This window comes from Aeromonas aquatica (genome assembly GCF_000764655.1).
GTDB lineage: Bacteria > Pseudomonadota > Gammaproteobacteria > Enterobacterales > Aeromonadaceae > Aeromonas > Aeromonas aquatica.
Genome location: NZ_JRGL01000101.1, coordinates 112,591 through 203,202 on the forward strand (window position 1 = coordinate 112,591; position 90,612 = coordinate 203,202).

The window sequence follows — 90,612 nt, forward strand, 5'->3', positions numbered from 1 at the left end:
GAAGCCGGTGGCGGTCAGCTGCTTCATCTGTTCGTGGCTCTGGGCCAGATCGTAGCCGTGCTCCTCGCAGGGGCTGTAGGCGATGATCAGCGACGGCCCCGGATAGGCTTCCGCCTCCTGAATGGCCTTCACCGTCTGGTTCATCTGGGCGCCGAGGGAGATCTGCGCCACATAGACGTGGCCATACATCATGACGCTGGCACCGAGATCCTTGCGCCCCTTGCGTTTGCCCTGCTCGCCAAACTTGGTGATGGCGCCGAGCGGCGTCGCCTTGGACTGCTGGCCGCCGGTGTTGGAGTAGCACTGGGTGTCGAGCACCAGCACGTTGATGTTCTCCCCCAGACTCAGCACGTGGTCGAGCCCGCCGAAGCCGATGTCATAGGCCCAGCCATCGCCGCCGATGAGCCAGACCGACTTGTCCACCAGGTGATCCGCATCCCGCGCGAGCTCAGCGGCGCCCGGCTCGGTGCGGCCCTGCAGCAGGCTGCGCAGCTGCGCTATATGGGCCCGCTGCTCGGAGACCGGCAGGCTGGCGTCTTGCAGCCCCTGTTGCAGCTCGGCCGGGACGACATCACCCAGCCCGGTCAGCAGGCGGCGTACCCGATCGCGATGCTGATCGACGGTGAGCCTGAAGCCCAAGCCAAATTCGGCGTTGTCTTCGAACAAGGAGTTCGCCCAGGCCGGGCCACGCCCCTCGGCGTTGGTGGTGTAGGGGGTGGTGGGCAGGTTGCCGCCATAGATGGAGGAGCAGCCGGTGGCGTTGGCAATCAGCAGCCTGTCCCCGTAGAGCTGGGTCAGCAGCTTGATGTAGGGGGTCTCGCCACAGCCGGAGCAGGCGCCTGAGTATTCGAACAGCGGCGAGATGAGCTGGGAGGTGCGGATGTCGATGCGCTCCAGCTGCTCCGCGGTGCGCTCAGGCAGGTCCAGGAAGAAGTCGTAGTTCGCCTTCTGGGCATCGAGGTGGTCGAGCCTGGACGCCATGTTGATCGCCTTGCGGCTCGGATCGGTGCGATCCTTGGCCGGGCACACCTCGACGCAGAGGTTGCAGCCGGTGCAATCCTCAGGCGCCACCTGCAGCACGTATTGCTGGCCGCGCATGTCGCGGGCCTTCACGTCGAGGGCGTCCAGGGTCGCGGGGGCACCCTCGAGCGCGTCCTTGTCCACCACCTTGGCGCGGATGGCCGAGTGGGGGCAGGCCGCCACGCAGTAGTTGCACTGGGTGCAGAGATCCGCCTGCCAGATCGGCACCTCCTTGGCGATGTTGCGCTTCTCCCAGCGGGTGGTGCCCACCGGCCAGGTGCCATCCGGCGGGAAGGCGGAGACCGGCAGGCTGTCGCCGAGCCCCGCCAGCATGGCGGCGGTGACGGTCTGGACGAAGTCGGGGGCCTTGGCCGACACCACGGGGGGGCGTTGGTGGCTGGACTGATCAAGCACCTGCAGCGGCACCGGGATCAGTGCCTCGCAGGTGGCGGCCAGGGCCTGCCAGTTACGCTCGACCAGCTCGGCGCTCTTGTTGCCATAGCTCGATGCGATGGCCTGCTTGAGCAACTCGGTGGCCTCTGCTGGCGGGATGATGGCGGTCAGCTGAAAGAAGGCCATCTGCATCACGGTATTGATGCGGCTGCCGAGCTGGCACTCCCGGGCAATCTTGGCGGCGTTGATGGTGTAGAGGTGGGCTCGCTTCTCCCGCAGCACCTGTTGCACCTCCTGGGGCAGCCGCTGCCAGATCTGATCGGCGTCGTAGGGGCTGTTGAGCAGGAAGATCCCCTCCGGCTTGAGCCGCTCCGCCATCTGGTACAGGTCGATGAACTGCCACTGGTGGCAGCCGATGAAGTCCGCCTCGTCCACCAGGTAGGCCGATTGCACCGGCCGTTCATTCACCCTCAGGTGGGAGACGGTGAGGCCGCCCGCCTTCTTGGAGTCGTAGACGAAATAGCCCTGGGGATAGAGCGGGGTGTGGTTGCCGAGGATCTTGATGCTGTTCTTGGCCGCCGAGACGGTGCCGTCGCTGCCAAGGCCGTAGAAGAGCGCCTCCAGCTTGCTCTGGCTCGGATAATCCAACGTCGGCAGCGGCAGGGAGAGGCCGGTGACGTCGTCGAAGATGCCGACGGTGAAGCGCGGCCTTGGGTTGTCCAGCATCAGCTCGTCGAAGATGGCCTGCACGCAGGCCGGATTGAACTCCTTGGAGGAGAGGCCGTAGCGACCGCCGATGACCCGCGGCAGGCTGGCACGCTCGCCCCGGCTGACCGCCTCGGCCAGCGCGCTCATCACGTCCAGATAAAGCGGCTCGGCCTGGGCGCCCGGCTCCTTGGTGCGATCCAGCACCGCAATCTTGCGGGCACTCTCGGGAATGACCGCCAGCAGATGCTCTGCCCTGAAGGGGCGATAGAGGCGCACCTTCACCAGTCCCACCTTCTCTCCTTGCTCGATCAGCCGCGCGATCACCTCCTCACAGGTGCCGATGGCGGAACCCATCAGCACCAGCACCCGCTCGGCCTCTGGGTGACCCAGATATTCGAACGGCCGGTAGTGGCGCCCGGTCTGTTCGCCGAAGGCTTGCATCGCCTCGCTCACGTGGCGGTAGGCGTCGTCATACCAGGGATTGGTGGCCTCCCGGCACTGGAAATAGGTGTCCGGGTTGGCTGCGGTGCCGCGCACGACGGGGTGATCCGGGCTCAGGGCACGATCCCGGTGGGCACGGATGGCCGCCTCCGGCAGCAGGGCACGCAGGGTGTCGTCCGCCAGCGGCACTATCTTGGTGATCTCGTGGGAGGTACGGAAACCGTCGAAGAAGTGGATAAAGGGCAGCCGGCTGTTGAGGCTGGCCACCTGGGAGATCAGGGCGAAGTCCTGCGCCTCCTGCACGTTGCTGGCGCAGAGCATGGCGCAGCCGGTCTGGCGCACCGCCATCACGTCCGAGTGATCGCCGAAGATGGACAGGGCATGGGTCGCGACGGTGCGCGCCGCCACGTGGAGTACGAAGGGAATGAGCTGACCCGCCAACTTGTAGAGGTTGGGGATCATCAGCAGCAGGCCCTGGGACGAGGTAAAGGAAGTCGCCAGCGCGCCGGTCTGCAAGGCGCCGTGGACGGTGGCGATGGCCCCACCCTCCGACTGCATCTCGACCACCCTGGGCACGTCGCCCCACAGGTTCAGGCCCCGATCGCTCGACCAGGCCGACGCCTGCTCCGCCATGCTGGAGCTGGGGGTGATGGGGTAGATGGCGATGACTTCGCTGGTGCGGTAGGCCACTGAGGCGACCGCGTTATTACCGTCTGTGGTGATCATGAGTTGCCCACTTGCTATGCCAGTGTAAAGGCCGGCGATGGAGTGCCAGCCATGGATAGGTCATGAACATCATAAGGGGGGGGAACAGCCGGCATCAAACGGGATAAATAATCAGTAGCCGCTTGCGCCTCTTTCCCTCAGGTCAGCAGCCAGACGGCGGTCTGGTAAGGGGCAAACAGGGCGCTGGCGGGGGCTGTGGGGTAGTTGCCGATGAGCAGCCTGTCCGCCCCTGGCGCCTGGTCGAAATGGGGCATGGGCAAGGTGTCTGCAGTGAGATTGGCGAGCAGCAACAGGACGTGAGTCTGGCCGCAGGCGGGATCCCGGTAGCGGCGCCGGTAGCCGATGCGCTGCGGGTCGTCCGGATCCAGCAGCTCGAAGATGCCGTGGCGAATGACCGGCTGGGCCTTGCGCAGGGCGATCAGCTGGCGATAACAGTGAAACAGCGAATCGGGGCGGGCCAGCTGTTCGGCAGCGTTGATCTCCTTGTAGTTTTCGTTGAGGACTATCCAGGGCTCGGCCGTACTGAAACCGGCGTGAGGGCCGGCATCCCACTGCATCGGGGTTCTGGCGTTGTCGCGACCCATGGCATCGAGGCGCCGCGTCAGCTCGGTGGGGGCGAGCCCCTGCGCCTGCTGGCCGGTGCGATAGTTGATGGCCTCCACATCCCGCAGCTCATGGGGCTGCCAGTGACGGTTGGTCATGCCGAGCTCCTCCCCCTGATAGATGAAGGGGGTGCCCTGCATCAGGTGCAGCACCATGGCCCACTGCTTGGCGCTGAGCTCTCGCCACTGTGGCTCGTCGTTGCCAAAGCGGGAGATGGCGCGCGGCAGGTCGTGGTTGCCGAGAAACAGGCTGTTCCAGCCCTGGCGGTGCAACCCCTGCTGGTGGCGAGCCATGGCCTGCTTGAAGCGCAAGAGCTCAAAGTGCGATGACCACTTGTCCGGCCCCAGCCCCAGGTGCTCGAAGTTGAACACCATGCTGAACTCGCTGCCGTCCGGGTTGGAGTAGCTGCGCATATGGGGGAGATCCGCCCCCCAGGTCTCTCCCACCGTGATGATCCCTTTGCCGCCGAAGCTGGCGTCATTGAGTTCGCGAATATAGCGGTGCAGCTGCGGCCCGTTGCTCATGGCGAGGCGTGACCAGTCCTTGCTCACCATGTCGATCACATCGAAACGAAAGCCCCGGATCCCTTTGTCCAGCCAGAAGTTGATCACCTCGGCCATGGCGTCGCGCACAGCCGGGTTGTCCCAGTCCAGATCGGCCTGGCCGGGATCGAAGTTGTGCAGGTAGTAAAGATCCAGGGCGGGCAGGTATTGCCAGGCGTCGCCGCCGAAGATGGACTGGAGCGGATGGGCATCGACGAAGGCCTGGTCGCGAAACACATAGAAGGCCTGATAGTGGGGAGCCCCGGCGAGGGCGCGCTGGAACCACAGGTGATCGGTGGAGGTGTGGTTGGCGACGATATCCATCATGATGCCGATGCCGTGTGCCCCGGCTTCCTGGATCAGATGCTCCATCTCGGTCAGGGTGCCAAACGCGGGATCGATGTCGCGATAATCTGCCACGTCGTAGCCGTTGTCGCACTTGGGGGAGCGGTAGACTGGGGTGAGCCAGAGCATGTCGACGCCGAGCTCGGCCAGATAATCGAGACGCTGACGAATGCCGTTGATGTCCCCCATGCCATCGCCGTCGCTGTCTTGAAAACTCATGGGGTAGATCTGGTAAATCACGCCGCTGTCGAGAGGGGTCATGGGGATGGCCGGGCCGGGAAAGGGAAGCCCCATTCTAGGTGGTCGCGGCGGCGTGGGGCAGGGGCGGGCACGTCTTGAAAAGGGTTCCAGCGTCGGCCAGTTGTCAAAAGTGCGGATCGGGTCACGGCGCCGCCTCGGCTTGTCGGGGACAAGGCACCAGAGTGGCGCTGCGATAGCATCTTTATCTGGCTGGGGGCGACTCTGCCAGTCGATCCTGCTGGCGTTCGCTCTGGGCTTCCAGCTCCTTGCCGAGGAAGTAGTTCAGGAAGGTGCGGATCACCGCGATGATGGCGAGTCGGATCAGCTCCTCCTTGCTCGGCGCCACCGTGGTCGCCAGTATGTCGGCGGCGAGCTGGAACTCCAGCGCCAGAATGAGCCAGCTGCCGAAGCAGAGCCGGATGCGGGGGAAGCCCGGGGCGTGATCCCGCACCCGCGCCGCCAGCCAAAGGGTCTTGCCGAGCCCGATCACCACGCAGGCGATGGAGATGATCTCCAGCAGCAGCTGGAACAGCTCGACCCCGTGCATCATGGCCTCTCGCAGGCTGGTTATCTCAAGCACCTTCGACTCCTTATCGATTCAAAGGAGACACTATTAACACAATGCTCGCGCAAGACCAACTCAGAGGGCCCGGATGATGGCCACCACCTGGCCAATGGCCGAGCGGGCCGCCGGGCTTATCCCCGCCAGCTGGAAGAAGCCGTGGATGACGCCGAGCTGGCGCTGGCAGCTGGCCTCGACACCGGCTTCGAGCAGGGCCCGATAGAGTGCCTCCCCCTCATCGCGTAGAGGGTCGTATTCGGCCGTGAGGATGTGGGTGCGTGGCAGACCGGCAAGACCTGGATGGTGAAGTGGGCTGGCCTCGGGATGGCGGGTCGGCAGCACGCCCAGATAGGCATGATAGCCGCTTAGCAGCATGTCAGCGGTGATGAGGTAATCCTCGCCATAGTCGCGATAGCTTTGGCTCTCGCCACCGGCATCCAGCATGGGATAGATCAGGATCTGGACGGCGGGGAGGGGGGCGCCCATGGCCTTGAGCCGCAAGCAGGTGACCAGCGTGAGATGGCCGCCAGCGCTGTCACCGGCCAGTGCCAACCGGTGCGGATCTCCCTGCCATTGGTCCAGCCGCACCATGATGGCGAGGGTTGCCGCCAGGGCGTCGTCGTGGGCCGCCGGATAGACATGCTCGGGGGCGAGGCGGGTGTGCACCGCAAACTCCAGCGCATTGGCGCTATTGCACAGCATGCGCAGCTGGCGGTCGTGGGTCTCGAAATCCCCGCTGATGAAGCAGCCGCCGTGAAAGTAGATGAGGGCGGGGTGGGAAGTCTGGGCTCCTTGCGCCGGACGATAGAGGCGAACGGCATACTGGGGCTCGCACCACTCCTCGATCTGCCCGACCTCCTCTCGCTCCCCGCCCAGCACAGCCGAGGAGAGATAGCCTTCGCGCCTTGCCTGCCAGCTCAAATTACTGGCCTTGGGGCGGCCGGCGGCGACAAAGCCATCGACTATCTCGGCGATGGCGGGTTCGAGGGGGGCTTGCATGGGGTACTCCATAATAACTGTATATAAAAACAGTTATTATGGGCTTTCGGGATCCAATGGCAATGGGGCTGGCGTGAGGCGACTCACAGACTCAGCGTTCGATCAGTCTGAATTCAATCACATAGAGCGGCGGCAGGGCGGGGTAGATGTCTCGGATCACCTGTTTGAGCTCGGCCAGGGTCATGTTCTCCTGGCGGGCATGCTCCTCGCTCAGGGCATCGAAGGCCACCGGCTCGACCGACAGTACTTCGATATCGCCGAACGGCTGCTGTTCGGGGTTGGTGAAGAGGGAGAGGCGCTGGCCCGGCTGCCAGTGAGCCTCGCTCTCGTCGCGAATGGTGATGGTCTTGCGGCCCGCCAGAATGTCGTCGACGAAGCGGCTGAAGAAGGTGAACTCGGGGTATTGCGGGGATTGAGTCGACATGACATCTCCAAAAAGAGTTAAGGCACGAGACAGGCGTGCGGCCTGGTGGGCTTACCGCTGCCGACATGGGGCAGAGGGTGGCCTGCGTGGGCACATTCTAGGGGACGCTGGGAGGGGATCGCAGCACTTTTGTCCTTGTGGTGCCGAGTCGTAACAAGAAAGGGCGGAGGGATCCCTTCGTCTTTGCCATTTTTACCGGCTGCAAGCGAGCCCTGATGTGCGATGATGAGGGCTCCCCTTTCTTGACATGTAACAAGATGGGGGCGTGGAAGCTGTGGTCTGATGGACGCGGTTGCAGCCCGGCATCGGGGCGGGAAAGAACGAAAGGAGCGAGTGTGAATTCCGAGTTGATCTGGGTCCTCTGCATGCTGGTGGGCGCCATTTATCTGTTTATTACCAACAAGGTGCGCATGGACGTGGTGGCCTTGTCGATCGTCATCCTGTTTGTGCTGAGCGGCACCCTGACCCTGCCGGAGGCACTGGCGGGCTTCAGCGATCCCAACGTCATCCTGATCGCCGCCCTGTTCGTGGTGGGGGAGGGGCTGGTGCGCACCGGCATCGCCTATCAGGTGGGGGATGCGCTGGTCAAAGTCGCGGGCAGCAGCGAGACCCGCATGCTGGTGCTCTTGATGGTGGCGGTGGCGACCCTGGGGGCCGTGATGAGCAGCACAGGGGTGGTGGCCATCTTCATCCCCGTGGTGCTGAGCGTGGCGAACCGGATGGGGATCCCGGCCGGACGGCTGATGATGCCGCTCGGCTTCGCCGGTCTCATCAGCGGCATGATGACCCTGGTGGCGACCCCCCCCAACATGGTGGTCAACAGCGAATTGATGCGTCACGGCATCCACGGCTTCGGCTTCTTCAGCTTCACCCCCATGGGGGTGCTGATCCTGGGGCTAGGGATCCTCTACATGCTGCTGATGCGCAATTCCCTGGTGCGCGAGGGGGAGGAGGGCAAGGGCAAGCAGGCGAGGCGCAGCACCCTGCGCGACCTCATCCGCGACTACCGGCTGGCCGGCCGGGCTCGCCGGCTGGCGATCCGCCCAGACTCTCCCCTGATTGGCCAAACCCTGGACGAGCTGCAGCTGCGTGCCCGTTACGGCGCCAACGTCATCGGGCTGGAGCGCTGGCGCAAGTTCAGGCGGGTGATGGTGACCGTCTCCGGCGTCACCGAGTTCCAGGCCAAGGACGTGCTGCTCATCGACATGTCCGATCCCGAGGTGGATGTGCGTGAGTTCTGCAGCGAGGCGCGGCTCGAGCCCATGATCTTGCGCGGGGAGTACTTCTCCGATCAGGCGCGGGAGGTGGGCATGGCCGAGGTGTCGCTCATTCCCGAATCCCGCCTGCTCGGCAAGAGCATCCGCGAGGTGGCGTTTCGTACCCACTATGGCCTGAGCGTGGTGGGCATTCGCCGCGGCGGGGAGGCGCTCACCGGCAAGCTGGTGGACGAGCCGCTGCAGATGGGGGATAGCCTGCTGGTGGTGGGTAACTGGAGTCTTATTCGCCAGTTGCAGGCTAAAGTACGGGATTTCCTGCTGCTGGGGTTGCCGGCAGAAGTAGACGAAATGGCGCCGGCCCGCAGTCAGGCCATCCACGCCCTGATCTGCCTCGGGGTCATGATAGTGCTGATGGTGACAGACCCCGTGCCCAACGTCATAGCGGCGCTTATCGCCTGCCTGCTGATGGGCAAGTTCCGCTGCATTGACATGGAGAGCGCCTACAAGTCCATCCACTGGCCGACCCTGATCCTGATCGTCGGCATGCTGCCCTTCGCCCTGGCGTTGCAAAAGACCGGCGGGGTGGATCTCATCGTCGGTGGTCTGATCTCTGCGGTGGGGGATATGGGTCCTCGTGTGATGCTGGCCAGCCTGTTCGCCCTGTGCGCCCTGATCGGGCTCTTTATCTCCAACACCGCCACCGCCGTGCTGATGGCGCCCATTGCGCTGGGCACGGCCCAGCAGATGGGGATCTCTCCCTATCCCTTCGCCATGACCATCGCCATCGCCGCCTCGGCGGCCTTCATGACGCCGGTCTCGTCACCGGTCAATACCCTGGTGCTGGGCCCGGGCAACTACAAGTTCGTGGACTTCGTGCGGATCGGGGTGCCCTTCACCCTGCTGGTGATGGTGGTGAGCGTCATCGCCATTCCCTGGTTCTTCCCGTTCTGAGCGCGCTTGAGGGGGACAAGGAGTGCAAGCGGCCTGCGGGCCGCTTTTTATTGGCCATAGATCTCGACGCTGTGAGATGAAATATTGGGCTGACAAGCCAGTGAGCAGGGAGAGCGGCAGGGAAGGAGAGGGGACAAGGGCTGAAACTCAGGCACAAAAAAACCAGCCTGAGCTGGTCTGTTTGGTACTGCTATTAATGGTGCGGAAGGAGAGACTCGAACTCTCACGCCTAGGGCGCCAGAACCTAAATCTGGTGCGTCTACCAATTTCGCCACTTCCGCAATATTAATGGTGGCTATGACGGGATTCGAACCTGTGACCCCCGCATTATGAGTGCGATGCTCTAACCAACTGAGCTACATAGCCATCTGTCATCGACCACTGTGGTGGAAGAAAACAAGATAATGACTGTGGTACTAGGATACGAACCTAGGAACGTTGACGAGATCAAAACCTCTTACGTTTACCACAGCTATCACCGACAAGGTCGATGAAAGGCAATAATGGCTGGGGTACTAGGATTCGAACCTAGGGATGGCGAGATCAAAACCCGCTGCCTTACCGCTTGGCGATACCCCAACAACGCTCTTCAACAGCATGACATGCCGGCAAAGAACTTTAAAAATGGCTGGGGTACTAGGATTCGAACCTAGGGATGGCGAGATCAAAACCCGCTGCCTTACCGCTTGGCGATACCCCAACTGAACTAATTTATGGTGGCTATGACGGGATTCGAACCTGTGACCCTCGCATTATGAGTGCGATGCTCTAACCAACTGAGCTACATAGCCATCTGTCATCAACCACGAGGTGGAAGAGAACGAGATAATGGCTGGGGTACTAGGATTCGAACCTAGGGATGGCGAGATCAAAACCCGCTGCCTTACCGCTTGGCGATACCCCAACAGCGCTCTTCAACAGCACGGAATGCTGGCAAAGAACTTCAAAAATGGCTGGGGCACTAGGATTTGTACCTAGGCACATTGACGAGATCAAAGCCCCTCAATGTTTTCCTCAGCTTGCTACCGACAGATGAACATCGATAACCAAAAATAATGGCTGGGGTACTAGGATTCGAACCTAGGGATGGCGAGATCAAAACCCGCTGCCTTACCGCTTGGCGATACCCCAACTGAACTGATTTATGGTGGCTATGACGGGATTCGAACCTGTGACCCTCGCATTATGAGTGCGATGCTCTAACCAACTGAGCTACATAGCCAACCGTGCTTCCAGTGAGTCGTTGCCTCGTCACTGTGCGGCCGGAATTATGCGTATCTGGCTCTGGGGCGTCAACCCTTTTTTTGCCAGAAAAACCGAATTTGGGTGCGTTTGGCGAGTTATTGGACGCTATCGTGCAAAAGCCCAACAATCTGGTTTTTTTTGCGACATTTGCCAGTAGATCCGCAACCGGAGCACTTAGCAAAGAGGCCAGCAAATGCTGGCCTCTCATGGGATTAGACGTTGAACAGGAAGTTCATAATATCGCCATCCTTGACGATGTAGTCTTTCCCTTCGGCGCGCATCTTGCCTGCTTCCTTGGCACCTTGCTCACCCTTGTAGGTGATAAAGTCGTCGAAGGCGATGGTCTGGGCGCGAATAAAGCCTTTTTCAAAGTCGGTGTGGATCTTGCCAGCCGCTTGCGGGGCGGTGGCACCGACCGGAATGGTCCAGGCACGCACTTCCTTCACGCCGGCGGTGAAGTAGGTCTGCAGGTTCAGCAGCTCGTAACCGGAGCGGATCACCCGGTTCAGGCCCGGCTCTTCGATACCGAGGTCTGCCATGAATTCGGCGCGATCGGCGTCGTCCAGCTCGGCGATGTCTGACTCGATGGCACAGCAGACCACGACCACGACCGCGTTCTCGGCGGCGGCGATTTCACGCACCTTGTCGAGGAAGGGGTTGTTCTCGAAGCCGTCTTCCGCCACGTTGGCGATGTACATGGTGGGCTTCAAGGTCAGGAAGTTGAGGTGGCTGACGGCGGCCAGCTCTTCCTTGTCCAGCTTCATGCCACGGATCATCTGGCCGTTTTCCAGCACGGCGCGAATTTTTTCCAGGGTCTCCACTTCCAGCTTGGCATCCTTGTCGCCACCCTTGGCGCGCTTGGACTGACGGTGGATGGCGCGCTCGCAGGCGTCCAAGTCAGACAGGGCCAATTCGGTATTGATCACCTCGATGTCATCGGCCGGGGAGACCTTGCCCGCGACGTGGATGATGTTCTCGTCTTCGAAGCAGCGCACCACGTGGCCGATGGCTTCGGTCTCGCGGATGTTGGCCAGGAACTGGTTGCCCAGACCCTCACCCTTGGAGGCGCCCGCCACCAGGCCGGCGATGTCCACGAATTCCATGGTGGTCGGCACCACGCGCTGGGGATTGATGATGGCCGCCAGGGCATCGAGACGGGGATCCGGCATGGGGACCACACCCGTGTTCGGCTCAATGGTGCAGAACGGGAAGTTGGCGGCTTCGATGCCGGCCTTGGTCAGCGCATTGAACAGGGTGGATTTGCCTACATTGGGCAGGCCCACGATACCGCATTTAAAACCCATGGATTGTTACCTTACTTGATGGATGCTGTGAGGGACGCCCTTGGGCGACCCATGTCATGCTTGCTCGGGCCCTGAGGCGGCAAAACCGCTCATGACCCGGGTCATCTCTTATGTGAGCCGGTGCCGACTGCGCACCGGCGCTCTATACCTTCTCGGCCTTGAAGCTGTGCAGCCGGTTCATGGCCTTGGTCATGTCCTGCTTGAACAGGATGTCGGTAGCGTGTACATCGGAATTCGTCCAGTGCACCACCGACTAAAATCGGTTCAAACCTTCTCGGCCTTGAAGCTGTGCAGCCGGTTCATGGCCTTGGTCATGTCCTGTTTGAACAGGATGTCGGTGGCGCGCAGGGATTCGTCCAATGCGGCCTCGATCAGGCTCTGTTCACTGCTGGGGGCCTTGGTCAGCACGAAGCCGGCCACCAGCTCCTTGGCGCCGGGATGGCCTATCCCCAGACGCAGCCGGAAGAAGTTATTGTTGTTGCCCATCCTGGCGATGATGTCCTTGAGGCCATTGTGGCCGCCGTGACCGCCACCCTGCTTGAACTTGGCGATGCCGGGGGGCAGATCGAGCTCATCATGGGCCACCAGCATCTCTTCCGGGGCTATCTGGTAGAAGCGCGCCAGCGCTGCCACGGCCTTGCCGGAGAGATTCATGAAGGTATTGGGGATGAGCAGTCGCACATCCTGCCCTTCCACCAACATGCGGGCGGTATGGCCAAAGAACTTGGGCTCTTCGCGCAGGCTGACGTTGTGCCAGCGGGCCAGTTGCTCCACATACCAGGCCCCCGCGTTGTGGCGGGTCTTGGCATATTCGGGGCCGGGATTACCCAGACCGACAATCAGTTTGATTTGATTCGTCACGCTTGATGTCTTCACTCGCTGCTTGCCCGGGACGGATGGTCCGGGGCAATGGGACGCAATATTCTAGCCGCCGACTGGCGATCACTCAACCAAAGCTCGGCAACTGCCGGGAATAAGGGCGGAACTGGTGGTCAACGACGGCAAAACGGGCCCTGTCAGGGCCCGTTTTACGCGCTGTCTGCCTGGGGTATTGGGGTCAGTCGGCCCGCTGCAGGGTGACCGTCTCCTCGGTCAGTGCCGTCAGGGTCGGGCGCTGCTCCTTCACATACTGCACGAAGGAGGCGGCATCGGTGCCGCAGTCGACGGTCTCGGCCTTGCAGTCCAATGCCTGGCCGTCGCCGTAGCGGGCGCTCAGTTGGTCGCCGTTTTGCACCACCTGCAGCACGGGGAAGGCGGTCAGCTTGCCATCCACCCAGGCGAGATCCACCCGCTCGGCCTGCTGTACCTGGGCGCGGGCCAGCGCCTGCCAGCCGTCGTTGCCGTTGGCGCTGTAGGCGTTCATCACCACTTTGTAGCGCTGGCCATCCACCAGATCCTGCCACTGCCCATCGGCCGCCTGCCATTGCAACTGGGTCAGGGAGCCCTTTTTACCCGCCAGGGTTTCGGTGAAGCGGTAGCGCAGATGGCCGCTGTAGGGGAACTTGCCGGCGTGGGCGCTGGGGGCCAGGGTGGCGCTGATGGTTTCGGTCAGCAGGGCGCGTACCTCGGCGCCGGTCAGGGTCAGCACGGCGAGCGGGTTCTTGAACGGCAGCAGGGTGAGGGCGGGATCCCCTTGGCGCAGCTCGCCGGCGGGCAGATCGGCGCGCACGCCCCCCACCGCCAGCAGGGCGAAATCGACAGGGCCGCCGGTCAGCGCCTGCACCGCCGGGGTGTTGGCCCAATAGTACTGGCCTTCGGCCACCAGGGGGGCGACGTCCGAGCCGTGGCTGTCGCTGCCGTTGTCCCCCGGGCGGCGGGCGTTTTGCAGCGCCGCAGGCAGGGTGGCGATGACGGGGCCAAAGGCCTGCTCCAGCGCCGGTTTGAAGTGGCTGTCGATGATACCGCGCAGGCGGGGATCCTCATCCACCGTCACCAGGTTGGGCTGGGCGTCGATAAACTTGTTCGCCTGCTGGCTGCGGGCTTGGTCGAGGGGTTGCTGGCGGGCCGGATCGGCGAAGAAGTCACCGCTGGCCAGCAGCCGGTTCTGACCGTTGCAGGCGATGACGCGGCCCTGGCCGTCGAAGCTGACACGGGCCAGGCCTATAGCCTCGGCATAGGAGCCCGCCTGCACCACGCAGGTGAGGCCGACCCCGTCCGGGTTGGTGACCAGCGCCGCGTATTCCCCGATGTTGCCCCAGCCGATGTTGCTGAAGTCGCCGAGCAGGCTGTGGGAGTGGCCGCCGACGATGGCGTCCAGCCCGTTGACCTCGGCCGCGAGCGCCAGATCCCGGGCGTTGCCGATGTGGGTCAGGGCGATGATGTGGTTGATGCCCTTGGCTTGCAGCAGATCCACCGTGGCCTGGGCCGTCTCGACTTCCTTGCGAAAATGGAGCTGGCCGACGTTGGGGGAGATGTTGGCCATGTCTTCCAGTACCAGCCCCATGACGGCGACCAGCTGCTTGCCTTGCGGCAGATGGTTGAGATCCGGGACCGGGGTCTTCTGGTTACCCTCGAAGGCGTAGACCACGAAGGGCTTGAGGTTGCGGGCCTGGCTCAGATCCGGGTCGGCACCGACCTCCAGGTTGGCGGCCAGCACCGGGAAGTTCACCCCCTCGATGAAGCGGGCCAGCTTGTGGTTGTCGAGATCGAACTCGTGGTTGCCAAGGGCCATGGCATCGAGCCCGAACTGGCTGAGCAGCTCGGCGTTGGCCATCCCCTCGTTGAGCTTGAAGTAGCCGCTCCCCTGCCAGGCGTCACCACCGTGCAGCAGAAGCAAGGGCTCATTCTTGGCGAGCGCGTCCGCTTGGTAGGCCTTGGCCATGGTCAGCAACCGGGGGTAGCCGCCGAGGCGGGTGTAGAGGGTATCTTTCTCTCCCGTGTTGCCGAAGATGGCGCCCTTGAACTCGGCGTTGACCGGATCGAACTGGGAGTGGGTGTCGTTCATGTGCGCCAGGGTCAGGGTGAAAGGCGCATGGTCCTGACCGGGCAGGCAGGCGGAAAGCAGGGCACAGAGCGGGAGGAGGAGCAGGGGACGCAAGCACTTCATGGGACATCCTTAACCTGCCGGGGCAGGGCAATACCGGGTCTGGCTAGAAAAACAAAAACCGCCAGTCGGCGGTTTTTGTCACAACGGGGCTATCAATGCTCAAACATGGCAGAGATGGACTCTTCGTTGCTGATACGGCGGATGGCTTCGGCCAGCACGGTAGAAAGGGTCAGCTGCTTGACCTTGTCAACGGCTTTCATCTCGGCAGTGAGCGGGATGGAGTCGGTGATGATCAGCTCGTCGATGACCGAATTCTTGATGTTTTCCACGGCGGAGCCGGAGAAGACAGGGTGAGTCGCATAGGCGAACACGCGCTTGGCGCCGCGCTCTTTCAAGGCTTCTGCGGCCTTGCACAGGGTGCCACCGGTGTCGATCATGTCATCGACGATGATGCAGTCACGGCCAGCCACGTCACCGATCAGGTGCATGACCTGGGAGACGTTCGGGCGGGGACGACGCTTGTCGATGATGGCGATGTCGGTGTCGTCCAGCAGTTTGGCGATGGCACGGGCACGGACCACGCCGCCGATGTCCGGCGAGACGACCACGGGGGATTCGAGGTTCTTGGACTGCATGTCTTCCAGCAGCACTGGGCTACCGAACACGTTGTCGACGGGGACGTCGAAGAAGCCCTGGATCTGCTCGGCATGGAGGTCAACGGTCAGCACGCGATCCACACCCACGCTGGACAGGAAGTCGGCGACAACCTTGGCGGTGATGGGCACACGGGCGGAGCGGACGCGGCGATCCTGACGGGCATAGCCGAAGTAGGGGATGACGGCAGTAATACGGCCAGCTGAAGCACGACGCAGTGCATCCACCATGACGATCAATTCCATCAAATTGTCGTTGGTCGGGGCACAGGTGGATTGAATGATGAAGATATCGCCACCACGTACATTCTCATTGATCTGTACGCTGATCTCGCCGTCGCTAAAGCGACCTACGGCAGCATTGCCGAGTTTGATAAACAGGCGATCTGCGATCTTCTGGGCTAGTTCCGGCGTTGCGTTACCAGCAAACAGCTTCATGTCAGGCACGGTTTGAAACCTCGGGGTTGCATCCAGTATGTGGAGAGTCTGATTTCAGACCCGTATCGTTCTCGGGCAAACGATTCATAGCATTGACGAGCGGAGTTACCGCAGGCTGTCGCCGGCCTGGGTTGTAGTCAGCTATCGGCGATCCAAGGACATCGAGGAGAAACCGGGCAGATTGACGAGAATGCTCTCTTCACACTTCCCGGACCGTCATCGATTGCCTATCTCAATCACCAAGAGAATGGCTGGGGTACTAGGATTCGAACCTAGGAATGGCGAGATCAAAACCCGCTGCCTTACCGCTTGGCGATACCCCAATCACTGACTTGTTGCAAAGTGACGAACAGTGGTGATATGTTCTCGCCCTTGGCGACAAACCCATCCCAACCTTCCGGCACTCTTGCCAACACCTTCCGAGCAGCCACTTCGTCTTCAAATTGAGCAAAGACGCAAGCTCCAGTGCCCGTCATTCTTGACGGCGCGTATTCTAGCAACCAGCCGAGCGCATTGGCAACCTCGGGGTGGCGCTTTTTCACCAGCAATTCGCAATCGTTTTTCCACCCCCCCTCCCGCAACTGCTTTTTAGCCAGCAGATCGGACAAGGCCATCTTGGGCGTGTCTCTTGGCAGGTCAGGATCCTGGAACACGGCGGCGGTAGCCACATGGCAATCGGGCTTGAGCACCAGATACCAGGCGCTTGGCAGCTCGACCGGTTGCAGCTTCTCACCGACCCCTTCCGCAAAGGCGGCGCGGCCGCGCACAAACACCGGCACGTCGGCACCCAGCTGGACGCCAAGCTGGGCCAGCTCATCCTGGCTGAGCCCCGCCTGCCAGAGGTGATTGAGGGCGACCAGCGTGGTGGCCGCATCCGAGGAGCCGCCGCCGATACCGCCCCCCATGGGCAGGTTTTTTTCCAGCCGGATATGGGCCCCCTGTGGGTTGGCCAGTTTGCTCTGTAATAACCGCGCGGCGCGGATGATCAGGTTCTGCTCATCGGGCACGCCGGGGATGGCGGGGCTCAGGGTGAGCGAGTCTGTATCCGGCAGCGGCTCGAATTCGAGCCAATCCCCGTGGTCGAGGAAGATGAACAGGGTCTGCAACTCGTGATAACCATCCGGGCGGCGGCCGTTGACGTGCAGGAAGAGGTTCAACTTGGCCGGTGCGGGCCAGCGGATTAGCGCCATCGACGGTGCCTGGTCTGGGGAGCTCATCATGGGGCCAGGGTCCACTGGTTGATCTGCAGCTTGAGGCGGCTGCCCTGGCCCGTCATGGTCAGCAGGTGGGGCAGGCGATAGCCTTCCTGGTCCCGGTAGTCGCCATAGACAATCTGCCACTGGCCGTCGCGCACCGAGGCCAGGCTGCGTCGGGGTTGAGCTCGAACTCGGCCTGACCCGGCAGCCCCTTGATCCATTCTGGCAGCCCCTGCACCGGGATATTCCAGCCGGTGAGCTGGTAGACCAGGGCTTCGGCGTCCTGGCTGTGGTGCAGCTTGCCGTCGTTGTCGATCAGCGTCACCTCGCCCTTGTTGCGGGAGAGCTCCAGGATGTGGGTGCCAACGATGCTGCTGAGATTGAGGCGATAGTCATCGCCATCTTGCTGCCAGTTGAGACGGGCGCTGCCCTTCTGTTGGGGAGTGATGATGGCCATCTTGCCCGACAGTTGCCAGTGATCGAGCCGCTCGAGACGGGCGCGCTCCTGCTGCCAGTTGACCTGATCCCGCTGGGGTTGAGTAGTGGTACAGCCGGCCAGTACCAGCAGGCAGGCGAGGGAGAAAATACGCAAGAACAAGGTCATGCTCCAGAAAGGTGATTTGCAACAGTATAAGGGGCGGCCGTATTGCTTTTAAAGACTTACCCTTTCTCGTACAATTGTCGGCCTCATACCCTGTGCACGAAACGATCATCATCCACTCATGAGTCTGCTCGCCCTCGGAATCAACCATAACACCGCCAGTGTCGCCTTGCGGGAACGGGTCGCTTTTGGCCCGGACTGCATCGATCGCGCCTTGCGTGAGCTGGTGAAGCAGCCCGGTGTCAGCGAGGCGGTGATCGTCTCCACCTGCAACCGCACCGAGCTGTATTGCAGCCTGGAGCAGGGGAACTCGGAACAGGTGTTGCGCTGGCTGCAAGCCTTCCACAAGCTGGATGCGAGCGAAGTGATCTCCGCCATCTATCAGCATCAGGACGAAGAGGCGGTACGCCACCTGATGCGGGTCGCCTGTGGCCTCGACTCCCTGGTGTTGGGGGAGCCGCAGATCCTGGGGCAGATCAAGCAGTCTTACGCCCATGCCCAGCAGGCCGAGGCGGTGAAGGGGGCCCTAGAGCGGCTGTTCCAGAAGTCCTTCTCGGTGGCGAAACGGGTGCGTACCGACACCGAGATCGGCGCCAGCGCCGTGTCGGTGGCCTTCGCCGCCGTGAGTCTCGCGCGCCGGATCTTCTCCGATCTCTCCCAGACCAAGGTGTTGCTGGTCGGCGCCGGGGAGACCATCGAACTGGTGGCCCGCCACCTGCGCGAGCAGAACGTGACCCAGATGATGGTCGCGAACCGCACCCTGCAGCGCGCCCAGCTGCTGGCCGAGGAGTTTGGCGCCCAGGTGATGACCCTGGAAGAGATCCCGGACTACCTGCACGAGGCGGACATCGTCATCAGCTCCACTGCGAGCCCGCTGCCCATCATCGGCAAGGGCATGGTGGAGCGCGCCCTCAAGGCGCGGCGCTTCAAGCCGATGTTCCTGGTGGACATCGCCGTGCCGCGGGACATCGAGGCCGAGGTGGATGAGCTGTCCGACGCCTATCTCTACACGGTGGACGATCTGCAGGGCATCATCGAGCAGAACCTCGAGACCCGCAAGAAGGCCGCCGCCGAGGCGGAGCTCATCGTGCATGAGGAGCGCGACGACTTCATGGGCTGGTATCGCAGCCAGCACTCGGTCGATCTCATCCGCGACTATCGCCACCAATCCCAACAGGTGGCGGACGAAGAGCTGCAACGTGCCTTGCTGGCCCTGGCACAGGGCGAGAACGCCGAGCAGGCGCTCAAGGCCATGGCCCATCGTCTCACCAACAAGTTGATCCACGCCCCGACCCAGGCCCTGCGCCAGGCCGCCGCACAGGGGGATAACCACAAGCTGTCCCAACTGCGCCAGGTGCTGGGGCTGTCACAAGAGTCATAATTTTCGGGCAACCTGCCGGTTGTCCCGTCCTCCATTGAGAACACAAGATTTATGAATCCGTCATTGATCAGAAAGCTGGAAGGCCTCATCGAGCGCCACGAAGAAGTACAGGCCCTGCTCGGCGAGCCCGGGGTCGCCTCGGATCAGGACAGATACCGTGCCCTGACCCGGGAATATGCCCAGCTCGAAGATATCGTTCACGCCTTCCAGCGCTTCCGTCAGGCCGAGGAGGATCTGGCGACCACCAAGCTGATGCTGGAGGACACCGACACCGACCTGCGCGAGATGGCGCAGGAGGAGTTGCCGCTGGTCAAGGCCGCGCTGGAGGAGCAGGAGCAGGCGTTGCAGGTGATGCTGCTGCCGCGGGATCCCAAGGATGACAACAACTGCTATCTGGAGATCCGCGCCGGTGCCGGCGGCGACGAGGCGGCGATCTTCGCCGGCGATCTGTTCCGCATGTATTCACGCTACGCCGAGCGTCAGGGCTGGCGCGTCTCCATCGTCAGCTGCAACGACGGTGAGCACGGTGGCTATAAAGAGGTGATCGCCAAGGTGGACGGCGAGCGCGTCTACGGTCGCCTCAAGTTTGAGTCCGGCGGTCACCGGGTGCAGCGGGTGCCCGAGACCGAATCCCAGGGGCGGGTGCACACCTCCGCCTGTACCGTGGCGGTACTGCCGGAAGTGCCGGAAGCCGAGCAGATCGAGATCAATGCGAACGACCTGAAGATAGACACCTTCCGCGCCTCCGGGGCCGGCGGTCAGCACGTCAACAAGACCGACTCCGCTATCCGCATTACCCACCTGCCGACCGGCCTGGTGGTGGAGTGTCAGGATGAGCGCTCCCAGCACAAGAACCGCGCCAAGGCGATGTCGGTGCTCTCCGCCCGCCTGCAGGCGGCCGAGGACGAGCGCCACCGCGCCGCCGAGCAGAGCACCCGCCGCAACCTGGTGGGCTCTGGCGATCGCTCCGAGCGCATCCGCACCTACAACTACCCCCAGGGGCGCCTGTCCGAGCACCGCATCAATCTCACGCTCTATCGCCTCGGCGAGATCCTGGAAGGGGATCTGGACTGCGTGATCACCCCGCTGGTGCAGGAATACCAGGCCGATCAGCTTGCCTCTCTGGCAGATAACGGCTGATGCAGATCCAGCAGGCTCGAGCCCACATCATGACGGTATTGGCACAGGGGGAATCCCCCCGTGCCGACGCCGATGCGCTGCTCTGCCATCTGCTGGGGTGCCGGCGCGGCTACCTGATGACCTGGCCGGAGCGCGAGCTCGATGCCGCCCAGCAGGCGACCCTGATGGGCTGGCTCGAGCGTCGCCTCCATGGCGAACCCATCGCTCACCTCATCGGTGAGCGGGAGTTCTGGTCGCTGCCCCTCAGGGTGAGCCCGGCGACCCTGATCCCGCGCCCGGACACCGAGGTGTTGGTGGAGCAGGCGCTGGTCCGGTTGCCGGAGCCGGCCCAAGCGAGTCAGGCGCCCCTGGCCCTGCTGGATCTGGGCACCGGCACCGGCGCCATCGCGCTGGCGCTCAAATCCGAGCGACCCAACCTCGACGTATGGGCCGTTGACCGGATGCCGGAGGCCGCGGCGCTGGCCCGTGCCAACAGCGCGGCCCTGGGGTTGCCCATAGAGGTGCGCGACGGCAGCTGGTTTGAGCCGCTATCGGGCGCGCCGTGTTTTGCCATGATCGTCTCCAACCCGCCCTATATCGACGGGACGGATCCGCACCTCGAGGAGGGGGACGTGCGCTTCGAGCCGCGCTCCGCCCTGGTGGCTGACGAGCAGGGGCTGGCGGACATCCGCCTGATCGTGGCCGAGGCACCGGCCCATCTGACGGCGGGTGGCTGGCTGCTGCTGGAGCACGGCTGGAACCAGGGTGAGCCGGTGCGTCAACTTTTGCTGCAACGGGGCTACCGCCAGGTAGAAACCGTGCGCGATTACGGGGATAACGAACGAGTGACCCTGGGACAATGGCCTCTGTATGAGGAACCCGGGCCACATTCGAGTGAGGACAACTGATGTATGTTGCTATCAAGCATCTGCATGTGCTGCTGATTGCGGCGGCTGTGCTGGTGTTTATGCTGCGTTTTTACTGGGCACAGACCGGCTCTGAGCGGGCCAGCGGTCGGGTGCTGCAAGCCAGCGGCTGGCTCAATGGGCTGGTGGTGCTCTCCGGCGTCCTGCTGTGCATGGTGCTGGATCTCAATCCGTTCAACAACGCCACCCCCTGGCTCAGCGAGAAACTGACGGCCATCCTGGTGGTGGCCTTCCTGGGCCTGATGGCGCTGCGCCTCGCGCGCAGCAACGCCATCCGCTGGTTCGCCTTCCTCGGCGTGCTGGGGTGGGTCTATTTTATCGCCAAGCTCGCGGTGCAGAAGCAGGCCAGTCTGTTCGGTTAGGAATGACGAAGATGATACGTGTGGACGAATGGACCGATTTCGAGGCTCATGATCTGGCCGAACTGGCGTTGTCGGTGAGCGACGAGATCCTGGGCCGCAGCGGCGCCGGTGAGACCGAGCTGGCCCGGCTCGATGCCTGGCTGGACGAGGCCATCGCCGAGGGCAACTGTGACGAGGTGCGCCGCCAGCTGCTCGCCGGCTTCTACCAGACCCTGGGGTTTCGTGGCGACTGGCAGGATTACTTCTCGGCCGCCAACTGCGATCTGGCCCAGGTGCTGGAGCGCAGGCAGGGCATTCCGGTGAGCCTCGGCATCCTCATCATCCAGCTCGGCCGCAAGATAGGCCTGGATGTAGAGGGGATCTGCTTCCCCGGTCACTTCCTGGTGAGCTTCGCCGGCAGTGAGGGCGAGGTCTATGTGGACCCCTTCAACGGCGATGAGCTGAGCCTGCATCGCGTCGAGCTGCTGCTGCGCGGCGCCCTCGGCAACCTGGCTACCCTGAGCGATGACCATCTGCAGCCTTCGGGGCAGTGGGAGATCATCGAGCGGCTGCTCAACGTCAGCAAGGGTGCCCTGCTGCGGGAGGAGCGCATGACGGAGGCGCTGCGCTGCAGCGAGCTGTTGCTGCGCATGAAGCCCGGCGATCCGCTGGAGACGCGGGATCGGGGCTTCATCTACGAGCAGCTCGACTGCCCCCGCTTCGCCGCCGACGATTTTGAATACTTTATTGAACAATGCCCGGACGATCCGGTGGCCGACGTGCTGAAGTCGCAGCTGGCCGCACTGGATCTGAGCCCCAAGCCCCTTCACTGAGGATGCCTGGGAAATGAAAGAATATCGTGGTCAGCTGTGCTGAGGTACGGCGAACCAACTTGGATTCAAACCCCAAGCCCCTTCAATTAAGGATGCTGAGATGGAACAGAAGAATATCAAGATCAACCAGATCGATGTGGCCAACGACAAGCCGTTCGTCCTGTTTGGTGGCATGAACGTGCTGGAGTCCCGCGACATGGCGATGGCGGTGTGCGAGAAGTACGTGGAAGTGACCACCAAGCTTGGCATCCCCTTCGTGTTCAAGGCGAGCTGGGACAAGGCCAACCGTTCCTCCATCCACTCCTACCGGGGCCCGGGTCTGGAAGAGGGGATGAAGATCTTCCAGGAGCTAAAGGCGACCTTCGGCATGCCGGTCATCTCCGATCTGCATGAGGTGCATCAGGCCAAGCCGGTCGCCGAGGTGGTAGACGTGATCCAGCTGCCCGCCTTCCTGGCGCGCCAGACCGATCTGGTGGAGGCCATGGCCCGTACCGGCAACGTCATCAACATCAAGAAGCCGCAGTTCCTGAGCCCAAGCCAGATGAAGAACATCACCGACAAGTTCGAGGAGTGCGGCAACGATCGCCTGATCCTGTGCGAGCGGGGTGCCAACTTCGGTTACGACAACCTGGTGGTGGACATGCTGGGTCTGGGCGTGATGAAGAAGAGCACCGGCGGTTATCCGGTGATCTTCGACGTGACCCACTCCCTGCAGTGCCGCGATCCGCTGGGGGCCGCCTCCGGTGGTCGTCGGGATCAGGTGACCGAGCTGGCCCGTGCCGGCATGGCGGTCGGCCTGGCCGGCCTGTTTATCGAGTCACATCCGGATCCGAAAGTGGCCCGTTGCGACGGCCCGAGCGCCCTGCCGCTGGACAAGCTGGAAGGCTTCCTGAAGCAGATGAAGGCGATCGACGATCTCATCAAAGGCTTCGAGCCGCTGGATACCTCCGCCTGATATAGGAGGCGGATCGCTTGCTGAAAAATGCCCCGCCACGCGGGGCATTTTTTATGTCCGCTATATTCTCATTAAGGTCTTAAATAAATCACCGACCAACTATATCATGGTTGCCGTGGTGTTAATGATGTTAAATATGTTGTGTGATTGATGTCGCTAAATTGATTCTTATAACGTGTGAAAGTGCTGCCGTTGGAATGGCGAAATAGCATGAACCGGGTGAAATAGGGTTATATTTCGCCGCGGATCACTGCACAGTTTTTTTGCCATCGCCCATGTCAATTAATTAACAGGACGTTGAGCATGCACAAGAAAATATTAAGCAGCCTCTATTTTCAGGTGATATTGGCCATCACCATAGGGGTATTACTGGGGCACTTCTATCCAAGCCTTGGCGCCGATATGAAACCGCTCGGTGATGGTTTTGTGAAATTAATCAAGATGATCATTGCCCCCGTGATTTTCTGCACAGTCGTGACCGGCATCGCGGGGATGGAGAGCATGAAGGCGGTGGGCAAGACAGGCGCCATTGCGCTTATCTATTTTGAGGTGGTCAGCACCCTGGCACTGGTCATCGGCCTGTGCGTGGTGAACCTGCTGCAACCGGGGGTGGGCATGAACGTGGACCCGACCACCCTGGATGCCAGCGCCATCTCTGTCTACACCGAGCAGGCCAAATCACAGGGCATCATCGCCTTCCTGCTCGACGTGATCCCGGGCAGCGTGATCGGCGCCTTTGCCAGCGGCAATATTCTGCAGGTGTTGTTGTTTGCGGTGCTGTTTGGCTTCTCCCTGCATCATATCGGCGAGAAGGGAAAACTCATCTTCAATATGGTGGACAGTTTCTCCCAGGTTATTTTCGGCATCATCAACATGATCATGAAGTTGGCGCCGGTTGGGGCATTTGGCGCCATGGCCTTCACCATCGGAAAATATGGCATCGGCTCGCTGGTTCAGCTCGGACAATTAATCGCCAGCTTCTATCTGACCTGTCTGCTGTTTATTTTCCTGGTGCTTGGCAGCATCGCCAAGGCCAATGGTTTCAGCATCCTGCGCTTTATTTCCTATATCAAGGAAGAGCTGCTAATCGTGCTGGGAACCTCCTCTTCCGAATCCGTCTTGCCGCGCATGCTGGTCAAGATGGAGGCGCTCGGCTGCAAGAAATCCGTGGTGGGTCTGGTGATCCCGACCGGTTACTCCTTTAACCTGGACGGCACTTCCATCTACCTGACCATGGCCGCCGTTTTCATCGCCCAGGCGACCAACACGCCGCTTGACCTGTTCCATCAGATCACCCTGCTGGTGGTGTTGCTCATCTCCTCCAAGGGGGCGGCAGGGGTGACCGGCAGCGGCTTTATCGTGCTGGCAGCGACTATCTCGGCGGTGGGGCACCTGCCGCTCGCCGGGCTGGCGCTGATCCTGGGGATAGATCGCTTCATGTCGGAGGCCCGCGCCCTGACCAACCTCATCGGCAACGGGGTCGCGACCCTGGTGGTGGCCCGCTACTGCGATCAGCTCGACGAGCAGCAGATGCACGAGGTGCTCGCCAAGCCGGCCGCCGTGCAGCGCGTCGATCAACATGGCTAAGTGCCGAAGGCCTTGCATCAGTGCAGTGACGAGAGATAGTCACCCATAAAAAAACGGCCCGAGAGGGCCGTTTTTCGTGGAAGCTGTTATCGCCGGGCGAATTACAGGCTCTTGGTGAAGGTGCGGGTGATCACGTCACGCTGCTGTTCCGGGGTCAGGGCGTTGAAACGCACGGCGTAGCCGGAGACACGGATGGTGAGCTGCGGATACTTCTCCGGATTGGCGATGGCCTCTTCCAGGGTCTCACGGCTCAGCACGTTGACGTTCAGGTGTTGACCACCCTCGACCACCGGCTCGGTTTGTACCGGCAGTTCGCGATATTCGAACTGGCCCAGATCGGACAGCGCCACTTCCTGGTCGGCGGCGAAGCTGTCGCCCTTGGCGCAGATGCAACGAGCCTGTTGCTTCTCTTCGTCCAGCAGCCAGAAAGAGTTCAGCAGTGCGGCGTTGTTGGACTGGGTGATTTGGATGCCCTTGATCATGGTATGACTCCTCATAGGAAAGCGGGTTCAATGGTAAGGACATCTCCCCGATGTTGTTTAACTACCTCGCTCGCGGAGCAGTTAAAGGGGGCTTGCCTTACACCTTTACTTCGTTGGGGTCATATATACCACGATGGTAATAATACGAAAATTGATCCAAATCAAAAAATGCGCACATAGCGCGTAGCTCAAGATATTAAATTATTGAGTTTAATCAAAATTCTCTCATTTTTATGATTTTTTAAGATATATGAATTATGCATTTTATATTTATCAAATCTAGTAATTTAACTACATCTTTAGGTCTTTTAGGTTTCCGAGATCCCTGTCCGCACCGACTGGGCGCAGAGCAAAACCGGATCCGGCTGGAATACAGGGGCAGGTATGGCGCCAGAGGTATCGGTAAAAAGAATAAATAAATGACTAAAGCATCGTTTTATCAGATGGTCGCAGAGAGGAAAGCGCGCTTGTCACCGGCCTCGCCTGGGAAGAGATGGCTGAGCCACGGTTGCGTCCGATGGCCTTGGCCCCTATTCTGGGCGCCTCGTTGCTTCGCGCGCAGCACAGCGGTGCGCCGATGGGCGAATGCGGGTGAAGCAAACGGCGAGAAGAGAGATGGGTATTTTTTGAGGAGAGTGGTGTGGTGACCTGGACTGATGTACCTGATGCGGAGAAAGCGGTAGAAGGGCAAGGAGCGCAGGACTCTCATTCTACGCCTTCGGCTAAGGAGATTGAGATGCGGACCTGGACTGACGTGATTGGATCGGAGAAAGAGCAGGACTATTTCAAGGCAACCCTGGCGACCGTCAGGAGTGAGCGGGAAGCGGGCAAGGTGATCTATCCCCCCGCCACCGAGGTGTTCAATGCCTTCAAGCTGACCGAACTGGATCAGATCAAGGTGGTGATCCTGGGGCAAGACCCCTATCACGGCCCGAACCAGGCCCATGGCCTCTGCTTCTCCGTCCTGCCCGGGGTGCGCACGCCTCCCTCTCTGGTCAACATCTATAAGGAGATGCAGCGGGACCTGCCGGGCTTCGTCACCCCCAGCCACGGCTTCCTGGAATCCTGGGCCAAACAGGGGGTGCTGCTGCTCAATACCGTGCTGACGGTGCAGGCGGGCATGGCTCACTCCCATGCGCATCTGGGCTGGGAGACCTTCACCGACAGGGTCATCGAGCAGATCAATGCCAGCTGCCAGGGGGTCGTCTTCCTGTTGTGGGGCGCCCATGCCCAGAAGAAGGGGCGTTTCATCGACCGCCAGCGCCACCACGTGCTGAGTGCTCCCCATCCCAGCCCGCTCTCCGCCCATCGCGGCTTCATCGGCTGTGGTCACTTCTCCGAGACCAACCGCCTGCTGGCCCAGCAGGGCATGACCCCCATCGACTGGCTCTCGGTCTGCGAATTGCCGGTCAAGACCAGCCTGATCTGACCCCCACAGTGCGAGCCCGAGAGGGCTCGCACTGTTTCTGGTCGCCTGTGTCGTTGGCAGGAGGCGGCAATTTCGGTCATTTGAAGGAAGGTGCATGAGCCGGGATTGTCTGCGCCAGATTTGATTGAGTGCAAAGTTAGCGCAATAAATGACCGTATACTCGAGGTAGGATCTTTCTCAAATCAGTGCAAGGAGTGCCCATGTTATCCAGTCTGCATAAGGACCACCTCAACATCGCCAAGCTGCTGCAATTGCTCAAGAGCAAGCTTGCCGCCATCCGCAGCGAGCAGCGGATCAGCTACTTCCTGATCCGGGACGTGGTGGATTACCTGCGGGAGATCTCCGACAAGTACCACCATCCCAAGGAGGACCTCATCTATGACTACTACCTGAAATACCGGGTGGTGGAGGGGGAGGTGGCGAACCGGTTGCACGAGGAGCATGCCCGTCTGCTGGAAGCAGGCACCGAGCTCAAGGAGATGGTGGAGATGATACTGATGGATGCGGTCATTCCGCTTGAGCAGTTCACCGCCAAGCTCGAGCAGTTCATCGATCAGCAGGAGGCGCACATGAACTATGAAGAGGGGGTGATCTTCCCCCATCTGCGCGATTCCCTGACCGAGGACGACTGGCGTCAGCTCGAACAGCTCTGGCAGAACAGGGCCATCAGCGATCCCCTGTTCGGAATAGAGGTGAGCCAGCACTTCCAGGCGCTGGCCAAGCAGCTGTCGTTGCCGCACACGCCCTGATTACCAGCCCTCCAACAAAACGCCCCGGCTTGAGCGGGGCGTTTTAGTTTATCGAACCTGTATGTCGGCGGCTCGCTGCCGGAGGGCCTGCCGCGCTACAGTTGCAGCTCGTCGGAGCCTTCGTAGGCGATGTCGATGGATTGCAGCTCCTTCTGCAGGCGATGCTTGTCTTTGAGTGCCTCAATCTCGCGCCATTTACGTTTCTTGCCCGTAGTCCCGCGGCTACGTGGACCCAGCTCAACGACCTCGTCAAAATCGAAGTTGAATATGTCCATGACTCCCTCCTTGGTTTTATGGTTTTCACCACCCGTATAACACGATGCACTTGAAAATAAAACGTTTTTGTGACGAGGTTGTGACAATTGGGGAGGGGGCATAAAAAAACCGGGCTTCCCTCACGGGAGCCCGGTTTTTATCGGGGTCGGCAGCCTGTCAGAGACTGCCGGTCAGCGTATCGCCAGATGCCTTCGTTTAGAGGCGACTGGCCAGCATGGTTTCCAGCTTGCCCTGATCGACGGCGAACATGCGGATGCCTTCGGCCAGCTTCTCGACCGCCATGGCGTCCTGGTTCAGCTCCCAGCGGAACTCGGCTTCGCTCATCGGGGCCGGTTTGGCCTTGCGCTCGCCGGTGTAGTTCAGCTTGCGCACCACGGCGCCTTCGCTCTTGCTCAGCTCTTCCAGCAGGGCAGGGCCAATGGTCAGGCGATCGCAACCGGCCAGCTCCAGGATCTCGCCGGTGTTGCGGAAGCTCGCCCCCATCACCACTGTCTGATAGTCGTGCTGCTTGTAGTAGTCGTAGATGGCGGTAACGGAGACCACGCCCGGATCTTCGCTCGCGCTGTAGTCACGGTTGTGCTTGGCCTTGTACCAGTCGAGGATGCGGCCCACGAAGGGGGAGATCAGGAAGGCGCCGGCCTCGGCACAGGCGCGGGCCTGGGCGAAGGAGAACAGCAGGGTCAGGTTGCACTGAATGCCTTCTTTCTCCAGCACCTCGGCGGCACGGATCCCTTCCCAGGTGGAGGCCAGCTTGATCAGGATGCGATCGTTGGTGATGCCGGCTTCGTTGTAGAGACGGATCAGCTTGCGCGCCTTGGCGATGCTGGCGTCGGTATCGAAGGAGAGACGGGCATCCACCTCGGTGGAGATGCGGCCCGGAACGATTTTCAGCACTTCCAGACCGATGTTGACCGCCAGCTTGTCGCCGGCGTCGATGATTTGCTGTGCCTTGTCCTGGCTCTGGGCCTTGGCCCAGCTGATGGCGTCGTCGATCAGCGCCGCGTATTCGGGGATCTCGGATGCCTTCAACACCAGGGAAGGGTTGGTGGTGGCATCGATGGGCTGGTAGCGCTTGATGGCTTCGATGTCACCGGTATCGGCAACAACGGTGGTCAGGGCTTTCAGCTGGGTTAATTTATCGGCCATAGCAAATATCATCTCTTTATGAGGGAGCAATCCCAAGGGTTGCGGGCGTGAGAGGACAGTTCTGAAATAAAATTACAAGATCCCGGCGACTCAGGCTCAGAAAATCAGGATGGGAGCGGCCCATCACCATTGCCTGCCTAATTAATACGGATGTGGTGCATCCTGCAATAGGGGGGCTTGTATACGAATCATCCAGCCCTCGGCGGCAACGGGCGGAAGAGGGTAAAAGTATTTGATAAAGAAAGACTTTTATTGATTACTTGCGATCCGGCTCCGGCCTGAATAAAAGCAACTTTTTTAGTTGATTCTCCATTGTGTGCGATGGGTCACATAAATAGTCTCGTCAGCTACTTGAAATTTTATTACGTGTAAAACGTTTTGCGTCCTGAGCCTCGTGGCTGGCGAAATCCGAAGCAAACGCTTGTCTCCGTGCCCACTCCTTTTTCGCCTTCTTCACCACGGTGATAAAAACCCAAAATGGTTTTCTATTGAATCTTATTTGTCAATTGATTGATAATTCATCAACTTTTGTTGAAACTTTGCGTGCTAAATGAAGATTAATTGCATCAAATCGCTCGTTTTTTGTCTCTTCGGCAAGGTTAGTCACTATTATGAGCCCCCTCGCTATGCTAGATTTCGCCCCTTTAGCGCATTGCTAATTCGGAAACGGACAGAGAGCGGCCAGCGCAGACTGGCCATGGATGTGATAACAACGAGAGAATTATGGACACCTTGATCGCAATGATTAACGACCTGATGTGGGGAGCTGTGCTCATTTACCTGCTGATTGGGGTCGGTATCTTTTTCACCTTCCGCCTGGGGTTTATCCAGGTCCGCCACTTCGGCCACATGTTCTCGGTATTGCGCAATAGCCGCAAATCCGACAAGGCCGGCATCTCCTCCTTCCAGGCCCTGTGCACCAGTCTGGCTGCCCGGGTCGGCACCGGCAACCTGGCCGGTGTGGCCGTCGCCATCTACCTCGGTGGCCCTGGCGCCATCTTCTGGATGTGGCTGATCGCCTTCATCGGCATGGCCACCGCCTTCGTGGAAAGCACCCTGGCCCAGCTCTACAAGGTCAAGGACGAGGACGGCAACTACCGAGGCGGCCCGGCCTATTACATGGAGCGCGGTCTCGGCATGCGCTGGATGGGGGTGGTGTTCTCCCTCTGTCTGCTGCTGGCCTTCGGTCTGGTGTTCAACGCGGTACAGGCCAACTCCATCAGCCTGGCCATGAAAGTTGCCTTCGGCATCCCCGACTGGGCCAGCGGCCTGGCGCTGGTGACCCTCTCCGGCCTCATCATCTTCGGCGGTATTCGCGGCATCGCCCGTTTCGCCGAGGTGGTGGTGCCCTTCATGGCGCTGGCCTACATCCTGATGGCGCTGTTCGTGGTCGCCATGAACATCAGCGAGTTGCCAGGGGTGTTCACTCTGATCATCAAGTCCGCCTTCGGTATCGAGCAGGCGGGTTCCGGTGCCATGGGTTACGCCATCTCCCAGGCGATGATCAACGGCATCAAGCGCGGTCTGTTCTCCAACGAGGCGGGCATGGGCTCGGCGCCGAACGCCGCCGCTACTGCCACACCCTATCCGCCGCACCCGGCCTCCCAGGGCTATGTGCAGATGCTGGGGGTGTTTCTGGATACCATCGTCATCTGCAGCTGTACCGCCGCCATTATCCTGATGTCCGGCCAGTTTGAAACGGGCTCAGGGGTGACCGGGGTCGAGTTGACTCAGCGTGCGCTCTCCTCCCAGATCGGTGGTGGTGGCAACATCTTCATCGCGGCGGCGATCTTCTTCTTCGCCTTCACCTCCATCGTCGCGAACTACTCCTACGCCGAGACCAACCTGGTGTTCCTGGAACACAACCACAAAGGCGGTCTGATGCTGTTCCGTATGTTCGTGCTGGGCATGGTGATGTTCGGTTCTGTGGGCGAGCTGCCTACCGTGTGGGCGCTGGCGGATGTCTCCATGGGGATGATGGCCATCGTCAACCTGGTGGCCATGCTGCTGCTCTCCGGCGTCGCCATCAAGCTGGCCAAGGATTACAACGACCAGCTCAAGCTGGGCCGGGTACCCACCTTCGATGCCAACAAGTACCCCGAGCTGCGCAGTCAGCTCGAAGAGGGGATCTGGGACAACCCGCCCAAGAGCAAGCAGGCGTAAGCGCCGCGCTCGACGAGTGGATAGGCCAAGAGGGGAACCGCAGGTTCCCCTCTCTCATTGGTGGGGTGGGGACGCGGCAAGCGGTGGGACTTCACCTGGACTTCACACAGCCTCATCGCCAGCACATGGAGACGGGCTATGCTGGCGTCACTTCTTCGTCGCGAGTGCGGCAATCCAGACAGACAAGAGGATAAAACGATGCAACAACGACAGGGAATGAACTGGTTGGCGATGACGACGCTGCTGTGGGCCGGCCTGACGCAAGCCGGCAGCGAGCCCGCGGGGCTGCGCCAACTGGTGGATGAGACCATCAAGCCGGTGATGGCACAGCATCGGATCCCGGGGATGGCGGTCGCCCTGCTCAAGGATGGTGAGGCTCACTATTTCCACTACGGCCTGGCCAATCGGGAAACGGGTGCCAAGGTCGATGATCAGACCCTGTTCGAGATAGGCTCGGTCAGCAAGACCCTGACCGCCACGCTCGGGGCCTATGCCGTGGCCGAGGGGCATCTTGGCCTCGGTGACAGGGTGAGTCAGCACTATCCCGCCCTCAAGGGCAGCGCCTTTGACCAGGTCACCATGGGGCAGCTCGCCACCTACAGCGCCGGTGGCTTGCCGCTGCAGTTCCCGGATGAGGTGGATAGCGCCGACAAGATGCAGGCTTACTACCGCACGTGGTCACCCGCCTATCCGGCCGGTACCCATCGCCAGTATTCGAATCCGAGTATTGGCCTGTTCGGCCATCTGGCGGCGCGCAGCCGGGGGGAGTCTTTCGAACAGATGATGGAGCAGACCCTGCTGCCCAAGCTCGGCCTGCAACACACATACCTCAGCGTGCCTGCGAGCGCCATGGGCCAATATGCCTACGGCTATGACAAGAGTGACAAGCCCATCAGGGTCAACCCCGGCATGCTGGCCGCCGAGGCGTACGGCATCAAAACCTCTGCGCCGGATCTGCTCGCCTTTGTCGAGGCAAATATGGTCGAGGCGAATATGACCACACCAAAGGATGCGAAGCTTGCGGCGGCGATCGCGCTGACCCACACCGGCGCCTATTCGGTGGGGCCTATGACCCAGGGGCTGGGCTGGGAGATGTATGAGTATCCCACCCCTCTCGCGACCCTGCTGAGCGGCAACAGCACCGACATGGCGCTCAACCCCCAGAAGGTGACTCCCCTGAGCAACCCTGCCCCGGCCAAGGCCAGCACCCTGTTTAACAAGACGGGCTCGACCAATGGCTTCGGGGCTTATGTCCTCTTCGTGCCAGCCAGGGGGATCGGCATCGTCATGCTGGCCAATCGCAACTATCCCAATGCGGCCCGCATCGAGGCTGCACACCGGATACTGCAGCAGTTGGATCGTTGATACAGGCCTGAGCCGTGTTGCTAAGCTGTCAGCCAGTATCGTTGATGAGGTGAAGGGGGGAGCCATTGGCTCCCCTTTTTGTTGGTGCCGAGCGCTCGTGGTCTCTCCGCAATCCGCCGCGATGAGGGTCAGTTTCCAGAATGGAATGTGCCGATCGCCTTCTGTTCACTAGGGCGGCGCTGGCCCGGCCAATATAGTGCTCCCGTCAGCAGACCTCATCTTTGCTGCGCAATGGCCGTCCAGGCCATTGCGACTGCGTCAGCCCGCCACGGAGTATCCATGCGAACCTTTCTGCTCTGCAGTTTTCTGATGATCATCCTCTATCCGGTCGGGGTCGATCTCTATCTGGTCGCCATCCCCCAGATAGCCAGCAGCCTGAGGGCCAGCGAGGCCCAGATCCACACCGCGTTTTCCCTTTACCTGTTTGGCATGGCGGCCACCGTGCTGCTGGGGGGACTGATCGCCGATCGTCACGGCCGTCGCCCCGTGGTATTGGGTGGCGCCCTGATCTTCGCCATCGCGTCGCTGGCGGCGGCCGATGCCGGCCAGATAAACCAGTTCTATCTGGGCCGTTTTGGCCAGGGGATCGGAGCCGGTGCACTCTACATCATGACCTTTGCCGTGTTGCGGGATGTGCTGAGCCAGGAGCGGCTGGCGATGGCGTTATCGATGATCAATGGGGTCATCTGCGTGATCCCGGTGCTGGCGCCGGTGATCGGTTATCTCATTCTCTCCCGCTATCATTGGCAGGGGATCTTCATCACCATGGCACTGATTGCGACCTGCAGCGGCCTGGTCAACCTGCTGTTGCTCGAGGAGACGTGCCCACCCGCCAGCGGGCAGCGGCTCTCCTTCGCCTTGTTGGGTTCCCGCCGGTTCATGTTGCTTTCCCTGCAGACCAGCGCCAGCGTCACCGCCATCCTGGTCTATGTCAGCGTGTCGCCCCTGATCCTGATGCAAGAGCTTGGCTTCAGCGCCGAGCACTACTCCCTCTGCATGATGGTGATGGCGGCCGTCAGCATGATCACGTCGTTCCTGACACCGCTGCTGCTGCGCCGCCATGGCAAGCAACGGGTACTGGCCGGTGCCCACCTGGCCTATCTGCTGGCGGCGCTGGCGTTGCTCGGGGCCTGGCAAGGGGGAGGGAACATGCCGCTGCTGATGCTGGGGTTCGCTCTGGTGTGCATCGGTTTCTCCTGTGGCTTCGGGGTGGCGATGGGGGCGGTGCTGGACGGTTGCCAGCATAACGTCGCCTTTGCCAGTGCGCTGCTCTGCATCATGCAGATCAGTCTCTCCGGCCTCTTCATCTGGATGGCGGGCTGGCTCGGGGTCAAGCCGGTGGTGATGCTGCTCTGTGCGCTGCTGTTGACCCTGCTCAGTTACCTGGCCACCAGGAGGCTGTTACCATGGCCGACTGCTCGAGTAGTCGAGTCCAAGTGAACCGGGGAAGAGAGTCATGCGTCGTCTGAGTGAACTCGATCTGAATCTGCTGGTGGTCTTCAAGCACCTGATGCAGACGCGCAGCGTGGCGGGGGCGGCGCAGAAGCTGTGCGTCACCCCCTCGACGGTGAGCAAGGCGCTGGCCAAGTTGCGGGACTGGTTTGACGACCCACTGTTCATCAGGGTCCGGCAGGGATTGCAGCCCACCCAGCTTTCCCTGACCCTGGAGGAGGAGCTCAAGGCCTGGTTCCAGCTGACCGACAGCATCGTTGCCCTCAACAGCGAGGCCATCCCCGATGGCGCCCGTTTCAACCTGGTACTGGAGTCCCCCTTCTACATCAGCTTCCTGAGCGAGCTGCCCATGACGATCTACCAGAAGTACCCCCATTCCGTGGTCAAGGTGCTGGATTGGGATCACCACTCCCTCAACGACATCGTCAATGGTGATGCGGATCTTGGTTTCTGTGCCCGGGAGACCCATGGCCGCTCGCGGGCCAAGGTGAACCGGCTACCCTATTACCTCGACCATGAGGTGCTCTTCACCGATAGGCCCGTGGTCTTCCTGCGGCGGGATCATCCCTTGCTCGCCCAGCGCTGGTCGCTGGACAATTTTCTGGCCTGCCCCCAGGTCAGCATGGTGTGGGAGGCCAGTGACAGTTGGGCGCTCGACAGCCTGCTGGAAGATGAGGGGCTGTGTCGGCAGGTGCCCATCATGGTCGCCAGCTTCGAGCAGGCGCTGCACATCGCCTCCCAGACCAGTCATGAGCTGATTGCGGTCGCGCCCTCCTATTGCGCCGATTATGCCGCCAGGCACCATGCCAACCTGATCGCCATGCCATTGCCGCTGACCGAGGCGCTCTACCAACAACTGGAGATCGCTTTCATCTTGCTGTGGCATAAACGCCATAACCACGATGCCAAGGTGATGTGGCTGCGCAATGAGATCAGAAGGCTCTATGGCGAGGCATCGATGGGGACATATCGGGCGGAGCATCAGCCATGACGACGGGCGTTCGTCAGGTGTAGTGGCCGGGAAGGGGCAGGCCGGGGGCCTTGAGCAAAGCGGGGGGAGTCGAGGCCAGAGGATAGCTGGCCTCGTGCGGCATCAGCCGTATTGTTCTTCCATCCAAGCTTCGACGATGAGCTGAGCCGAGACCCCGTCCACGCTGCCCTTGTCCAGCGCCCTGTAGCCGCCGCGCTCGAACAGCCGGGCGCGGGCATCCGTGGTGGTGAGCCGCTCATCCTTGAACTCCACCGGCTTGCCGAAGCGGCCGTGCAGGCGGTTGCCAAACTTGCGGGCCCGCACCGTGATCTCCTGATCGGTGCCGTCCATGTTGAGCGGCAGGCCCACCACCAGCAGATCCGGCTGCCACTCCTTGAGCAGCTTCTCTATCTCGTCCCAGTTGGGGATGCCGTCGTTGGCCTTGAGGGAACGAAGGGGACTGGCCGTGCCGGTGAGCTCCTGACCGATGGCGACGCCGATACTCTTGGTGCCGTAGTCAAAGCCCATGATGCTGCGTGATGACATGAAAGTCCTTGAAACTGGGATACATGAAAAGGAGCCCTGACTTCCCTTTGCCACTGGGGACAAAGGGAAATGCAAGACGACTTGGGGTCTTAGCTATGCCCCACCTGGCTGGAGAGATGCAGGGGGTTGACGCCGATACTGGCGGCGGCCTGCTGCCAGCGCTGATGGATAGGTGTGTCGAATACCAGCTTGGCATTGGGCGGGATCACCAGCCAGGCGCCGTCCACCAGCTCCTGCTCGAGCTGACCCGCGCTCCAGCCTGCGTAGCCGAGCGCCACCAGCCAGTGACTCGGCGCCTCATCGGTGCCGAGCGTCTCCAGGATGTCCTTGGAGGTGGTGACCATCATCTCGTCGCTCACCTGCAGGGTGGAGTTGAAGCCGGGGCGGAAGCTGTGCAGCACAAAACCGCGATCCCCGTGGACGGGTCCGCCTTGCAGCACAGGCTGCTTCATCTCGGCCGTGTCGGGCGGGCTCAGGTTGAGCTTGGTCAGCATCTCATCCAGCGCCATGTCGACCGGGATATTGACCACCAACCCCATGGCGCCCTCGCTGCTGTGTTCACACAGATAGACCAGGGAGCGTTCGAAGTAGGCGTCAGAGAGGCTCGGCATGGCGAGCAGAAAATGGTTTTGCAGTGTTTGCATAGTGGCCAAATAGTGCAAAGGTGTTTGGGGTGATTATGGCAGTAAGGGGCGGCGGGCAAAACCGCTTTTTGCGGCCGTGGCACGAAGTTGGGTACTGATCCGCAAAGGGAATAGCGGGGGCCGCGAGGGCCCCCGATGGGAATGACTTGCCCTGCCGAGGCTCCACTGAGACGTCCATCAGCATGCCGGTTTCGGCAAATGGAACGACAGTTGGAGTACCCTGCATCATTAACGTCCCAGACGGCGTTCGATGGCGTCCATCAGCATGCCGGTGATGGAGACGTCAAAAGCCGCCTCGATCTCGCGGATGCAGGTCGGGCTGGTGACGTTAATCTCGGTCAGCCGATCGCCGATGATGTCGAGCCCGACGAAGATCAGGCCCTTGGCCTTGAGGGTCGGCCCGACCGCACGGGCGATGGCCCAGTCCGCCTCGCTCAAGGGACGCGCCTCGCCGCGGCCGCCGGCCGCCAGGTTGCCACGGGTCTCTCCCTGGGCCGGAATGCGGGCCAGGCAGTAGGGAACCGGCTCGCCGTCCACCACCAGCACCCGCTTGTCGCCATCCTTGATGGCGGGCAGGAAGGTCTGGGCCATGCAGTACTGGCTGCCGTGGGCAGTGAGGGTCTCGATGATGACCCCCACGTTGGCGTCATCTTCCTTCATGCGGAAGATGGAGGCGCCGCCCATGCCGTCCAGCGGCTTCAAGATCACGTCTTTGTGCTCGGCGTGGAAGGCCCGCAGCTTGTCGGCGCGACGAGTGACCAGCGTGGTCGGGGTGTGCTCGGCAAACCAGGCGGTGTAGAGCTTCTCGTTGGCGTCGCGCAGGCTTTGGGGCTTGTTGACGATGAGGCAGCCCTCATCCTCGGCCCGCTCCAGCATGTAGGTGGCGTAGATGAATTCGGTGTCGAACGGCGGATCCTTGCGCATCAGGATCACGTCCAGGGTGGAGAGCGGCTGATCGACAACCTCACCCAGTTCGAACCAGTTGGCATGGTCGTACTTCACCTTGAGCGGGCGCATGGTGCCAAAGGCGCGGCCCGCCTCCATGTAGAGATCCGACATCTCCAGGTAGAAGAGCTCATAGCCGCGCTGTTGCGCCTCTTCGAGCATGGCGAAGCTGGAGTCCTTCTTGATGTTGATGGCCGAGATGGGGTCCATCACTATGCCGAGTTTGATGGTCATCCGAGATTCCTTCTTGTGGCTCGATTGGGTGTTGAGATTATCAGAACCTGTTCAAGGTCTGTCGCGAGAGGTCGTCAGCAAGGTAAAGAGCAGCGCAGGAACCGGAGTGTGTAAGCACACATGAGGATTCCGAGCAGCACATGAGCCTTGATCACGACCTCGCAGCAAGATATTGAGCAGGTTTTAGGCCAGATCGCCAAAGCGGCACTGCAACGCCGAGATGGCGGTCAGGGCGGCGGTTTCGGTGCGCAGCACTCGCGGCCCCAGCAGCATTTCCTTGAATTCTTCCTGCACAGTACGGGCGATCTCGTCGCTGGACAAGCCGCCTTCCGGGCCAATCAGCAGACGTACCCCGTGCTCGGGCACCGGCAGGGTGTTGATGCTGTAGGGCGCGCGGGGATGCAGGTTGAGCTTGAGCTCCTGGGTCTCTTCCGCCAGCCAGGCGTCCAGCTCCATCGGCATGCGCACCTCTGGCACCACATTGCGGCCGCACTGCTCGCAGGCGCTGATCACCACCTTCTGCCACTGCTCGCGCTTCTTCTCCAGCCGATCCGCCGGCAGCTTGACGCCGCAGCGCTCGGAGAACAGGGGGGTGATGCAGGTGACGCCGAGCTCCACGGATTTCTGGATGGTGAAATCCATCTTGTCGCCGCGGCTGATCACCTGGCCCAGGTGGATGGCCAGCGGCGACTCGACGGATTGTTCGTCGCAACCGTCGATCCGCACCTCCACCGACTTCTTGCCGACGCTGACAATGGTGGCGGGATACTGGTTGCCGTCGCCGTTGAACAGCTCGAGGGGCTGACCCGGCTGCATGCGCAGCACCCGGCCGATGTGGTTGGCACCGTCTTCCGACAGGGCGAGAGTCTGGCCAACCTGCAGGGGGGCCGGTTCATAGATACGTGGAGTGCGCATGCGTTATATCTGTCTCTTGAATGACGATTAAGCGGTTAAATATGATGCCAGGGTGCCGTTTAATAGCTTATGCACTGCGTAAAATCGTTATTTATTGGTATTAAATAGGGATTTGACGCAGTCGATGAGCCCGCTGGCAGCCTGTCGTGTCGAGATAGCACCGCTTCTCATATGGGAGGGATCTGTTATCCCTCCCTGTCAAATGGGGTCATTGACACTGCTTTTCAATAAAGGGGTTGGTATTGCCCTGCAGCTTGCCGATGCGACGATTGCGCTCGCACTCCCAGCGATCCGCCGGGTATTGCCTGTCCCAGGCCTCGAACAGTTTACGCTGTTGCGCAGCCAGACGCAGCCCATACTGCTCCCCCATGTAGAGGTAGGCGCGGGCTATCTGGCCGCGCACCGGCCCCTTGGGCGGCTGTACTCGCTGCTCCTTGAAGTCCACCAGCATCTGGCACTTGCCGTACTGATCCGGCTTGCCGTTCCAGTCGGAGAAACGGTAGTTGGCGCGATCGCCGTTCACCTCGCCGATGGCGGGGAAGAGGTTGTGCATGTCCCCCTCCATCTTGTTGAACTCGTCGCTCTTGCCGCAGTTCTTGCGGCCCCCCTCCTGCCAACACTGCAACTGGTGGCCGAACTCCCAGGCAGGCACCACGTGCTCCCACTCGATGCGGGCGGCGCGGGCGGCCTGCTTGCGCGGCAGATAGCCGCAGCTCTCCCAGTCCGGCGCCATCTTCTTGCCGCTGAACTTGATGTTGCAGCCGCAGTAGAAGCTGGTGGGGTGGCTCTGATAGAGCTTGACCAGATCCTGCTTGGCGGCGCGGAAGGTCTGGGCCTGAAGTGGCGAGCTGAGAAGCGGCAGGCTGATGAGCAGGCCGAGGCCAAGAGAGAGCAGGGAGCGAGACATGAAGATCCTTGAAAATGAGAGATAAAACGACGCGATTGCGCACCCTAATACAGGGGCGCGACACGGGTTGACTCAATCCGCTGGCGAGCCCGGCTGCAACACCAATGGCTGGCGACAGCGGCGGCAGTGGTAGCGGGCCTCGCCGCGCAGCACCTTGTTGTGACGGCGGACGGAGAGCCGATGCTGCTGGCAGGCGCACGCATAGGCATGGGTGCGCTGGCCGAGCACCGCGAGATCGAAGCTGTGGGTGGTGCGGGGCTCGAGGTTGAATACCTCCCGCATCACCGACTGCCACTGGCGGCCGTGGGGCAGCACCCGGCTCTTGCCACGGCCTTCCCCCCAGAGCGCATGGACCAGCAGGTGGGCCACCTCGTGGGGCACCACCTCGTCCATAAACGCCTGCTGGTTGGCCTCATAGAGCGCCGGGTTGAAGCGCAGCTCCCAGGTCTGCAGCCGCGCCGATCCCGCCGCCCGGCCACGCATGTTCAAGTGAATTTGCGGGCGCGGGAAGGGGCGGCCGAGGCGAGCCTCTGCCTGCAAGAAGCAGGCGTCGACCCGCGCGGCGAGCAGGGCATCGGGGGAGGGGAGGGCAGACATGGGCAATCCTGTCGGTCGGCGGATAAGCAAAAGGGGAGCCAGGCTCCCCTTTTATCACAGGCTCGTGGCCGGGCGAAACTTACAGACCGGCGACGTCCCGCAGCAGAGCGGCCTTGTCGGTCTTCTCCCAGGGGAACTCTTCGCGACCGAAGTGACCGTAGGCGGCGGTGGCCTGGTAGATCGGGCGCTTGAGGTCCAGCATCTCGATGAGGCCGTAGGGGCGCAGCTCGAAGTGCTCGCGTACCAGCTTGACCAGCAGCTCCTCGGCGACCTTGCCGGTGCCGAAGGTCTCGACGCTGATGGAGGTCGGCTCGGCCACGCCGATGGCGTAGGAAACCTGCACTTCACAGCGATCCGCCAGGCCCGCGGCGACGATGTTCTTGGCCACGTAGCGGGCGGCGTAGGCGGCGGAGCGATCCACCTTGGACGGATCCTTGCCGGAGAAGGCGCCACCACCGTGACGGGCCATGCCGCCGTAGGTATCGACGATGATCTTGCGACCGGTCAGACCGCAGTCACCCATGGGGCCGCCGATGACGAAACGGCCGGTCGGGTTGATGAAGAACTTGGTGTCCCTGGTGATCCACTCGGTCGGCAGCACCGGCTTGATGATCTCCTCGCGCACCGCTTCCACCAGATCTTTGTGACTGATGGAGTCGCAATGCTGGGTGGAGAGCACCACGGCATCCACACCCAGGATCTTGCCCGCGTCGTCGTAGGCGAAGGTCAGCTGGCTCTTGGCATCCGGGCGCAGCCACGGCAGGGTGCCGTTCTTGCGCACTTCGGCCTGGCGTTTCACCAGCAGGTGGGAGTAGGTGATGGGGGCCGGCATCAGCACGTCGGTTTCGTTGGTGGCGTAGCCGAACATCAGGCCCTGGTCACCGGCGCCTTGCTCGTACGGATCGGTACGGTCAACACCCTGGTTGATGTCGGGGGACTGCTTGCCGATGGCGTTCAGCACGGCGCAGGAGTCGGCGTCGAAGCCCATGTCGGAGTGGGTGTAACCGATCTCGCGCACGGTATCGCGCACGATCTGCTCGATGTCGACCCAGGCAGAGGTGGTTACTTCACCGGCGACCATCACCATACCGGTCTTGACCAGGGTCTCGCAGGCGACGCGAGCCTTGGTGTCTTGCACCAGGATGGCGTCCAGCACCGCATCGGAGATCTGGTCGGCGATTTTATCGGGATGGCCTTCGGAGACCGACTCGGAAGTAAACAACTTTGCCATGATAGGTTCTCGATTCGTTGGGGTTATCGCCTCGGCCATAACCGGAAAATGACAGGATGACTGTAGAGGTATCTACATCTGGACGTCTATTTTAATTAGGCCATAGGGTGATTGCCAGCACTATTTTGGCCTGGAGCCGCCCGGGCCGGCCTTGTCCGGCCAATCACCCCATTTGGGGTAGACAAGGGGTTGGATTGAATCGTTTGCCTGGCCAAGAAAAGCGATTGTGCTCCCAAAGCGGCTTTATTCGGCCAGATAATATTTGCACGCCGCGCGCCCTGCTGGGACAATGACGCGCCTTAATCTTGGCCACCAAAATGAAGCAATCGCAGGAGATACAGATGCCTTCTCGTAAAGAGCTTGCCAATGCCATTCGCGCATTGAGTATGGATGCCGTTCAAAAAGCCAACTCCGGTCACCCGGGCGCCCCCATGGGAATGGCAGATATCGCCGAAGTGTTGTGGCGTGGCCACCTCAAGCACAACCCGAACAACCCCAAGTGGGCCGACCGCGACCGTTTCGTACTGTCCAATGGCCACGGCTCCATGCTGCTGTACTCTCTGCTGCACCTCTCCGGTTACGATCTCTCCATCGATGATCTGAAGAACTTCCGTCAACTGCACTCTCGCACCCCGGGTCACCCGGAGTACGGTTATGCCCCTGGCATCGAAACCACCACTGGCCCGCTGGGTCAGGGCATCACCAATGCCGTGGGCATGGCGATCGCCGAGAAGGCCATGAGCGAACAGTTCAACCAGCCGGGTCACGACATCGTTGACCATTACACCTACGCCTTCATGGGCGACGGCTGCCTGATGGAAGGGATCTCCCACGAGGCTTGCTCCCTGGCCGGTACCCTGCAGCTGGGTAAACTGATTGCCTTCTGGGATGACAACGGCATCTCCATCGACGGTCACGTCGAAGGCTGGTTCACCGATGACACTCCCAAGCGCTTCGAAGCCTACGGCTGGCACGTCATCCCGGCCGTTGACGGTCACAGCCCGGAAGCCATCAATGCCGCCATCGAAGCCGCCAAGGCCGAGACCGGCAAGCCGACCCTGATCTGCTGCCGCACCATCATCGGTTACGGTTCACCGAACAAATCCGGCTCCCACGATTGCCACGGTTCACCGCTGGGTAACGACGAGATCGCCGCCGCCCGCGCCTTCCTGAAATGGGACCACGCGCCGTTCGTTATTCCGTCCGACATCGCTGCCGAGTGGAATGCCCAGGAGAAAGGCACCAAGCTCGAATCCGACTGGGCTGCCAAATTTGCCGCCTATGAAGCCGCGCACCCGACCCTGGCTGCCGAGTTCAAGCGCCGCACCGTTGGCGAGCTGCCGGCCAACTGGGCCGCTGAATCCGCCAAGATCATCGAAACCCTGCAAGCCAACCCGGCCAAGATTGCGACCCGTAAAGCGTCCCAGAACTCTCTGGAAGCCTTCGGCAAGCTGCTGCCCGAGTTCATGGGTGGCTCTGCGGATCTGGCGCCGTCCAACCTGACCATGTGGTCCGGCTCCAAGTCTCTGACTCCCGAGAGTGCAGCGGGCAACTACATCCACTACGGTGTGCGTGAGTTCGCCATGTCCGCCATCATGAACGGCATCGCCCTGCACGGGGGTTTCATCCCCTACGGCGCGACCTTCCTGATGTTCATGGAATACGCCCGCAACGCACTGCGCATGGCCGCCCTGATGAAGCAGCGCGCCATCTTCGTTTACACCCACGACTCCATCGGTCTGGGTGAAGATGGCCCGACTCACCAGCCGGTGGAGCAGATCGCCTCCCTGCGTCTGACCCCGAACATGAGCACCTGGCGTCCCTGTGACCAGGTGGAATCCGCCATCGCCTGGAAGCACGCCATCGAGCGTCATGACGGCCCGACTGCGCTGATCTTCTCTCGTCAGAACCTGCCCCAGATGGACCGCACCGCCCAGCAACTGGCCGACGTGGCCAAGGGTGGCTATGTGCTGAAAGACTGCGCCGGTACTCCTGAGCTGATCCTGATCGCCACCGGTTCCGAAGTGGAGCTGGCCGTGGCCGCCTATGAGCAGCTGACCGCCAAGGGCCGTGCCGTGCGCGTGGTCTCCCTGCCGGCCACCGACGTGTTCGATGCCCAGTCTGCCGAGTACAAGGAGTCCGTCCTGCCGATGAGCGTGACCAAGCGTGTCGCCATCGAAGCGGGTATCGCCGACTACTGGTACAAGTACGTGGGCTTCGGCGGCAAGATCATCGGCATGACCACCTTCGGTGAGTCCGCTCCGGCCGAGCTCTTGTTCAAGGAATTCGGCTTTACCGTGGAAAACGTGGTCGCGACCGCCGAATCCCTGTAATCGCTGAACGTTGGGCCACCCTGGTCCAATAGCCGGAACGATAAAATGCCCTCCATCGCAAGATGGGGGGCGTTTTTTTATGGGCAGCCCAGGGCCCGCTCGCCGGCACAAGGCAGTTCCGCACCAGCTGGTGGCTGGATCCGGGTCGGCTGATCGCGTATCAATGGAGTTTGCAGGGCTGATCGTCGTCACAGGCGCCCCTGAAACCTCCAGCAGGGTGCTGGCACGATATGAGAGAAGGAGAAGCGCAGGGATGGATATTGGCATCGACAACCTCGAGGGGCCGGAAATCGCCGCGTTCCTGGCGTGTCACCTGGATGACATGAGGGCCAGCTCGCCGCCGGAAAGCAAGCATGCACTCGATCTCGAGGGGCTCAAGGCGGCGGAGATCACCTTCTGGTCGGCCTATGAGGGGGGCGAGCTCGTCGGTTGTGGCGCCATCAAGGAGCTGGATCGACACAGCGGGGAGATCAAATCCATGCGGGTGCATGACGCCGTCAGGGGTAGGGGTGTGGGCTCCCGCCTGCTGAGCCACCTCATCACGACCGCCCAAGCGCGGGGCTATCGCTCGCTGAAGCTGGAGACCGGTTCAATGGCCTTCTTCAAGCCGGCACACGCCCTCTACCGCAAGCATGGCTTTCGCGAGTGCGAGCCCTTCGGCAGCTACGAGGCAGACCCGAACAGCCTGTTTATGGAGCTGATCATCTGCCGATGATGATAATTTCATCCTTTATCTTCTGTTATCTGGCACAAGAGCAGCGTGTTTAGCTGCCTTCCGGCCCGATCTCCGGTGACATGGACAGCATGATCCTCTATCGAATCATCTGGCTGCTGGTGTTGCTGCCGACTTTCGTGGTGAGCGCCTTCTTCATGTTGATGGGGGTGGCCGCCTTGATGGGGATGGCGACAGAGGGGCTAGCACTCGGCCACTGGCCGCTGGCACTCCTGCTGCTGTGCGGTGGCGTCGGGCTGCTGACGCTCTCTCGCCTCGACAACCATTTTCGCAACGGCGCCCCTCTCGGTGACCTCAGGCTGCACCTCGTCGGACTGGCGAGTGGCGCCCTGGTTGCGATCACCCTGCTGTTTCTGGTCCCGGGGCAATGGCTGTCACTCTGGCCACTGCTCGCGGCCGGCTATTTTCTGGTGCGTATCCGCAGGTTGCGAGCAGGGGGCTAGCCAGTCGTCATGATGGATGCCGGGCTCGGGCGGCTATTGTCCGCTCCTGATGGCAGCGGCACCCTGCTGGCCTTCCGGGCTCTTCTGTCCCAACAAAGACTCTTCTGGGCGGTGGCTGTCATGGCTGACGGGGGATAAGCGCCTATGGTCAATCTCATGCTGTGAGAAGGTGATCTGCCTCGCTTTTTATCCTTATTTTGCTGCGCACTATAGCGCCATACGATACCATTCACGGCGACCATTCCCCCTGCCAGCGGCAAGCCCTTGTCCGGCAGCCCCATGGTGCAAGTCAAGCCGGCAATCAGCGTATCGGGCCTGGGTGAGGGAGTCAGTAATGAGGCATGCAGGGGGTGATCAGCTCCCGCACGAATGCCGGTTAATTATAAAAATGTCATGTGATGCATATTTAAAATGGAGTGTTACGATGCCTTGTTCCATTGTCATCAACCAGTCAGCAAGCAAGTTGCAAGTCAATAAAGATAGCTATGATCTGGATAAAATATCCAATGTACAAGTCAAGGTTCTTTCCTGGAAAGATAAAGTACTCAATATGATGATGCTGGGTGCCATTGCCTCCAGCTTATTGTTTATATTTGTCCCAACGGATGAAAACGGTCAGGTCATCACGTGGCTGCTGCCTGCCGTTGCATTTGTGGTGGGGGCATGCTTGGCGCTGGTGATAAGCATGAAATATGAATTCAGACTGGAGTTCAGACATGCTGACGAGGTGGGTGTGCAGTGGTTCACCGCCGCAAAGAGCAGAGCCGCCGGTGATTATCAGATGTTCAAGGCGCGGGAAGCGGAGCTTAAGCGTTACATTCAATAAAAAGGTTGCTATTTAAAATAAAGAAAACTTAATTCTTTATTTTATCGAGCCTACAGGCAACGATTTATTCCAGATTAGGTTGAATACAACAGGGCCCTGAAATAGTTATTTCAGGGCCCTGTTTTTTAATTAACTAATCAGCACTGAGGCGGGGTGCTTTCCGCGTTGGACATCACCGCATCCATCTGCACCAGGGCGCCAGCGGGCAGCTCGCTAACACCGATCAGGGTGCGGGCGGGATGGTAGCTCGGGAAGTACTGGGTGTAGATGGCGTTGACCGCCTCCAGATCCTCGATGTTCTTCACCTGGATATTGACCTTGACGATATCGTCCATCACATGGCCGATGCTCTCCACAATCGTCTTGATATGGCTCAGGCACTGGGCGGTCTGCTCCTTGACGCAACCGGTCAGGATCTTGCCGGTGGCCATATCGAGCGGCAGCTGGCCGGCGATATGGTTGTAGTGGGAGAAGGCGACGGTCTGGCAATGGAGCGGGCTGCGTGGCGCCTTGTCGGTATTGCGGGCCAGGATCACCAGATTGTGTCTGTCTTCCACCAGCTGCGGCGGGGTGCCGTCACCGTGGGAGATCACCGCATCCATCTGCACCAGGGCACCCATCGGCAGGGCAGAGGCACAGATCACGGAGCGGGCCGGCAGATAGGCGACGGCGCGGGCGATGGCGGAGTCCGGGAAGAAGGTGGTGTAGACCTCGTTGACGGCGTCGATATCCGCCAGATTGGTCAGATAGACAGTCACCTTGACGATGTCGTCAAAGGGCACGTCGACGCTTTCCAGAACGGCCTTGATGTTGCTCAGGCACTGGGCCGCCTGCTCCTTGATACCGCCGGCAACCAGTTTGCCCGATGCCCCGTCGACGGGCAGCTGGGCCCCGATGTTGTTGTAGTGGGAGAAGGCCACGGTATGGGTCGAGAGCGGGCTCTGCGGCGCCTTGTCGCTATTGCGGGCCAGCTTGATGAGTGCGCAAGGTGCCTGCGGGAAGGTGCCTTCACCATTGGAGATGATGGCATCGATTTGCACCTTGGCATTCATCGGCAAGGCGGCCACGGCGAGCACGGTGCGGGTCGGCACATAGCCCGGGAAGAATTCGGTATAGACGGCGTTGACCGCATCCAGATCTGAAATGTCTTGGAGGAAGATGGTGGCTTTCACCATGTCGTCCATCACATGGCCGATGCTTTCGACGATGGCCTTGATGTTGCTCAGGCATTGTCTGGCCTGCGCTGCGACATCACCCTCGATCATCTTGCCGGTTTTGGGATCGACAGGGAGTTGAGCGGAAATATTGTTGTAATGAGAGAACGCCACGCTCTGGGTATAGGGGCCCAGATCCTGGGGGGCATTAGGGGTATTTCTGGCAGACTTGATGATAATTCCACTCATATCTATGTTCCTCATTCAGTATTAACGCAGAGTACGGTTTGACCCTATCTGAGCGCGAGCCAGCCTCGGTGCCATAAATTGGGCAGCCGAGATCTTTTGTGTGACGAATAGCTGGCCATGGCAGGCGGCTGAGCGGCACGCAACAGGAAGCCGGATCCGCGTCCTCGGTTATTATTGTCAATCCATTCAAATGAGGGATTGGATAAGAGAGGCATGGATGGGGTTGATTATTTCAGACAGGGCGATTCTATGAGTGGCCGAGGGGGGATGCAAACCGGGATCTCATTTCTATGAAGTGGCTCAATGGTCTGAAAAATAGCCATTTTGCTATTCAATTCATGGTGAATATCACCAATTGGTAGTTGAACATGCTGCTTTTACCCGACAAAGGCAGTGCGGAAAAGGCTCGGTCCCGCGCAGGGTAGCGGCTGTCGCTGTGAATGAAGCGTTAATAATATGCAGCATCTTGCAGCTAATGAGCGTTATTGTGCATGGATATGTAATTTTTGATTTTTTGGCGGGCTATCTCGGCAGCCAAAAGTATGCTAGCCAAAGGGCATCTTAATAAGACTAAAGATGTGTCTGGAATATAATGCATTCATTCTGCATGGCGCTCCCTTCTGCTCTCGCCGATATAAAGCTTGAATGCTGATATCAGTGAATTATTTCCTGACAAAGAGCTGGCGTTATATGCCATTAAATTTCAATCGTGAATTGAAGGGGAAAAGGTCAAGGGCGAGCAATATCAGGCTCAGGATAAAAAGGAGGAGAGAAAAGAAAGGGGGATGGGAAGGATGAGAGCGCCGATGATCTCGCGGCATAAGCGGCGCTGGTGCAGGCAGCATTGCTCGACAGACGACATAACCCAGTGGACAACATGGCTTGACGGAGGGGAGGCCGAACAGGTGCAGATCGGGTGGTGCCCGACCTGCGCTCGCGGTTATCCGGCGGGATACAGTTGGATGGCTGAGCAAGGAGGCTGGTTTTCCTCCTTGCTCAGCTTTGGTCGATACAGAGGTCGTGACCCGGCTATCGCTCAGGCGGGATAGAGGGCGCCCAATATCGCCGGGCGACTGGCACCTGTGACCGCAGGCAGGTTGCCCGGTTGACGGTGGATAAAGCGCTGTGCCAGCCAGGCAAATGCCGCGCCCTCCATCCAGTCGGGGGCGATCCCCAGCGCGGTCGTGCTGGCGATGCGCCAGCCGGGCAGCAGGCTGGCCAGTTCGCTCAGCAGGGGGGTGTTATGGGCGCCTCCGCCGCAGACAAACAGCTCGGGCTGGCTTTGCGCCTCGTCCAGTGCAGGCAACTGGCGGGCGATACTGTGGCAGGTGAGCGCCTGCAGGGTGCGCTGCACATCCACCGGCGCGTAGCCACTGCCTGCCAGCTCATCATCGAGCCAAGCGAGGGTGAACATCTCTCGACCGGTACTCTTGGGGGCGGGGGCGGCGAAGTAGGGGTGAGCCAGCAGCTTGGCTAGCAGCGATGGGATAAGTTGGCCGCTGGCGGCCCAGCGACCACCGGCATCATAGTCGCCGCCTTGCGGGTTGTGGCGGCGATACCAGCCATCGAGCAGGGTGTTGGCGGGGCCGGTATCGAAGCCATAGACGTTTAAACCAGAGCCGTTTAAACCAGCGCCCTCAGCGCCATCGGCATGACCCGGCAGCACCGAGATATTGGCGATGCCGCCGAGGTTCAGTACCACCCGCAGGGCGCCGGGCTTGGCGAACAGGGCCTGATGGAAGGCGGGCACCAGGGGCGCGCCTTGGCCGCCGAGGGCCATGTCCATGGTGCGAAAGTCGCTAATCACGTCGATGCCGGTGAGCACCGCCAACAGGGCGGCGTTGCCGATCTGCAGGGTAAAGCCGAGGGCCGGGCGATGGCGCACCGTCTGGCCGTGGGAGCCGATGGCGCGAATATCACAAGGTGCGAGCCCGGCCTTGGCGAGCAGGGCCCGAGTGGCGGCGGCAAATTCTCGCGCTATCAGGTTATCGGCTACCCCCAAGCGATCTATCTCGTTCTCCCCCGGGGTGCAGAGGGCGTGCAGCTCGCGGGCGGTGTCGCTCGGCCAGGGGTGGCAGAGGGCCGCCTCGACCCGCAACTGATCACCATCCGCTTCGATCAGCACGGCGTCTATGCCATCCATGCTGGTACCCGACATCAACCCGATATAGCGTTCAGTCATGATGTACCCCTGCGTGTTGAGAAGATGCGTGCAAAACGAGTGACAGAGGCGGGGCGTCCGCATCTATGCCGTTCAGGCCGGTACCCGACATCAACCCGATATAGCGTTCAGTCATGATGTGCCCCTGCTTGTTGAGAAGATGCGTGCAAAACGAGTGACAGAGGCAGGACGCCTGCATCTATGCCGTTCAGGTCAGTACCCGACATCAACCCGATATAGCGTTCAGTCATGATGTACCCCTGCGTGTTGAGAAGATGCGTGCAAAACGAGTGACAGAGGCGGGGCGTCCGCATCTATGCCGGTACATATTCCGGTACCCCACATCAGCCCGATATGGCGCTCACTCATGGCCTTCTCCTTATGGTCTTCCGGTTCGCCCGCACATAACAAGCGGGGCTATGGGCGAATTAGCTGCCGCTATTGTCCCGTTTATTCTGGGCCAGCTGCAGCTCGCTGCTGTCGAGTTTTGCCAGCTGTGGCATCGCTTGGGCCTTGAAACTGGCCAGCTCTCGTCCGCTCAGGGTCTCCGCCTGAGGCAGGTCCAGGGTGCGCGGGTTCTTGTGCACGCCCCCCACCACGAATTCATAGTGCAGGTGCGGGCCCGTGACCCGTCCCGTGCCTCCCAAGAGGCCAATGGTCTGGCCCTGCTTGACTCGCTGGCCCTTGTTGACGCTGAGCTTGGAGAGGTGCAGGTACTTGGTCACATAGTTGCCGGCGTGCTTGATGAAGACATAGTTGCCGTTGAACTGGTTGTAACCGGCGGCCACCACGCTGCCTGAGCCCGCCGCCATGATGGGGGTACCCACCGGTGCCACATAGTCGATGCCGTTATGGGGGCGGACCTTGCCGGTGACCGGGTGCAGGCGACGCGGGTTGAAGTTGGAGCTGATGTATTTGAAGTTGACCGGCGCACGCAGGAAGCTCTTGCGCATCGCCTTGCCCTCCGGCGTGTAGTAGTTGCCATCCTCGTTCAGCACGGCGCGGTAGATGGCGCCCTGGTTGATGAATTCGGCGGCCAGGATGTCGCCGGAGGCGACCCGCTCGTCATCCTGATACTTGTCCTGATAGACCACCCGAAAGCTGTCCCCCGGTTGCAGGTCCTGGGCAAAGTCGATGTCCCAGCCGAAGATGGCGGCCAAGTCCATGATCTGATCCTCGGTCATGCCCGCTTCGGCGGCGGCGCCCCAGAAGCTGGAGCGGATCTCGCCCCTGGCCACCTGCTCGCGGGTGTCGAGCTCCAGCTTGACCGGTTTGGCGACGAAGCCCTCGGCCTTGCGGCTGACCTTCAGCGCCTGCTCCAGACTGTGGGGGTAGTAGAGGCTGTGCAGATCGCCGCCCTTGGTGAGCTTGAAGGTGAGTTCCTGGCCCGGCTGCAGGGTGCGCAAGGGATTGGTGGTCTCCAGCTGGGCGATGAGGTAGAGATCGTTGGCACTGAGGCCGAGGCGCTGGAAGATGACCTGCATGTTGTCGCCGGCGCGCACCTTCACCTGCTTGGTGACGTAGCTGGGCTTGGCGGCCCTCTGTGCCAGGGCCTGGGGCTGGGCCTCACCTTCATCAAGAGGCGAGGCATCGGCGAGGGGCTCGTCATCGTTGACCCGGGTGGCCACCGCCTGTTCGCTGGGCCAGGCCGCCAGCATCATCACCATGATGCTCAGGATCAGCACCATCTTGCGGTGCCAGGTGGGAAGAGAGTTGAAGGCGTTCCAAATAATCATCGAGGCGGACGGGTCGAGAGAGAAAGAGCGTCGGATTTTACAGCCTTTCCAATTGGCCCGCCATTCCAGTAATATGTCTGGCCCTGTGGAATCGTGATTGGAGAGTCAAAAAATGTCCCAGCTCGAGGTGGCGCTAGCCGAGATCAAGCGCGGAGCGGAAGAAATTCTGGTGGAAGAAGAACTTGTCGCCAAGTTGAAGGAAGGGCGCCCGCTGCGCATCAAGCTGGGCATGGACCCGACGGCTCCCGACATTCACCTCGGCCACACCGTGATCCTCAACAAGCTGAAGACCTTCCAGGATCTGGGCCACGAGATCATCCTGCTGATCGGCGACTTCACCGCCATGGTGGGCGACCCGTCCGGCAAGAACAGCACCCGCCCGCCGCTCTCCGAAGAGGCCATCAAGCACAACGCCCTCACCTATGCGGAGCAGGCGTTCAAGATCCTGGATCCTGCCAAGACCCGCATCGAGTACAACTCCAGCTGGCTGGGTGAGCTGGGCGCGACCGGCATGATCAAGCTGGCGGCCAAGCAGACTGTGGCCCGCATGATGGAGCGCGACGACTTCAAGAAGCGCTACTCCGGCGGCCAGTCCATCGCCATTCACGAATTCCTCTATCCGCTGCTGCAAGGCTATGACTCGGTCGCGCTGAAGGCGGACGTGGAGCTCGGCGGTACCGATCAGAAGTTCAACCTGCTGATGGGCCGCGAGCTGCAAAAAGATGCCGGCATGGCCGCCCAGTGCGTGCTGATGATGCCACTGCTGGTGGGTCTGGACGGCGTCAAGAAGATGTCCAAGTCCGCCGCCAACTACATAGGCGTGCACGATGCCCCGGGGGAGATGTTCGGCAAGATCATGTCCATCACCGACACCCTGATGTGGAACTACTACGAGCTGCTCTCCTCCCGCCCGCTGGCGGACATCGAAGGTTTCAAGGCCGGCATCGAAGCCGGTACCCTGAACCCGCGGGATGTGAAGATCTGGCTGGCGAAAGAGATCATCACCCGCTATCACGACGAGGCGGCGGCCGAAGCGGCCCACGAAGACTTCACCCAGCGCTTCTCCAAGAACGCCATCCCGGACGAGATGCCGGAAGTCGAACTGGCGCTGGAAGGGGAAGGGCTGGCCATCGCCAACCTGCTGAAAGATGCCGGTCTGGTGGAGACCACCTCCGAAGCGCTGCGGATGATCAAGCAGGGCGCGGTCAAGGTGGATGGCGACAAGCTGGACGATGGCAAGGCGCTGATTGCTGCCGGCACCGCCGTCTATCAGGTCGGCAAGCGCAAGTTTGCCCGGGTGACCGTCAAGTAAGCGCGATTCCCTGATTGAAAGAAGGCCTCCATCTGGAGGCCTTCTTGTTGCGTCATTTACCGAGTCAGCGGGGATTACCCCTCTTTTTTCAGGAAGTTGCGATAGAGCATGTAGAGGTGGGCCGAGCTCCAGCTGAAGTTGCTGGCCCCCTGCATGGCGCCGGTCTCCGGGTTGTAGTTCTCGCGGATGGGGCCGCTGCCCGCCAGCCCTTCGGCGTTGCTGAACAGCTTGTTGACCAGCATCTGGGCATCGTCGCGATAGCCGTAGTTCTCCAGCCCCTTCACCCCGAAGTAGAACTGATCCAGCCAGACCCGGCCGCGCCAGTAGATGTTGGGGTCATAGGCCGGGTTGGTCAGCGCCGCCGTGCCGAGCGGCACCTTGGTGTTGAACTCTTGGGCGTTGAGCATCACCTCGCGCACCCGGGCGGCCTTCTCCTTGTCGGCGACCTCGGCCCAGAGCGGGCTCCAGCCTTCCGGGCCGCGGCCACGGGCGGTCAGCAGCTTGCCGACGCAGCCGTTGCCGTCCGCCACATCGCCTTGGCTTATCTGGCGATCGTAATAGAAACCGGAGGCCTCATCGAACAGGCAGCCGTTGATGTAGCCAGCCAGCTGGGTCGCGCCGTCGCGGTAGCGGATCCCTTCGTCCGGCTTGCCGAGCAGATCTGCCATGTCCGCCAGGATGCGCTTCTCCTTGGCGAGGAAGGCGTTGAGCTCCACCGACTCCTGATCGATGGAGAAACCGATCAGTTCACCGCTCCCCTCGTGGTTCTCGAAGAAGGCGACGTTCCAGTCCTGGCGGGCTTTGTCGATGTCACCGCCATAGGCCTTGTCGGCGTAACGCTTGAGCTGATCCTGCTCGATGAAGCCGAAACGGGCGGCGTTGTCCATGCCGGACTCCCAGCCGGCGCCGTGCTGGGCACCTATGTCCATCTCGTCGTAACCGCCTGTGCTCAGCACCTGCTGGTAGAGCGGCATGCCGGCGCAGCCGTACCAGCCATCCCCCTCGTCGGTGCAGCGCGCGAGATCCAGCACGGCCGGTACGCCGCTCCCATATCGCACCTTGAAGGTGATATTGCCGAACTCGTCGTTGTGCTCGACGTGGCGGGTGGCGCCGTACTCTATGATGCCGTTGTGGTTGTTGTCCCGCGCCCTGTACCACCAGTCGTGATAGGCCTGGATCTTCGGATACATCTCGGCGATGAAGGCCTTGTCCTGGGTGGCACTGTAGATCTCCCAGATGGCCCAGGCGGAGAGGGGCGGCTTGGTGTCCCGCTCGTTCCAGTTGCCGCCATCGCCGCCGCGATCGGCGAGCTTGTTGTAGAAGACGGCGTCGATCACCATGCCGGCGTCTTGCGGGCGCACCGGATCATCGGGCTGGACCTGGTAGTCATACATGGCACGCACATTGTTCTTGGCCACCTCTGGGTTGAAGTGAGCCATGGCGTAGGCGTGCTTCCAGCTGTCCCAGGCCCAGACGCCGTCGAACCAGCGCGCCGTGTTGGAGGGAGTCACGCCGTCGTGGAGGATGGCGCCTGCCGGCGAGCGCCAGTTGCCGTTGAGAGTCTCCATCGCCTTGACCGCGATGCGCCGCTCCGACTCGGCGATGCCCTGGTTGGAGAGGCCGCGCTCGAGGTAGCCCTCCCAGCGGCGGATGGAGGCATCGAAGGCGTCGGCCGGGTTGGCCAGCAGGGCCTGGCGGCTCTGCTGGTAGTGGCTCGCCTCCTCGGCGGAGTGGACATAGCTCTGCAGGGTGTAGATATCCTGCTGACCCTTGGCGGCCAGGGTGAGGCTGGCCTCGCTCACATAGCCGAGCCCCTTCTCATCCAGGGTGGTACGGCTGGGCAGGGTGCGGTCGATGCGATAGCGGGCGCTGCCGCTTTGCATGATGTTCCAGGTGCTGCGCAGTTCGCCGAACTGGAACTCGATCCCCTGCTCGCTCTGGCGGAGGGTGCGGGTCCAGTCGGGATACTGCTCGGCGACCGTCTTCTTGGCATCCCACTGCTGGAGCAGCTCACCCTGCCAGTTGAGGGTCAGGGTGAGGGGCGCATCCTGATTGTTCACCAGACGGGTGCGGACAAGGGCGGTGCGGGCATCGCCGTAGCGCAGCTCCAGCTCCAGGGTGAAGGGCTCGAACTCGAAGCGCTGTACCAGGGCGCCGGGGATGGCGTAAATCTCATGCTTGCTGGCGCTGGTGAGGGGGTACTGGCGGCCGCTCTCGTCCCCCAGACTGAGCCTGTCCAGCTCCCTTGCGAAGAAGAGGCTGTACTCTTCGGCGATCACCATGGGACCGGTGAAGCCCCCCCACTCGCTGTCGTTTTTGGGCAGCAGGAAACCGTGCCAGGCCCCGAGATCGAGCAGGGGGTTGTATTTGAGGTTGGAGTAGCTGTCAAAGTCACGGAACTGGAGCGGGGTACCGGTGCGATCGATCACGTTCCTGTACTGGTTCGCCAGGGTGGCGTCGGGCTGGGTCGGTGCGCTTGAGTCATTGCCGTTGCAGGCGGCCAGTCCAAACAGGGCGACGCCGAGGGCGACGGAAAGTAAATTTTTACGAAACATATCTCGCTCCAATGACGATTTTGTAGGTTGAGGTAGGTGTTTTTTTATCTTGTTTTTAGTGAAAGCGTTTGCAGATGCCATTGTATGGCAAGAAATAGGGAAAGATTGGAGCTATGTCACAGTGTGGGGACGGTGACTTGTGAGCGGGATCACCGGGTTACACGAGGTTACATGAGGGTTAATTTTAGTAACTATTTACTTTGTGGTGATCTGAAGGGCGAGTAAGCGGCAGTCAGGTATAAAAAAACCGGCCTCCATGAGGCCGGTTTCGAGACTGTGTCGGTAGCGGATCGCGCTGCTTAGCGCAGGATCATCTGATCGCGGCCCGGGCCGACGGAGACCATGGGCACAGGAACACCCAGCAAGGCTTCGATACGCAGCACATAGTGCTGGGCAGCCTTGGGCAAGTCTTCGAACTTGCGGATGTGGGAGATGTCTTCGCTCCAGGCTTCCATGGACTCGTACACCGGCTTGAGACCGGCGGTCTGCGGCCAGATCGGGTTCTCGGTGTTGGCACCTTCGTAGGCGATGCAGATCTTCAGATCCGGCATGCCGGAGAGGCAGTCCAGCTTGGTCAGGGCGATCTCGTTGGCGGCCTGAATTTCCAAGCCTTGCTTGGTGGCGACCGCGTCGAAGTAGCCGATGTCACGGGGACGGCCGGTGGTGGCGCCGAACTCGTTGGCGAACTTGCGGAACTCGTCCTGGTTCTCCATGGCGGTGATCAGGGTGCCGGTACCGACCGAGGTACTGAACGCCTTGGCCACGGCGATGACGCGCTCCGGGCGCAGGGCCGGCAGACCGCCACCGATCCCGGCGTAGGCGCCGGAGACGTGGGAGGAGGTCACCCAGGGGTACTCACCGTAGATCAGGTCACGGCCGGCGCCGAGCTGGGCTTCGAACAGCAGGGTGCCGTTCTGTGCCTGGATCGCCTTGAGCGGCTCGCTGACGTTGCAGATGGCATCGCGCCAGGGGGTGGACACTTCCAGCAACCAGTCGGCCATCTCCTGGGCGGTCTGGCTGAATTCGAAGCTCGGGTAGAGGGCCTTGAGCTGTGGCAGTTTCCAGTCGAGGAAGAATTGAATACGCTCGACCAGCACGTCCGGCTGTTTCAGCCAGCCCACCAGGATCGCTTTTTTCATGACCCGATCACCGTAAGCCGGGGCAATGCCCTGACGGGTGGAGCCGTAGGCGCCGTCACCCAGACGCACTTCTTCCAGGGTGTCTTCCAGCGCGTGGATCGGCAGGCAGAAGGTGGCGCGATCGGAGATGGCGAGCTTGGGAGTCACGCCGGCGGCCTTCACTTCGGCCAGCTCTTTGGTCAGGGGCTCCGGGCTGATGACCATGCCAGGGCCGAGGACAACCAGGCAATCCGGGTTGAAGACACCGCTCGGCAGCTGGTGCAGCTTGAAGGTGCCGAGATCGTTGACCACGGTGTGGCCGGCGTTGTTGCCGCCCTGGAAGCGGATGCTGGCGGCGGATTCACCTGCCAGATAATCGACGATGCGGCCTTTGCCTTCATCACCCCAGTTAGCACCTACGACTACGATAGACGACATGACTCTTTCTCCTAAGACGTTAGGCGTTCATCCTAGGAGCCTGGGGTGGATTAGAAAAATTAATTATCTTTATAATTCCAATAAGGAAGTCATATAATTGTGGCCAATTTATCGGCACACAACGTGCCATGGTGCGCCAAGCCGCGCCAGTGCTGGATGAGAACGTCTTCATGCTGGATATTCACTGGTTAAATACCTTCGTCACCCTGGCCCGTTTGCAACACTTCGGCCAGACCGCCACCGAACTGCACATGACCCAGCCCAATGTCAGCCTGCACCTCAAGAATCTGGAGCAGGCCACCCGGGTCAAGCTGATAGAGCGCAGCCCGTTTCGGCTCACCCAGGCCGGTGAGCGGCTGCTGCAAAGCGCCGAGCGCGCCATCAACGAGCTGCAACTGTGTCAGTCCGATCTCAACGCTCTCAATCAGCACAGCCAGGGCACGCTCGCCATCGCCGCCAGCGACATCCTTTCGCGCCTCTTGCTGATCCAGCCGTTCCAACGCTTCAAGCAGGCCTTTCCGGGCATCGATCTCACCCTGTTCAACACCACCTCGGATCAGGCGGCGGAGCTGGTCAAGACGGGCAGGGCGGATCTGGGTTTCGTGATGGCGCAAAAGCGCAGCGAGCCGCTTTCCTACACCGAGTTGCAGCAGGTGACCTGGTGCGCCCTCGGCCACGGGCTGGCGCGCTGGCAGGGCAGGGCGAGAGTCGGGGTGGATGAGCGCAAGAGCGATCCCCAGGACGAGCCCACGCTCATCCTGCTGGGGCACGACACCCGCACCCGGGCGTTGATCGATCCCTCCTTGCCGCTCTTGGGGTTGCCCCCCTGCCGCATCATGGAGGTGGGCAGCGTGGACGCCCAGCTCGATTGGGCCGAGGCGGGGTTCGGGGTCGCCATAGTGCCGGACTTCTCCTTGCACCCCCGCCTCAAGCTGACTGCTCCCGTGACCCGGCTGACCGACTTCCCCGCCACCAGCTTAGGGTACGTGGTGCGCCAGAATCAGGTGTTGTCGCGGGCCATCAAGCAGTTGCTGCACTGGGTGGAGGAGGAGATCCAGCGCCCCGAGCCGTTGCCGGGCGCCACGCCGTGAGCTCAGGCGCAGATTAGAAAAATACTGTGTATCGAGATGAAGAGAGGCCACCCTTGGGTGGCCTCTCTCGTTGCGGGCTCGCGTGCATCATTGTGCAGGAGCGATATCCCCGGTCGGTGCGGCGCTGCTCGGCGCAGGCTCCGCTGGTGGGATCGTCTGAGCGGGTTGCTCCCCGCTCGTCAGGGCTGAGGGGCTGGGGGCGGCGGTGCCCGTCAGCTTGCCGCCCTGCTCCACGGCGGCCCCTTCGAGCACGGGGCTCGCGGCCGGCTCGGTTGCCGTGGCTGCCGAGCTGGTCGGCAAGGTCGCGCCAGGGGTATGTTCGGATTGAGTGGCGGGGGCGCCTTCCGGGGAGGGAGCCCCCATCTCGCCGGCAGACTCGTCCACCGCGGTGGGCTGCGTGTCCGAGGTGGCCACCGCCTCTGAAGGGCTGAGGGACTCGGGCAGCAGGCTGGGTTGCGCATCCTGCATCCCCGGGTGAGGCGGTATGATGTCATCCGCCTGCATGGATTCCAGGGTGAGGGTGGTCAGGGCCGGGTGCAAGCGGGTGAACTGCTTGAGGTTGTTGGTGAGCACGTCGCGCACCGTGCGCACAGTCTCCTCGGGCAGGCTCGCCAGCGCCACCAGCTCGGCGGTGACGGCGAAGGTGTTGACGCCACCGGTCTGACCCGGGTAGAGGTTGGCGCCGATGCGGCTGCGCTGGTAATAGGGGTGCTGCTTGAGCAGCTTGTCTATCTGCTCTCCCTCAATGGGGATGAGGCGCGCCTTGCAGCGGCCGGTCAGATCCCCTATCCCCTGATTGGGGTGGCCGGCGACCAGGAAGGCTGCATCCAGAGTGCCGTTGCAGAGCCCCTCCAGCCGGTTGCCGGGGGAGGCTACCGGCGGCACCGCGAAGCTGCTCTCCTGCCAGCCCATGGCCTCGAGCAGCGCCTGGCTGGCGGCTCTGTCCCCGGAATCCGGGCTACCCAGATCGACCCGCTTGCCCTCGATGTCGGCCAGGGTGGTGATGTTGCTGGTGGCGCTGGCGAGCAGGGTCAGCGACTCCTGATGGAGCCGGAACAGACTGCGCAGCTGATCATTGGGGGCCTGGCCTGCGAAGGGGCCGCTGCCGTGGGCCGCCTGGTACAGGACATCCGACTGGATCAGCGCGAGCTGGATGTCGCCCTTGGCCAGCGCCACCAGGTTGGCGAGGGAGCCCGCAGTGCTCTGCACAGTGCAGTGCAGCCGATTCTGGCTGTTGTCTTCGTTGAGCAGGCGGCAGATGGCGCCACCGGTCGGGTAGTAGACGCCGTTGAGCGCACCCGTGCCTATGGTGACATAGACGGGAGCGGCCGACAGCGGCAGTACCAGCACGCTGGCCAGCAAGGCGGCCAGCCAGGGCAGAGTTGTGTTTGGGAGCGACAGGTGGCGCAGGGCTCGTGGGTGCATAGTGAACCGGATCAATGGCTGAAAAAATGGGATGAGCCAGGCTCATCCCGTCATGAGTCACATCTATATCAGATGTTAGCCCGAATGGCTTGCTCCATACGGGTAAGGGCCTCGGTGAGCAGTGCCCCGGTGCAGCCGGCGTTTGATCGCACGACCTTGGTCAGACGCAGCGCTGAAAGATGGCCTTCTCCATGCGGGCCAGCGCCTCGACCAGCCGGGCCCTGGTGCAGCCGGCGTTTGACCGCACGACCTTGGTCAGACGCAGCGCTGAAAGATGGCTTTCTCCATGCGGGCCAGCGCCTCGACCAGCCGCGCCCTGGTGCAGCCGAAGTTGAGCCGCACGAACTGGCCATCGCCGAATTGGGCGCCGGGAGAGAGCCCCACCCCGGCCTGCTCGAAGAAGGCGACGGGATCGTCCAGCCCGAGCACGCTCACATCGATCCAGGCGAGGTAGGTGGCCTGGTTGTTGGCCAGCTTGACGCCGGGCCAGCGGGCGACCGCCTGCTCGATCAGGGCCAGGTTGGCGGACAGATAGTCGAGCTGCTCGGTGAGCCACTGCTCGCCGCCCTCGTAGGCCGCCTCCGCCGCCACGAAGCCCAGCAGGTTGACGTCGGCGCTGATGCCGCGCATCGCCTGTTGCAACTTGAGTCGCAGACGCGCGTTGGGCACCACGGCGAAGGAGCAGCACAGGCCCGCGATGTTGAAGGTCTTGCTCGGTGCCATCATCACGGCGCTGCGCTCGGCCGCCGCCGGGCTGAGGGCGCCGTAGGGGATGTGGCGGGCATCTTTATCCAGCAGCAGATCGCAGTGGATCTCGTCCGAGCAGATCACCAGATTGTGGCGCTCGGCGATGGCGTCGATGGCCTCCAGCTCCTCGCGGGTGAACACGGTACCGCCCGGATTGTGCGGGTTGCACAGCAGCAGCAGATCCGCTGAAGGGGCCTGGCGCTCGAGCTCGATCAGATCCAGCACCCAGCGTCCGGCCTCCTCGATCATGGGGACGGTCAGCAGGGGGCGATCGTTGAAGCCCGGCGCCTGCAGGAAGGGGTAGTAGACCGGCTTGGGGGTGATGATGCCGCGGCCATGCTGGCTCCAGGCCTTACAGGCCAGGTTCAGTCCGGGTACCACGCCCGGCAGGAAGACCAGCCACTCCGACTGGATGGCCCAGTCATAGCGCTGCTGCAGACGGGTCACGATGAGTTCGATCAGGCGGGGGGAGGGGCGGGAGTAGCCGAAGATGCCGTGGGCAACCCGCTGGGTGAGCGCCTCGATCACCGCAGGGGGGGAGCAAAAATCGGTGTCGGCCACCCACATGGGCAGCACGTCCTGAGTCTTGTACTTGTCCCATTTCAGGCTCATGGTATGGCGGCGATCTATCTCCCGATCAAAATCAAACATGTGAAATCCTTGTGCTGGCCAGAGGGTTTACCAATGTACGGACTTGGACGTGGCCTCGCAAGCCTTGAGGTGGCTCTTGATAGTGACATAAAATGAGCGCCGTCATTTTATACAGCTGCCGGTTTCTGGCTCCTTTTTCTCTCCCTTATCGATGGTATCTCTATGAGTTTATTGACCGCAGCCCGCAAGAGGCCGGATCCCGTTTCCCTCTCTTTCCTGGCCGTCACCTTCATGACCGGGGTGGCGGTGGCACTGCAGGTGCCCACCCTGAGCCTGTTCCTGGCCGAGGAGGTGCAGGTTCGCCCCTTCCTGGTGGGGCTGTTCTACACGGTCAACGCCGTGATCGGCATCCTCATCAGCCAGTGGCTCGGCCATAGATCCGATAGCAAGGGGGATCGCAAGCAACTGATCCTGCGCTGCTGTTTCGCCGGCATAGTGCTCTCCCTGTTGTTTGCCTGGAACCGCCAATACTGGCTGCTGGTGAGCCTGGGGGTGGTGCTGGCGAGCCTGACCGCCACCGCCAGCCCTCAGCTGTTTGCCCTGGCGCGGGAGTATGCCGACAGTCGCAACAAGCGCGCCGACATGTTCAGCTCGGTGCTGCGGGCCCAGTTCTCCCTGGCCTGGGTGATAGGGCCGCCGGCCGCTTTTGCACTCGCCATCGGCTATGGCTTCGAGGTGATGTACCTGGCCTCGGCCTTCGCCTATCTCGTCTGCGCCTTCGTGGTCTGGCGCTGGTTGCCTTCCCTGCCCTTGCCCAAGTCCAACGGGGAAGGGGAGCGGGTCAGCAGTTGGAAGGATCCCTCGGTGCGGGCGTTGTTCATCGCCTCCACCCTGATGTGGACCTGCAACAGCATGTACCTCATCAACATGCCGCTCTACATCACCCGCGAGCTGGGGCTGGAGGAGAAGCTCGCCGGGATCTTGATGGGCACGGCGGCGGCCCTCGAGATCCCCTTCATGCTGCTGGCGGGTTACTACACCCGGCGCTTTGGCAAGCGGCCCATGATGTTGCTGGCGGTGCTGGCCGGGGTCGGTTTCTACGTGGGGCTGGTGACCCTGTCGAGCCAGCAGGCGCTGATCGGGCTGCAACTGCTCAACGCCATCTTCATCGGTATCGTCGCGGGGATCGGCATGTCCTACTTCCAGGATCTGATGCCGGGCCGCGCCGGGGTGGCGACCACCCTGTTTGCCAACAGCATCCGTACCGGCTCCATCATGGCGGGCGCGATCGCGGGGACTGTGGCGGAGATCTGGAGTTTTCACGGGGTCTTCATGGTGGCCACAGGGCTGGCGCTGGCGGCGCTGGCCGCCTGCTGGCGTGTGCCCAATGTGTGAGGCTGGCTGGGCTGGCGCCGAGATCCGATAGGCAGGGGCAAGCAGGGGGCAAATAGGGAGTAATCAGGCTGAGGGGCCGGTCTGCCCTGTGCCCCGGCTAGCGGGCGTGAGCAGGGCTGGCAGCAGGGCTTACTTGACGCTCTCGGCCTGGTATTCGTTGCGCAGGCAACGCAGCAGCAGCTCGGCCGCCGGTCCCAGCGCATCGGTCGAGGGGGTGAGCAGGTAGGTGTAGAGGTAGCGCTCGCTGCCCCCCTCCAGATTGAGCTGCACCAGGTTGCCGTTGGCGAGCTCCTCCTGCACCAGGTGGCGCGGCAACCAGGCATAGCCGAGGCCGAGCCGCAACATGGTGAACACCTCATGGTAATGGGTCGCCTTCCAGCCGGTGTCGTCCGCATCGTTCCAGTCCACCGAGCGGTGAATGGGGGGATGCAGGCTTATCTGGTTATGGCTGGCGAGCAGCTCTGAGGTGATGGGCTCGGCCTGGCTGGCGAGGGGATAGGTCGCCGCACACAGGGGCAGCAGGCACACCTCGTCCAGCGGCAGGCCGGTGCGATCGAGAGGCAGGTGCTCGGAGAGCATCAGATCCCCCACCTGCAGCGCATTGAAGTGACAGTGGATCCGTTCGTGCAGGTTGATGCGACAACCCCGACTGCGGGGATAGAAGTTGGCCAGCGCCCGATAGAGCCGCTCCCTGGGTTGCAGCACGGAGACATACAGATTGATCTGCGGCTCCCACTGTCGCTCCAGGTTGTTGGCCAGATTCTCCAGCTCCTCCACCTGCTGGCTGAGCTGGCGAGCCCGCTTGAGGAAGATCTCCCCCGCCGGCGTCAGCACCGCCTTGCGGCCCCGCACCTCCAGCAGGGCCACCCCCAGACTCTGTTGCAGCTTGGCCACCGCATGATTGAGGGAGGATTGGCTCTTGTTCAGCGCCTCGGCGGCCTGGGCGTAACCGCCACAGTCCACCACGGCCTGAAAGATCCGCCATTGCTCAAACGTGCTCTTGGGACGAAACATAGTTCAACCTGTCAGGGTGCCGATGGGATTCAACAGGGTGCCACTGACACCCCTCTTCAATTTAACCCTATCTGGTTATTTTTGTTGATTTATTTGGGCTGGGCCGCTTTCGGTTGGGCAACAAAGGTCTGGCCGGTCTGGCCGCGGCTGTCGGCCCCCATCAGATAGAGATAGAGCGGCATCAGCTCGGCCGGGGTCTTCAGAGTCTGCGGATCTTCTCCCGGGAAGGCGCTGGCCCGCATCCTGGTGCGGGTGCCGCCGGGGTTGAGGGTGTTGACCCGCACCCGGGTATTTTCCAGCTCGTCTGCCAACACCTCCATCATGCCCTCGATGGCGAACTTGGAGATGGCATAGGTGCCCCAGTAGGCGCGACCCTTGCGACCCACGCTGGAGGAGGTGTAGACGATGGAGGCGTCGCCGTGCTCCTTGGCGGTCTGACGGATGAGCGGCAGCAGCGCCTGGGTCAGCAGGAATTCGGATTTGACGTTGACCTGCATCACCTCGTCCCACTCCTTCTCCTGGATGTGCTCGAACGGTGACAGGGTGCCGAGCAGACCGGCGTTGAACAGCACGCCGTCGAGGCGGCCAAACTGCTGAGCGAAAGTCTCTGCCATGCCAAGGTAGTGACTCCTGGTCGCGCCTTTCAGGTCGACCGGTACTATGGCGGGCAGGGGATGACCGGCGGCCTCGATCTGGTCGTAAACAGCCTCGAGCTTGGCACTGGTGCGGCCGAGCAGTATCACGGTGGCGCCGTGGGCCGCATAGGTGAGCGCCGCCTCGCGGCCAATGCCGTCACCGGCACCCGTCACCAGAATGACCTTGTCCTTGAGCAGTGCCCGGGGGGCCTGATAATCGAGCATGTGGACTCCTGTTAACAAATTCGTGACAGATGGACGGTACCAACAAGGGGGCAAGTGTACTGAGCCGGCACCGCCTTTGACCAGTATGAGACGGCAAAAATGTGAATAAAACAGGACGGTAGGGCCGATGGGGGGCGAGATCCCGAGGGGAATGGCAGAGGTTTTGCACGATCCCGTCAAACTCCTTACTATGTGAAAAAACCGACTCATCGTGGAGCTTCAAGTGGCATTTTTGACCGAGTACGGCCTGTTTCTGGCCAAAACCCTCACCTTCTTGCTGGCCATAGGCGCCATCGTCCTGATGGTGATCAGCAGCCGCCACCCCAAGGCCCGCAAGGGGGAGCTGGTGGTGACCGATCTCTCCGACGAGCTGGAGCAGGGGCGTCATCAGCTGCAGGCTGCGCTGGCCGGCAAGGCGCAGCGCAAGCAGCTCGAGAAGCAGCGCAAGGAGCAGCACAAGCAGCGCGCCAAGGCGACGGATGAGCGCAGCCGACTGTTTGTGCTCGATTTTCACGGCAGCATGGATGCCAAGGAAGTGAGCTCCTTGCGGGAAGAGGTGAGCGCCGTGATAGGGGTGGCCCAGCCCGGCGACGAGGTGCTGCTGCGTCTCGAGTCCGGTGGCGGCGTGGTACACGGCTATGGCCTCGCGGCCTCCCAGCTGCAGCGCCTGCGGGACAGAGATATCAAGCTCACCGTGGCCATCGACAAGGTGGCGGCGAGCGGTGGCTACATGATGGCTTGTGTGGCAGACCAGATCCTAGCGGCGCCCTTCGCCATCGTCGGCTCCATCGGGGTGATAGCTCAGCTGCCGAACTTCAACAAGCTCCTGAAAAAACACGACATCGAATTTGAGATGCACACCGCGGGCCAGTACAAGCGCACCATCACCATGTTCGGTGAGAACGATGATCTGGGGCGGGAGAAGTTCCGTGAGGAGCTGGGTGCCATCCACGATCGCTTCAAGGCATTCGTGGCCGAGCACAGACCCAGCCTCGACATCGACAAGGTCACCACCGGGGAGCATTGGCTGGCGAGCCAGGCCAAGCAGCTCGGGCTGGTGGATACCCTCAGCACCAGTGATGACTACCTGCTGGCTCAGTCCAGCCATCACAAGGTGATCGGCATCAGCTACCGCAGGCCCAAGAGCCTGACCCAGAGGCTGGGGCAGCAGGGCGCCCAGGCGCTGGAGGCGGCTATCGGTCGCCTGTGGCAACAGAGCCCTTGGCGCTAAGTCGCCGTTCAATGAGTTGAAACAAGAGAGCCGGGCAATCGCCCGGCTCTTCGTTTATGGCTTTGTTGCGGCTTGGAACCTGTCTAGGAGCTGTCGCGAGAGGTCGTCAGCAAGGTAAAGAGCGGCGCAGGAACCGGAGCGTATAGGCATACGTGAGCACTCTTGGTTACAAACAAGCGAGCAGCGCATGAGCCTTGAGCACGGCCTCGCAGTAAGATCGTGACCAGGTTCTCAGCGCTGGAAGGGATAGACGGAGCCGAGTTTGAGGATCTGAGTCAGCTCGTCCAGGGCGGTGCGGGTCTCCAGCACCAGGGCCGGATCGCGCAGATCGTCGAGCGCCAGGCTGTCGCGGTAGTGGCGCTCCACCCACTGATCCAGGCGGGCAAACTGACCGTCGTCGATGAGGCAGGCCGGGTTGACCGCGGCCAGCTCGGCGTCGTTCATGGCGACCCGCAGTCGCAGGCAGGCGGGGCCACCGCCGTTGCGCATGCTCTGCTTCACGTCCATGAAGTGCACCCCCTTGATGGGGGTGCCCATGGCCGTCAGCTTGCTCAGATAGGCGGAGACCGCCGGGTTGTCACGGCACTCGGTGGGGGCGATGATCGCCATCTCGCCGGAGGGCAGGGTCAGGATCTGGGTGTTGAACAGGTAGGATTTCACCGCATCCTGCACCGACACCTCATTGGTCGGCACCTCGATGAAGTGCAGCTCCCCCTCGCCGAACTTGCTGCGCACCTCGGCCAGTGCGGTGGCGGTGTTGAGGAAGGCCTGCTGGTGGAAGAACAGCACGTTCTGGTTGCCTACCGCGATCACGTCGTTGTGGAACACCCCCTGATCGATCACCTCGGGATTTTGCTGGATGAAGACGGCGCTCTCGTCGCCGAGGCCGTGCAGGCGGGCGATGGCCTGGCTCGCCTCCAGAGTCTGGCGGGCCGGGTAGCGCTTGGGGGCGGGCTGGGAGACGTCGAAGGCGCTGCGGCCATAGACGAACAGCTCGACCCCGGCCTCACCGTAGGCGTGGCACAGCCGGGTGTGGTTGGCGGCGCCCTCGTCGCCGAAGTGATCGTTTTCCGGCAGGTGCTGGTGGTGGCAGAAGTGGCGATCGTTGTTGAACACGGCGCGCAGGATGCGGCCGGTCACCTCCGGCTCGAGGGAGCGGTGGAACTTGTTGGTCAGGTTGGCGGGGGTGAAGTGAATGCGGCCATCCTGGGTGTCGGCGCTCGGCGAGACGGTGGCGGCGTTGGCGGTCCACATGCTGGAGGCCGAGTAACAGGCGGCCAGCACGGCGGGGGCCTGTTTGGCGGCCTGGGCCAGCACGCTGGCATCCGAGCCGCTGAAGCCGAGGCGGCGCAGGGTGGCGAGATCGGGTCGCTCCTGGGGCGCCAGCACCCCCTGCACCATGCCGAGCTCGGTCAGTGCCTTCATCTTGCGCAGACCCTGCTTGGCCGCCTCCCTGGGATTGGAGGCTTCCTTGGCATTGCTCTGGGAGGCCACGTTGCCATAGGAGAGGCCGGCATAGTTGTGGGTGGGGCCGACCAGTCCGTCGAAGTTGACCTCGAAGTGCTTCATCACGATATCCTTTCGATTTTTATAGGGGGAACGGTTCCTTCCGCGCACAAAGCTGCGGTATGCGGCCATTATAAAGAGATTTCATCCTTTGTAACAAGCTGATAACCAAGCTGGTTTTTTATGTGACGAGGGCGGCTGGTTATGTCATTTCCACGCTAAAAAAGGGGGTGATATAGCATAAAAACAAAAAAGCGGTTGCTTCCCGCGTCCTGGCTTCGCATTAATAAATAAAGAGAGAGTGCGGTATGGGCTGGTCAAGCAAATTTGCCTCCATGATTGCTTTTTTGCGTCAAATCTCTTATACAGCCCCACAAAACCGCACGCCAACCCTGTCGGGTGCAACGAGGATAATAGTTACAGCATGGGCAAATCACTGGTCATAGTGGAGTCTCCGGCCAAGGCCAAGACCATCAACAAATATTTGGGCAAGGACTACGTGGTGAAATCCAGCGTCGGTCATATTCGTGATCTGCCGACCAGCGGCAGCGCCAGTAACGAGCCCAAAAAACCTGTCATTCGCGGCATCAAGCTCAGCGAATCCGAGAAGGCGGCCAAGGATCGCAACGCCCTGTTCTCCAGGATGGGGATCAATCCGACCGCGGGCTGGCAGGCCAACTACCAGATTTTGCCCGGCAAGGAAAAAGTGGTCAGCGAGTTGCAAAGTCTGGCCGCCAAGGCAGACACCATCTATCTCGCAACCGACTTGGATAGAGAAGGGGAAGCGATCGCCTGGCATTTGCGCGAGATCATCGGCGGTGACGACAGCCGCTACAAGCGGGTGGTGTTCAACGAGATCACCAAGACTGCGATCCAGGAGGCGTTCGCCCAGCCGTCCGAGCTGAACATCCATCGCGTCAACGCCCAGCAGGCCCGTCGTTTCCTCGACCGGGTGGTGGGCTACATGGTCTCCCCACTGCTGTGGAAGAAGCTGGCCCGTGGTCTCTCCGCCGGTCGGGTGCAGTCTGTCGCGGTGCGCCTCATCGTCGATAAAGAGCGCGAGATCAAGGCCTTCGTGCCGGTGGAGTTCTGGGATCTCAACGCCGATCTGCTGACTGGCGACAAGAGTGCCCTGCGCATGGAAGTGGTCAGCCGTAACGGCGCCGATTTCAAGCCGGTCACCCAGGCCGAGACCTTCGCCGCCGTGGCCGCCCTGGAAGGGGTCGACTACAAGGTGGTGAACCGGGAAGATAAGCCGACCGGCTCCAAGCCGTCTGCGCCCTTCATTACCTCCACCCTGCAACAGGCGGCCTCGACCCGTCTGAGCTTCGGGGTGAAGAAGACCATGATGATGGCTCAGCGCCTGTATGAAGCGGGTTACATCACCTACATGCGTACCGACTCCACCAACCTCAGCAAAGAGGCGGTCGAGGCGGTGCGTGAATACATCGGCGAGCAATATGGCGCGGCTTACCTGCCCGCCGAACCGATACTCTATGGCTCCAAGGCCGGTGCCCAGGAAGCGCACGAGGCGATCCGTCCCTCCAGCGTGCTGGTCACCGCCGAGATGCTGGAAGGGATGGAGCCGGATGCCATGCGGCTCTATGACCTCATCTGGCGTCAGTTCGTCGCCTGTCAGATGACCCCGGCTCAGTACGACTCCTCCACCCTGACCGTCAAGGCCGGTGAGTTCGAGCTCAAAGCCCGTGGTCGCACCCTGCGCTTCGCCGGTTGGACCAAGGCGCTGCCACCCATGGGTCGCAAGGGCGAAGACAACCAGCTGCCGGCGGTGACCGTCGGCGAGATCCTGAAATTGGTCAAGCTGGATCCCCGTCAGCACTTCACCAAGCCGCCCGCCCGCTTCACCGAAGCGGCGCTGGTGCGCGAGCTGGAGAAGCGCGGCATCGGCCGCCCGTCTACCTATGCCTCCATCATCTCCACCATCGTCGATCGCGGTTATGTGCGGGTCGAGAGCCGCCGCTTCTTCGCCGAGAAGATGGGTGAGATCGTCACCGATCGACTGGTGGAGAACTTCGTCGAGCTGATGAACTACGAGTTCACCGCCAAGATGGAAGATAAGCTCGATGCCGTCGCCGAAGGCAGCCTGGAGTGGAAGAAGGTGCTCGACGCCTTCTACGCCGAGTTTACCCAGGAGCTGGCGCAGGCCGACAAGCCGGCGGAAGAGGGCGGCATGCGCGCCAATCAGATGGTGCAGACCGACATCGACTGCCCGGATTGCGGCCGCAAGATGGGCATTCGCACCGCCACCACCGGGGTCTTCCTCGGCTGCTCCGGCTATGCGCTGCCACCGAAGGAGCGCTGCAAGAAGACCATCAACCTGGTCAGTGCCGACGAGTTCGTCTCCGCCAGCGATGACGGTGACGAGGCCGAAACCGAGGCGCTGCGCGCCAAGCACCGTTGCACCATTTGTGGCACCGCCATGGATGCCTACATCATCGACGACAGCCGCAAGCTGCACGTCTGTGGCCGCAACCCGGATTGTGACGGCTACGAGATCGAGCAGGGTCAGTTCAAGCTCAAGGGCTACGAAGGGCCCAGCATCGACTGCGATCGCTGCGGAGCTGAGATGCAGCTGAAGAACGGCCGCTTCGGCAAGTACATGGGCTGCACCAACGAGAGCTGCAAGAACACCCGCAAGATCCTCAAAAACGGTGACATAGCGCCGCCGAAGGAAGATCCGGTGCCGTTGCCAGAGCTCAAATGCACCCAGTCTGATGCCCACTTCGTGCTCCGTGACGGCGCCGCCGGCCTGTTCCTCGCCGCCAGCAACTTCCCGAAATCCCGTGAGACTCGTGCGCCACTGGTTGAAGAGCTCAAGCGCTTCCGCGACCGGCTCTCGCCCAAGCATCAGTACCTGGCCGATGCACCGGCGTCAGATCCTGACGGTAACGCCTCCGTGGTGCGCTTCAGTCGCAAGACCAAGGAGCAGTACGTGATGACCGAGGTCAACGGCAAGGCGACGGGCTGGACGGCCCACTACGACAACGGAAAATGGCAGGAGAGCCTGGCCAAGGCCAAGAAATCCTGATCGGTCGTTGTTCACACAATGACGAAAGAGGCCCCGCACAGGGGCCTTTTTATTGGGAGATGGCGGTATACTGAAGAGGCTGCATGGATGGCAGCGCAAGACACGGAGGTTGTCATGGAGATACATGAAATCCGGCCAGGCATGACCTGCCTGACCAGGGAGGGAACGGCCTACGTGCTGGAAGTGGACAAGCAGAGTCTGCTGGTGCTGCTGCAGCGGGAAGATGAAACCATCCCGGTGCAGGTGCGCAGCGACGAGATCCTGGGCCCGCTTCTCAGTGACTAGCGCGGCAACCCCTAGAACGGGATCAGAAACAGCAGCTCGGCCAGGTCGGGCTGCCACTGCCACTCCCGCATCCTGACTCGACCGCCGATCACCGGCACTCCCTCCTCCTGCAATAACCCCGTCTGTTTATCAAAGCCCGCCGAGCCCTTGGGCAGGGAGATGGTGCCGCCGGCCCCCAGCACCCTGTGCCAGGGCAGCACCTTGTCGGTCTCTCGCAGCACCTTGCCCACCAGCCGGGCGCGGCCGGGCAGGCCAGCCAGATCGGCGACCTGGCCATAGCTCACCACCCGGCCCGGCGGGATCAGGGCCAGGATCGCCTCGATGCGCGCCACCTTGTTCAGGCCGGTCTTGGGGGGATCGATCATCATGACTCGGGTCGTCTCTTAAAAAACAGAAGCGCCATTGTGGCGCTTCTGTTGTCTTCTGGGCAAGGTGTCAGCCAAAGGTCTGGCTCAGCCCCCTGAGCTCGCTTGCACGCTTTAGCAACTCCTGACTGGAGTCGTCCACCGCCTGCATCTTCTGGCTGTTGGCGCGGGAGTACTGGGAGATCTGGTGAATGTTGCGGCTGATCTCCTCCACCACCGCCTGCTGCTGCTCGGCCGCCGCCGCTATCTGGGTGGAGAACTCGGTGACCTGCTCTATCTCCCCCAGCACCAGATGCAGGTTGCCTGAGCCCTGACGGGTCATCTCGGCGCATTCCCGGGTCTGTGCCAGGTTGTCCTGCATCATCCCCTGCCAGCGGCCCAGGGTCTGCTGGATCTGATGGATGCTGCCCTGGATCTGCTCGGTCGCCTTGTGGGTACGGGTCGACAGGGTGCGCACCTCGTCTGCTACCACCGCAAAGCCACGGCCCTGCTCGCCCGCCCGCGCCGCCTCGATGGCGGCGTTCAGCGCCAGCAGGTTGGTCTGCTCGGCGATGCCCTGGATTTCCCCCATGACGCTGCCGATCCGCTCCGACTCGCTGGCAAGCTCCACCGCGGAGTGGAAGGCCTGCTCGGCCTGCTTGGCCAACAGCTCCATCTGTTGTCCGGTCTGATCCAGCTGCTGCACCGTGTGTTCACAGCTGCTGCGCGCCTCCGTCACCTGGCCGTTGGTGTCCTGGATGTTGCGCGCTATCTCGTGGGCCGTGCTGGCCATCTGGGTCATGGCGGCGGCCATCTGCTGGGTCTGGGCATCCTGTTCGTTGATGTCGAGGAAGGCCTGATGGGAGGAGTCCTTCAAGTCGCTCGCCAGGGTCTGCAAGGGGTGGGTGGCATCGTTGACCCGCCCCAGCACGGTGCGGATGCGGGCCTGCAGCATCTTCAAGTGAAAATCGGCGATGGCGCCGGGTGCATTCCCCGAATAGACCAGCCGGGTCAGGCTGTCATATTGCTGGCCGAGCTGCTTGAGATAGCGTGGCAGAGAGATGAGCTCGCGCCAGTAGGCACCGGTGACCAGCAGCAGGGGCAGCAGCATCAGCAGCGCCGTCATGGCGCCGTGGGAGTGGAGCGCCCAACCGAGCAGCCCCAGCATCAGCACCGCGAGCAGCGCGGGCCGCAGCGGCCGCAGGGAGGGCAGCTTGCTGGCGCCTTCTCGCTCGGCCTTGAGCAGGGCCTGATAGGTCTGGTTGGCGACCTGCTTGATCTGGGGCTCCGGCTTGCAGCGCACCGACTGGTAGCCGCTGATCTTGCCCTGTTCATAGATGGGGGTCACATAGGCATCGACCCAGTAGTGGCGGCCATCCTTGCAGCGATTCTTCACTATGCCGCGCCAGGGCTTGCCCTCTTTGAGGCGATCCCAGAGATCGGCGAAGGCGGCCTTGGGCATGTCGGGGTGGCGCACCAGGTTGTGGTTCTGGCCGACCAGTTCATCGGCCTGGTAGCCGGCGATGCGGCAGAAGGCGGGATTGGCGTAGGTGATGACGCCGCGCAGGTCCGTGGTCGACACGAGTTGTACGTCGGCAGGAAACTCCACTTCGCTGTCCAGCGCCTGGACGTCTCTGCGGGCCATAAGGATAAGCTCCGATGTTCATGCTGATTGTTATTGTGATTGGGAGGATGAAAACCTGACCTGATGCCTTGTCGGCTTCATCTCGGGCCCTATTTTGCCAACAAAGGCAGATGAAAAGTAGGGCTTAGGTTGGGTTTTTGTTGATTGGTGGTAAAAAAAAGGCGACCAAAAGGTCGCCAAAAAGAGAAAGATAACACTACCTCTGCGGCACCCGATAACGCACCTGCAACTGATCGAGGATCTGCAGCTGACCGGGCAGACGGGCAGCGAAGTGCACCCACTCCTTGCGGACGGGGGCGCTCCAGGCCACCTCGGCCGTGGCCAGCATGCGCGGGAACAACATGTAGTCGAGACGGTCACGAGAGATCACCAGTTCCGACCATAAGGGGCTCAGCACCCCCAGGATGTTATCGTTGGCATGGAAATCGAGGGGGGCCGGATCGCAGGCATAGACCTGCTCCAGGCTGACCGGTCCGGCCCAGTAGAGACCTGGCTCGTGAATGTCCTGGTTATAGGCCTGATCCAGATAGAGCTGCTGGGCCGGCGCCATCACCACGGGGTAGCCCTGGCTCGCGGCATCCAGCCCGGCCTGGAAGCTGGTCCAGGCGACGATGGCCGCATCCCGGCTCACCTTGTCACCGTGCAGTATCTCCTCCCAACCCAGCATCTGCTTGCCCCTGGCGGCCAGGTACTGCTGGCAGTGGCGCAGCAGGTGCCCCTGCAGCTCGCGGCAATCCTGATACCCCTCTCGCTGCATCAGCTGCTGGCAGGCGGGGCTGTCGGTCCAGACGCCGGTGGGGACCTCGTCTCCCCCCATGTGGATCTGCGGCCCGGGGAAGAGCGCGCACACCTCACCCATCACCGCCTCGAGGAACTCATAGGTGCCGGGCAGGGCGGGGTTGAGCACGTTGTCGTCGAAATATTGCACCGACAGGTAGCGGGAGTGATCCGCCTCTTCCCGCAGCAGCTCGGGCAGCGCCTTGATGGCCGCGTGGCAGTGGCCCGGGATGTCGATCTCCGGGATGACGCTGATGCCGAGCCCGGCGGCGTAGGCCACCAGCTCGCGCACCTCGCTCTGGGTGTAGTAACCGCCGTAAGGCTCGGCCCCGCCGCTGAGCTGGGGGTCCACCGCCAGTCCGTGGCCGCGCCAGGCGCCCACCTCGGTCAGCTGTGGGAAGGCCTTTATCTCGAGGCGCCAGCCCTCGTCATCGGTCAGGTGCCAGTGGAAGCGGTTGAACTTGTAGAGGCTCATCTGCTTGAGCAGGCGCTTGATGGTGGCGATGGAGTGGAAGTGGCGGGCGCAGTCGAGGAAGATGCCGCGAAAACCGAAGCGCGGCCCATCGTGCAGCTCGAGGCAGGGCAGGCTCTCCCCGTGTTGCAGCGCCCACTGGGCCAGGCTTATCAGGCCGTGACGCCAGCCGGCCTCGCCCGCCGCCTGGATGCGGATCTCCGTCGGGGTGATGGAGAGCTTGTAGGCCTCGGAGGTGAGGGGGGCCTCGATGAGATGGATCTCGGCGTCGTGATCCTGGCTGAGCGCCAGCCCCGTCAGCTCGTTGAAGTGGGCCAGCAGGCCGGTCAGGGAGCCGGGGCCGCTGACATGGGCGCGCTCCGCCAGCCGGAAGTTGCCCTCGGGCAACTGCAGATGAGCGGGGTGGGGCACTATGCCGTTGGCCGGCTCCACCTCGGGCAGCTCAGGGCCTGCGGGGGCAAGAGATGGCAGGTTGAGCGCCTGCTCGACCAGGCTCACCGGCAGCAGCTGGGGAGTGCCGCTGCTCTCGGTCAGGCTCAGGAAGAAACCCTGGGGCAGATCGGAGAGGCGCTTGATGGGGGTGTTGCGGCAGCAGAAATGCAGCTCGCTGGCGCCATCCAGGGGGACAAGCACCTTGTAGCTGCCGCTCTGGCGCTCCAGCTCGCCCCCCTCGACCGAGGCCGGGTCTATGTGACGAGCCAGGCAGAAGTGCAGTTTCCAGGGGCTGGCCGGCAGCTGGCTCAGGGTGAAGCGGAACCAGATATCATCACCGTCACGTCGGTCAACTTGGGTGTGGATCAGGGGTGCAGACATGGGTATTCCTCTGATTGAGTGAACGGAGCGGAGTCCCTCCCGGCGTGCCGTGCAGGCAGGGCAAGGCTCAGGAGTGCAGACATGGGTGCTCCTCGGATTGAGCGAACAGAATGGCGCCTTCAAGGGCATCGGCCCTGGGGGGAACCAGGTTGAGGTGGGCGAGGCGGGGAGCCAGGCGCGTGCCGACCCCGCCCAGCAGGGCAATCTGTCTGGCCCCCAGTTGCTGCATCCCCGCCAGCAGGGTCTGCAACTGGGCACTGGTTTCATCCAGCAGCTGGCAGGCGAGCTCGTCACCGTCGCTGGCGGCGTCGAACACCCAGGGGGCGAAGCGGCCATAGTCGGCCGGAATGGCCTTGGCTGCCCACCGTACCACCTCGGCCTGATCCCCCTTGAAGTGATCGAGCAAGCGGATGGCCAGGGTGCTGGGGGGCAGGATGCCGTCGTGGCAGAGCAGCGCCTGCTGGAGGGCACGCAGGCCGAGCCAGGCGCCGCTGCCGAGATCCGAGATGGGGAAGCCGCGCCCGGAGCAGCTGCGCAGCCGGCCATCCTGGTAGATGAGCCCGGCCGAGCCGGTGCCGGCGATGAGGATGGCACCCTCCCGGCCACCGAAGGCGCCGAGACAGGCACCGAAGGCATCCGAGGTGAGCCGCACGCTCGCGAAGGGGAAGGGCATGGCCAGCAGGGCCTGATAGCAATCGGCGAGCTCGGCGGAGGCGAGTGCCAGCCCGACCCCCATCTGCTGCTCGCACTCTTTGGGCAAGCCCGCCGCGGTGCGGGCCAGATCGATGGCGGCCAGCACGTTGCCATGGGCCAGTGCGATGCCGAGCTCCAGGTTGGATCCCGCCGCCCGGCCTTCTCCCAGCAGTTTCCCGGCCCTGTCGCGAATGCGGGCGCGGCTGTGGGTGCCGCCCCCATCCACCCCGACCCAGTACTCAATCATGGGAGCCTCCGGAGGTGCTCTGCCAGCAGATGGCCAGGGCGAACCAGGCTGCGTGGGGGATCCACTGTTCCCCCCAACGCCAGTTCTGATCCAGCCGATCCTTGTACTCTTCCGGGATAAAGGCCAGATCCGCCTCGTCATCGAAACTGGCGGTGATGCCGTTGCAGATCCCCCCCAGTGCATTGGGGTAGCCAGCGGTGTAGCTCGGGTTGTTGATGCCGTGCCCCGCCAGCATGCAGGTGTTGAAGGGATTCTGCCCCAAAATCCAGTCGAGCTGGCGCTGGCCGAAGGTGAGCAGCGACTTGTTTTGCTGCGGTCGTAGCTTGGCAGCGGAAAATGCCATGGCAGCCAGGGAGGCCAGCCGGGCGTTCTCTCCCTGCCACCAGTAACCGGATTCGTTGTGGTGGGGGATGAAGAAGCTGACCCGGGGGGCTTCATCCACCCCTTTCACATACTGGCGGGCGAGGGCGAAGGGGTTGCCCGCCCGGGCGGCGAGGGCCAGCTCGGCGGCCAGCGCCTGCTGTACCACCAGCAGCGTGCTGGTCTGGCGCGCCGGTTCCGGCTCCATGCCTAGGTATTCGATCAACGCCAGCACCGGCAGGCCCGCCTCGGCGGCATGGTAGTAGGGGCGACTGCCGTCGTCATTGGCGGCCCAGTAGTGGCCGAGATCCGGGTGCGGGCGCTGGCGGGCGCAGAGCCGGCTTGCCCTGTCCCTGGCCTCGCTCAGCCACGCATTGCCGAGAGTCCGGGTCAGCTCGACGGCGGCGAGCAGGGCGCAGTAGTCGTCGATGATGTTCTCGCGGCCGTCGTCCAGGTAGGTGAGGTTGTGCTCGCGCAGGTGCAGGTAGCCGCTGCTGGCCGCGTTGGCATAGCGGCTGGCATCGAAATCACCGGTGGTGGATTCGCGGGCGGCGCGGGCCAGGGCGGCGATGGCCAGCCCCCCTCCCTGCCGGAAACCGGCCTGCCAGTTGCTGGACTTGAGCCCCTGCTGGGTGGCGTAGGCGCACAGTTCGCGTTGCTCGGGATCCTTGCTCCATTTGTCGAACAGGGTCATGTAGAAGAAGCCCGACTCGTCCTGCATCCGGCAGAGAAAATCGGCGCCGTGCAGTGCCTCGTCATTGAGCCGCTTGCACAGGTTCAGGCTGTCGATGTCGGTGCGGGTAGAGAGCAGCTCCCGGCACTTGAGCAGGGCCCAGACCACCATGGGGGTCTGCTGGGGATTGAGGTAGTTGGCGTAGGAGAGGTGGCTCAAATACTTGCTCATGTCGCCGCTGGCGTCGAACCAGCCGCCGTGCACATCTCGCCGTTGCTCGCTGCCATAGAGGCGGGCATTGCGGTCGGCGCGATCGAAGGCGCCGCTGGCGCGCTGTCCCTTGAAGTAGTGGATCACATCGGAGAGGCAGGTGCGGCTCAGCAGTTCGGGGCCGATGGCGAAGCGGGCGGAGCGGGTCAGGGTGGGAGCCGTATCATGCTCACCGGAGCAGGTGACGGCCTCCAGCCGGTAGTGACCCGGCTCCTTGAAGGCGCTGAAGTCGGCGCGCCAGAAGGCGCGGCCCTGCCAGCCCGGCACCTGGCCTGCGGCCTGCAGCGGCGCCTCGAACAGGATCTGGCCATCGTCGAGGCGCAGCAGTCGCACCCGACCGCTGAGGTCGGCGTCGGCGGCGCTCTGCAACAGGGCCAGTTTGTGGCCGTCGCAGTCGTAACCCACCTGGTTGATCAAGAGTTCCATCGGGCGCTTGCTCCCTTATCTGGGCGAGAAGATGAACGGGCCTGGCGCCAAGGCCCGGGTGGCTTATTCGTGCAGGTAGCAGCGCACGAAGTGGTTGTCGGCGAGCTTGGTCACCGGCGGCAGGCTCTCCTTGCAGCGAGCCATGGCCTGATGGCAACGGCCGGCGAAGGGGCAGCCGCGGGATTCCGGCGTCCACAGCGGTATCTCCCCCTTGCGGCCCCCCTCCAGCTCGGCATGGATGCTTTTTTCGGGATCCGGCACCGCCGAGATGAGCAGCTGGGTATAGGGGTGCTGGGGGTGGTGCAGGATCTCGTCCACCTCGCCCCACTCCACCATGTGGCCCACGTACATGACCGCGAGATCTTCCGCCACATAGCGGGCGGTGGCGATGTCGTGGGTGATGTAGAGCATGGAGACGCCGAGCTCGTTCTTCATCTGCTCCATCAGGTTGAGGATGCCGATGCGAATGGAGACGTCGAGCATGGAGGTGGGCTCGTCCGCCAGCACCACCTCGGCCTCCACCGCTAGGTTGCGGGCGATGTTGACCCGCTGGCGCTGGCCGCCGGAGAGCTGGTGCGGGTACTTGGCCGCCGTCGCCTTGGCCGGGGTCAGCCCCACCTTCTCCAGCAGGTTGTAGACCATCTCCGGCAGGTCTTTCTTGTCGATCACCTTGCTGTGCAGCAGCAGGGGGCGGGCGATGTGGTGGTAGATGGTGTGGGTCGGGTTGAGCGAACCGAAGGGATCCTGCCACACCATCTGCACGCTCTGGCGGTAGTCAAGCAAGGCCGTGCCCTTGTTGAACTCCTCCAGATCCCGGCCGCGATAGAGGATGCGACCGTTGGAGAGCTTGTACATCTTGGCGATGATCTTGGCGATGGTGCTCTTGCCGGAGCCGGATTCCCCCACCACCGCCAGGGCGCGGCCCCGGTGCAGGTTGAAGGTGATGTCGGACAGGGCCCGCATCTTGCCACTCTTGATGGCATTGGAGTTGACGGGGAAGTCCTTGTAGAGATGCTGGACCTCGATGATGGGCGCATCGGTTTGGGCGATTTGCATGACAGACATCCTTAACAGCCAGCGGCCTTGTCCAGATAGATCGGGAGATCCGGTTGTTGCTCCGCCACCTCGTAGAGATGACAGGCGGTCTGTTGCCCAGGCCGGATCTCGGCGAGGGCGGTGTATTCCTGGCGGCAGCGCGCGTGCACCTTGGAGCAGCGGGCCTGGAAGCGGCAGCCGACCGGTACTTCCAGCAGGTTGAGCGGGGTGCCGGGGATCCCCTCCAGCACGGTTTTCGGGCCGTGCAGGGGTGGGAAGGAGTTGCCGAGCCCCTTGGTGTAGGGGTGCAGGGGCGCGGTCAGGATCGACTTGGACGGCGCCACTTCCACCAGTTCGCCGGCGTACATGATGCCGATGCGATCGCAGAACTCGACCATGAGCGACAGGTCATGGGTGATGAAGAGGATGGAGAAGTTGAACTTCTCCTTGAGCGCATAGACCTTCTGCAGGATCTCCCGCTGCACCACCACGTCCAGCGCCGTGGTCGGCTCGTCCATGATCAGCAGCTCGGGGTTGAGGGCCATGGCGATGGCGATCACCAACCGCTGGCGCATGCCGCCGGAGAACTGGTGCGGGTAATCCCGCAGCCGGCTCGGGTGAATGTCGACGATTTCCAGCAGCTCCTGGGCACGCTTGATCGCCTCGTAACGGGTCAGCCCCGGGTTGTGGGCGATCAGCACGTCGCAGAACTGCTCTTCCATGCGCAGCACGGGGTTGAGTGCGTTCATGGCGGACTGGAACACCACGCTCGCCTGACGCCAGCGGTAGCTGCGCAGCCGCTCGTCGTCGAAGTGCAGTATGTTCTCGCCCTTGAACAGGATCTCGCCACCGCTGATGTAGGCGGGCGGCTTGTGCAGCCGGGCCACCGAGAAGGCAACCGTGGACTTGCCGCAGCCGGATTCGCCGGCGAGGCCGAAGACCTCACCCGGCATGATGTCAAAGCTGACCGAGTTGACGGCGCGCACGTCGCCGCTCTCTGTGATGTAGTCGACGCAGAGCTGGCGCACCGACAGCAGGGGTTGTTGCGAGGTCATGCTGTCTTCTCCTGAGCGACGGTTACCGGGACGGGGGCGGCGAGCTGCTTCCAGCGACGTAATCCCTTGTGGGAGCGCAGCTGCGGGTTGGCTATCTCGTCGATGGCGAAGTTGAGCATGGCGAGGCCGGCGCCCAGGGTGGCGATGGCGAAGCAGGGGGCCAGGATCTCCCACCAGGCGCCCACCAGGATGGCGCTCGAGGTCTGGGCGTTGTAGAGCATGATGCCCCAGCTGACCACGGTCGGATCGCCGAGCCCCAGGAACTCCAGGGTCGCCTCGGTGACGATGGCGTAGATGATGGAGCCGATGAAGCTCACGCCGATGATGGAGATGAGGTTGGGCAGTATCTCCACCAGGATGATGCGCCAGGCTGGCTCCCCCAGCACCTCGGCGGCGATGACGAACTCTTTCTCGCGCAGGGCCAGGGTCTGGGCCCGGATCACCCGGGCGCCGTAGGCCCAGGAGGTGAAGCCTATGATGAGGGCGATCACCGTCGGTGACGCCTCCCCGATAAAGCTGGCCAGCACCAGTAGCAAGGGGAGGTTCGGGATCACCAGCACCACGTTCATCAGGAAGGTGAGGCACTCGTCCACCACGCCACCGAAATAACCGGCGGTGATGCCGATGCCGATGGCCAGGGCGCAGACCAGCAGCCCGGCCCCGAATCCCACCATCAGGGAGATGCGGGCGCCGTGGGTGAACTGGGACCAGAGATCGTGGCCCATGCGGCTGGATCCCATCACCAGCTCCACGCTGGGGGGCTGGTGCGGGCGGGCGACCCGCTTGGTGGGCTCGTTGCTGGCGAGCAGCGGGGCAAACAGGGCCATCAGCACGAAGGTGACCACGATGGCGAGACCGAAGGCGGCCTTCTTGTTGCCCAGCAAAATTTTCAAGATAGTCGGCATACGCATCTTATTTGCCTCCTGTACGCAGACGGGGATCCAGGAAGACGTAGAGCATGTCGGCCAGGAAGTTAAAACTGAGCATGGTGATGGTCATGATGAGCAGTTGCCCCTGGATCAGCGGGTAGTCGCGCGCCAGTATGCCCTGATAGAGCGTCAGCCCCAGCCCCGGGTAGTTGAAGATGACCTCGGTGATGAGGGAGCCACCGATGACGAAACCGAGCGCCATGGAGAGGGCGGTGACGCTGGGCAGCACGGCGTTGCGGGCGCCGTAGTTGAAGATCACCCTGTTGTTGGAGAGCCCCTTGGCCTTGGCCATGGTGATGTAGTCCTCCCCCAGCAAGTTGATCATGTTGTTGCGCATGGTGATGAGGAATCCCCCCACCTGCACCAGCGCCAGGGTGCCGACCGGCATGATGGCGTGCAGCATGATGCTCTTGATGTGTTCCCAGCCGAAATCGGCCTTGATCTCCGGGCTGTAGGCGTAGCCGATGGGCAACCAGCCGAGGCTGACCCCGAACAGAAAGAGGGCGAGCAGGGAGACCACCACCGGCGGTATGGCCTGCATCACCAGGGTGAGCGGCGAGAGGATGCTGTCCATGCGGCCACCCCGGTACCAGGCGGCGAAGATGCCGACGATGGAACCGATGGAGAAGCTGATGATGGTGGAGGTGCCCACCAGGAACAGGGTCCAGCCGATGGCACGGCCGAGCACATCGGCGACCGGTTGCGGGTAATAACGCACCGAGGTGCCGAGATCCCAGGTGAAGACGCTCTTCACATAGGTGAGAAACTGGGTGCCGATAGGGCCGTCAACGAAGCCGAAGGTGGCTTTGAGGGCTTCCAGGGCGGCAGGTTCCATCATGGCGCCGGCTCGGGCAAACATGACGGAGACGGGATCCCCTGGCATGGCTCTTGGCAACAGGAAGTTGATGGTGGCGGCCACCAGGAAGGCGACCAGATAGAAGGAGAAACGTCTTAATATAAATCCCATGGTAAACCCTTTTACTGCAAGCCTGCCCCGCGCCGGGCAAAGCTCCCCCAACCCCGTGCGATACGGGGGATGGAAGACATGGCGGGGAAAAGGGCCCCCCGCAGGGGGCCGAGGTGGTTAGCTGTTTGGCTTGAGTGACAACACGTGCAGCAGACGCTCCGGGGTGTCCGGGTGCAGTTGCGGCTTGGCGACCGGGTTGTCGGCACTGAACCAGCCATTGAAGCGCTTGGTGCTGTATTCGTACCAGGTCGGGTTGTTGAACACCGGGATGATGGTCTGGTTGGCCCCGACCCGCTCCTGGATGGCAAACATGATCTCTTTCTGCTTGGCCGCATCGGCGGTCTGGGTGAAGTCATCGATCAGCTTGTCCAGAGCCGGATCCTTGTAGCGAGGCGCCGCGAAGCGGTTACCGCGCTCACCCATGTTGCGGGAGTGGAAGGCGGTCTCGAAGTACTTGTGCGGGTTGGCACCGGCAAAGTAGCCCTGCAGGGCGACGTCGAAGTCACCGGTGATCAGGTTCTCGGTCCAGACGGTGGCTTCCGGAGTGGAGGTCTTGGCGTTCAGGCCCAGTGCCTGCAGGCCTTCGACCCCGATCTGGACTGTGTTGACCCAGTCGGTCCAGCCATTCGGTACCAGTACCTTGAACTCGATCTTCTTGCAGCTCGGGGTGTCGAGGAACTTGTCGCCGTCACAGTCCTTGTAGCCGGCCTGTTTCAGCAGTGCCTTGGCACCTTCCAGGTCGAACTTGTTGAACTGGCCGTATTTCTTCTCGACATCCGGGTTGTCCCAGGAGGCGAACGCCTTGCCCAGACCCGACGGGTATTCGTTGACGGTCGGGTAGCCGTAGCCCGCGATGTCCACCATGGACTGGCGATCCATCGCCATGGAGAAGGCGCGGCGGAAGTTGATGTCGTTGAAGGCTTCGTGGTTGCCCGGGTTCTTGGTCTGGAAGTTGACGTTGAATGCCACTGTGCCGGAGGCGGGGAACCAGTACTTGTTGTTCTTCGGATCGTTGCCGACGTAGAGGCGCTCGATGTCCGGTACGAAGGAGCCGAACCAGTCCACATCACCCTTCATCACCGCGGCCAGAACCTGGTCGTTGGTGGCCATCTGCGGCATGCGGATGCAGTCGATGGCGAGGCTGGCGTTGTCCCAGTAGTGCGGGTTGCGGCACTGGGTGTAAAGCTGAGCGGAGAAGTTGTCCACTTCGGTGAAGGGACCGGTACCGACCGGCTTGTCGTTGGTGAAGGCCACCGGATCCTTGACCGACTTCCACTGGTGCTCGGGCACGATGGGCACCAGTACGATGTCGTTCACCACGTTGGTGTTGACCTCGGTCAGGTCGAACTTGATCTTGTGATCACCCAGCTTCTCGACGTTCTTGATCTGAGTCCAGATGGAGCGCTCATCCAGCGCCTTGTTGGCCTTGACCAGATTGAAGGAGAAGATGACGTCGTCGGCGGTGAAGGCTTCACCATCGGACCACTTGACCCCGTCACGGAGATCGAAGGTGACGGATTTCAGATCATCGCTGAAGGCGTAGTTGGTGGCCAGACGATAGACGGGTTTGCCACCCTGCATATCGTTGAAGATCACCAGCGGTTCATAGATGAAGTGACGGGTAGTGTGCAGCAGACCGGCCTGCAGGAAGGGGTTGAAGTTCTTGACCCATGCGGTTTCCTGCTGTGCGACCAGGGTCAGCACCGTTTTGTTCTCGGCGGCCATGGCGGTACCGGCGGCACCGAGCATCAGGGTTCCCAGCATGACTGAGGTAGCGATTTTGGATACTTTGGCAAGCATATGTTTTCCTTTCTTATTGGGTCTTCCATCTTTGGAATGGAGCGCCGAGATCGCATGCTTGGATGTCGGCCCTCTATGTTGGTCAGGTTTTGCACCCTTGTAGTTGTGTCGTCCAACGCCACTAGAAAAGCAGAATTAACAGGAAAACAACAACTGTTCATTTCGTCGATATCGTAAAAACGCACGCCGTCTCGTCATTCTCGTCAATTTGTTTTTTTAAACCTTTAAAATTATATAGTTGCATTAATTCTCAGGAAACACCAAGTCACCCTTTATGACAGTTCCAAGACGATACTGTGAACTGGATCGTGCTCGATTTTTATCCTGGTAGCTGGCTTTTTTTTGTACTTGAAACAAGAAGCAGGTATTCGACCGAGGATGTGATCGGGCTCACTGAGGCGAAGCTTGTGCCGACATGGGAGGAAAAGGGCGCAGCCGCTGCTGGCCGGGCCCAAGATCCTGCCGGCGCCATGCTCCTGTCGCTTGCTTCTGGCGTCAGAAATAACAGCCATAAAAAAAGCCAGTCGGCGTGTGCCGACTGGCTTCTCGTGGGCACCGGCATGGCCGGCAGCCGGGTTGTGGCAGGGCTTAGCCTACCAGGCTGGCCCACAGATCGTATTCGTCCGCTTCATCGATGCGCACCTTGACCAGGTCGCCGGGCTTGAGGCCGGTCTCGCCGTTCAAGTAGACCAGGCCGTCGATCTCGGGGGCATCGGCGAAGGAGCGGCCGGTGGCGCCCTCTTCGTCCACGCCGTCGATCAGCACCGTCATCTCCTGGCCGACCTTGCGGGCCAGCTTGCGGATGGAGACCTGCTGTTGCAGCTCCATGAAGCGCACGAAGCGCTCTTCCTGGATATCTTCCGGTACCGGATCCGGCAGCTCGTTGGCCTTGGCGCCATCAACCGGGCTGTATTTGAAGCAGCCGACCCGGTCCAGCTCCGCCTTGTCGATGAAGTCCAGCAGCATCTGGAACTCTTCTTCGGTCTCGCCGGGGAAGCCGACGATGAAGGTGGACCGCAGGGTGATCTCGGGGCAGATCTCGCGCCACTTCTGGATGCGCTCCAGGGTGCGCTCGACGGTGCCGGGGCGCTTCATCAGCTTCAGGATGCGCGGACTGGCGTGTTGCAGCGGGATGTCGAGGTAGGGCAGTACCTTGCCATCGCGCATCAGCGGGATGACGTCGTCCACGTGCGGGTAGGGGTAGACGTAGTGCAGGCGCACCCAGATGTCGAGCTTGGCCAGCTCTTCACACAGGGCCACCATGCTGGTCTTGACCGGCATGCCGTCGTAGAAACCGGTGCGGTGCTTGACGTCCACGCCGTAGGCGGAGGTGTCCTGGGAGATCACCAGGAGTTCCTTCACGCCGGCCTCTTTCAGGCGTTTGGCCTCGGCCAGCACTTCACCGATGGGGCGGCTCACCAGATCCCCGCGCATGGAGGGGATGATACAGAAGGTGCAGCGGTGGTTGCAGCCTTCGGAAATTTTGAGATAGGCGTAGTGACGTGGGGTCAGTTTGACACCGTGGGCCGGCACTAGGCTGGTGAAGGGGTTGTGGGTCGGCTTGGCCACGTATTTGTGGACGTGACCGAGCACCTCTTCGTAGGCGTGGGGACCGGTGATCTCGAGCACCTTGGGGTGGATCTCGCGGATCTGATCTACTTTGGCGCCGAGGCAACCGGTGACTATCACCTTGCCGTTCTCGGCGAGGGCCTCGCCGATGGCTTCCAGAGACTCCTGTACCGCGCTGTCGATGAAACCGCAGGTGTTGACCACCACCAGCTCCGCATCGTCATAGCTGGGCACCACGTCGTACCCTTCGGTACGCAGCTGGGTCAGGATGCGCTCGGAATCGACCAGGTTTTTGGGGCAACCCAAGGAGACGAATCCTACTTTGGGGGCCTGTTTTATGTTGGACATCGCTCAATCACTCTTAGGTGGCTCTCTTATAAGGGCGCGGATTTTACCGGAATGGCTAACCAAAAACTATACAGCCGGTGAAACGGAGCGGAACAATCTTTGTGGTGGTCGGCGTGCTGGCGGTCGAGTGAGAGGATCCGGCCACTCATCGGGGGCGGGAATATGAAGGGGCCGCTTTTGCCTGCCGGGCGCGCGGGACGGCGGGCAAGGGCCTCAGGGCTGATGGCGGCGACAGGTGCAGGGGCTGGCATGGCCACGGGGGCACTGCGATCCGATGGAGTGATCCATGGCGACGCCAGACTGGCATCAGTCAACCTGGGAGAGCAGGGCTGGGGATATCCACCGGCAGAAAGCGGGGCCATAGGCCCCGCTTGTTCAGGAATGGCACGCCTCAGAAAGGGAGTAACCACTGAGTGAGGCATCCCATCAGCATGGCCATGCTCAGGATCACGGTCAGAAATGCCAGGATCATGGGGGTTCGGAACATCGACTTGAGCAGGATCACCTCGGTCAGGCTGGCGCCAGCACTGCCAATGATGAGGGACATGACGGCGCCGATGGCCATGCCTTTGTCCAGTAATACCGACGCAAGAGGGATCACCGCCTCGGCCCGGATATAGAGTGGAATGCCCACGACCGCACTGAACGGAATGGCCAGGGGATTGTCGGCCCCGGCATGGGCGGCTATCCACCCGGCAGGGATGAAGCCGTAGATAAATGACCCTATCAGCACCCCCAGCAGCAAGTAGGGCAGAACCTCTTTGAATTGCTGCCAGGCATCGGAGCGCGCCTTGGCGAATGCCGTGGGGATCACCGGCGCCTGAGTCAGGGCCGCAGTGCCGTCGGCGCAGCAGGAGATGCTCGCGGCTGCCTCTGGTTGCGGGGCGCAGCAGTATGGTGCCGCGTTGACCGGTTTGAGTGACTTGATGGGGCTGCTCGCACCGCAAGCGGCGGCCTTCATACCGGCTGACTCAGGGGTTGAGGCGCCGCCATTCGTGGCACAGCCCCCTTGCTTGGCATATTTGGGGTCTATGACATGGCGTTCGAACCCCAGGTTGTCCAGCAGCATGCTCGCGAGCACAGAGACACCGGCTGCGATGACGGCATACTGCAGCGTCACCTGCCAACCGAAGGTGGCCCACATCAGACCGACGATGATCGGATTGAGCAGCGGCGAGACAAACAAGAAGGTCAGGGTTGGCCCAAAACCGGCTTTGGCTGACAAGAGTCCGCGCAACATGGGGATGGTCGAGCAACTGCAGAAAGGGGTCAGCGCCCCCAGCGCCGCCGAAATCACATAGCCCCTGCCTCTTCGTGCCCCCAGCATGGCCTGGATCTTCTCGTCGGGGAGCCTCTGGCGTATCAGGCTGACACCAGCACTGATCACCAGGAACAGCACGGACAGCTCGACGGCCAGCAACAGAAACATCCAGGCGGACTGCGTCAGCATGGCAAACCAATCGTTCATCGCAATTTTCCTCTTCTCGTCATTAAAACTATATTTCTAAAATATTCGAAACATGGAGGTGATCAAGATATTTCTGGTATTGTCGAAATATCTGTCGAACCGGAGTGATGCGTGATGCAGTTGGAAGAGGTTGCCAAGGCGTTGAAGGAGCTGGGTCATCCCACCCGCCTGTTTATCTTCAAGCACCTGGTCAAGGCGGGTGAGCAGGGATTACCGGTGGGCGAGTTGCAAAAGCAGCTTGGGATCCCGGCCTCGACCCTGAGCCACCATGTCGCGGCGCTGGTGTCGGTGGGGTTGGTGGTGCAGATGCGGGAGAGCCGTACCCTCTACTGCGTCTCGCAATACGGGGTGCTGGAGGGGATCATCCAGTTCCTGCAGGAAGAGTGCTGCGTCAATGGTGCTCATCCGGCGACGCCGCACGCCTGATCGCGGACAGCGGCTCCTGCGGAGGAGTGATCTTGATCATTTCAATAGTTCTTGTATAGTTGAAATCATGAGTGTTGCAAGGGGATGAACATGAACGGCATGAACAAAGAGACAGCCACCAGGGTCTTCGAATCGCTCTCTTCCGGCATTCGGCTGGATGTGTGGCGTCTGCTGGTGAAGGCGGGGCTGGAGGGGCGGGTGGCAGGGGAGCTGTCAAGCGAGCTCGACATCGCCCCCAACACCCTGTCGTTTCACCTCAAGGCCATGCTCAATGCCGGGCTGCTGTCGGTGGCGCAGGAGGGGCGCTTTTTGCGCTACCGCGCCAACATTCCCCTGATGCTGGGCCTGATCGGTTATCTCACAGAGGAGTGCTGCGCCGGCCATCCCGAGGCGTGCGGCATGATGCGCGCCGAGTCCGGCTGTTCCCCCGATGTTCTGCCTGCGCAGCCCTGCTGCAACAAGGAGTAATGCCATGTCAGCCATTCAGATTTTTGATCCCGCTCTCTGCTGCTCCAGCGGTGTCTGTGGTACCCAGGTCGAGCAGGCGCTGGTCACCTTTGCCGCCGATGTGGCCTGGGCCAAGGAGCAGGGGGTTGCCATCGAGCGCTTCAATTTGGCGCAGCAGCCGATGCAGTTTGCCGAGACGCCGGCCGTCAGCGCCTTTCTGACCCACGCAGGGGAGGAGGGGCTGCCGCTGGTGCTGGTGGAAGGGCAGGTAGTGCTGACCGGCCGCTATCCGAGCCGCAGCGAGCTGGCCCGCTATGCGGGTCTGCCCGCGCCGCAGGCGGCCATCAAGGGAATCGTCAAGGGTGATTGTTGCTCCGGCAGCGGTTGCTGCTGATCCTCTGCGTCAACCCAGATAGCCCTGCCGGGCTCGCCACTCTGTCGACAGGAGTTCGTCATGTTTCAGTTTCTGACCGATCCGCCCCCCTTTCTCTTCTTTACCGGCAAGGGCGGGGTGGGCAAAACCTCGCTGGCCTGCGCCAGTGCCGTGGCACTGTGCGATGCCGGCAAGCGGGTGCTGCTGGTGAGCACGGATCCCGCCTCCAACGTGGGGCAGGTGTTTGCCACCACCATCGGCAATCACATCACCGCCATCGCGGCTGTGCCGGGATTGTCGGCGCTGGAGATAGATCCCCCCGCAGCGGCCAGGGCCTATCGGGAGCGGATCGTCGGGCCTGTGCGCGGCAAGTTGCCCGAGAGCGTGGTGCGCAGCATAGAGGAGCAACTCTCCGGCGCCTGCACCACCGAGATCGCCGCCTTTGACGAGTTCACTGCCCTGCTCACCGATCCGGCGCTGCTGGCCGAGTATGACCATATCGTGTTCGATACTGCTCCCACCGGTCACACCATCCGCCTGCTGCAACTGCCGGGGGCCTGGAGCGAATTTCTGGAGCAGGGCAAGGGGGATGCCTCCTGCCTTGGACCGCTGGCGGGGCTGGAGAAGCAGCGCAGCCAGTACGCCGAGGCGGTCGCCGCGCTGGCCGATGCTGCCCACACCCGGTTGGTGCTGGTTGCCCGCGCGCAGCACTCGACCCTGCGCGAAGTGGCCCGCACCCATGAGGAGCTGGCCGCCATCGGGCTCATGAATCAGCAGTTGGTGATCAATGGCCTCTTCCCCGAGTCTGCCATCGCCGGTGACGGGTTGGCCCAGGCCCTCTGGCAGCGCGAGCAGCAGGCCCTCTCTACCATGCCGCTGGCCCTCAGGGCCCTGGCGCAGGATCAGATCCCGCTGCTGGCCACCAATCTGGTGGGCGTTGAGAGCCTGCGTCAGTTGCTGCAACCCTGTGCATCCAAAGGGAGTCAGGTATCCGTTGCCCAGCCCCATGACAGTGTGACCCAACCCGATCTGGGGACGCTGGTGGACCAGCTGGCCGCCGATGGCCACGGCCTCATCATGCTGATGGGCAAGGGCGGGGTGGGCAAGACCACCTTGGCGGCCGCCGTGGCGGTGGAGCTGGCCAGTCGCGGCCTGCCGGTGCATCTCACCACCTCGGATCCCGCCGCTCACCTGAGCGAGACGCTGGCAGCTAGCCTGCCCCATCTCGAGGTGAGCCGCATTGACCCCCACGCCGAGACCGAGCGTTACCGCGCCCAGGTGCTGGCGACCAAGGGGGCGGCGCTGGATGAGCAGGGGCGGGCGTTGCTGGAGGAGGATCTGCGCTCCCCCTGTACCGAGGAGATCGCCGTGTTTCAGGCCTTCTCGCGCATCATCCGCGAGGCGGGCAAGCGCTTCGTGGTGATGGATACCGCCCCCACAGGCCACACCCTGCTGCTGCTCGACGCCACCGGCGCCTACCACAGGGAGATTGCCCGCCAGATGGGAAACAAGGGGCTGCACTTCACCACCCCCATGATGCAGTTGCAGGACCCCAAACAGACCAAGGTGCTGATCGTCACCCTGCCCGAGCCCACGCCGGTGCAGGAGGCGGCCAATCTGCAGGCCGATCTGCGCCGGGCCGGCATCGAGCCCTGGGCCTGGCTCATCAACCACAGTTTGCAGCAAGCCGCGGTCAGCTCGCCGCTGCTGCAACTGCGGGCCGAGCGCCAACGGCCCCATATCGAGGCGGTCGAACAGCTGCACGCCAGCCGCCATGCCGTGGTGCCGCTGCTGGCCGAAGAGCCGGTGGGGCCAGACGCCCTGCGCCGCCTCTGTCAGCACCATTGAATCGCTGCCCCGGTGCGTTGCCGGGACCGTTTGAATATGCCCTCAACTTGTGATGAACCCGTGTTTTTAACCTTGTTTTGAACCTTTTTTGAACAAATAGAAGATGCGGGATTGCGCCGCATCGGGAGCTTTTATGTCTGCAATCTGTGATGCCAAGGCAGCCCCTGCCATCGGCTTTTTTGAACGTTATCTCACCGCCTGGGTGCTGCTCTGTATTCTGGTGGGCATTGGTCTGGGCCAGGGATTGCCGGATCTGTTCAAGGCGATCGGCGCCATGGAGGTGGCCAGGGTCAACCTGCCGGTGGGGCTGCTCATCTGGGTGATGATCATCCCCATGCTGCTCAAGATCGACTTTGGGGCCCTGCATCAGGTGAAGGGCCATATGAAGGGGATAGGCGTCACCCTCTTCATCAACTGGCTGGTCAAGCCCTTCTCCATGGCCTTTCTCGGCTGGCTCTTCATCCGCGTGCTGTTTGCCGACTGGCTGCCGGCGGATCAACTCGACAGCTACGTGGCGGGCCTGATCCTGCTGGCGGCGGCGCCCTGCACCGCCATGGTGTTTGTCTGGAGTCGCCTCACCCACGGCGATCCCTACTTCACACTGTCGCAGGTGGCGGTGAACGACCTCATCATGGTGTTTGCCTTCGCCCCGCTGGTGGCGCTGCTGCTCGGGGTCTCCAGCATAGTGGTGCCCTGGGATACCCTGCTCACCTCTGTGGTGCTCTATATCGTCATCCCTGTGGTCATCGCCCAGTTGCTGCGCAAGGCGCTGCTGAAAAAGGGGCAGGCCAGTTTCGATGGTGTCATGGCCCGTATCCAGCCCTGGTCGGTGGCGGCCCTGCTGCTCACCCTGGTGCTGTTGTTCGCCTTTCAGGGCAACGCCATCATAGAGCAGCCGCTGGTCATCGCCCTGCTGGCGGTGCCTATCCTGATCCAGGTACTGTTCAACTCGGGGCTGGCCTACTGGCTCAACCGCAAGGTGGGGGAGAAGCACTCGGTCGCCGGTCCCTCCGCGCTGATCGGGGCATCGAATTTCTTCGAACTGGCGGTGGCCGCCGCCATCAGCCTGTTCGGCTTTCACTCAGGTGCGGCGCTCGCCACAGTGGTCGGCGTGCTGATCGAGGTACCTGTCATGCTGCTGGTGGTGCGCGTCGTCAATGCCAGCAAGCCCTGGTATGAAGCAGGCATCCGCCGCTAACCCTTTTATTCACTTAAGCCATGAGAGACACGCAAAATGAGTACAATCACCATCTATCACAACCCGGAATGTGGTACCTCCCGCAACACCCTCGAGCTTATTCGCAACAGCGGCGTCGAGCCCACCGTCATCCATTATCTGGAGACCCCCCCCTCCCGCGACCAACTGGTGGCGCTGATCGCCGCCATAGGCATGCCGGTGCGCGCGCTGCTGCGTCAGAACGTGCCGCCTTATGAGGCGCTGGGGCTAGCGGAGGATAGCTTCAGCGACGACGCGCTGATCGACGCCATGCTGGCTCACCCTATCCTGATCAACCGCCCCATAGTGGTGACGCCTCTTGGCACCAAACTGTGCCGCCCGTCGGAACTGGTGCTGGATATCCTGCCCGACCCCCAGCTAGGGGCCTTCGCCAAGGAGGATGGTGAGCAGGTAGTGGATGCGAGCGGCAAGCGTCTGCGCTGATGGCGGACTACCCATGAGGAGCTGTATGAGCGCGAACTATCTGCTAAGGTGGCCCTCAGCCGATGAGAGATGATAAGGAACATATTATGAAGACCCGATCCTGGATAGTTGCCGCCACCCTGGTACTGGCGTCTACCCCCAGCCATGCCGACTGGGCGAAGTTGAAGGAAGCCGCCTCCGAGCTGGGCACGGCGGTGAGCGACACCAGCAAGGAGGCCTGGCAGGGCATTACCGATTTCTCCAAGGCGACCTGGGAGTCGGTCTCCAGTTGGGGGGCCGATGCCTATAACAAGACAGGTGCCTGGACGGCAGAGAGCGCCGCCACCGGCAAGGAATGGCTGTCGGCGGCGGACAAGAAGCTCGACACCATGCTCGAGCCCAAGACGCCGGCCGAGGCCCGCACCGCCCTCGACACCATGGCCGACACCGCGCTGGTGCGGCTGTTCAACGAGCAACCTTCTGCCAAGCTGCTGTTTGACAAGGCTTATGGCTATGCGGTGTTTGACTCGCGCAAGTTCTCCCTGATGGTGCACACCAATCAGGGCTCAGGGGTGGCGGTCAATCGTTCTGGCAACAAGCATACTTATATGAAAATGTTCGGCGCTGGCATGGCGAGTGGCTTCGGCGGCAAGTTCTATCAACAGGTGATGTTGTTCGAGACCAAGCAGACCTTTGACGACTTCGTGAACAAGGGCTGGGAGGCGACCTCGGAGGCGGGCGTCGTGGCAGGCAAGGAGAGCGCCTCGCTCGATGGCGGCTACAACGGCGGCATGGCCATCTACCAGATCGGCGAGAAGGGGCTGATGTATGGCGTCAGTATCACCGGCTCCAAATACTGGATCGACGAGGATCTGACCCAGTAAGCGTCAAGATCCGCTGTTATCCTGGCCCGCCTGATGCGGGCCATTTTTATGGCTATGTCCCAATT

Annotated in this window: 73 protein-coding genes, 9 tRNA genes and 1 pseudogene (1 of these 83 only partly in view); 31 read left to right on the top strand and 52 right to left on the bottom strand. The window is 61.9% G+C overall.

Features of this window, described 5'->3' with window-relative positions; all coding sequences use genetic code 11:
- From nifJ to yqfB, 5 genes are all read right to left on the bottom strand, one after another.
- Positions 1-3,288, bottom strand: partial view of a pyruvate:ferredoxin (flavodoxin) oxidoreductase gene (nifJ, locus tag LG30_RS0112455; RefSeq protein WP_033131030.1) — the 5' portion only. 243 nt of this gene lie to the left of the window's left edge; 3,288 of the gene's 3,531 nt are visible here — the first part of the coding sequence; the start codon lies at positions 3,286-3,288; its stop codon lies beyond the left edge, outside the window.
- Positions 3,289-3,425: 137 nt separating this feature from the next.
- On the bottom strand, positions 3,426-5,039 hold the full coding sequence (locus LG30_RS0112460) for a glycoside hydrolase family 13 protein (protein WP_033131031.1): 1,614 nt from the start codon (positions 5,037-5,039) through the stop codon (positions 3,426-3,428).
- Positions 5,040-5,220: 181 nt separating this feature from the next.
- On the bottom strand, positions 5,221-5,598 hold the full coding sequence (locus tag LG30_RS0112465) for a DUF1622 domain-containing protein (RefSeq protein ID WP_033131032.1): 378 nt from the start codon (positions 5,596-5,598) through the stop codon (positions 5,221-5,223).
- Between the two features lie 60 nt (positions 5,599-5,658).
- A complete protein-coding gene (locus LG30_RS0112470; RefSeq protein ID WP_033131033.1) occupies positions 5,659-6,579 on the bottom strand; it encodes an alpha/beta hydrolase in 921 nt (306 codons plus the stop codon).
- A gap of 91 nt (positions 6,580-6,670) precedes the next feature.
- Positions 6,671-7,003 carry a N(4)-acetylcytidine aminohydrolase gene (gene yqfB / locus LG30_RS0112475; RefSeq protein WP_033131034.1) on the bottom strand — a complete coding sequence of 111 codons (333 nt, stop codon included), beginning with the start codon at positions 7,001-7,003 and terminating at the stop codon, positions 6,671-6,673.
- Positions 7,004-7,338: 335 nt separating this feature from the next.
- Between yqfB and LG30_RS0112480 the strand changes: the two genes are divergently transcribed.
- On the top strand, positions 7,339-9,171 hold the full coding sequence (locus LG30_RS0112480; RefSeq protein ID WP_033131035.1) for an SLC13 family permease: 1,833 nt from the start codon (positions 7,339-7,341) through the stop codon (positions 9,169-9,171).
- 197 nt (positions 9,172-9,368) lie between these two features.
- Here LG30_RS0112480 and LG30_RS0112485 read toward each other — a convergent pair.
- The 15 genes and pseudogenes from LG30_RS0112485 to lolB form a co-directional block, all read right to left on the bottom strand.
- Positions 9,369-9,452 (bottom strand) — tRNA-Leu (locus LG30_RS0112485).
- Positions 9,453-9,460: 8 nt separating this feature from the next.
- Positions 9,461-9,537 (bottom strand) — tRNA-Met (locus LG30_RS0112490).
- A gap of 138 nt (positions 9,538-9,675) precedes the next feature.
- A tRNA-Gln gene (locus LG30_RS0112495) sits at positions 9,676-9,750 on the bottom strand.
- A 46-nt stretch (positions 9,751-9,796) separates the two neighbouring features.
- Positions 9,797-9,871 (bottom strand) — tRNA-Gln (locus LG30_RS0112500).
- Between the two features lie 14 nt (positions 9,872-9,885).
- A tRNA-Met gene (locus LG30_RS0112505) sits at positions 9,886-9,962 on the bottom strand.
- A gap of 38 nt (positions 9,963-10,000) precedes the next feature.
- Positions 10,001-10,075 (bottom strand) — tRNA-Gln (locus tag LG30_RS0112510).
- Between the two features lie 152 nt (positions 10,076-10,227).
- Positions 10,228-10,302: transfer RNA gene (locus LG30_RS0112515), tRNA-Gln, on the bottom strand.
- Positions 10,303-10,316: 14 nt separating this feature from the next.
- Positions 10,317-10,393 (bottom strand) — tRNA-Met (locus tag LG30_RS0112520).
- Positions 10,394-10,628: 235 nt separating this feature from the next.
- On the bottom strand, positions 10,629-11,720 hold the full coding sequence (gene ychF, locus LG30_RS0112525) for a redox-regulated ATPase YchF (RefSeq protein ID WP_033131036.1): 1,092 nt from the start codon (positions 11,718-11,720) through the stop codon (positions 10,629-10,631).
- A gap of 264 nt (positions 11,721-11,984) precedes the next feature.
- Positions 11,985-12,581 carry an aminoacyl-tRNA hydrolase gene (pth, locus tag LG30_RS0112530; protein ID WP_033131037.1) on the bottom strand — a complete coding sequence of 199 codons (597 nt, stop codon included), beginning with the start codon at positions 12,579-12,581 and terminating at the stop codon, positions 11,985-11,987.
- 196 nt (positions 12,582-12,777) lie between these two features.
- The gene (locus LG30_RS0112535) at positions 12,778-14,766 is read right to left on the bottom strand and encodes a bifunctional metallophosphatase/5'-nucleotidase (protein ID WP_033131038.1); all 1,989 of its coding nucleotides are present in this window, start codon (positions 14,764-14,766) and stop codon (positions 12,778-12,780) included.
- Positions 14,767-14,858: 92 nt separating this feature from the next.
- On the bottom strand, positions 14,859-15,806 hold the full coding sequence (locus tag LG30_RS0112540; protein ID WP_033131039.1) for a ribose-phosphate pyrophosphokinase: 948 nt from the start codon (positions 15,804-15,806) through the stop codon (positions 14,859-14,861).
- 239 nt (positions 15,807-16,045) lie between these two features.
- Positions 16,046-16,120, bottom strand: a tRNA-Gln gene (locus LG30_RS0112545).
- A complete protein-coding gene (ispE, locus tag LG30_RS21600) occupies positions 16,100-16,987 on the bottom strand; it encodes a 4-(cytidine 5'-diphospho)-2-C-methyl-D-erythritol kinase (RefSeq protein ID WP_081966172.1) in 888 nt (295 codons plus the stop codon). Before ispE ends, LG30_RS0112545 begins: the two co-directional genes overlap by 21 nt.
- Positions 16,988-17,013: 26 nt before the next feature.
- Positions 17,014-17,597 (bottom strand): annotated as a pseudogene (gene lolB / locus LG30_RS20990) (lipoprotein insertase outer membrane protein LolB).
- Positions 17,598-17,715: 118 nt separating this feature from the next.
- Here lolB and hemA point away from each other — a divergent pair.
- The 7 genes from hemA to LG30_RS0112590 all read left to right on the top strand — a co-directional run bounded on the left by hemA (position 17,716) and on the right by LG30_RS0112590 (position 24,736).
- Positions 17,716-18,975 (top strand): glutamyl-tRNA reductase, encoded by a 1,260-nt coding sequence (gene hemA, locus LG30_RS0112560; RefSeq protein WP_033131041.1) that lies wholly within the window; start codon positions 17,716-17,718, stop codon positions 18,973-18,975.
- A gap of 51 nt (positions 18,976-19,026) precedes the next feature.
- Positions 19,027-20,115 carry a peptide chain release factor 1 gene (gene prfA, locus LG30_RS0112565; protein WP_033131042.1) on the top strand — a complete coding sequence of 363 codons (1,089 nt, stop codon included), beginning with the start codon at positions 19,027-19,029 and terminating at the stop codon, positions 20,113-20,115.
- Positions 20,115-21,002, top strand: coding sequence for a peptide chain release factor N(5)-glutamine methyltransferase (gene prmC, locus LG30_RS0112570; protein WP_052101036.1), 888 nt, complete (start codon positions 20,115-20,117; stop codon positions 21,000-21,002). Before prfA ends, prmC begins: the two co-directional genes overlap by 1 nt.
- A complete protein-coding gene (locus LG30_RS0112575) occupies positions 21,002-21,382 on the top strand; it encodes a SirB2 family protein (RefSeq protein WP_033131043.1) in 381 nt (126 codons plus the stop codon). Before prmC ends, LG30_RS0112575 begins: the two co-directional genes overlap by 1 nt.
- A gap of 11 nt (positions 21,383-21,393) precedes the next feature.
- On the top strand, positions 21,394-22,194 hold the full coding sequence (locus LG30_RS0112580) for a SirB1 family protein (RefSeq protein ID WP_033131044.1): 801 nt from the start codon (positions 21,394-21,396) through the stop codon (positions 22,192-22,194).
- Positions 22,195-22,294: 100 nt separating this feature from the next.
- Positions 22,295-23,149, top strand: a complete 855-nt coding sequence (kdsA, locus tag LG30_RS0112585; protein WP_033131045.1) for a 3-deoxy-8-phosphooctulonate synthase — start codon at positions 22,295-22,297, stop codon at positions 23,147-23,149.
- Positions 23,150-23,452: 303 nt separating this feature from the next.
- Positions 23,453-24,736, top strand: a complete 1,284-nt coding sequence (locus LG30_RS0112590; RefSeq protein ID WP_033131046.1) for a dicarboxylate/amino acid:cation symporter — start codon at positions 23,453-23,455, stop codon at positions 24,734-24,736.
- 101 nt (positions 24,737-24,837) lie between these two features.
- Here LG30_RS0112590 and grcA read toward each other — a convergent pair whose 3' ends face one another.
- A complete protein-coding gene (grcA, locus tag LG30_RS0112595) occupies positions 24,838-25,218 on the bottom strand; it encodes an autonomous glycyl radical cofactor GrcA (RefSeq protein ID WP_033131047.1) in 381 nt (126 codons plus the stop codon).
- Between the two features lie 736 nt (positions 25,219-25,954).
- Between grcA and ung the strand changes: the two genes are divergently transcribed.
- Both ung and LG30_RS0112605 read left to right on the top strand, forming a co-directional pair.
- The gene (gene ung, locus LG30_RS0112600; RefSeq protein ID WP_033131048.1) at positions 25,955-26,647 is read left to right on the top strand and encodes a uracil-DNA glycosylase; all 693 of its coding nucleotides are present in this window, start codon (positions 25,955-25,957) and stop codon (positions 26,645-26,647) included.
- Between the two features lie 200 nt (positions 26,648-26,847).
- Positions 26,848-27,396, top strand: a complete 549-nt coding sequence (locus tag LG30_RS0112605; RefSeq protein WP_033131049.1) for a hemerythrin domain-containing protein — start codon at positions 26,848-26,850, stop codon at positions 27,394-27,396.
- A 95-nt stretch (positions 27,397-27,491) separates the two neighbouring features.
- Here LG30_RS0112605 and LG30_RS0112610 read toward each other — a convergent pair whose 3' ends face one another.
- Both LG30_RS0112610 and tal read right to left on the bottom strand, forming a co-directional pair.
- A complete protein-coding gene (locus tag LG30_RS0112610) occupies positions 27,492-27,671 on the bottom strand; it encodes a DUF3545 family protein (protein WP_033131050.1) in 180 nt (59 codons plus the stop codon).
- A 196-nt stretch (positions 27,672-27,867) separates the two neighbouring features.
- Positions 27,868-28,818 carry a transaldolase gene (gene tal / locus LG30_RS0112615; RefSeq protein ID WP_033131051.1) on the bottom strand — a complete coding sequence of 317 codons (951 nt, stop codon included), beginning with the start codon at positions 28,816-28,818 and terminating at the stop codon, positions 27,868-27,870.
- Positions 28,819-29,541: 723 nt separating this feature from the next.
- Between tal and LG30_RS0112620 the strand changes: the two genes are divergently transcribed.
- The 4 genes from LG30_RS0112620 (at position 29,542) to yidZ (ending at position 34,789) form a co-directional block, all read left to right on the top strand.
- Entirely contained in the window at positions 29,542-30,981 is a 1,440-nt protein-coding gene (locus LG30_RS0112620) for an alanine/glycine:cation symporter family protein (RefSeq protein ID WP_033131052.1), read from the top strand.
- A 198-nt stretch (positions 30,982-31,179) separates the two neighbouring features.
- Entirely contained in the window at positions 31,180-32,346 is a 1,167-nt protein-coding gene (gene ampC / locus LG30_RS0112625; protein ID WP_033131053.1) for a class C beta-lactamase, read from the top strand.
- Between the two features lie 279 nt (positions 32,347-32,625).
- A complete protein-coding gene (locus LG30_RS0112630) occupies positions 32,626-33,786 on the top strand; it encodes an MdtL family multidrug efflux MFS transporter (RefSeq protein ID WP_033131054.1) in 1,161 nt (386 codons plus the stop codon).
- Positions 33,787-33,802: 16 nt separating this feature from the next.
- Positions 33,803-34,789, top strand: a complete 987-nt coding sequence (yidZ, locus tag LG30_RS0112635) for an HTH-type transcriptional regulator YidZ (protein WP_033131055.1) — start codon at positions 33,803-33,805, stop codon at positions 34,787-34,789.
- Between the two features lie 102 nt (positions 34,790-34,891).
- On the opposite strand, the gene ruvX is transcribed toward yidZ, so the two are convergent.
- From ruvX to metK, 7 genes are all read right to left on the bottom strand, one after another.
- The gene (gene ruvX / locus LG30_RS0112640) at positions 34,892-35,314 is read right to left on the bottom strand and encodes a Holliday junction resolvase RuvX (RefSeq protein ID WP_033131056.1); all 423 of its coding nucleotides are present in this window, start codon (positions 35,312-35,314) and stop codon (positions 34,892-34,894) included.
- Between the two features lie 89 nt (positions 35,315-35,403).
- On the bottom strand, positions 35,404-35,958 hold the full coding sequence (locus LG30_RS0112645) for a YqgE/AlgH family protein (RefSeq protein WP_033131057.1): 555 nt from the start codon (positions 35,956-35,958) through the stop codon (positions 35,404-35,406).
- A 228-nt stretch (positions 35,959-36,186) separates the two neighbouring features.
- The gene (gene gshB / locus LG30_RS0112650) at positions 36,187-37,137 is read right to left on the bottom strand and encodes a glutathione synthase (protein ID WP_033131058.1); all 951 of its coding nucleotides are present in this window, start codon (positions 37,135-37,137) and stop codon (positions 36,187-36,189) included.
- Positions 37,138-37,320: 183 nt separating this feature from the next.
- Complete coding sequence (rsmE, locus tag LG30_RS0112655) at positions 37,321-38,052, bottom strand: 16S rRNA (uracil(1498)-N(3))-methyltransferase (protein ID WP_033131059.1); 732 nt, start codon at positions 38,050-38,052, stop codon at positions 37,321-37,323.
- A gap of 208 nt (positions 38,053-38,260) precedes the next feature.
- Positions 38,261-38,959 (bottom strand): endonuclease, encoded by a 699-nt coding sequence (locus LG30_RS0112660; RefSeq protein ID WP_033131060.1) that lies wholly within the window; start codon positions 38,957-38,959, stop codon positions 38,261-38,263.
- A 72-nt stretch (positions 38,960-39,031) separates the two neighbouring features.
- Positions 39,032-39,556, bottom strand: a complete 525-nt coding sequence (locus tag LG30_RS0112665) for a SprT family zinc-dependent metalloprotease (RefSeq protein WP_033131061.1) — start codon at positions 39,554-39,556, stop codon at positions 39,032-39,034.
- Between the two features lie 79 nt (positions 39,557-39,635).
- A complete protein-coding gene (gene metK / locus LG30_RS0112670; protein ID WP_033131062.1) occupies positions 39,636-40,787 on the bottom strand; it encodes a methionine adenosyltransferase in 1,152 nt (383 codons plus the stop codon).
- Positions 40,788-41,128: 341 nt separating this feature from the next.
- Here metK and tkt point away from each other — a divergent pair, with 341 nt between their 5' ends.
- From tkt to LG30_RS0112690, 4 genes are all read left to right on the top strand, one after another.
- Entirely contained in the window at positions 41,129-43,120 is a 1,992-nt protein-coding gene (tkt, locus tag LG30_RS0112675; protein ID WP_033131063.1) for a transketolase, read from the top strand.
- 253 nt (positions 43,121-43,373) lie between these two features.
- Positions 43,374-43,835: a GNAT family N-acetyltransferase gene (locus LG30_RS0112680; protein ID WP_033131064.1), complete on the top strand. Its 462-nt coding sequence runs from the start codon at positions 43,374-43,376 to the stop codon at positions 43,833-43,835.
- Between the two features lie 89 nt (positions 43,836-43,924).
- On the top strand, positions 43,925-44,296 hold the full coding sequence (locus tag LG30_RS0112685; RefSeq protein ID WP_033131065.1) for a hypothetical protein: 372 nt from the start codon (positions 43,925-43,927) through the stop codon (positions 44,294-44,296).
- A gap of 424 nt (positions 44,297-44,720) precedes the next feature.
- On the top strand, positions 44,721-45,122 hold the full coding sequence (locus LG30_RS0112690) for a hypothetical protein (protein ID WP_081966174.1): 402 nt from the start codon (positions 44,721-44,723) through the stop codon (positions 45,120-45,122).
- A gap of 137 nt (positions 45,123-45,259) precedes the next feature.
- Here the strand turns inward: LG30_RS0112690 and LG30_RS0112695 are convergent, their stop codons facing one another.
- The 3 genes from LG30_RS0112695 to LG30_RS0112705 all read right to left on the bottom strand — a co-directional run bounded on the left by LG30_RS0112695 (position 45,260) and on the right by LG30_RS0112705 (position 50,422).
- Positions 45,260-46,525 carry a RidA family protein gene (locus tag LG30_RS0112695; protein WP_033131066.1) on the bottom strand — a complete coding sequence of 422 codons (1,266 nt, stop codon included), beginning with the start codon at positions 46,523-46,525 and terminating at the stop codon, positions 45,260-45,262.
- A gap of 1,036 nt (positions 46,526-47,561) precedes the next feature.
- A complete protein-coding gene (locus LG30_RS0112700) occupies positions 47,562-48,707 on the bottom strand; it encodes an anhydro-N-acetylmuramic acid kinase (protein WP_033131067.1) in 1,146 nt (381 codons plus the stop codon).
- Between the two features lie 407 nt (positions 48,708-49,114).
- Entirely contained in the window at positions 49,115-50,422 is a 1,308-nt protein-coding gene (locus tag LG30_RS0112705; RefSeq protein WP_033131068.1) for a peptidoglycan DD-metalloendopeptidase family protein, read from the bottom strand.
- A 112-nt stretch (positions 50,423-50,534) separates the two neighbouring features.
- Here LG30_RS0112705 and tyrS point away from each other — a divergent pair, with 112 nt between their 5' ends.
- Positions 50,535-51,734 carry a tyrosine--tRNA ligase gene (gene tyrS / locus LG30_RS0112710; RefSeq protein WP_033131069.1) on the top strand — a complete coding sequence of 400 codons (1,200 nt, stop codon included), beginning with the start codon at positions 50,535-50,537 and terminating at the stop codon, positions 51,732-51,734.
- Between the two features lie 74 nt (positions 51,735-51,808).
- Here tyrS and ygjK read toward each other — a convergent pair whose 3' ends face one another.
- Complete coding sequence (gene ygjK / locus LG30_RS0112715) at positions 51,809-54,289, bottom strand: alpha-glucosidase (protein ID WP_033131070.1); 2,481 nt, start codon at positions 54,287-54,289, stop codon at positions 51,809-51,811.
- 299 nt (positions 54,290-54,588) lie between these two features.
- Positions 54,589-55,845 (bottom strand): adenylosuccinate synthetase, encoded by a 1,257-nt coding sequence (locus LG30_RS0112720; protein ID WP_033131071.1) that lies wholly within the window; start codon positions 55,843-55,845, stop codon positions 54,589-54,591.
- A 170-nt stretch (positions 55,846-56,015) separates the two neighbouring features.
- On the opposite strand from LG30_RS0112720, the gene LG30_RS0112725 reads away from it, so the two are divergent.
- Entirely contained in the window at positions 56,016-56,936 is a 921-nt protein-coding gene (locus LG30_RS0112725) for a LysR family transcriptional regulator (RefSeq protein WP_033131107.1), read from the top strand.
- 87 nt (positions 56,937-57,023) lie between these two features.
- Here the strand turns inward: LG30_RS0112725 and LG30_RS0112730 are convergent, their stop codons facing one another.
- Positions 57,024-58,361: a TAXI family TRAP transporter solute-binding subunit gene (locus LG30_RS0112730; RefSeq protein WP_033131072.1), complete on the bottom strand. Its 1,338-nt coding sequence runs from the start codon at positions 58,359-58,361 to the stop codon at positions 57,024-57,026.
- A 255-nt stretch (positions 58,362-58,616) separates the two neighbouring features.
- Entirely contained in the window at positions 58,617-59,759 is a 1,143-nt protein-coding gene (locus LG30_RS0112735; RefSeq protein WP_033131073.1) for a MalY/PatB family protein, read from the bottom strand.
- A gap of 162 nt (positions 59,760-59,921) precedes the next feature.
- On the opposite strand from LG30_RS0112735, the gene LG30_RS0112740 reads away from it, so the two are divergent.
- Complete coding sequence (locus LG30_RS0112740) at positions 59,922-61,094, top strand: MFS transporter (RefSeq protein ID WP_033131074.1); 1,173 nt, start codon at positions 59,922-59,924, stop codon at positions 61,092-61,094.
- Positions 61,095-61,223: 129 nt separating this feature from the next.
- Here LG30_RS0112740 and LG30_RS0112745 read toward each other — a convergent pair whose 3' ends face one another.
- A complete protein-coding gene (locus LG30_RS0112745) occupies positions 61,224-62,108 on the bottom strand; it encodes a LysR family transcriptional regulator (protein WP_033131075.1) in 885 nt (294 codons plus the stop codon).
- Between the two features lie 89 nt (positions 62,109-62,197).
- Entirely contained in the window at positions 62,198-62,968 is a 771-nt protein-coding gene (locus tag LG30_RS0112750) for a YciK family oxidoreductase (protein WP_033131076.1), read from the bottom strand.
- A gap of 223 nt (positions 62,969-63,191) precedes the next feature.
- Between LG30_RS0112750 and sohB the strand changes: the two genes are divergently transcribed.
- Complete coding sequence (gene sohB, locus LG30_RS0112755; RefSeq protein ID WP_033131077.1) at positions 63,192-64,199, top strand: protease SohB; 1,008 nt, start codon at positions 63,192-63,194, stop codon at positions 64,197-64,199.
- A 231-nt stretch (positions 64,200-64,430) separates the two neighbouring features.
- On the opposite strand, the gene astB is transcribed toward sohB, so the two are convergent.
- Entirely contained in the window at positions 64,431-65,768 is a 1,338-nt protein-coding gene (gene astB / locus LG30_RS0112760; RefSeq protein ID WP_033131078.1) for an N-succinylarginine dihydrolase, read from the bottom strand.
- A 361-nt stretch (positions 65,769-66,129) separates the two neighbouring features.
- Between astB and topA the strand changes: the two genes are divergently transcribed.
- Positions 66,130-68,754 (top strand): type I DNA topoisomerase, encoded by a 2,625-nt coding sequence (gene topA / locus LG30_RS0112765; protein ID WP_033131079.1) that lies wholly within the window; start codon positions 66,130-66,132, stop codon positions 68,752-68,754.
- Positions 68,755-68,868: 114 nt separating this feature from the next.
- On the top strand, positions 68,869-69,039 hold the full coding sequence (locus LG30_RS22535) for a hypothetical protein (protein ID WP_193354270.1): 171 nt from the start codon (positions 68,869-68,871) through the stop codon (positions 69,037-69,039).
- An 11-nt stretch (positions 69,040-69,050) separates the two neighbouring features.
- On the opposite strand, the gene LG30_RS0112770 is transcribed toward LG30_RS22535, so the two are convergent.
- The 12 genes from LG30_RS0112770 to LG30_RS0112825 form a co-directional block, all read right to left on the bottom strand.
- Positions 69,051-69,407, bottom strand: coding sequence for an MGMT family protein (locus tag LG30_RS0112770; protein ID WP_033131080.1), 357 nt, complete (start codon positions 69,405-69,407; stop codon positions 69,051-69,053).
- A 67-nt stretch (positions 69,408-69,474) separates the two neighbouring features.
- Positions 69,475-71,028: a methyl-accepting chemotaxis protein gene (locus LG30_RS0112775; RefSeq protein ID WP_033131081.1), complete on the bottom strand. Its 1,554-nt coding sequence runs from the start codon at positions 71,026-71,028 to the stop codon at positions 69,475-69,477.
- A gap of 196 nt (positions 71,029-71,224) precedes the next feature.
- On the bottom strand, positions 71,225-73,090 hold the full coding sequence (locus tag LG30_RS0112780; RefSeq protein WP_033131082.1) for a beta-N-acetylhexosaminidase: 1,866 nt from the start codon (positions 73,088-73,090) through the stop codon (positions 71,225-71,227).
- Positions 73,091-73,157: 67 nt separating this feature from the next.
- Positions 73,158-74,030: a glucosamine kinase nucleotide-binding domain-containing protein gene (locus LG30_RS0112785; protein WP_033131083.1), complete on the bottom strand. Its 873-nt coding sequence runs from the start codon at positions 74,028-74,030 to the stop codon at positions 73,158-73,160.
- Positions 74,023-75,759 (bottom strand): glycoside hydrolase family 9 protein, encoded by a 1,737-nt coding sequence (locus LG30_RS0112790; protein WP_033131084.1) that lies wholly within the window; start codon positions 75,757-75,759, stop codon positions 74,023-74,025. The genes LG30_RS0112785 and LG30_RS0112790 overlap by 8 nt, the downstream gene beginning before the upstream one ends.
- A gap of 63 nt (positions 75,760-75,822) precedes the next feature.
- Entirely contained in the window at positions 75,823-76,815 is a 993-nt protein-coding gene (locus LG30_RS0112795) for an ABC transporter ATP-binding protein (RefSeq protein ID WP_033131085.1), read from the bottom strand.
- Positions 76,816-76,826: 11 nt separating this feature from the next.
- On the bottom strand, positions 76,827-77,849 hold the full coding sequence (locus LG30_RS0112800) for an ABC transporter ATP-binding protein (protein ID WP_033131086.1): 1,023 nt from the start codon (positions 77,847-77,849) through the stop codon (positions 76,827-76,829).
- Positions 77,846-78,760 carry an ABC transporter permease gene (locus tag LG30_RS0112805; protein WP_033131087.1) on the bottom strand — a complete coding sequence of 305 codons (915 nt, stop codon included), beginning with the start codon at positions 78,758-78,760 and terminating at the stop codon, positions 77,846-77,848. Before LG30_RS0112805 ends, LG30_RS0112800 begins: the two co-directional genes overlap by 4 nt.
- A gap of 1 nt (position 78,761) precedes the next feature.
- A complete protein-coding gene (locus LG30_RS0112810) occupies positions 78,762-79,745 on the bottom strand; it encodes an ABC transporter permease (RefSeq protein ID WP_033131088.1) in 984 nt (327 codons plus the stop codon).
- A 117-nt stretch (positions 79,746-79,862) separates the two neighbouring features.
- Positions 79,863-81,545: an ABC transporter substrate-binding protein gene (locus LG30_RS0112815; RefSeq protein ID WP_033131089.1), complete on the bottom strand. Its 1,683-nt coding sequence runs from the start codon at positions 81,543-81,545 to the stop codon at positions 79,863-79,865.
- Between the two features lie 588 nt (positions 81,546-82,133).
- Positions 82,134-83,462 carry a 30S ribosomal protein S12 methylthiotransferase RimO gene (gene rimO / locus LG30_RS0112820; protein ID WP_033131090.1) on the bottom strand — a complete coding sequence of 443 codons (1,329 nt, stop codon included), beginning with the start codon at positions 83,460-83,462 and terminating at the stop codon, positions 82,134-82,136.
- 391 nt (positions 83,463-83,853) lie between these two features.
- The gene (locus tag LG30_RS0112825) at positions 83,854-84,930 is read right to left on the bottom strand and encodes a permease (protein ID WP_033131091.1); all 1,077 of its coding nucleotides are present in this window, start codon (positions 84,928-84,930) and stop codon (positions 83,854-83,856) included.
- Between the two features lie 114 nt (positions 84,931-85,044).
- Between LG30_RS0112825 and LG30_RS0112830 the strand changes: the two genes are divergently transcribed.
- From LG30_RS0112830 to LG30_RS0112860, 7 genes are all read left to right on the top strand, one after another.
- The gene (locus LG30_RS0112830; RefSeq protein WP_033131092.1) at positions 85,045-85,356 is read left to right on the top strand and encodes an ArsR/SmtB family transcription factor; all 312 of its coding nucleotides are present in this window, start codon (positions 85,045-85,047) and stop codon (positions 85,354-85,356) included.
- 99 nt (positions 85,357-85,455) lie between these two features.
- Positions 85,456-85,824, top strand: a complete 369-nt coding sequence (locus LG30_RS0112835) for an ArsR/SmtB family transcription factor (RefSeq protein ID WP_033131108.1) — start codon at positions 85,456-85,458, stop codon at positions 85,822-85,824.
- Positions 85,825-85,828: 4 nt separating this feature from the next.
- Entirely contained in the window at positions 85,829-86,197 is a 369-nt protein-coding gene (gene arsD, locus LG30_RS0112840) for an arsenite efflux transporter metallochaperone ArsD (protein ID WP_033131093.1), read from the top strand.
- Between the two features lie 60 nt (positions 86,198-86,257).
- Positions 86,258-88,024, top strand: a complete 1,767-nt coding sequence (gene arsA / locus LG30_RS0112845) for an arsenical pump-driving ATPase (RefSeq protein ID WP_033131094.1) — start codon at positions 86,258-86,260, stop codon at positions 88,022-88,024.
- 133 nt (positions 88,025-88,157) lie between these two features.
- Positions 88,158-89,222: an ACR3 family arsenite efflux transporter gene (gene arsB / locus LG30_RS0112850; RefSeq protein WP_033131095.1), complete on the top strand. Its 1,065-nt coding sequence runs from the start codon at positions 88,158-88,160 to the stop codon at positions 89,220-89,222.
- 36 nt (positions 89,223-89,258) lie between these two features.
- Positions 89,259-89,684, top strand: coding sequence for a glutaredoxin-dependent arsenate reductase (gene arsC, locus LG30_RS0112855; protein WP_033131096.1), 426 nt, complete (start codon positions 89,259-89,261; stop codon positions 89,682-89,684).
- 86 nt (positions 89,685-89,770) lie between these two features.
- Positions 89,771-90,547, top strand: coding sequence for a lipid-binding SYLF domain-containing protein (locus tag LG30_RS0112860; protein WP_033131097.1), 777 nt, complete (start codon positions 89,771-89,773; stop codon positions 90,545-90,547).
- Positions 90,548-90,612: the final 65 nt, after the last annotated feature.

What these genes read in the sequence shown, in the direction of transcription:
- tal (WP_033131051.1), bottom strand. Translation starts at nt 28,818, where the DNA reads ATGGCCGATAAATTAACCCAGCTGAAAGCCCTGACCACCGTTGTTGCC.
- tkt (WP_033131063.1), top strand. Translation starts at nt 41,129, where the DNA reads ATGCCTTCTCGTAAAGAGCTTGCCAATGCCATTCGCGCATTGAGTATG.
- LG30_RS0112810 (WP_033131088.1), bottom strand. Translation starts at nt 79,745, where the DNA reads ATGGGATTTATATTAAGACGTTTCTCCTTCTATCTGGTCGCCTTCCTG.
- LG30_RS0112695 (WP_033131066.1), bottom strand. Translation starts at nt 46,525, where the DNA reads ATGAGTGGAATTATCATCAAGTCTGCCAGAAATACCCCTAATGCCCCC.
- LG30_RS0112730 (WP_033131072.1), bottom strand. Translation starts at nt 58,361, where the DNA reads ATGCACCCACGAGCCCTGCGCCACCTGTCGCTCCCAAACACAACTCTG.
- arsB (WP_033131095.1), top strand. Translation starts at nt 88,158, where the DNA reads ATGTCTGCAATCTGTGATGCCAAGGCAGCCCCTGCCATCGGCTTTTTT.
- LG30_RS0112750 (WP_033131076.1), bottom strand. Translation starts at nt 62,968, where the DNA reads ATGCTCGATTATCAGGCCCCCCGGGCACTGCTCAAGGACAAGGTCATT.
- grcA (WP_033131047.1), bottom strand. Translation starts at nt 25,218, where the DNA reads ATGATCAAGGGCATCCAAATCACCCAGTCCAACAACGCCGCACTGCTG.
- LG30_RS0112665 (WP_033131061.1), bottom strand. Translation starts at nt 39,556, where the DNA reads ATGTCTGCCCTCCCCTCCCCCGATGCCCTGCTCGCCGCGCGGGTCGAC.
- LG30_RS0112705 (WP_033131068.1), bottom strand. Translation starts at nt 50,422, where the DNA reads ATGATTATTTGGAACGCCTTCAACTCTCTTCCCACCTGGCACCGCAAG.
- arsD (WP_033131093.1), top strand. Translation starts at nt 85,829, where the DNA reads ATGTCAGCCATTCAGATTTTTGATCCCGCTCTCTGCTGCTCCAGCGGT.
- LG30_RS0112790 (WP_033131084.1), bottom strand. Translation starts at nt 75,759, where the DNA reads ATGGAACTCTTGATCAACCAGGTGGGTTACGACTGCGACGGCCACAAA.
- LG30_RS0112680 (WP_033131064.1), top strand. Translation starts at nt 43,374, where the DNA reads ATGGATATTGGCATCGACAACCTCGAGGGGCCGGAAATCGCCGCGTTC.
- LG30_RS0112815 (WP_033131089.1), bottom strand. Translation starts at nt 81,545, where the DNA reads ATGCTTGCCAAAGTATCCAAAATCGCTACCTCAGTCATGCTGGGAACC.
- metK (WP_033131062.1), bottom strand. Translation starts at nt 40,787, where the DNA reads ATGGCAAAGTTGTTTACTTCCGAGTCGGTCTCCGAAGGCCATCCCGAT.
- tyrS (WP_033131069.1), top strand. Translation starts at nt 50,535, where the DNA reads ATGTCCCAGCTCGAGGTGGCGCTAGCCGAGATCAAGCGCGGAGCGGAA.
- LG30_RS0112830 (WP_033131092.1), top strand. Translation starts at nt 85,045, where the DNA reads ATGCAGTTGGAAGAGGTTGCCAAGGCGTTGAAGGAGCTGGGTCATCCC.
- ampC (WP_033131053.1), top strand. Translation starts at nt 31,180, where the DNA reads ATGCAACAACGACAGGGAATGAACTGGTTGGCGATGACGACGCTGCTG.
- yidZ (WP_033131055.1), top strand. Translation starts at nt 33,803, where the DNA reads ATGCGTCGTCTGAGTGAACTCGATCTGAATCTGCTGGTGGTCTTCAAG.
- LG30_RS0112725 (WP_033131107.1), top strand. Translation starts at nt 56,016, where the DNA reads ATGCTGGATATTCACTGGTTAAATACCTTCGTCACCCTGGCCCGTTTG.
- LG30_RS0112860 (WP_033131097.1), top strand. Translation starts at nt 89,771, where the DNA reads ATGAAGACCCGATCCTGGATAGTTGCCGCCACCCTGGTACTGGCGTCT.
- hemA (WP_033131041.1), top strand. Translation starts at nt 17,716, where the DNA reads ATGAGTCTGCTCGCCCTCGGAATCAACCATAACACCGCCAGTGTCGCC.
- rimO (WP_033131090.1), bottom strand. Translation starts at nt 83,462, where the DNA reads ATGTCCAACATAAAACAGGCCCCCAAAGTAGGATTCGTCTCCTTGGGT.
- LG30_RS0112835 (WP_033131108.1), top strand. Translation starts at nt 85,456, where the DNA reads ATGAACAAAGAGACAGCCACCAGGGTCTTCGAATCGCTCTCTTCCGGC.
- gshB (WP_033131058.1), bottom strand. Translation starts at nt 37,137, where the DNA reads ATGACCATCAAACTCGGCATAGTGATGGACCCCATCTCGGCCATCAAC.
- ychF (WP_033131036.1), bottom strand. Translation starts at nt 11,720, where the DNA reads ATGGGTTTTAAATGCGGTATCGTGGGCCTGCCCAATGTAGGCAAATCC.
- LG30_RS0112825 (WP_033131091.1), bottom strand. Translation starts at nt 84,930, where the DNA reads ATGAACGATTGGTTTGCCATGCTGACGCAGTCCGCCTGGATGTTTCTG.
- kdsA (WP_033131045.1), top strand. Translation starts at nt 22,295, where the DNA reads ATGGAACAGAAGAATATCAAGATCAACCAGATCGATGTGGCCAACGAC.
- topA (WP_033131079.1), top strand. Translation starts at nt 66,130, where the DNA reads ATGGGCAAATCACTGGTCATAGTGGAGTCTCCGGCCAAGGCCAAGACC.
- LG30_RS0112745 (WP_033131075.1), bottom strand. Translation starts at nt 62,108, where the DNA reads ATGTTTCGTCCCAAGAGCACGTTTGAGCAATGGCGGATCTTTCAGGCC.
- LG30_RS0112770 (WP_033131080.1), bottom strand. Translation starts at nt 69,407, where the DNA reads ATGATGATCGATCCCCCCAAGACCGGCCTGAACAAGGTGGCGCGCATC.
- LG30_RS0112535 (WP_033131038.1), bottom strand. Translation starts at nt 14,766, where the DNA reads ATGAAGTGCTTGCGTCCCCTGCTCCTCCTCCCGCTCTGTGCCCTGCTT.
- LG30_RS0112620 (WP_033131052.1), top strand. Translation starts at nt 29,542, where the DNA reads ATGGACACCTTGATCGCAATGATTAACGACCTGATGTGGGGAGCTGTG.
- LG30_RS0112575 (WP_033131043.1), top strand. Translation starts at nt 21,002, where the DNA reads ATGTATGTTGCTATCAAGCATCTGCATGTGCTGCTGATTGCGGCGGCT.
- LG30_RS0112630 (WP_033131054.1), top strand. Translation starts at nt 32,626, where the DNA reads ATGCGAACCTTTCTGCTCTGCAGTTTTCTGATGATCATCCTCTATCCG.
- LG30_RS0112645 (WP_033131057.1), bottom strand. Translation starts at nt 35,958, where the DNA reads ATGCAAACACTGCAAAACCATTTTCTGCTCGCCATGCCGAGCCTCTCT.
- ung (WP_033131048.1), top strand. Translation starts at nt 25,955, where the DNA reads ATGCGGACCTGGACTGACGTGATTGGATCGGAGAAAGAGCAGGACTAT.
- yqfB (WP_033131034.1), bottom strand. Translation starts at nt 7,003, where the DNA reads ATGTCGACTCAATCCCCGCAATACCCCGAGTTCACCTTCTTCAGCCGC.
- LG30_RS0112775 (WP_033131081.1), bottom strand. Translation starts at nt 71,028, where the DNA reads ATGGCCCGCAGAGACGTCCAGGCGCTGGACAGCGAAGTGGAGTTTCCT.
- LG30_RS0112580 (WP_033131044.1), top strand. Translation starts at nt 21,394, where the DNA reads ATGATACGTGTGGACGAATGGACCGATTTCGAGGCTCATGATCTGGCC.
- LG30_RS0112685 (WP_033131065.1), top strand. Translation starts at nt 43,925, where the DNA reads ATGATCCTCTATCGAATCATCTGGCTGCTGGTGTTGCTGCCGACTTTC.
- prmC (WP_052101036.1), top strand. Translation starts at nt 20,115, where the DNA reads ATGCAGATCCAGCAGGCTCGAGCCCACATCATGACGGTATTGGCACAG.
- LG30_RS0112800 (WP_033131086.1), bottom strand. Translation starts at nt 77,849, where the DNA reads ATGACCTCGCAACAACCCCTGCTGTCGGTGCGCCAGCTCTGCGTCGAC.
- LG30_RS0112805 (WP_033131087.1), bottom strand. Translation starts at nt 78,760, where the DNA reads ATGCGTATGCCGACTATCTTGAAAATTTTGCTGGGCAACAAGAAGGCC.
- LG30_RS0112795 (WP_033131085.1), bottom strand. Translation starts at nt 76,815, where the DNA reads ATGCAAATCGCCCAAACCGATGCGCCCATCATCGAGGTCCAGCATCTC.
- LG30_RS0112780 (WP_033131082.1), bottom strand. Translation starts at nt 73,090, where the DNA reads ATGTCTGCACCCCTGATCCACACCCAAGTTGACCGACGTGACGGTGAT.
- LG30_RS0112610 (WP_033131050.1), bottom strand. Translation starts at nt 27,671, where the DNA reads ATGGACATATTCAACTTCGATTTTGACGAGGTCGTTGAGCTGGGTCCA.
- ruvX (WP_033131056.1), bottom strand. Translation starts at nt 35,314, where the DNA reads ATGTCATCACGCAGCATCATGGGCTTTGACTACGGCACCAAGAGTATC.
- LG30_RS0112460 (WP_033131031.1), bottom strand. Translation starts at nt 5,039, where the DNA reads ATGACCCCTCTCGACAGCGGCGTGATTTACCAGATCTACCCCATGAGT.
- LG30_RS0112740 (WP_033131074.1), top strand. Translation starts at nt 59,922, where the DNA reads ATGAGTTTATTGACCGCAGCCCGCAAGAGGCCGGATCCCGTTTCCCTC.
- LG30_RS0112785 (WP_033131083.1), bottom strand. Translation starts at nt 74,030, where the DNA reads ATGATTGAGTACTGGGTCGGGGTGGATGGGGGCGGCACCCACAGCCGC.
- prfA (WP_033131042.1), top strand. Translation starts at nt 19,027, where the DNA reads ATGAATCCGTCATTGATCAGAAAGCTGGAAGGCCTCATCGAGCGCCAC.
- LG30_RS0112735 (WP_033131073.1), bottom strand. Translation starts at nt 59,759, where the DNA reads ATGTTTGATTTTGATCGGGAGATAGATCGCCGCCATACCATGAGCCTG.
- arsA (WP_033131094.1), top strand. Translation starts at nt 86,258, where the DNA reads ATGTTTCAGTTTCTGACCGATCCGCCCCCCTTTCTCTTCTTTACCGGC.
- astB (WP_033131078.1), bottom strand. Translation starts at nt 65,768, where the DNA reads ATGAAGCACTTCGAGGTCAACTTCGACGGACTGGTCGGCCCCACCCAC.
- LG30_RS0112700 (WP_033131067.1), bottom strand. Translation starts at nt 48,707, where the DNA reads ATGACTGAACGCTATATCGGGTTGATGTCGGGTACCAGCATGGATGGC.
- LG30_RS0112690 (WP_081966174.1), top strand. Translation starts at nt 44,721, where the DNA reads ATGCCTTGTTCCATTGTCATCAACCAGTCAGCAAGCAAGTTGCAAGTC.
- arsC (WP_033131096.1), top strand. Translation starts at nt 89,259, where the DNA reads ATGAGTACAATCACCATCTATCACAACCCGGAATGTGGTACCTCCCGC.
- ispE (WP_081966172.1), bottom strand. Translation starts at nt 16,987, where the DNA reads ATGGCGCTAATCCGCTGGCCCGCACCGGCCAAGTTGAACCTCTTCCTG.
- LG30_RS22535 (WP_193354270.1), top strand. Translation starts at nt 68,869, where the DNA reads ATGGAGATACATGAAATCCGGCCAGGCATGACCTGCCTGACCAGGGAG.
- LG30_RS0112590 (WP_033131046.1), top strand. Translation starts at nt 23,453, where the DNA reads ATGCACAAGAAAATATTAAGCAGCCTCTATTTTCAGGTGATATTGGCC.
- rsmE (WP_033131059.1), bottom strand. Translation starts at nt 38,052, where the DNA reads ATGCGCACTCCACGTATCTATGAACCGGCCCCCCTGCAGGTTGGCCAG.
- LG30_RS0112720 (WP_033131071.1), bottom strand. Translation starts at nt 55,845, where the DNA reads ATGTCGTCTATCGTAGTCGTAGGTGCTAACTGGGGTGATGAAGGCAAA.
- LG30_RS0112660 (WP_033131060.1), bottom strand. Translation starts at nt 38,959, where the DNA reads ATGTCTCGCTCCCTGCTCTCTCTTGGCCTCGGCCTGCTCATCAGCCTG.
- LG30_RS0112470 (WP_033131033.1), bottom strand. Translation starts at nt 6,579, where the DNA reads ATGCAAGCCCCCCTCGAACCCGCCATCGCCGAGATAGTCGATGGCTTT.
- ygjK (WP_033131070.1), bottom strand. Translation starts at nt 54,289, where the DNA reads ATGTTTCGTAAAAATTTACTTTCCGTCGCCCTCGGCGTCGCCCTGTTT.
- LG30_RS0112605 (WP_033131049.1), top strand. Translation starts at nt 26,848, where the DNA reads ATGTTATCCAGTCTGCATAAGGACCACCTCAACATCGCCAAGCTGCTG.